Consider the following 115343-nt stretch of genomic DNA (forward strand, 5'->3'; position numbering starts at 1 on the left):
CGGTACAAATAATCGTAACGCATCTGATCCACCACAATACCTACGACAAGTTTTGGCCGGGCAAGTGTTGTAGATTTAGAAATGTTTTTAGGAGGGATTTGTGCATAAACCAAAGAACTTAGCATGCAACCCATGACCAAAACATGCAGAAATAAGTTGGGTATACGTTTCATAGGGAATCAGTTAAATAAATTTGCTCTTTATAAAGCCCGAAAATGTATTTCTAAAATCTGTTGAAACAGGAATATCTAATCCGGCTTCAAATATATACTACTTAATTATTTGTTCAGACCAATTTTAGTTTAACAAATAATTACCTCCTTGACAAAAGCCTGAATGTTTATTCTTTACCTTTATTAAGAAGACAAAAATAGCATTATTAACCCTATTTGGCTTTAAATTCTGACATGAACGCAACAATCACTGGGGTAACTGGTGTATATCTTAAAAGAAAGCACGACGCCGTTCCATATTTTTATTAAATCTGTGGGAATTCAGCAATAAGATTCTCAGTTTTGTTACCATAATCCTAAATAATCGAATGTCCAGTAAAATTAGAATCAGCCACATCGTTTCAGCTTTTACCATAATCATTTTGGCAGGTTGCGCCTCCGGAATGCCTATTTCAACCAGTAAAAAATATCCGATTGAAGTTCTGTACGAAAATCAGTCACTTGACCGTCCGTATTCAGAAATTGGCTGGGTGGAAATCAGCAGTGAAGATTCCCTGACTGCAAGACAAACGAGCAACCGGAAAATGATGTACCGTGGAAATGATGCTGAAACAAAGGAACTTCTGGCTGCAAGGCTTGTTATGAAAGCACAAAAAATCGGAGCGAGCGCCCTTATCAATGTACAGTACAAATATTACACTTCGGTAAAAAAGGAAGGTTATATCATGAAAGGTTTGGCCGTAAGATTTAGAGGGGAATAACTAAAAAGCTTAATCAAAAAAAATGCTTTTCACAGGAGATTTATCAAAAATGCCCGTTGAGGCAGAATCACGGGTTATCGTTCGTTTTCAGGACTGTGATCCGCTCATGCACCTGAACAATTCGAAATACTTTGAATATTTTTTCAATGCCAGAGAAGACCAGGTTTCCAAACTTTACGGATTCAGCTTTGAGGCGATGTTCCGGGAGCTGAAAACCAGCTGGGTCGTTTATCAGCATCAGATTGCATACGTTCGTCCGGCACTTATCAGCGAATGGACGCGCATTACTTCACGGGTTATTCATTATAATGAGGACACGATGGTCACTGAGTATTTCATGACCAACGATCAGCGTACGGAATTGAAAACTATGCTCTGGACAACCTCAAAACATATCAGTATTTTAACGGGAAAAAGAGTGCCGCACAATCAGGAAGTGATGGATTATCTGGCAGCTACCTGCGTACCCAATATTGATTTCCCGAATCTGCAATTCAACGACCGGATTCATGAAATAAAATATGCGCTTTCACAGAGAACTAACGCATAAGTTCTTTTCTGGAAATCAACTTGTTCGTACTCGTATCCTTATCAGCCGAGTCTGCAGGAATTGGAATTGGCAGTACATATGGAACTTGCAACGTAGGTTTGGGCATTGGTTTGAAACGGTTGAAACTATGTGTAAACTGCATACTTACACCGCCGGTTGTGAGTGTATTGTTAAGGTATAATGGATTTTGAATGTTCCTGTTATACGCTTTTGCACGAATTGAACCATTTGGAGTTAACCAATATTCCAGCGTCCATTCTCCCAGAATACTCGTCGCATCGTATTGACCGGTTCCTGTTACACCGGAACTGATCCGCCCGTCGCGTGTGATACGGAAACGGTCATTTAAGAAACGATAGGAAAAACGAAGCTGAAGATTATTCAAGGCATTCTGATCAAGGGAAAGTCCGCTTACACCTACTTCCAGTTTTTCATTCAGTGTTGAGGCCCAGCGACTGATTTGATTTGAAACCAGCTCGCTGATGCTGTTTCCTACGAAATTCTGGCTGTTCGCCGCATTTACTTCCGGCAGCAGCTGATTTACAACCAGCAAACTACTTACCTGCCTGCTAAGCTCCTGCTCATCCGATTTCAATTTTGTCTGAAAAGCTTCAAGCTGTCCACGCAACACACTTAAAGATGGATTGTCAAGTATTTGCAGATCATATTTTATCAGCGGCGACATAAGCCTGTCTGATAAAGAAATCGATACTTCAACCGGATAGCGGCGTGATAATGCTGATGCAATCGCTTCGTTTCCTGACACATTGCTTGATGAAGTATTGGGAAGCACACCGGCCAAAGAAACCAACTGTGTATAACCTGCCTTAACATCGAGCTGCGCGCCGTATGGATCTCCCGACCAAACAATCCGGCTTCCTTTTTTTATGGTAAATTTCTTATTTATAACATTTTGTAAAGTGAAATTATAATCTCCCCTATCGATTTCATAAGTTCCGACCATCGTAAAATCACCTTTTGTATCAATATTTAAATTAAGACGTCCGTTTCCGTTCGCCCGGATAATATCGCCGGTTTGTCTGTCAAATATAATTTCGCAGGTCGCATCCGGTGTCAGGTTGAAATTGAAATTCATCTTGATTCCTCCCACAACCCGGCTTTGCTGATTATCTTTTTCCAGAATAGTACTATCAATTTTCGGAATCTGGCTCACAAACTGAATATAATCCTGCGTCGCAACTTCCGTTGCTCCATCCAGAGGAATATGAATCCTGGTTCCTTTATTACTGGTTACGTTGGCTTCAATATTCATATTATCAATCGGACCAAAAATGTTTACAGGTCCTGTAACATAGGCCGTTCCGTAAAACATTTCATTGTCCTTGACACCTGTGTTGAGGATTTTAAAATTGTGCAAATCCGCATTAAAACCTAAACTGAAATATTTAAATCCATCATGAAAAACTCCGCCGCGCAAAGAAGCTGTATTTCCATCAGGATCTGTTAAGGTGATGTTATTAACGGTAATTTCACTTTCAGTAAAATTGATTTTATCACTAAAAGTAAATATCGATTGCAGATAATCGAACTTCATTCTGCCCTTTTCAACCATAATCGATCCGTCCAGAACCGGCGCATTTAAAGTCCCCTTAATTAATACAGTTCCATGCGCCTTTCCGCTTACATCAGAAACCAGTTCCTCTGCAAATGGCTCCAAAGCTTTGAAGTCCATATCATTAAAAATGGCTTTCAGATTTAAGGTATTCGCAGTTAATTTCGGGCGATAAGAACCAACAACGCTGAATATTCTTTGTGCTCCTTTGGTGAGCTCAGCATCAATTTGTAATTGGTTGTCAAATTGGTCCCATTCCCCGGTTCCTGCAAAATTGCCAAATTCATAATTTGCATAACCAAGACTTTCAACATTAAAATTGGCATCAAGGACAACGCTGTTATACACATCACGCATCTTCGCCGAGCCGTCCATAATTCCTGCAAGCTGTGTATTCAAAACTGGATTCAGCGTCCCCAATTTGAAGTTTTTTATATCAAAAAGCAGCGTGCGGTCGGGATCGGCAGACACAGTTCCGTTCACTGCCAGCCTTTGTTTGCCATTGATCAATCCGAGATTACTAAAAGTTATATCCCGGCCAACGATTGAGATAAGGCTGTTTGCAGGCATATTCCATTCCTCATCGAGTAAATTAAGTCTGGAATTTTTAAAACTAATATCAAGACCAGCTGGCAAAAATCTAATTTCTCCGGCCAGATTTGCCAGATTAGTACTTTTAACTTGCCTGATACCGCCATCAAAATCAATGTGATCAACATCCCAGGTTCCTTCCAGTTCCAGTTTTTCGGTTGGTACCAAAACACTGATCTGCTGTTTGGTTGAAGTGACAAGCACAGAGGCAAGAACTTCCGCGCTGTTTACAAATTTGGACGTGGTAACGTCAACTTCCGACTTTATAAATTCATTTTTTCCGTAACGCGCTGTGTCCGCCGTTGCATTGAAAGATAAAAAGGCAGTGTTATCCATCTTGAATTTACCTTCCGCTTTTGAACCGTGAGAAACGTAAACGTCCGGACTGATAAAGGCCAGAAACTGTCCTATATTTTTTGTTTCAACTTCGTAATCAATCTCATAACGCTGCTGGATAATTTTCTTTTCCTTTTTAGCGTAGTACGCGTTTCGGTCAGATTCGTTATCTAAAAAATATAATTGATATTCTTCCAAAACCTGGCTTACATCTTTCCAGGCACGGGTTGGTACAAAATCACCTTCTACCTTCGCAGTTAAAAATTCACTTTCAAGATTGAGAATTCGTTTGTCAAGCCTTTGTCTGGAAGAAAATAACAAAGTATCAATAACAAGATTTCTTTCTTTTTTCGGCGTAATTAAAAACGTATTCAGCAGCTTCGCATCGCCTACGAGTTCATCCACTGTGTTTCCGGCAACTTTCACATCCAGCTGAGTCCGAAGCGTAATGGCGTCTTTGGTAAAACCCAATTGCTTAAGATTCGCTTTTTCGATAATACCTTGCAGATCAAAAGAGTTTTTTGGTTTAGAAAGGTCAAATTCTCCTTCCAGGTTTACGACAAGATTCGAATCCTTCGTACTTACTAACCCATTGAAATACTGATTTTGAAGATTTCCTTTTAAGCCAATATTCCGGTAGTCATAATTTTTGAAACCTACCCTGCTCACAACCGCGTCCATGTTCGTAGACGCATTGGCCAGATCAAGTCCTTTACCGTGAATCGTTCCGGAAAAATCGAGGCGCTGCCAGGTTTCCGGCTCGTCAATAAGTTTTCCAATTTCAAAATCAGATGTCGCCACTTCTCCTGAATAGGTGGTTGTTTTTTCATCCGTGATATGAAAAACAAGATCGCCCGACGCTTTTCCAAGTTCCGAGGAAACAGAAGCGTTCACATCAAAATCCTGGATTGTTCCTTTGAATTTTCCTTCCAAAAGTGTCACACCAAATTTTTGCAGCGTTGGATGTTCATCCCATTCCGGATAATACTGCACGAGATCCACGGGCAAAATTTTGGAAAGGGAAAGTTGAAGATTCATATCCGGGCCATTATCCGGCAAACCTTTAAAGCCAAGATCTCCCAATAAACGGCTTCCCTGGCCAAAATGAATATCGGCATGAGATAATTCAAAATCATCAACTCTACCATCAAAATCTCCTGAAACGCGCCAGGTTTCCCTTAACCCATCAACATAAGTTGAGAATAAACCCAGATCAGCAGAACTGATTTTGCTATCAACAAAATGCGCCTTTAAAAAAACTTTATGATTGAAATCACCCAGATCACCGGAGCGGTTATAATGAAAACTGATGTCATTCCCGATAAAAGAATTTCCAATATGAGCGCTCAATTCCTTTAACTCCATCTTTTTCTGACAAAACAAAAAACGGGTATCCAGATCATGCATGGTCATTCCTGTCTGCTTGTCAACCGTTTTCATATTTTTTGTCAAAAACGAAATAGTATCGCCCTGAGCAAGGAAATCTTTCAGATCGGCATTAAGCTTATTCAGCTCAAAATGTGAATAATCAAAAGTCCGGGAGCCCTTATCTCGTGGTTTTCTCGGATCATCATAACGAAAAGTGCCATCGACAATCCTTGATTTCCCAATTGTAAAAGGTGTATTGTTTTCCGGAGCATTTGCCGGTCTGGGTATATTGGAAGATGTTAATTCAACGATGCGGTTAATAAACCCGTCAATATTCAAATCACCCGACTTTGGGACGACAATTAAATGTACGTTCGGTTGATATAAAGTCACTTCATCCAAGTGTACTTCATTAGCAGAATTCTGGATGATGTTTTGCATATTCAGGTTAACATCAATCCGCCCGACATCAATCATCTGTTTCTGGCTGGTATCTTTAACCGAAACACCTTCCAGGGAAACTACATCAAACCATTTGATATTAACACGTGTTATCTCAATAGGATAACCCATTTTTTCTGAAATCCTGGCGGTTGCAGTTTGAACCAGAAACGTTTGAACCGAAGGAAACTGTACGGCAATTGTAACGATCCCCAACGCTAAAAGCGCAAAGATCATGAGCACAACCAGTACATTGGTGATCGCCTTCAAGGATTTTAACATATATAGCTTCGCAGCATATTCCTGCGTATCTTATCGTTAATTGCTTATTTTTGCGAATATTATTCAAATTTCATGAACATCCTCGCGATAGAATCGTCTTGTGACGAAACCTCGGCCTCTGTTTTATCTAACGGCAAAATTTGCTCCAATGTTGTTGCTACGCAACTCATTCATACACAATATGGCGGCGTAGTTCCGGAATTGGCGTCACGCGCGCATCAGCAACATATTCTGCCCGTGGTAGATAAAGCTTTGACTGATGCAAAAGTAACAAAAAAAGACCTCGATGCCATCGCTTTTACGAAAGGACCCGGTTTATTAGGCGCTTTACTGGTCGGAACTTCCTTTGCCAAATCCATGGCGCTTGGCCTCGGCCTGCCGCTTATTGAAGTAAATCATATGCAGGCGCACGTTTTGGCACACTTTATTCAGGACCCAAAACCGGAATTTCCTTTTTTATGCCTGACTGTAAGCGGCGGTCACACCCAGATTGTAAAAGTGACCAGTCCTTTGAAAATGGAAGTTATCGGACAAACGAGGGACGATGCTGTTGGGGAAGCTTTTGATAAAACAGCAAAATTGCTGGATCTGCCTTACCCTGGCGGCCCTTTGATAGATAAATATGCCAAAACCGGAAATCCGCTGGCTTATGCTTTTCCATTACCCGAAATGCCGGAGCTCGATTTTTCTTTCAGTGGTATTAAAACTTCTTTTATGTATTTTCTACAAAAAAAAGTTCGTGAAAATCCGAATTTTATTCAGGAAAATATTGAAGATATTTGCGCCAGCGTTCAGCATACACTGGTTAATATTCTTTTGAAAAAATTAAAAAAAGCTGCCAAAGAAACCGGAATTAAGGAAATCGCCATTGCCGGTGGTGTATCCGCCAATTCAGGATTAAGGACATCACTTCTTGAACTTGGGCAACAATTAAACTGGAAAGTATACATTCCCGATTTTGAATATTGCACGGATAATGCCGCAATGATTGCTATGGCGGCTCATTATAAATATTTAAATGCTGATTTTTGTAACCAGACGGTAAGTCCGATGGCCAGAATGGAATTTTAAATACGACAAAACCTTAGATCATGATCCTCTCAGAAATCTGGATTTATCCAGTAAAATCATTAGCCGGAATACGCTTAACAGAAGCTCAGGTTGAAGGAAAAGGACTTCGATATGATCGCAGATGGATGATCGTTGATGAAAATGGGCGTTTTCTTACGCAGCGGGAATTCTCAAAAATGGCTATGCTGGAAGTTGCTGTACTGGAAAATGGTTTATCCATTTCAAGCCGACTGGAGCCGGGGAATTATATTACCGTTCCGTTTCAACCTGTTTCTTCCAATCCGGTTTCGGTAACTGTCTGGGATGATGAAGTGGAAGCACTTACAGTGAGTGATGAAGTGGATAAATGGCTTTCCGAACAACTGGAACTTGATGTTAAACTGGTGATCATGCCGGAATCAACACAACGAAAAGCAGATCCGCGTTATGCCAAAAACAATGAAAATGTAAGTTTCGCCGATGGTTTTCCATTCTTACTGATTTCCCAGGCTTCGCTGGACAATTTGAATGGCCTCCTGGAACAGCCGATCGTTATGCAGCGTTTCCGCCCGAATTTCGTAGTGACAGGAACAAATCCGCACGCAGAAGATGACTGGAAATCCATTCAGATCGGTGAATTATTTTTTGATATTGTAAAGCCTTGTGCAAGATGTATACTAACCACAATTGATCCTGAAACAGCTGAAAAAGGAAAAGAGCCGCTTAAAACACTGGCGACTTACAGAAGAGTTGGCAATAAAATACTCTTTGGCCAGAATGTTGTAACAAAACAAAACGGCCTGATCAAACAGGGCGACCAGATTTCATTATTAGAATAAAAAGTTTTTTGTGAAAATAGATTTACTCGGCCCCATCTTCGTTTTTATCCGCAAATTCCGTCCTCTTCATTTACATTGGGCAAACCTCGATATGGCTGCCGCAGCTATGATTTGTCAGGTAGCTTTTAATCGTTTGCCATTAGGAAAAACTTTCATCAGCATACCTGCAAACATTGTTCTGGGACTGGCTGTTTTTGTAATTTCTTCCATGAACCGTCTTCTGGATAACAGAAAACCGGCAAAAACGGAAATGAAGCGTTTTTTACCAAATCAGAAAAACCGGATTACTTTTTTGGAAATTGTAGCAGGTGGATTGGTAGCAGGTATTTTTATTGCTTTTTACATGCCTTCAAATGTTTGGAAAATTGCTGCCGGAATGGTTGTTCTTTCAGGAATCAGCGTATGGCTTATTTCCATATTACCGGAAAGGAGCCCGTTACATTCATTAAGAACACCACTTTCGTCACTGATTTTCACAACTGGAATTTTAGCTTTTACTTTATTTTCAAATCAGGAAATCAGTAAAGAAATTAAATATTCCGCGGTTCTATTTTTTCTGATCGTGTTACAAAACTTTCTGCTTGCCTCTTATTATCAATCGATTGAATATCCCAATGTTTCAAATTTTGCAGGTGTATTGAAAGCTCCATTATCAAGGCAAATCATTCATATTATTACACTACTGATCATTGCCGGTGGCGTTGGCGTTTGTCTGCATACAGAATTTCGCTATACGCAGCGCTTGTCGGTTATCCTGATGATGATGGCTGTTTTACAATCCTTTATGTTACAGAATACCGGTTTCATGCAAAAGAATAAATATAAGGGAATGCTTGTGACGATGGTTTTGCTGATACCGTTTTTGATTTTGTAATGAGAGAATGAGAGAATGAGAGAATGAGAGAATGAGAGAATGAGAGAATGAGAGAATGAGAGAATGAGAGAATGAGAGAATGAGAGAATGAGAGAATGAGAGAATTTTTTATAAACAGAAAGCCCGATTTTCTAACGAAAATCGGGCTTTCTGTTTATAAAAAATTCAACTTTTAGGATTGGGATTCTGATTCTCCGGCTCCGTACGTCTGGAATGGGCTTTTCATGATTCCTCTTTCTGAGTTACGAACAAAGTTTACCACTTCGTCGCGTTCGTTGGATGGAGGTAATTCCAGTTCTATTTTCTGTAAAGCCTCAGCATTGTTAAGGCCTCTCATATAAATGTATCGGTAAATATTCTGGATCTCGATGATTTTCTCATTGCTATAACCTCTGCGGCGTAAACCCACCGAGTTGATACCAGCATAGGAAATTGGCTCACGGGCTGCTTTTGTAAAAGGCGGAACATCCTTGCGTACAAGCGAAGCGCCTGAAACAAACGAATGTGCACCGATTTTGACAAATTGATGTACCGCGCTCATTGCACTTACAATCGCCCAGTCGTCCACATGTACGTGGCCCGCCATTTGCACATTGTTTCCAATGATACAATTGTTTCCAACACGGCAATCGTGCGCTACGTGCGCATAAGCCATGATCAGACAGCCAGATCCAACCACTGTCTTCCAGTGCTCTTCGGTTCCGCGGCTTATGGTTGCATACTCACGTACAATCGTATTGTCACCAATAATTGTCAGCGTGTATTCATTGTTATATTTTAAATCCTGAGGTGTTGAAGAAATCACAGCTCCGGAAAATATACGGCAATTTTTCCCGATACGTGCACCTGCATTAATTACTGCATGTGAGCCTATCCAGGTACCTTCTCCTATTTCTACATCTGCATGTATCATAGCGAAAGGTTCGATTTCTACATTCGCAGCGATCTTCGCATCCGAATGGATATATGCTAACTGTTGTGTCATTTTTTCTTTACTAGACTTGCGATCATATCTGCTTCACACACCAGCTGTCCGGACACATATCCCCGGCCGCTCATTTTTACGATACCGCGTTTCATCGGTGAAGTAAAAACACATTTGAATATCACAGTATCACCAGGAAAAACATTTTTACGGAAACGGCATGCGTCTATTCCGATTAAATAGGGCCAGTAATTGTCAGGATCCGGTACGCTGCTCAGTACCAGAATACCTCCGGTCTGAGCCATAGCTTCAAGCTGCAACACCCCTGGCATTACAGGGTTTCCTGGAAAATGTCCAAGAAAATATTCCTCGTTAATCGTTACATTTTTGACACCTACCACGCTGTTTTCGTCCAGTGCAATGATCTTATCGATCATTTGGAAAGGATAACGATGTGCGAGTAATTCACCGATCTGCTTGATATCGAGAACAGGTGCTTTATTTGGGTCGTAGGAAGGAATATCTCCTTTTCCGGACTTGATGAGTTTTTTTATCTTTTTTGCCAACGCTACGTTCGCAGCATGTCCCGGACGTGCTGCCAGGATTTGGGCTTTTATGGGCCTTCCAATCAGAGCAAGATCACCGATAAGATCCAGCAGCTTATGGCGGGCCATTTCATTCGGATAATGCAATTCAACATTATTCAGAATTCCCTTCGACTTGTCAACACTCACTTTCGGCTTGTTGAGCAACTGTGACAAGTGATCCAGCTCGCCTTCTTTAACGTCCCGGTCTACAATGACTATCGCATTGGTAAGGTCTCCTCCTTTGATCAAATTTTGTTTGTACAGTGCTTCCAGTTCGTGCAAAAACACAAACGTCCGGCATCTTGCGATATCTTCTTTAAACAAAGTAATATCGTTCAAAGAAGCATGCTGGCTGCTGATTACTTTTGAATTGTAATCAACCATTACCGTCAATCTATAATCGGAGAGTGGCAAAGCAGCCATCTCGATGTCATTTTCCTTGTTTTTATAATGAACGTATTCAGGGACTTCAAAATAGTTACGATAAGCATTTTGTTCCTCGATACCTGCATCAAGTAAAGCATCAATAAATTTGATAGAACTTCCATCCATAATCGGAGGCTCAGGACCATCCAGCTGTATCAGGACATTGTCAATTTGCAAACCTACCAAAGCGGCAAGCGTATGCTCAACGGTATTGATCCGGGCACCGTTTTGTTCAATGGTTGTCCCGCGGGACAAATCCACTACGTTATCCACATCGGCGTCAACAATTGGCTGATTTGGTAAATCAACACGTTGAAACTTATAACCGTGATTAGCTGCGGCAGGAACAAATGTCATTGTTGCCACGACACCGGTGTGTAAACCCACTCCCGTAACTGATACGGATTTCTTAATGGTTTGTTGTTTTTCGTTCATTATATTCTCCTAATCTACTAAAAGGCTGCGGGGCTTGCGGTTGCCAAAATTTGAGCATTCTTGGCCCAAACTTAATTATTTAATTCCTTTCTATATTTTTAATGTTCAGAAACTTCTCGTTTACGTTCAAGTTCTTTCAATCTTTCTTCCAATTGAGGTAATCTTCTTGTCAAAGCCATTGATCTTAAATGCTCTGTCAAATCTCTTGCTGGCGAGCCGGAAAGTGACAATCCTTCCTTTTTTATCGACTTACCGAGCCCGGACTGTGCACCGATTTTTGTATTGTTAGCTAAGGTAATATGCCCAGTTATACCAACCTGGCCGGCAATAATGCATTGTTCTCCTATCCGGGATGATCCTGAAACGCCAGCCTGGGCTGCAATAACAGTATTTTTCCCTATCTCCACATTATGTGCAATCTGCACAAGGTTATCTATTTTAACACCTTTACGAATGATAGTGGAACCCATGGTAGCACAATCAATGGTAGTATTGGATCCAATGCTTACTTCGTCCTCAATGATCACATTACCCAGCTGTGGTATTGTTTTATAAGTACCATCAGCCTGGGGGGCAAATCCGAAACCATCACTTCCTATGACGGTATTAGCGAAGATGCAGCAGTTTTTCCCGATGATGGTATGATCATAAATCCGTACACCGGGATGTATAACCGTATTATCTCCAATTTCTACAAAATCTCCCAGGTAGGCATTTGGATAAATTTTCACTCCACTTCCGATCGTACAGTTACGGCCTATGTAAGAGAAAGCACCACGGTATCCATTACCACCCATCTGGCTGTTTTCACCAATAAAACTTGGCTGTTCAATCCCATTTTTTCCGGTTGCAATACGCTTTTGATATTCTTCAAGAAGTATCGTAAATGCAGTATAAGCATTCTCCACGTAAATAAGCGTAGCGCCTATACTTTGTTTAGGAACAAAATCCTTATTAACAATTATGGCCGAAGATTGTGTGGTATAAATATAGGGTTCATATTTACTATTGGCAAGAAAAGAGATACAACCTGGCTGGCCCTCCTCAATTTTTGCAGCCGAATCAATTGTAACTGTGTCATCACCAACGGTAGTTCCATCAAGCATCTTTGCAATCTCGCTGACAGTAAATTTCATATTTTCGGCTAATTTCTGGTAACGTCTTTGTAAGTAATAAAGCTATTTATAAAAAAGGCTCTTTTTTATTGTGTAAGAATTGACATCCTCACTAACCACGCAAAGATACATTTTTACCCCAACATACATAATACTTGCGGACAATCTTAGTGAGTGCTTCGATCGTTGGAATGTCAGAAGCAGCAGCAATATCCAGCAAAGTGCCATTTTTCATTTTGACCTTTATGGGATCCTGTTCCTTCTCATAGGCTGAATTCGTGGTTTCTCCTGTGATCAGAAAGTATGACAACTCACTTTCCTTTAACCCCTGCGATAAAAGTTTTTCACGTAAAGGTTTCAAAATTTCTTCCTCTGGCATTTCTTTAAAAAAACTGATCTTAAATAAATGCCTATCCAGTAAGCTTTTACAAAGTGTGGACAATACTTCGTCGTGATGTTTCGCCCATCCCTTAACAGAAGCCCATACGTCATTATCATCCAGATTGTTGAAAGATTCTAACAAATCAACGTTCTCTTCAAAATCAGCAAGCGTAAAATTATTATGGAGGAAACGGGAAAAATCCGGGGTAGCAAATAAATTTTCGCCTTGGGCAGATAATTCACGGGCACGTCTTAAAATTTCGGTAAGCATGGCCTGTGCGCTGAGTAAAGTTTTGTGCAGATAAACCTGCCAGTACATAAGCCGGCGCGCATGGAGAAAATTTTCTATACTTAATATTCCTTTTTCTTCAACCACAAGCTGGTCCTGACTGATATCCAGCATTTTTATAAGTCGATCAGCACCAATGGATCCTTCAATAACACCCGTGTAAAAACTGTCGCGATTGAGATAATCCATCCGGTCCATATCCAGCTGGCTGGAAATCATCTGGTGGAAAAATTTCCGTGGATAAACTCCCTCAAACATTTGAATGGCAATATCCAATCGTCCGTCCATCTGTCTGTTAAGCTCCTTCATCATAACCAGCGTGATGGATTCATGCTCCACCCCAGGCAAAAGAACACTTTCCAATACATGTGAAAAAGGCCCGTGACCAAGGTCATGCAAAAGGATAGCCGCCTGAGCCGCTTCGAGCTCCGGCTCCCAAATTAAATGATCTCTTTCCTGCAAGGCACGCAACGCCTGGCTCATCAAATGCATGGCCCCCAACGCGTGGTGAAAACGCGTATGAAGCGCACCCGGATAAACGAGATCAGCCAAACCAAGCTGCTTAATCCGTCTTAAACGCTGAAAATAAGGATGTTCAACCAGATCAAAGAGCAAATCTGAGGAAATGGTGATAAAGCCGTAAACAGGGTCGTTGATTATTTTTCTTTTGTTCAAAACTTCTTTTTTTTGCAAAAATAGTAAACTACGAACGCAGAAAAGAATGAAATCTTATGATAATCATTTGGAGAATTAATCTCTTTGACTAATTTTGCACTCCGAAGTCTTTCCAAGATCAGGAAAAGCTGAAATAGTTAAGAAAGTTTATTTAATTATAAAGCAAGGGCCTATAGCTCATTCGGTTAGAGCAACTGACCGCGCGGCGGACGCTCATAATCAGTAGGTGCCTGGTTCGATTTCAGGTAATAAATAGAATTAATAAGGGCCTATAGCTCATTCGGTTAGAGCAACTGACTCATAATCAGTAGGTGCCTGGTTCGATTCCAGGTGGGCCCACATTGAAACAAAAAAGATCTCATACAGTGTGTATGAGATCTTTTTTGTTTCAAAATAGCCTCTCAACACTTATCATCTCTCAATTAAATCTAAACAATTACCAGAAATTTAAATTTCGGGAATAAATTTTTAATACCCTTCCAATTTCTCCAAAACACTCCCCAAAGGATTCAGCCAGATCGTTTCAATTCCTACTGTTTTGGCGGATTCAATATTATCGAAATTATCATCGATGAATAAAGTTTCTTCTGCTTTCAGATCCGCTTTTTTCAAAACTGCTGAATAAAATTCAGGATCAGGTTTCATAAAACCCATTTCATAGGAGAAAAAAGGTTGTTCAAAAAGGCTTAAAAAGTCATGACCGGAAACAGTGGCCCTGCTTGTCACTTCTTTTATATGTATCGAATTGGTATTGCTCAGCAAGAAAACCCGGTACGATTTTCCTAATTCCTGAATACGGTCGAGACGCTCTTTGGGCATTTCCTTTAACAATCCGCACCAGGCTCGATCGATTTCTCCATCGGTCAGTTTTTCTCCAAAAGCTTCCCTGAGTGAATTCCTAAAACCAGCGTTGTCTGTCTCTCCTATTTCCAGTTTGAAATAAAATTGTTTTTCGTCAAAAATCCCGGTAGCCTCCTCTTCCGTGATTTCGGCCAGATCGGCGAAAGCGCGATACGTTGCAGGAACGTCGATATCAATAATGACATTTCCCATGTCAAAAAGTAAATTCTTAATCATTATATTTTATTCCAATATTTTAAATCAAACGACAACAATACCGTAACTGTCAGCCCCATCCGAACTTCCTTCAAATAAATAAGGTTCTCCGAGTTTTGCTTCTGAATAAGTCTTAAAAATCCTATTAATAGTCGGACCGGCATTTTTATTACCCAAAATCGCCACTGTTCCACCTGCTCCGCCGCCGGTTATTTTTGCTCCGTAAATCCCGTTTCCTATCCCTTCGTTCCGACAAAGATCAACCAAAAAATCTGTGGCTTTTGCACCCAGTCCGCATTCGGTGTAGGCGTAATGTGACTGATACATTAAATCTCCCATCAAACCAAAAGCCCGTTCAGACGGACTCACGGATGCCCCGCGCGATAATTCTGAAAACAACTGAACCCGCTGGTTTTCTTCTACCGCATACCGCGTATTTGCCTTTACGTTGTACTGCACTTCATCTTTCAACGGCGTAAAAGGATCAACATGAATCTTGCATTTCTCCAGATATTCTTTCTGATTTACGGTTTCCGGTAAAAGTTTTTCGTATTTCTGATAAAAAACAGATCGTGAAATATTAGCCAGATAGCCATTCCAGAACCTATCCGTATAACATGGAATATCACTGCTCGTATCAAGCGTTACGTCCAGACCTTCAAAATCACAGATCATTTTATAACCCATAAAAGCCGCTGCTCGCGCCGCTTCATACTCAATCCCGGAAACCTGATGGCTCACACCGGAATCAATCCCCCAAACCTGCAATTCGTCCGGTAAAGTGATAAGCAGCTCTGGAATACAAGGCTGACAAATCAACGGCATCACATGCCCTTTTTTGCCGGTTACAACAGCGATCTGATCCATAATTCCGCAAGCAGAATCCGCAATCACATTTTCAACCCATTGACAGGCCAGAGCAAGTTGGACGCCAGACAAATCAATACCATAAGCAGCTGCTGAGGACTTCATAACCGCAACTTCGATCGCGGCCGACGAACTTACGCCACGATTGAGCGGAACCGTGGATTCCATGTAAAGTTGAATGCCTTTTGTAATGCCGTATTTCTTTTTTAAATAATGCAGATTTCCCAGCACATAAGCCGTCCACCGGACAGACGGCGAGCGGTTGACCATTTCTTTGACATAATGCTCATCCGAAAGATCTTCCAGATTAATAATAATTTCCCCCTGCCAGCCAGCATCGGTCACCGTTTTATTTCTCAAAACCACAAGTCCGTCTTCCCGAAGCTGAGCTGCCGCATAAGTCGCTTCTTTTATGGTTGATTCGAAAACGAGTCCGCCGGTATAATCATCATTTCCACCCATTAAATCCAACCGGCCGGGAGCTCTTGAAATATGTACAGGAAACTCCGGAGAAAAGAATTCCCCGGCATATTTTATGCGTTTTACCGTTGTTTCAAAATCTATATTTTCCATCTACGAACGAATACTCCTGATACTTTTCACAAGATATTCCAGCGCTTCTTCGGTCTGGCGTGGATTGATCGGAAGCGTAACCAATTCCTCAGCCAGTTTTTCAGCATGAGGAAATTGCCCTTTTTTCATTCCGCGGTTTTTAAATGCGGTAGAATAATGAAGCGGTATGTAATGAAACCCAACTTTGATCCCGAATTTGTGAAGCATATCATAAATGAAATCCTCTTTATTCATTCCAAATTCTTTTGGATCGATCCTTACCGGATATAAATGAAAAACGTGTTTGTTATACGGCCTCACGGTTGGCAAAGTTAGTCCGGGTACGTCCTGCAATGCTTCTGTCAGATAAGCGGCATTATCAATCCGGTGCTGATTCAGCATATCCACTTTTTTAATTTGCTCACAGCCTACGGCAGCCTGAATGTCCGTCATCCGGAAATTATACCCGCAATCGTCAAAATCCTGCCACCAGAATTTTTTCCCGATCGGAAATTTCTCTTCATCCAGTTTGCAATATTTGGTACTGTTTCCATGCACACGTGTACAATGAGAACGATACAATGATATTTTTTCAAAAATTTCAGGATCATTGGTCGTTACAATTCCACCTTCACCCAAGGTTGAAATGTTTTTTTGTTCGTGAAAACTGAAACAACCTGTCGCGCCGATCGTCCCTACTTTTTTACCTTTATACTCAGCACCGATCGCGTGGGCGGCATCTTCGACGACGGAAAAATTATGTTTTTGAGATAATCCCATAATTTCGTCCATATCGCAAGGCTGACCATAAAGATGCACCGGAATTACGGCTTTGGTATTCGGCGTCAGTTTATCTTCAAGCTGATTCGGATCGAGATTGTAAGTAACGGGATCAATATCGACAAAATCAACCTCAGCACCCAACGTAACCGGCGCAGCGGCTGTTGCGATCCAGGTAATAGGCGATGTCAGAACGCGATCCCCCGGCTTAATCCCGATCCCGATCATGGAAAGAAACAAAGCCGTTGAACCGTTGCTTACCACTCTGGCATATTTTGCTCCGGTATATTCTGCAAACATTTTTTCAAACCGGATACATTCGTCGCCGCTCGTTGGCGCATTATTTCTGAGCACCCGCAATACGGCTTCCTCTTCTTCCTTGCCGTATTGTGTGCCAAATTTTATTTCAAGATCAAACTTAATACCACTCATAATTATATTTCAGTTTTAAAATTCAGGGTTAAAGCCAATCCTTCCGACAGAGATTTCATGGGTGTTTTTAGTATTTTTTTCGCCAGCGTGTTATCCATCGTAGCATTATCCGGACGCGGTGCCCGTCCGGGCATCGCATTGGAATTGACCGGTATTATGACAGCTTCCGAAAAATTCAGTTCTCTGGCAATTTCCTGCGCCATTTTATACCGGTTGATTCCGGTATTCCCGGCCAGATGAATAATTCCGGCGAAATCATTTCCGGCCAGTTCTATCAAAGCACTTCCCAGCGAAATCACATCCACGGGGGTACGTATTTCGTTTTCAGGAAATTTCATTTCTTCACCTTTTTGCAATTTTTCAAGCATATCTGCCAGAAATGAATTCCCTTTTCCCTTAACTGATAGACCCATCACAAGAGACAGTCGGGCAACTACATTTTTGTTTGAGGCCAACAGCACAATTTGCTCCGCTTTTATTTTGGTTTCTGCGTAAAAATTGACCGCTCCTGGATAATCGTTTTCTGAATAATTTCCCTTTTTTCCGTCAAAAACTGTATCCGTAGAACAAAAAACCAGTTTGGCTCCAATTTTAGCACATAATCGGGCTAAGGTATCGGTGACACCAGCATTTGTTTTTTCAGCCGCTTCCTTATTTGCTTCACAAAAATCGATGTTGGCCATTGCCGCTGTATGAATAACGGCGTCTGGTTTTATTTCTTCCAGAATCGCTTCGAGCTTTTCGAAATCAAGCAAATCAAGCTGGTGATAGGTAACATTATTCTCATTACCGATTTGCTCCGTTCGTGCTATTCCGTGTATTTCCCAATCATCCGGAGCCTGTGCAATAATACTTCCTGCCACAAAACCATTGGAACCTGTAACGATTACTTTCATCAAACTAAAAATTAAATTGAACTGGTTATTTGCTGATCCGATACCATATTGATTTCACTTTTCACTTCGTTTTTAAAAGATTCTTTCGTTAAGAAAAAGGCATAAATCGCGATCATAATCAGACAAAAGAAGGGGACTACATAAGATATTTGCACGCCGTGTTTGTCGGCGATCATACCCTGAATGGGCGGAAAAACAGAACCGCCGATGATAGCAAAATTTAATAAAGCGGATCCCTTTCCGGTAAACGCGCCGATATCCTCAATAGCCAGACTGAATAATGTCGGAAACATGATCGAAAGAAAAAGTCCCGATCCTGCCAGTACCAATTCGTTAAATCCGGTATTGAAAAATATACAGACAAAGAAAAAAATCGCCATACCAACCGCATAAATCCCGACCAGTTTATGCGCTTTGATGTATTTCAAAATAAAAACTGCCGCGATACCCATCACTGCCGTAAAAAAATAATAAAGTGTGAGGTAACTCGCCGACTGCGCATCGTTAAAATGCAAAACCGTTTTGAGATAAGGAATAAAAAAGCCAGCCGTACAAGCCTCAGCGCCCATATAGAAAAACATGGCAAAAACGCCGTAGAAAAGATGTTTATAGGACATGCCCTCTTTCAAAATTCCTTTTAGCGTAAATGGCTCGTCATCCTCCGGTTTCATGGAAGGCAAATGAGAAAAATACATTAAAATGGCCGTTGCCAGTAACGTGATCGCCAATAGTAAATAAGGAAAATGATAGCGAATCTGGCCCACTTTATCGTAGATCAGCGCAGTTGCCAAAAGTGGTGTAATGGCATAACCGATGCGGGAAAATACCTGGACAAAATTAATCCGCTGGTGCGCTCCCTCCGGGTCGCCAAGCAGGGAAGCGAACGGATTAGCGGCGACATTTATGATAGTAATTCCGGTTGAAATAATAAAAATTGCAACCAGTACCAGCGGATAAGAATCGAATATTTTTGCCGGGACAAAAAAGACACAGCCCAGCGAACAGGTTACGACGGCCACAAGCAGGCTGATTTTATAACCATAATGATGGATCATCCAGGCAATCGGGATTGGGAAAATAATGTAGGTCAGGTAAAACGTAAACTGGATCATACTGGCTTCGATGTAACTAAGCTTGAAATGTGTTACGAGCGAAGGCAGCAGAATATCGTTCATACAAAACAATGAACCGACCATCAAAAACATCAACGAAAGTAAAAGCAGCGGTTTGACCTGGTGTTTCATTTTATTGTTATGAAAATTTAATTGAGCTGCCGGACAATTTAACGATACGGTAATCTGACTGAATCCAAAACTGTTAATTATTATACTTTAAAATCATCCATGTTGACCATCGTTTTAAATTAAAAACAATTTAATGTGCTATTCATTTTGAGAATATTCTCCGTATCCGTTTATATTTATTCAGAATTTTTGTCCGCGTATAATCGTAGTTATTTGCCGTTATCTCCTTTTACCATCAAGGCGACTTTTGGAAAACCTGATAAGCAGATATTAATAAATTTATAAAATGGAATTTCAAGAGATAAAAAGCAATCTGGCCATAAGCAATCTGGCCATAAAAGGAATTTCCGGCAGAAGTGTCCCAAATCCGGGAGGTTCTTATATTGCCGTGAATGTGAGAGGAAATATCGCCTATGTGGCGATCCAGTTTCCGATTGATCAGGGCGTTTTACATTACGCCGGAAAACTGGGAAAAGAAGTTACTACAATAGAAGGTTACCAGGCAGCAAGAATCGCAGCAATGAACATTCTGGGACAAATCGAAAAACATCTGGGTTTTGAAAAAATTGAAGGATTAAACCATCTGGATATTTATTACGCCGCCGACGGCGAATGGAATGAATCTCCTACCATAGCAGATGGCGCTTCGGATTTATTTCTGGAAGTTTTGGGTGATCAGGGGAAGCATACGAGAGCGCTGTTTGGGGTTGAGAGGCTGCCGGGATTTGCTTGTGTTGGGGTGACTGGGGGCGTTTACGCTTTTGGAATTGTATAATTTTGCTCCGTAATAACACATAGTTGTAATCTTTTTCGTATTATGAATACAGGAATATTTTCATGACTAAAAACAATAAATCTTAAATAAATTATTTGAAAGGCAAATGCGATATTACTATTTGAGGATGTAAATTTTGCTTATCCAACTTGTAATAAAATGCAGATGCCCATTCTTCCGCCCTTAAAACCTTCGGCCCTAATGTGATTTTCTCTATTAAAGAATTTATTTTCATTCCTTCTATATAAACTCTAAATGGCCTAACCATTTCGTCTATTTTCTTCTCAAATTTTTCACCAATTACAACTAGTCGTATTTCCTGCTCGTGCTGATAATCAGAAGATTTAAATAAATATTTTATGGAGTTTAGTTGTTTGACCAAGCTATTAATTCTTTCCAAATCAGCTTTGTTATTTTGTATATAGACGTTGACCCTAAGTTTCAGCTCAGTCATAACCTCATTAAATTTTTTAAGGTCGTCATTAGAAATGCTTTGAACAAAAAATGCGTCACTCGCTCTATCCTTATAAGCAACTCTATAAAAGGCAACATCGGTATCAATATCAGCATTATTAGCCATACTCTGATTTACAGTATTATTTGCATCAGCAGTAATTATTTCTGAAAAAAACTTTAAAATTTCATCTGTTTTTAATGTTAATGCACATCCTTGCCCTTCTTCTCGATTTTCCTTCCCATACATTCTCCAAAGTGTTAAGTCATTGTGGCTTTTATCAGCTACAAAACTTCCTACAAAACGCTTGGCAACAAAACTTTTAAGCATAAGCTCATTACGAATGTTATCTGAAACTTCTTTTTGAAAATTTAAGAAATTATCTAAATTATATCCTTCCGAAGTATCGTTCAAAAAGGAACCTTCAGATATTCTTAATGGACTTTCATTGATAACCAGTTTTTCAGCAACAGATAGACTAGTAAAGTGCGTTAGGTAATTGTCTTCGAATTTTAAAAGGTATTGAATCTTTTTGATCAATCTGGCCAAATCATACAATTCTAAGTCTTGCAAGTACGAATAAATTTCCTCATTTCTTAGCTTTGATACATAAGAATAATAATGAATCTCCTCATTCCAAATATTTGAACATTTAATTGAACTTTCATAGATTTCGTTTAAAAGATCCACTCTCCTTTCTTCCGATTCAATTGCAATATTGTATAACGTATTACTAAGATTGTAGTATCCACCAGCGTATTCCGGATCAGCTATTATTGACTTATTAAGTTCAATGATTGCGTTCTTACTATCCTTTAACCCCAAATATGCACAACCTAACGCATTATAAGAATAAGCCAAAGACTTATTATAGTCGTTACTCAAAGTTTTTAGGATATCAAAGCCTTTTATTGCTTCTAAATAAGGAGTTATTGAATCATTATATTTTCTAAGTTTTTGATAACATTGACCTTTTAAATAATAGGCATGAGCTGGTCTGTTTTTAATAGTAATAGCCTCATCTAAAATTTTAAAAGCCGGATCAAAATTATTTTGACTTATGTACAAATCAGCAAGATAAAATGTCGCATCACTCTTATTTCGAAGTTGAATTGCTTTCATTAATGACTTTTCTGCCTTATCATTTTCTTTTAGAAGTAGATAAACTCTTCCTAATGCTAAATGAGATTCGCTATCGTCGGCCAAATTAACCACCCTCTTAAATAGTTTCTTTGCTTTTTTTATCTTTCCTATTTTAATAAAGATGTCGCCTAGTCTTCGATATGGTGGAATGTAGCTTGGAACTAAATTAATAATTTCCATATAAGCATCAATTGCTAAGGTATGCTTATTTTCCTTTTCGTACTTACGACCCAGTTCATAATAAGAATTAATATATCTTGGATTCTTTCCCTGATTAATAGATCGATCATAACTGACTTCATCTGACGAAAATCTATTGTTAATTTTAACTGCCCTATGCTGATCTGGCTCTATCTTAAAAATAATCTTGAGAATTTCGTCACATTTAGAGAACTCTCCTAACTCTTTAAGAGCGAAAGCCAGTTCCCCATACAAATCAGCACTATTAAGTGTACTTAACAATTTCTCTGGCAAAAGTTCCTTTACATCATAAAACCCTCCTTGTTCGTTAAGTTCACGAGCGTCTTTAAGTAAATTCTCAGCAGTATCCATTGACCAGTAAAAAAGTAGATAATTGTAAATTAATTCCTCAAACCGCCCCTTTCAGAAAAATGTCTGAAATTCTTATAAAAACGACTGGAAACATAACAAGAAATTCGGACTTTGCAATATCTATATACCTTTTTCAAAATTCAACATTCCAAAACTACCCGCCAAAATCCAACCCCAAAACCAAAAAAAGAAGCCCGCTTCTCAGCGGGCTTCTCAAATAACTTAACTCGTTTGTATTGTGATTGAAAACTATTACTCTCACACGGTTTGTGACCCATAGGGGAATCGAACCCCTGTTTCAACCGTGAAAGGGTCGTGTCCTAACCGCTAGACGAATGGGCCGACTGGTCTCCTACTTCGTATGCGAATCGCACTTTTCTTTCGTTTTACAACTCCGTTTCCGTTATCGTGGTGCAAATATGCACGGTTGATTTTTAATATCCAAACCGTTTAGAAAAATAAATGAAAGATAATTTTTACCGGTCTGATTTACAGACACTTTAATTGAAAACTTTTTTTTAATTATTTCAACGTAGCAGTAAATTCGCATTACTTATTAAATTTGGGAAGGCTTACTTTTAAAAATCTTCACTCCATCATGATAAGATACATTTACGGTCTTATATTATCTTTTGTATTACTTAATGCAAGTGCTCAAAACAAAACGCCGGAACAATTTCTGGGCCATCCGCTGGGCAGCAAATTCTCTTTCCATTATCAGGTTGTCGATTATTTCAAGACCATTGCCGCCCAAAATCCTAATCAGGTTAAGGTTGTACAATATGGAAGTACTAATGAAGGAAGGCCGCTGATGGTTTTCATCGTTGCCTCGCCTGAAAACTTTGCGCGCCTCGAAGAAATTCGTCTTGATCATCTTAAAAGCACAAAAAATCAATCTGTAAAAACAGATGCTAAAACGCCGGCGATTGCCTGGCTTAGTTATAATGTTCACGGGAACGAAGCGGTATCTTCCGAAACTTCCATGAAAGTGATTTACGAATTGCTGAACAAGAATAACCGTTCGATGCAGGACGTTTTGAAAAATACAATAGTCATTCTGGATCCCTGCATTAACCCCGACGGTCGTGATCGTTATGTACAATGGTATAATCGCGTTCAAAACGAGGTTTCTGATGTCACTCCTTTTGCATTGGAACACAATGAACCATGGCCGGGCGGAAGATTTAACCATTATCTATTTGACCTGAACCGCGACTGGGCCTGGCAAACGCAAAAAGAAACGCAGGAACGTATCGTTTTCTATAGCCAGTGGATGCCGCATTTGCACGCCGATTTCCATGAAATGAGTCCAAACCGTAGCTATTACTTCCCTCCTGCTGCAAAACCTTTCCACCAGGATATTACCAAATGGCAGCGCGAATTCAACGAGATTCTGGGAGCAAACTGCCGGAAATATTTCGATCAGAATAACTGGACTTATTTTTCTAAAAAGGAATACGATTTGTTCTATCCAAGTTACGGCGATACCTGGCCAACATATAACGGAGCAATCGGGATGACGTATGAACAAGGCGGTGGCGGTCGTGCCGGATTGGCTATTGAACGCCCGGATGAAAACGATACGCTGACTTTGAAAAACAGGATTGAACATCATTACGTAACGAGTGTCGCTACGCTTGAAACCGTTTCTGCCAATAAGGACAAAATGGTTTCCGAGTTTAATAACTTTTATGAAAATGCCGTTCAAAAGCCGATTGGTACTTTCAAGACTTATCTCATCAAATCACAAGGAAACGAGGAACGTGTCAGATCTTTTACAGAATGGCTTTCCAGACAAGGTTTTGAATATGGTATTGCTGGTAAAAATCTTGCGGTTAAAGGAACAGAATTGACCACGCTTTCAGATCAGAATATTAAAATGGAAAGCAACGATCTTTTGATCAGTGCTTATCAACCAAAATCCAACCTGCTTAAAATTCTTTTTGAAACAAAACCAGTTCTTGAAGATTCTATTACTTACGACATTACCAGCTGGGGAATTTCTTATTTGTATGGAATAAAAACTTTTGGCTTGAAGGAAAAATATGTTCCGGCAGCGTATCAACCTGAAAAAACTGAAAATAAAATTCCTGCCACTACACCTTATGCTTATATCGCAAAATGGAACAGTGTAAATGACGCCGTTTTTCTTTCTGAATTATTGAAAAGAAAAATCCTGGTGCGCACTTCCAATATTCCTTTTGAAACGAATAAAATGTCATTCGAGGCCGGGACTTTGATCATTACGAAAAAGGGAAATTATGTAAATAATTTCGATAGTCTGGTAACGGCGCTTGCTACAAAACATTTTGTAAAACTTGTTCCCGTAACCACTGGCGGCGTAACGGCCGGAGCCAGTTTTGGTTCCGATGAAGTGGTAACCATTCGCCCGCCAAAAATTGTAACACTGGTTGGAGACGGCATTTCACCTACGGCTGTCGGTGCTGTCTGGCATTATTTTGAGCAACAAATAAAATATCCGCTGACATTGATTTCTCAGGATAAACTTTCACAACTTCCATTTGATCAGGTCGATGTTTTGATTTTACCAAGCGGAAATTATTCCAATATCCTGAATGAAAAACTGTTGGCCACTTTGCAGGATTGGGTCAAAAAAGGCGGAAGACTTATTGCTTTGGAAAATGCAAATGATGCATTTTTGAACAAACCCGGATTTGATCTTACCAAAAAAGTAACGACGCACAAAAAAGACCAGGATACGTTCAAAAAGTTTGGTGAACAGGAAAGAGAAGAAGCCAGCACGACATCGCCGGGAAGTATGTTTCAGGTAACGCTTGACGCTACACATCCGCTTTCGTTTGGATGCAGCAAGGATTATTTCACAATTGTCCGCAATGCCTACAATATGGATTACCTGACGGATGGCTGGAATGTGGGTTACCTGACGGATACGGCATACAAAGCAGGTTTCGTAGGAAACAAGGCAACTGAAAAGCTAAAAAATACTTTGATCATGGGCGTTCAGCAAATGGGACAGGGAAAAATCACGTATTTGATGGACGATCCTCTGTTTCGCGGAATGCTTTACAATGGCAAAATACTTTTTAGCAATGCAGTTTTCAGATAATAAGATTTTATAAAAAATATCTTAGCGCAAGCTCATAACCTTTTAAGCCTAATCCGCTTATCATTCCCTTGCAGCGATCGGTCAGATAACTGTGATGACGATAAGGTTCGCGGGTATAAATATTCGAAATATGAACTTCAACGGCCGGCGTGGTAACTGCCGAAAGTGCGTCGGCCAACGCTATCGAAGTATGGGAATAACCGCCTGCGTTTACAATAATGCCGTCAAATGTAAACCCAACTTCGTGGATTTTATCAATTAAATCGCCTTCATGATTGGATTGATAATAGTGAAGCTGGATTTTGGGAAACTCGTTTTTTAAACCTTTAAAATAATCTTCGAACGACTGGTTTCCATATACCGTAGGCTCACGGGTTCCTAAAAGATTGAGATTCGGACCGTTGAGAATTAAGATTTTTTTCATAAAAAAGATTCGGGCATTACATTTATAAGATTAAACAACCAGTGAAACTATGTGGCAAAGCTACATCAAACATTTTAAAAATTACCTCCGCCTGGAAAGGTCATTTTCCGACAATTCGGTTCAGGCCTATGTTCGTGATGTTGAAAAACTTGCTGAATATATCGAACTCGCCGCAATAAACGTCTCTCCGGCGGAGACAAAAGAAGAACATCTTTTAGCTTTTTTAAAATATTTGTCAGAATTAGGGTTAACCGCGCATTCCCAGGCAAGAATGCTTTCCGGAATTAAGGCATTTTACAAATATCTGTTACTCGAAAACGAAATCACAGAAGACCCAACAGAATTAATTGAAGCGCCACGTTTACCAAGAAAACTTCCTGATGTTTTGTCTTATGATGAAATTGAACAAATGCTCAACGCCATTGATCATTCCACACCGGAAGGAACCAGAAACCGGGCGATTATTGAAGTTTTGTACAGCTCAGGATTACGGGTTTCCGAGCTGATCGGATTGCAGTTAACGTTCTGTTATTTTGATATCGGCTTTATCCGGATTTTGGGAAAAGGCGATAAAGTGAGATTGGTACCGATTGGGAAAGAAGCGATAAAGTATGTTGAGCTTTATCTTGAACATGTCAGAAAAGAAATTGAAGTCAAAAAAGACAGTGAGGATATCGTTTTCCTGAACAGGCGCGGCGGACAACTTTCACGCGTGATGGTTTTTCTGATCATAAAAGATGTGGCAGAAAAAGCCGGGATCGCAAAAAATGTAAGCCCCCATACCTTCCGTCATTCCTTTGCTACACACTTAATCGAAGGCGGCGCCAGTTTAAGGGCCGTCCAGGAAATGCTGGGACACGAATCCATCACCACCACAGAAATCTACACCCACCTCGACCGCGATTACCTAAGACAAATCATCACCGAATTCCACCCGCGTTCCTAAAAACAAAAAATTGAAAATTCCCTGAGAACAAATGACAACCCCTGACCAAACTTAACAACTTCCTGACAATTTCTTGACAACAAATGACAATTCCTGACACTTACTTAACTTCCTTCAGCAAAGAGTCAATCCCCAGCGTATCCTTTTCCGGAAGTTCCCCCGGCAATGCACGCTGCAATTGCTTCGGTTTATTCCACGGAGCCGTAGTCCGGCTGGACATGTCGTAAGAAATGTAGATAAACAGTGCTACGAAGAGTATAAATACGGTGATAAATATCCGTCTGTTACGATTTGGAGTTTCCATTACTAATTTGAGTCCCGCAGTTGTTTGGGAGATTGGTATAAAATAAAAGTCCCGGTTTTGGCCGAAACTTCCGCCCATTCCAGATTATCAAATTCAATGATCACGATACTGCATTTAGACATAGAATCCAGATCCGCACCTGACAAATACTCAGCGAAATATGTTATATCCGGGTTATGTCCAAACAACGCAACCACTTCACTTTCAGCAGGTATTGCATTCACCACTGCCAGATAACCACGAGGGCCACCATCATACAAAATATCTTCCAGAATAATATCAGAAGCCTGAAAATGGAGCTGATCACCCATGATCACCGCTGTTTGTGAGGCACGCGCAGCCCGGCTTGAAATGAAACGATCAGGATAAATATTTTTCGAGGCCAGCCATCTGCCCATGGCAGAAGAATCTGTTTTGCCTTTTCCAACCAATTCGCGTTCAAAATCCCGAACCATCAGTTTCTGGTCTTCGGCAGCGGCGTGGCGCACAAGTATGAGTGTTCTTTTCATTGATATAATTTGTACAAAAATAATGAATCTGACCGAGCCAATCCGAGAATTTGCAAGGAAATAAAAAAGAAAGAATTATCGAAATGAAAATATAACCATTCATTTCACTAAAATTGCCTTCGGACATTATTTGTTAACCTACCTGGCACAATAAATAGTTAATTTTGTTAAATCAATAACTGAGAAACTCAAAATCATTGCTATATATTCATTATGTTACAATTCTTTAAATACGTTTTCGCAACCCTGGTCGGTATTCTGGTTTTCTTTATACTGTCGTTTTTTATTCTTATTGGTATCGGTTCTGCGCTTTCGTCGGATGAGAAAGTTGTGGTTGAAGATAAATCGGTTTTAAAACTCGACCTCAATAAGCCTATCGCAGAAGTTGGTGTCGAAAATCCGTTGTCAGAACTTGGCGGGCCTTTTTCCGGAAACGAAAATGTTACCGGTTTGAAAGACATCAAGGATGCCTTGAAAAGCGCTCAGAAAGATGACAAAATCAAAGGAATTTATCTGAAAGCAGAAAATCCACAGGCAGGTTGGGCAACGTTGGAAGAGATCAGGAACCAGCTTCTGGAGTTCAAAAAATCTAAAAAGTTTATCGTTGCTTACGGCGAATCGTTCTCTGAAAAAGGCTATTATCTGGCTTCCTTGTCAGACAAAATATATTTGAATCCGGCCGGTGGAATGGAATGGAACGGGATGTCAGCGGAATATAGCTTCTATAAAGGAACATTTGATAAACTGAATATCAAGCCGGAAATTTTCCGTGTTGGTTCATTTAAAAGCGCGATCGAGCCTTTTATTCGTGAAAATATGAGTGATTCAAGCAAGAAACAATCGGCGGAATTGATCGGCGCGATTTATGGTAATTTCTTAACCAATATTTCAAAATCTCGTGGTATTGAAGTTCCGGTATTAAAAGGCTTTGCAGATTCCCTTACGATTGATAATCCAAAAGCGGCTTTGGCAAACAAACTGGTAACACATTTGGGATATTGGGATGAGTTTGAAAACAGCATCAAAAAGGAATTGAGCATCGAAGACAAGAAAAATATTTCTTACGTAGGTGTTGACAAATACATTAAATCGGACGTGACGCCGGAAGACGGAGATTATAACAACCGCGTTGCCGTTCTGATTGCCGAAGGTGAAATTAATTCCGGTGAAGGAAGTGATGAGTCAATCGGGTCAGATGACTTTATCAAGGAATTGAAAAAAGCACGTGACAATGACAAAATCAAAGCGATTGTGCTTCGTATCAATTCTCCGGGCGGAAGTGCACTTGCTTCGGATGTCATGTGGAGAGAGATTCAAATCACATCAAAAAAGAAACCAATCATTGCTTCCATGTCTGATGTTGCTGCTTCTGGTGGTTATTATATGGCCATGGGTTGTGATAAAATTGTTGCGCAGCCAAACACGATTACCGGTTCCATCGGGATCTTTGGATTGATTTTCAACGTAAAAGATTTCATGAACAACAAGCTGGGTGTTACTTTTGACGCTGTCAAAACAAGTGAACACGCCGACTGGCCGACTGCAACCCGCGACATGACGGAATTTGAAAAGTCAATGATCCAGAAAAGTGTCAACGAAGGTTATGCCAATTTCACTTCAAAAGCAGCAGCCGGCAGAAAAATGCCAGTTGAAAAATTGAGAAGCCTGGCACAAGGACGTGTTTGGTCCGGAACTGAAGCAAAAGCAAATGGTCTTGTTGATGTTTTGGGTGGAATTGATGACGCAATAGTAATTGCAGCAAAAGCAGCAAAATTGAAAGAAGGTGACTACCGCGTTCGTTATTTCCCTGAAAAGAAAAAACCAATTGAAGAACTGCTTGGAAAAATGATGGGCAACTCTGAAGATAAAGTACTGGACAGAAATCTGGGTGAATTGTCAACTTATGTGAAGATGTACAAAAAACTGATGAACATGGGCGGAATGCAAACCAGACTTCCTTATGAATTGATAATCAGATAAGTTGATAATTATTAAAACGACTTAAAAAAAATCCCTGATCGTAACTTCGGTCAGGGATTTTTCTATTAATAATATCTAAAATGTATTCGTAAAAATTCGTGTATTTGTGGCAAAAAAGTTCAAACCACCTTCCCCGTTTCTTCATCAATTTCCTTCCTCACAATTAATACCGCCTGCTGATTAGGCGCAATTCCAACGCCATCCAGTTTGGCATAAACCTTGGTAAATTCTGCACCAAAATAAAGAATGATTGAAGAATAATAAACCCAGGTGAGCAGGATTACTATGGAAGCGGAAGTACCATAAGTGGCTCCCAAATCCGCTTTCCCGATATAAAAAGTTATCACAAATTTACCTGCCAGAAAAAGTACCGCTGTAAAACCGGCACCTACCAGACACTCTCGCCAGCGTAAAAACCCATCCGGAAGTACTTTAAAAATAACGGCAAAAAGTGATGTGATAATAGCAAGCACAACAGCCAGATTGACAATATAAAAAAGGACAACGGATGCTTCTGAAAAGTACTGCTGCAATCTTGAACTTAGTAGATCAACTATCGCATTAACGCCAAGAGAAACCAGCAATAAAAATCCAAGCGTAAGAATAATAGAAAATGAAAGCAACCGGTTTTTCAAATATTGCAGCCAGCCCTTTTTAGGTTTTGATTTAATAGACCATATATAATTGATAGAATCCTGGATTTCTGCAAAAACCCCGGTAGCACCAATCAGCAAAGTGCCAATTCCAATTGCGGCGGCTACGCCTGATTTATTTGAAACCTGTGCATTTTTTAAAATTTCCTGTAACTGGGCCGCGGCATTGTCTCCAACCAACCCGCGAATCTGATCGAATAATTCACCCTGAATAGCGTCTCTGCCAAAAAATATACTGAGCACCGAAATGATCACCAGGAGCATGGGTGCTAATGAAAAAATGGTGTAATAAGATAACGCAGCACTCAGTTTGAGCCCGTTGTCATTCATAAATTCATCGAAACTTTCAGATAATAGTGTGAAGGCGAACTTGATCTGTTTCATAGGAGGTTTCTGGTTTGATTATATTTCGCGTGTGATTTGAGTGCGAATATAATCATGCCAGACGGAAGAGATAAGAATTAATAGTGAACTTAAAAGTAAATACTTCCTTATCTCCTTAATAGTATTTACTTTTAAGAAATACCTCAACGTTTTCAGACGCCATTATTTCCCAGGCATTGGTATTCCCTATCACCTGATTCAGGGCAGCACGTTTGAAAGTGGCATAATCATCCTTTTCCGGAAGAACCCGTTCTGTCAGGAAAAAATCAGTACCAAACATTATATTCTGCTGTAATTCAATATCCTGAACATCTTTCAGGAATGCCTTATGCGTCTGAGAATTACCAACAGCATACGCAATGTCCGTATAAACATTTGGATACTTTTTTATAAGATCCTTAATCTGCGAACACCAATTTTGCTGAACCATTCCAAAAAGTGTTTCACCTGATTTTCCATTATACTCGTCTAAAACGTGATCCTCCCCTCCGAAATGAGCAAGACAAATTTTTAAAGGCTTCTTTCCCTCCTTTGAAAAATATGCAATAAGTGTTTTAAAACTTGCAGGTTCCAGGAAATAAGAACAGGTATTTAAATTGCGCAAATTATCTCTTTGTCCCAAAATCCATTTGAAAAAATTTTTGGATTTATCGGGTACGGGCGGCGGAACACCCGGTCCAAAATTCTGAGAATACGATTTCCCGCTGTAAACATCAAATGGATCCAGGCTATTGTTAATGTAATCCGTATCATTCGAATAAATCCCTCCCAGGTAACTACAATGACTTAAAACCGGCACACCTCTCTCTGCTGCCCATTCAAATGTTTCTTTGAGCTTTTCATCAAATGCGTAAAAACCCAGACTTGGATAAATTTTCAACCCAACAAACGGATAAACCGAGCGTTCAGCATTAATTTGGATTTTGGTTTCGAAGTATTTTTCTACTGTATCTCTCAATTCTTTACCCGTACTTTTCCAACGAGGATCAATCCCCAAAAACACGAGCAAGTTATCAGGATTCTCCTTTTTAACTTCAAGAACACCTTCCAATTGGCCTTCGTATCCAGTTTCCGAAGGCCCTGCCCCGCATTTTTCCATGTACATAGTCAAGGCGATTATTTTTAAATGCGGATCATCGTACTGCTTTTGTAAATTTTCAAATATTTCCCGCTGATTTCTGCTTTTTCCAACCTGCAGAAAACTTGCATATCTTTTACCCAGGTTACCGCCTAATTTGGATAAAAGGAATTGAAACATACCAGATCCGGCATCTGTGTTAGTTAATTTATCTACAAGATTGGCAGCAACATCCGGAAGAAATAAATTAAGAAATCGCTTGGGTGCATTCTTAATATTGAAAATGTGACTATGAGCGTTATAAAATTGCATAATGTAGATTTTAAATTTTGGATGATGTAGCTTTCTTCAAAAGATCAAACCAGAATGGTGCGCCAAAACTGGCAGCCAATCCCGATATCAAAACCCCTAAAATCTTTAATAAGTAATCCTCCCAATCCATCCCGGCTCTTTTTGAAAACAAATTATATTTCCACCCAACTGGTATTTTTGATGCCACAATGAGGCTATCCATAGACTTTACGAACTGGCTATTTGAAGCATTAAGGCTATCATTTTTCGCAAATAATTTTGACTGCACCACGGCATTTTCGGCAAACCTGGCTTTTAAAAGACTATCCTGGTTTATGTTATCGGCGTTTCCTCCTATTGTACCGTCAGTGGCTTCAGGAACCATTTTCGACACATCTTTTCCGGTTGTATTGTCTTGGACAGCTGGACGTATTTCCGGATGGTCTTGATAGTACTGGATTATTGCGGCCTTCGCAACCGGGTTTTCTTCGTAGAAGGAAAATAGCTGCAGGCTATCTACATTTATAATGATCCCGATCAACGCTCCGATATAAAACAACCTTTCTCTTGTTTTCTTTTTATACCATAACGAGAGGCGCTCGGTGAGTTCTCCAAACCAGTTTTCCAGATATTCAGTTAAATGCCCATATAATTCCGCCTCATTCGGTTCATCGCTATCTTTACCGCCCGAACTTTTCAATTCAGCACTCAGCATGGCCTGGTTAAAAAGAGCGACAAGGTCACTGGGATTCAAAATCTGTGTACCAAATTTAAAATTTTTAAGAACCTGGGATTTGTAATTGACAACCCAGCTCTCATTTTTTAATTCATCAACCCGGTTCTGCACCAGGCGGGAACTGCCCACAACCTCAATAAGTGTTTCAGCGAATAACTTCGGTGATATATCATTTGTAGGCTTCTTTGGATCACGGCTCAACAGATCAATTGTTCCATGAGAATAAATTTTCTCCGCCCAGTTAACACCATTCGAATTATCCATCAATTGTAGATAAAGATAATTCTTCATAAACCTCCCTCGTTCAGCCATTATCTGAACCCAGGTTTCAAGAAAATAACTACAAAACAGGGCATACAAAGCCCAGCTAATGACTATGGCGATTGCGGTGGATACGATGGGGATGTCGAGGAGGTTCATGATGCGGATTGTTTTTTAGTATAAAGTCAAAATATCAGTTGAGCTAAAATAAGAACTTGCTACGGAGCCCATCCCGCTAGTCAATTATGTAGTATTACCTGAACATGAGTGAATTAGGGACAGACTTACCCCGGTAAATATTTAGTCTGACCATTCCCTAGTTTTATTGCTCTGAGCGGCTGCCTCCTGTTTCTTGGCCCGAATGAAACATGTACCCATGAATCGAATTCCTGAATAAGCTGATCGTATGGAAAATTGCCACTCTTTATAAATTGAAATAATTCCTCTACCGTTATGCTAAGTACTTGAATATCGGCAGCTTCTCCATCCATATGCTGGCTCGTTTTGGATCCGCCGATTTTAGAGTTTACCCGTAGACATCGATAACCGCTTGACACCCGAATAGGTTTAGCAACAGCAATACGAATCGGTTCCAACACATTCTGACAAAGCGCTGTTAAGCTTTGTTTCACGTTATTGGGAGGAATAAATTGTTCGTTATACCTAAACCTTATCGCGGTTTGGCTTGTAAGCATCTCTTCCAATGTGAAATGCGGGCTGATTTGTGTGGCCATGGTTGGTTATTTTATAACTGTTTTTGATCTGGTAGAAAAAAAAATGAAATGCACGGGTACGAAAATGTGTATACGTAAATACCCAACGCAGCCTTGATGCAGGCTGGCTTATTCTATTCAAAAAATCAAGTGGGTTCTGCTACTGAAAGGATAATATAACGCTGAGTTTCGATTTTGAAGTTATATTTTTTATTTGAATAACGTATGGTGTACCGGGCTTTGTTATTAAGCGGTAATTTGTTGGTTTTTAGATTGTTGCGAATCTTGCTTATTGTTACTTTATTCTCTTCTAAGTATGATCAGTTGGTTTCTTAATGTTGGTTTTTCCAGCAGACCCGTTTTTCGGATCTTCTTATCATTATAATAAGTTTCACCATAACCATCATCCGCAATAATATACAGCGTTTTCTTATCATCATCTCCCCATGCCATACCTTCTACATTGCACAAACCGGGAACGGTGTTGAGATTAAAAGCGTCTTTTGAGTCAATGATCAATTCCCGACTTTCTTCGTCCACAGTAACATTTCTGAGCAGTGCTATTTCAATATCTTTCGCGATTGAAATATAACACCTTTCCAGAACCAGCAAATGTGTTTCGTCTATTGCCAGTATTTCAGATATTCCACCCGATTTATCCTCAGCAAAATAAGCTTCTGGAAATCGCGTGATTGGATATTTGAACTCTTGTCTTTCTGTACTTGAAGAAGGATCTTTATATCTATAAAAACTTATATATTTCTGCCCCACATCTGTTTCACCTTTCCATCCTGCCTCAGGAGCTACCCACAGCGCACCTGATGGTGTTATTGCAATGGCCTCAATTCCTTTGTTTGAACTTGGCAGCCTATCAAGGTGTATTATAGATTTTTCTCTTATATCTACAAGAGTATCGATTAATCCTGTTGATTCATATACGCCGGTGTGCTCAATGCTCTTTCCCAAATTGTCCTTCCTCTCATATTCAGTGGCGTAGTAATACGTTTTTGTATTCCTGTTGAACCGGATACTTTCGAACCAATGACCTGTTTTCGTACCTTCTTTTTGATTGATCCTTAACTGAAAATCGGATATGGTTGAGCAATTATCACAATTAAAATAATAGCCCCGGTCACTCACTAAAATCCAATTGTTGGCTCCCAGATTTTCGATTCCTGATATACCTCCGAAAGGTTGTTTATCATTACTGTCGTTAGCGTTTATAACACCTGTTTCAAACCGGGTAAACGTTACCTGCCCGCTTACATTCATTGTCAAGAAAAGGAGTGTGAAAAATATTGGTAAAGTTTTCATAGAGAGTTTCATAAGTAGTAAATGTCTTTGGAGAATTTCGGTTATCGTGCTGTTGTTACACCTCTGTATATCGCTTATGCCCGTTTCCAAGTTTGGTATTCACGCGCAGGCATCGATATCCGCTGGACACTTTGATAGGTATTCCAATGGAGATTCAAATTAGTTCCAAACTAGTTTCGCAAAGCTGCTTCCGGTTAGCTACGATTTCGGCAGAAGGCTCGAATACCTCTGTATAACGAAATCGGACTGTGGTTTGACTGCTAAGCAGTTCAACCAGGGTGAAATGGGGGTAAGTTGGGTTGACATGGGTTTGGGAGTTTTTATAATTACCTAATAGGCGTATAACTGCTTCGGAGCCTGTTTCTGAGGGTAAAAAGAGGCAAATCAACGGCCAGAAAAATTTTGAATCTCCATTTCGGTTCATTTAGGATTATTGTAGATCCCGAAACATCAATTTTCGAAAGTCCCGGCCCGAATTGCGCACCTATCCCAAGCGATAATGGTAAATTTTTTCCAAAGCCGTATACCAAGAATCCACCAGGAGAAAATATTTGCCCTAATTCTATTGAATAATTTTTTGTGACAGCTGCTGCTTTCGCTGCGGTGCTAGTGACAGTTGAATCTATCTTTAACTTGTAGTCTACTATTGCTCCAAGATCCAATAAGGAAATGAATAAACTTACAGATCCACTTTTACCAAGGCTTGCAAATCCGGGAGTATATGAAACACCGATTGGGGCAATAACTCCGAATCGGTCACTCATCGTTCCTTTTGAATTTTCTGGATTTCCAAAGGGGCGCCAGGATGCTCCTACATATGATTGAATGGATACATTGCCATCAAGATGGATTTTCTGCTCCTGATTTTTCTTGATAGAAGAGCTACCCACTGGCAATATAACATTCTCCAATGCTGCTTTTATTGCATCCTCGTCTTTTGCTTCGACCATATTGGCCATAAATAAGGCATAAGGCTTTACCTTTTCCGCAAAAGTAATAAGATTGTTTAAGTTGGTATTTGCATCGGCCTCTCTTTTTTTTAGGCTAGCGATTTTAATATCTATATCTATTTTCAAAGAGTCGCCAATATTTTTAGTTCGCTCTTCTTGCTTGGCTTTTACTAAGTCAGGATATACCGTGTTATTTTTGGTTATATTATATACTTCCTTTAATAAATCTACTGCATCATTCACCGCCTGAGTATATTGCTCTGAATAAATATCCTTATACAAGCTATTGGCTTTTCTGGGAATGGTAATGAATTGATCAGTAAGTAACTCCTTGTCGAATATTTTGACGACACTAAATCCATAATCAATTACATCCAATGAAACATTAATATAATTATAAATATTTTCGTTTGTTGGCTTTTCCTTGTTTTTAATCTTTCTGCTTACTTCTCGATAGCTATACGAGAATTTATCTGCGAGATTTATGAACTCGGATATTTTGCTTTGAAAAAGAAATATACTTTCTTTCTGTTCCTCTAAAATTTTTGTCAGCGTTTTATCATGACCATTTATTATAAATGTAACTTCCTTATTCTTAATTTGCTGATAAAGAAGTCCCATGAAAATTTGTACGTTAACTGGGTCATTTACGAAGTTTTGGGCTTGTTTCGGTGTTATCCAAATAGTGCTGTCCTTGGAGGCTGAATCACTTCTCAGTGCTTCGGAAAAAATAGCGGTAAATGTCACTGTTGCTTTCATATTTTTAAATTCCGGACTAGCTGACGGATTGGTATCCCATTCTGGAAATTCAGAGAATTCACGAATAACTTCCGCTAAATTTGAAGTTCCGTTTTCCAAAGCATGAATCAGCCTCAAAGATTTTATTGCTACTCTGATTTCAGGGAAATTTATCAGTAGCTCACGGTATCTAGGTAGTTCAAGCACGTCGTCCAAATGATAGGTAATCAGCCTGAGATCATCAAGAAATCCGGTGCGCAAGGCAGGTAGCATTTGCGGGTATTGATAGGTCAGAAGCTTACTAAGGTTATCGGTAGATTTAGGGAAAAGAATTTGAAATTCAGGGTTTTTCTCTGAAAATTTCTTAAACCTATCAAAGAAAGCTACGGTAAGTTCCTGTTTAGCACGGTCAATAAGAAGATCAGAGATTGCATTGGCAAATTTGGTGACGTCGAGGCCTCCTATAGAACCAATATTAGTTTTCGTACCTTTAATAAATCCGGCAGTGCTTGACGCTACCGCAGTTTTTTCAAGCTTTTTATTGATAAGATCGATAAATTTCTTATCATTTAAAAATAGATTGGTTGAGTCTTTTTTAAGAAATGCTATAAGCATTTCTTTGGAATTGACGTTTTGGGGTATACTGTCGAAGTAAGTCGAAAGAATAGAGATAATATCATCGATTGAGTCGCTTTTTATAATTGCCATTGCATCTAAATATGCATGACCAGTCGGCTTGTCAGTGGTTTGGGGTTTTATTATGGGAATGCCAGAGGGATCTTTTTTATTAATCTCAGCTATGATGACTCCATTCCTATTAGAAATTTTAATTGCCTTAGGATTGTGTTGGCTGTCCTTTTTCAGAAACACCTTATTTTCTTCAACCGTGAATGTCACGTACAATTGGTTATTCGAGAAAACTGAGAAATCTACTTGCTTAGCATCAATGAGATCAGCTTCACCGTCGTCAAACTCTATCTTAATCTTTGCAGCATTGTCAAAATTAGAAACCTGTAATTTGAAGGAAGTGTCGAAATCAATGTTAAATATTTCGGCTGTTGTACTTTTGTAATTAATAGATATGGTATCTTTTTTTTCAGATAGTGCTTCAAAACTGACTAATGAAGCAAGCATACTAAACAGGAGCATTGAAATATTTCTCATATCAAGAATAGTTTAATTTGCGGATTTTGATATTATTTTATTTGTAATTTTTTAAGTATTTTGTTAAATGAGATCGCATAAGTAAATTTTGAATTTTGGGCTATGACTATTCCAAGCATTTCTTTGGTAATAGAATCAATTATGAGAGAACCCGAGTCACCACCTTGTGAAATGGATTCGAAAGGTGCCTTGTTTGACTTAGAAATTGTTATGAGGTTAATCATTGGGCAGTCTTCGCCTTCATAGGAAATCGTCACTGGATTTACACAGCGATTGTTAATGATGTATCCTTCTATGGCACTGCCATTCCCATTGGGAGGAGCATAGAAATCCAAACGGCCAAACATAGTTACCTTAGTCGTTTTGATATCGTCTATTGTTAAATCTCTTGCGTCTGTAACAGTCAAATTGCTCGGAAAATTAACCTGTTTAGGGTCGAAGTCTTTTATTAATGCAATGTCCAATTCACTATCCCGTACTCCATAAAACCAAATTCCCGATATGATAGAATTAAGTAGGCTTGATACGGGCCTATTGTCAAAACAAGTGCTCCGTCCGCCTGTCATAACATGGCAACAGGTAAGAATGCATTCCGTTTTGTCTGGCAATTGGAGTTTACAAGCAATACTTCCTTTGGCTATTGGCTGTATTTCAGTGTTTGCAATACTATCTCCAGCCATGTAACTGACCCGAGGTTTATCAACTGACTCTATGATTTCGGTTTCAACTTCTTGTGTTACACCTTCGGATGTCTTTAAGAATAATTTAGAGGGTATTTGTTCAACTTCATCATCTGTTAGATGTATTGTAACACAATCTACGAGTTGACCGGTTTGCTCATTTATCTTTTTCCCATGAGTTATTAATCTAATATTCTTAAATTTATTATATAAAAAATTTTGATTTTGATCAATAGCTATATTAGCATAGTCGTTTTTTGTATATTTCGATTCGTCAACACCGGAGTTAAAAATGGATGCTTTTTTGGAAGCCAATTTATGCATTTCAGTTTCAAAATTTGATTTAGAATCCTCCATATTTGTTTGAAGCTCCTTCATCAACTCCTTGCCGCTCTGCTGAAATTCTTTCGCCCATTCTTCTGTTTCTTTTTTGACATTCTTGTTAAATAAATCTTTATAATCTATAATGTATTTTGCTAGTGTGTTGAAGTTGGTGGGAGTTAATGGTAAATTATTAATATAAAGGATCTCCCAATTCTCAATGAATGAATCTTGCATGTTTTTTAGATCTGAACCAGTTAATACAAATCTTACCCAACTATTAGAAAGGCCATAGTATTTATCTGCCAACAGTAATGCTCCACCAAGGCCAGCCATAAAATATCCAATATAAAGTATTGATGCCACTTCATCCTTGAAGCAAGGTAATGCAGCTATTAACGGTATTAAAGTACTTATACAAAGTAAAACAATTGTGGCGACTCGGATAAACCTAGCCCAACAACCCATGCTAGATCTTTTGGTAGTATACCAGTTAATAGTATCCGTGGTTTCCTGTAGGGCATGTGTTTTAATTTCTAAAAGGGTTTCTTCTGCGATCTTCGAATTCCAATGACTCATTTTCATGAAATTTAACTAATTGTAAATATTGCTAAGAGAATTGATATCGTTTTAACAAGGACATGGTATTACCTCTAATTCTTTGATTAAGTATTGCATATATCTGCTATTACAGCTATTTGATTTTATACTTTGACCCAAAACTACTGATTGAATCCCCCACCCACAATACCGAAAATTCAGTATTTCTCTCACTAAATCAACCCATTACAAACCACAAACTGCACCAGACCACCCGTATTCTTTGTCCCCGTCTTCTCAATCATATTCTGCCGGTGCGTGTTCACTGTATGAAAGCTGATAAAAAGTTTATCTGCAATGAACTTACTGCTGCGGCCTTCGGACAGGAGTTTTACGATTTCCAGTTCACGTTTGCTGAGGATCGTTGGGGGCTTAACGGCTGTGGTCATATCTGAGTTGAAAAAGAAATATTTTTTGTCAATCACTGAAGTGAGGGAAGCAAGCTGGGTCCCGTTTCTTTTCCATTGCGTAATATCGTTGCAGACTCCCAGTAAATGCGTGATATTTCCATTACTATCCTGCTTTAAAACAGAGTTTTGTTCCAAAATCCTTGCAACTTTGCCATCCGGTTTTAAAATCCGGTAATCATAGCTGAATTTGTAATTGGATCTGCTGGATGATGGAATTGCCACAAGAACTTTCCAGATGTTACACACCAACTTCCAGGTATTCAGGGTATCGTCAGGATGTTTTATTCCTTCATGGAAGTCTTGTCCGTCCACCAGATAGTGTGCTGAATCATAACCAAAAAAGTCAAATGTGTTTGTACTGATAAAATTGAATTTCCTGCTCCGGACATCCAGTATCCAGGTTACGCAGGGCGATTGATTTAATAGGTTTAGAAGCACAGGACTGCTAAATCCCGGATTTTCAAAACTGTCTGTTTCCGGTTCATTTGCATGGTTTTGCCACATATGCATGACTTCCCGGTATTCTTTATTTACATGAAGCTTTCCGATTGGGGTATCCATACAATAAGCTGTGTTTGCGATGGAGTAGAGTTTGTTTGCAAAAAACAGGAAGGTAAAATATGGGCAAACGAAGATTGGTATACGTCGATCGATGTAAGCACATATAATAACAAATTAAGGCTTCTATTATCCGGGAAGACGTTTATAACTTCCAGGAAAATAGCTTTGTGACGTAAATGCGGGAAAAGTCTTTATGGGAACCCAAAAGAAATCCTAAAATCAGGAAGATTTGACACAATAATTTCCGAAACACAAGGCCCGGTACTCAGGCCGATTTCCTGGATTAAGCTGAACATTTTTCATAGGTTTGAGTACTTTAAGTTTTAAGAAGGGTTATAATCCGTTAAACATTACAAATGGTACTACGCAGGGCATTTTGAGATCAAGGATAAAAAAGCCCTTTCTCTGACAGTAGTTTTCATACAATAGACAAAAATTGGTGATAAATAGAGGAAATTTTTCATAACGAATTAGAACTTTGAGTTAGCATATAGTAAGATCAACAGATTATAAATTTGATTCGAAGGTACTTGAATACGTATATTGTTTTGTACGGGAAATTTATCGTATTTGACACCGTATTTTTACGGCACCAAATGAGTACTTCTCTCATGTGTAAATTTGTAGCTCTCACCTACCTTCGTAACATCTTTTTACAATTAAAACCCTCAATCGATTATGGATCTGGAATTATTTTTCGCTAACAAATGTGGTACAAGCGAGCAGTTCGCTCACCGGATTATTGATTTTAAAGCTGAAATGCCTGTCAAAGGCGAGCCCGGTAAAACCAAAACAGTAGAACATAACCAGGAGCAAGGGCTTATCAATTTTGATTTTGCCAAAGAGGGAATTTTAAAATTACTGGGAGACGAATCTGCCGGGTTGAGAATTTTTCCGGCATTGGATAATAACGGCGAATTGACTGTAATCATTACGGCTTATACCAAAAATGCTGATGAATTATACTCGTCTGATGGCAAACTTTTGGCCGATTGCTGTCCTCAACCTCCGCCACCTTTCAATAAAACATCTACACTTTATCATAAACTGTTCGATAAGTAAGGTTTCCAACAATGGTTACCAAGCTTACTTGTAGGAAAGAAGCCGTTACTTTACTATTTTAACAGCAAAGTAACGGCATTTTCTTTGCCTTTCAGCGGTATTTTAAGGTATACATGATCTATTTAATTTTTGATATTTTTCTTTATCTCTATTTCGCAACCGTAGTAGTCGCTGCCGTTACGGCTACAATGTACAGACGGTCCTTACAATATCCTTTAAACTGGCTATGGATTTACTTGTGGCTAAATGTTTTGGTTGAATTATTAGTATACGCCCTTAGGTATTTTAAAATTTCATTCTTTTGGTCATATAACGCCTTTGGTCCCATTGAGTATTTCTTTATCTCCTGGTTGTATCTGCATTATTATAAATCATCATTAGAAAAAAATATCATTAAAATTCTTTTCATATTATACACACTCTTTGTCATTTATTACATGATTTACCTTAACGGTTTCAACGAATTTCATGTCGTTTTTGTAGTCAGATCCATGTTAATGGCCACATTAAGCCTTTATTTTTTTCTAAAAATATATCGCAGTGATGAAATACTGGAAATCAACAGAAGTCCTTTATTTTGGCTGAGTATCGGTTTATTTTTATTTTGTACGGGTTCCATTTTCACGATGGGCCTTGGGACATCGATCATGCGGTTCAATTCGCAATTGGGATATCTGGTCAATATGCTCAATCCTATCCTTAATATTTATTTATACATCATGTTTATTGTCAGTTTCTCATGCAGCCGACAGAATCCCGGATTTTATTGATCATTACGCTTGGCACCTTATTATTGATCACGTCAAGCATATTTATCGTTGTTTTTCTCTTCTATTTCAGGAGGAAACAACTTATTAATAAGCAAGAAAAAGCTTCACTTCAGACACAATTTAATCAGGAGATCCTTAAATCCCAGATCGAGGTACAAAATACTACATTACAGCAAATAGGGCAGGAATTGCATGATAATATCGGGCAGCTGCTATCGGTTGCTAAAATTAACCTCAATATCCTCGAAGGGACAAAACAAGAGGAAGAAAACCATGAATACATAAAACAAACAAATGAAATCATTGGCCAGTCGATTCAGGATCTGCGGTCGCTGACTAAAAGTCTGGATGGTGATTTTGTACAGCAATTTGGCTTGCAGGAAAGCATGACGCATGAATTACAGCGCATCCGTAAAACTAAAAAATTTGAAACTGAAATCACTTTAACCGGAGAGCCTTATACTTTGGGCTATGAGCGCGAAATAATTTTGTTCCGTATTTTTCAGGAATTTTTAAACAATTCGCTCAAACATTCGGAGGCAAAGAATATAATTGTAAAATTGAATTATGGCCTGACACATTTCAATCTGGCTTTGTCGGACGATGGAAAAGGATTTGATTATGAAAAAGTGACAACACATAACCTGCTTAGTTCAGGTGCCGGCCTTCGTAATATGGCACGGCGTTGTGAGCTGATTGGTGCTAAATGCAGCCTGGAATCTTTGGTTGGAAAAGGAACATTCCTTGGTATTGAAGTACCTACTCGTAAAAGTCTTAATACTTGATTTAATAATAAAAACATATTGAGTACTACTCCAAATTTGAAGATGACAACAAAAACCATTGCTATTGTTGACGATCATGAATTGATGGCAAAAGCACTTTCGGGATTAGTGCAGAAATATGAGGAGTATGAGGTACTATATGAGGTATCCAATGGTAAAGAATTGATTCAAAGGATCAAATTGAAAATGATTCCGGATATCGTAATGCTGGACATCAATATGCCCGAAATGGACGGCTACGAAACGGCTTTATGGCTTAAAAATAACTACCCCGAAATCAAGATTCTTGCTCTTTCGATGAACGATAAGGAAGAGTCCATTGTAAAAATGCTTCGGAATGGCGCAAGCGGGTATCTTTTGAAAGGTTGTAAACCACATGAATTGAAACAAGCGCTGGATTCGATTGTCCAAAAAGGATTTTATTATACGGAATATATAACAAGCCAACTTATTAAAAGCCTGAACCCTGATTCTTTACAAAATCCATTGGATCAGATGGGTTTAAATGAGCGCGAAACTAATTTTATAAAACTTTCGTGCAGTGATCTGACTTATGTTGAAATAGCCGATAAAATGTGCGTAAGCCCAAGAACAGTGGACGGTTATCGCGAATCTGTTTTTCAAAAAATGAATGTCAAAAGCAGGGTTGGGATGGTTTTGGAAGCAATTCGCCTGAAGTTGGTGGAATTGTAACAGAGCTTTAACAGTAACTCTCAAAATTCTAAAATAAAGGAGTCAACTTTTGAAAAACTGACTCCTTTATAAATTCCAAAAAGTTTAATAACGATTACAAAAGCAATCCTGCCAAAGTTGCTGACATATAAGAGGCAAGTGTTCCACAGATCAGTGCTTTGAAACCAAGACGCGCCAAATCCGCCCGGCGTGATGGAGCCAATTCTCCGATTCCACCTACCTGAATCGCAATCGAGCTAAAATTAGCAAATCCACACAATGCAAAACTTGTGATCACAATCGTTTTATGATCCAGCGTATCTTTCATTTTTACCATATCCAGATAAGCAACAAATTCATTGATCACCATTTTGGTCCCCATCAAAGAACCAGCCGCTTCTATATCTTTCGAAGGAACGCCCATTGCCCAGGCAAAAACTGAAAACAGCTTTCCTAAAACGAAATTGAAACTTAATTGGGGGAAAGAAAAAACACCTCCGATCAATCCCAGCAAATAATCGAGCAGCGCAACGAGCGCAATAAAACCGATTAACATCGCAATGACATTAAACCCCACCTTCAAACCTTCACCCGCTCCTGCTGCGATGGCATCCAGTAAATTAGCGTGTGATTTCTTAATTTCCAATTTTACAGCACCTTTGGTTGTTGATTGTTCCGTTTCAGGAAATACTATTTTTGATATTACTAATGCACCAGGCGCAGCCATCAGACTGGCAGCAATCAGATAAGGTGCCGGTACACCAAGCGAAATATAAACGGCCATTACACCTCCGGCAATACATGCAAAGCTACCTGTCATAGAAGACAATAACTCTGAATTAGTCATATTTTTCAGATAAGGCTTAATCATAATCTGCGCCTCAACCTGGCCAACAAAAGTACTCGCCACATTTGAAACGGCTTCCGCTCCACTAACACCCATTAACCAATATACGCCACGTGCCATGACAGAAACGATACGCTGCATAATGCCTAAATGATATAGCATATTGACCAAAACAGCGACGAAAATAATGGTTGGAATTACTTTAAAGAAAAACACAAAGTCATTTCCGGGACCAAATGCCTTCTGCATTAAATCCGGACGAACAAGCGTACCAAAAACGAAATCAGCGCCTTTATCTGAAAAAGAAAGTAATTTTTGAACTTTTGCTCCAAGCCATTGAAAAATAGCCTGCCCTGTATCCGTGCGGAGAATAAATACTGCGAGCCCAAACTGAATGGCCAGACCAACGCCAACAGTACGATAATTAATTGCTTTACGATTGTTTGACATTGCAAAAGCAATACCCAAAATCAATGCTATACCAAACAGACCAGTAAATCTTTCCATGAAAATTATTTGTTACCCTCAAAACCAAGATACAAAATAACAAACAATTCTTATGTAAGTTACAGGTTATGCGAAATAAGGTACTGATGTTTTCCTGATCCCGGATAAACAATAAATTTTTCACTAAATATCTTATAGTTAACACAAGACATTTAGTCAACGAAAAATCCAGCATTAAGATAGTTTTATTATTTCTCAGAAATATTAGTTGCCTGGCGTGCAGCAAGTTTCCAGTCACTTCCATTTTTCATCCAGATGTTAGTAAATCTTCTGGTAACGCCTTTCTCCTGATAATCTGAATCTAATGAAACAGTTGTAGTTTCATGGCCCATCACGACGGCTACATTGTCATTGATTGTGATTTTTTCAATAATACGATCAAAGGAAACCATTGGTTTTCTGTTTTTTGAAAAATCAATTTTGATATCTGAAAGTGTTTCAACGCTGTTATCAGGATTTGTTACAACAAGAGCAGCTGACCATAAACTGGAAAGTTTAGCTGTATCTTTTTTAATAAATGCTTCCCTCTCCTGATTTTCCAGACTCCTTATTTCATCTTTTTCTGTTTTGATCCCAAGATCGGGGTCATGTGAAGAATCTGCGATTTGCTCAATAAGTACCCGCGAATCCGGGTTCAAAATACCTGCTTGTGTTTTAGATCTGTACTTGAATGAAGTGGCGGCTAAAATCAGAAAAATAAAAATAAGTATATTCCTTTTCATGACGAATGTGTATGTTGTTGTTGCTTAATTTTTCATGGCTATAAATACAAACGTTTGATACATCCTAAACAGTATCAGCACGTTACAAAGGTTTTAAATTTTTTCAATAAAAAATAGCGTATTACTACCCCATTTCTGTACGTATATCTACGTGAAAAGTAACATTATGGATTAAAACAAAAAAAGAGAGCCGGTTTCCCGACTCTCTTTTGCAAATTGAACCTTACTACTATTAATATCCTAAAACCGGAGCAAGCCATTTTTCAATTTCTTCCAACGGCATATTTTTTCTTCTCGCATAATCTTCAACCTGGTCCTTAAATATTTTCCCAACCGGGAAATAACGACTTTCAGGATGCGAAAAATACCATCCGCTAACGCTGCTTGCCGGATACATGGCGTAACTTTCCGTCAACGTGATACCCAGTTTTTCAGCTTCAAGTAAATCAAACAGCATACGTTTTTCGGTATGATCAGGACTTGCAGGATATCCCGGCGCCGGACGAATACCGGTATATGCTTCCTTGATCAGCTCTTCATTTGTAAAATCTTCTTCCGGAGAATGTCCCCAGATTTCCTTCCGCACGCGTTCATGCATTAGCTCAGTAAGGGCTTCTACTAACCGGTCGGCCAAAGCCTTTACCATGATGCTGTTATAATCATCATGATCAGCTTCGAATTTCTCAATTAAAGCTTCAATCCCGATACCGGCCGTAACAGTAAAACCTCCCATGTAATCCAGATGACCACTTTCAAGCGGTGCTACAAAATCAGACAAACAATAATTTGCCAGACCTTTTGCTTTTTCAGTTTGCTGACGCAAATGATGTAACACTTTCATGGTATCATTTACCAATTCGCCACCATTCACCTGCTCAACAGTATGCTGACTTATTTTGTACTCAATATGCTCATGAGAACCGTGACGTTCACAGGATGTTTGTTTTACCTCTTCCTCATAATGATGCAAAACAATATCATCCCCAATAGAATTCGCCGGCCAGAAACCAATGACCGCGCGTGCTTTCAGACTTTTATCACGAATAATTTGTCCCAGAAGTACCGCTGCATCTTCAAATAAACGTGTTGCTTCTTCGCCAACTACCTTATCTTCAAATATTTTCGGATATTTCCCATGCAGCTGCCAGGTCTGAAAGAATGGCGTCCAGTCGATATACTTAGCTATTTCAGCAAGGTCATAATCGTCATAAACCCGGGTTCCTAAAAACTGAGGTTTTATCGCTTTGAAATCCGTCCAGTCAATTTTCGCCTTATTTTCACGTGATTTTTCAATGGAATGATGCGCCTTCTCTCCGCTTCTTTTGGCATGATCATCACGAAGTTTGGCATATTCGACTTTGATATCGGTCAAAACCTGCGCTTGGCTCAAATCACTTTGAATCAATTTCCCGGCAACCGGAACAGATCTTGAAGCATCAAGAACGTGAATGACAGCTCCGGAATAATTAGGGTCAATTTTTACAGCCGTATGAATACGTGAAGTTGTAGCCCCACCGATCAAAAGCGGCATCGTAAAATGACGACGTTCCATTTCCTTGGCAACGCCCACCATTTCATCAAGCGAAGGCGTGATCAATCCGGAAAGACCGATGATATCTACATTATGCTCAATAGCAGCAGCCAGGATTTTATCCGTCGGCACCATTACGCCAAGATCGATGATTTCATAATTATTACAGCCAAGCACAACGCCCACGATATTTTTACCAATATCATGCACATCACCTTTTACCGTAGCCAGCAAGATCTTCCCTGCAAAGGACGATCCTTCCTGCTTTTCCGCTTCAATGTAAGGTTGTAAAAATGCCACCGCTTTTTTCATCACACGTGCCGATTTCACAACCTGGGGAAGAAACATTTTTCCTTCACCAAACAAATCACCGACAATACTCATCCCGTCCATCAACGGACCTTCGATAATTTCCAAAGGACGTGTAAACATCGGCAGGCATTCTTCAACATCCAGCTCAATGTAATCCGCATTACCTTTTACCAACGCATGGCTAATCCGCTCTCTCACCGGCAATTCTCTCCAGCTAAGATCCGGGCCCGTCGCTACTTTCCCTTTGTCTTTTACCGTTTCAGCGAATGTCACAAGCTTTTCAGTTGCTTCGTCGTTGCGGTTTAAAAGTACATCTTCAACCAGTTCCAGAATGTCTTTTGGAATTTCGTCATAAATACCAAGCTGTCCGGCATTTACAATGCCCATATCCATACCCGCTCTGATCGCATGGTACAAAAACGCAGTATGAATCGCTTCACGGACCAGTTCGTTTCCGCGGAAACTGAATGATACGTTTGACACACCGCCGGACACTTTTGCAAAAGGAAGATTCGCTTTAATCCATTTTACGGATTCAATAAAATCTACTGCATAGTTATTATGCTCTTCCATCCCGGTTGCAACGGTCAGGATGTTGGGATCGAAAATGATGTCCTGAGGCGGAAAACCTACTTCATCTACCAGAATACGGTAAGCTCTTGAACAAATTTCTTTTCTTCTTTCCAGATTATCCGCTTGCCCGGTTTCGTCAAAAGCCATCACGACAGCCGCAGCTCCGTAACGCAAAACAGCCCGTGCCGATTCTTTAAATTTCTCTTCGCCTTCTTTTAATGATATGGAATTAACAATTGCTTTCCCCTGCGTACATTTCAAACCAGCCTCAATCACTTCCCATTTAGAGGAATCGATCATCAGCGGTACGCGTGAAATATCCGGTTCAGCAGCGATCAGGTTCACGAAAGTTTTCATTGCTTCCGCGCCATCGATCATCCCCTCATCCATGTTGATATCAATAACCTGCGCACCGTTTTCAACCTGGTCACGGGCGATGGCCAAAGCTTCGTCAAATTTCCCGGTACGGATAAGTCTTGCAAACATTTTTGAACCTGACACATTGCAGCGTTCCCCAATATTGACAAAATTGGTAAGTTTGGTAATATCCATCGGTTCCAGACCTGAAAGTTTTAAAATCTTTTCAGACTGTGGGATTTCCCTTGGTTTATATTTTCCTGCCAGATCCGCAATCACACGAATATGTCCCGGCGTAGTTCCGCAGCATCCTCCGATAATATTGATCAGGCTGTCCCTCAAAAACCCGTCAATAACCTCACCCATTTGTTCGGGCGATTCATCGTATTCACCCATTTCATTAGGCAAACCGGCATTTGGGTGAGCGGAAGTATAAAACGGTGAATTTTTTGCAAGAATCTGTACGTAAGGGCGCATTAAATCCGCACCTAATGCACAGTTTAAACCAACTGATAAAAGTGGTAAATGCGAAATTGAAGTCAAAAACGCTTCCGTAGTTTGTCCCGAAAGTGTACGGCCAGAGGCATCCGTAATCGTTCCGGAAACCATGATCGGTAAAAATCCGTCAGCACCGGTTTTCCAGCTTGGCAATACTTCTACCAATCCGTTTTTGGCATCCGTGAAAAATTTATCAATCGCAAAAAGTGCAGCTTTTGCATTCAGTGTATCAAAAACGGTTTCAACCAGAAGAAGGTCACAACCTCCATCTGTTAAACCTTTAATTTGTTCGTAATAAGCCGTTACCAGCTGATCAAAAGTGATTGCACGATAACCCGGATTATTTACATCAGGAGATAAGGAAGCAGTCCTGTTAGTCGGGCCCATAGAACCTGCAACGAAACGTGGTTTATCCGGTTCGCGTTCTGTGAAATCATCCGCAACTTCACGTGCAATTCTGGCTGATTCAAAATTTAATTCGTAAACCAGTTCCTCCATACCATAATCTGCCATGGCAATGGTAGTTCCTGAAAATGTATTTGTTTCAGCGATGTCTGCTCCGGCTTCAAAATAAGCCGCATGAATTTCCTTGATCACATCAGGGCGCGTCAATGAAAGCAAATCATTATTACCTTTCACATCATGTGCCCAATCCTTGAATCTTTCTCCGCTGTAATCGTAATCTTCTAATTTATAGCGCTGAATCATCGTACCCATAGCACCATCAAGCACAAGAATACGTTCTTTCAATATTTCACGAATGTCAAACTTCTGAGTTGTTATCATTATATCTTTATCGTAGTCCGAAAAAATAATCCCGCCATTTTTTTAATCTGTAAACTTCATAGGATGCTGGTCGCAGGAAATCCAGAATACAAATTTACGCCGATAGATGTTTTATTCAAAAAATTGAAAAAAAATAGACGGTTAGTCTGCTTTTTGAGCATGAGGTAAATTATTTATCTACATTTGAAGTAAAAAAAGGAATTGTAAAGATAATCTATCTATGTATAATCTGGACGATACGGATTGCAAAATACTCCACTATCTGCAACAGGATGCTACGTTGAAAACGCGTGAATTGTCAGAAAAATTAAATCTTTCGTATACACCTGTATATGAGCGGATACGGCGATTGGAAAAAGAAGGCATCATTAAAAAATATGTTGCGCTGGTTGACCGCGAAAAAGTGGGCAAAAAGCTAATGGTATTTTGTAATATCGCTTTAAAAGAACATTCGCTGACAATGGGCGAAAAATTTGTTAAAGCAGTTTTGGCGATGCCGGAAGTAATGGAATGTTTTAATATTTCAGGGGATTATGATTTTTTGCTGAAAATCGTGGTGAATGATATGTCTCAGTACCAGCATTTTTTAATGCAAAAACTGGGATCCCTGGAAAATATCGGAAGTTCGCACAGTTTATTTGTGATGGGAGAAATAAAAAATACTTCTGAAATTGAAATGCTTGACTCCAAAACGAAATAACCAAAAGCTCCTGCATTAATATGGTCATCAGAAAAAGACTGCACTGGTTCCGGATGCTTTTTATATGGGAAGGCTCCATATTACCTCAAATTCTTCCCCGTTTAATTGCACTTTTTCTCCTTTCTACGGCAGTAGTCATTTTTCACGGAGAGCTCTTTCGTTTCAAAATCCCTTTAACTCCTGCTCCATTTACGTTAATAGGACTTGCGCTTGCTATCTTTTTAGGATTTTGCAATACGGCCAGTTATGACCGTTACTGGGAAGCACGCAAATTATGGGGCGGATTATTGATCGATGCGCGATCATTGGTAAGACAAGTCCAGACATTAGGTGACGCAGAAAAAGATCATAAAGACATTCGCGAATTTGCAAATCTGATCGTCGCTTTCTCTTATGCTCTAAAACATCAGCTACGGCAAACGGATCCGACTGCTGATCTTGCACGTTTGCTAAAACCGGAATTTGCCAAATCACTTGAAAATATAAAATTCAAGCCCAATATTATTCTTCAGGAACTTGGCCAGTGGATTTATCGAAACAAAAAAGAAAATAAAATGGATAGCATCGTTCAGGTAGCCATTGATAGCAACCTGAACCGCTTATCGGATATTCTGGGAGGTTGCGAACGGATTTCGAATACGCCAATTCCCTACGCTTACAGCGTCGTTTTGCATCGCACCATTTATACTTATTGCTTTCTTTTGCCTTTCGGACTTGTTGATAGTATTGGCTGGATGACGCCATGCATCGTATCCTTTATTGGCTACACATTTATTGCTTTGGATGCGATTGTAACAGAAATCGAAGAGCCTTTTGGTGTTGAGAAAAACGACCTTGCGCTGAATGCCATATGCCGGACGATTGAAGATTCTCTCACAGAAATGATGGGTGATAAAATAGATTTAAAACCTGCCAGTAATCCTTTTATAATTGATTAGAAAAAATAAATACGGAACCAGAAGATCCGGTCCCGTATTCCAACTCACCCCTAACAAAATTCTTTAATGCTTTTTCGGACCTCCCTTTGTTGGCTTGTCCAACTCTTTATTGAAAGTTCCGTCTGCGTTGAATAGTAATACTTTAACTTTGCTGTCAAGTACTATCCCCACAAAATATTCTCCTGCTGCATTGGTACCTGCTTTTTTGATTACAGCACCTGCATATGTTGTCGTAATATAAGATGTAATCGTTGCGGGAAGATTTGCAACCGCTACTTCTGTCAGTTTTGCTTTATGTTCAAAATGTTGTAACTCTTCTTTGAAAGTACCATCTGCATTGAAAATTAATCCTTTTGGTGTAGTTCCGTCCGCTAAAAGTATGGTTACAACAATCTTGCCACTCTGATCGGTCGCCGCAAATTTGATTGTCGATGACGGATACGTCGTTGAAATATAAGTTGTAATTGCAGAGGCAAGATCAGCTACTGCGACCTCGGTCAACTTGCCTTTACATACATGCGTCGTTACAGAATCAGACTCAATTGAAAAACGTGCAGCCGTTGTGGCAACCGTTTCCAGACTAACATCAGTGCTGGCATCAGTCGTTGGACTCATACCCGAATTATCCTTGCTACAGGAAGCGATAAATATACCTAATGACGCGACAAGCATTACAACTACCCTTCTCATAAATCAATTTGTTTAATCGTGCGACAAATAAAACACATGCTGGTTTAAGGGTCATTACGCCTTGTTAAAGCGGGTTGTTGCAAAGTGCCGGGTTTTATTTTAATTTTTTTCATGTTTACATCATCGGTACAGACTTTATTTTATAGTCAGGTAATTTTAAAAAATAGTGAGTGTTTAAAAAGGCAGGTTTGTAAAAATCATTTTCATTTGACTATCAATATCGTAACCCGTATAAAATGCGTTTATCAAAGATTAGCTTTTATCGTAAAAAGATTAACTTAGCTGTAGATATTTCTTAAAAGGAAAAACTTTTGCAACAGACTGGCTGTCTTAGGCGTATCTGCTAATACAAATTCATATCCTGACAAATTTGACACCCTAACTTTGCTATTTGGTAAAAAATCTTCCTTCGATGAAAACGACTTCGGAACGGTCGTTTCAGCATGTGTAGCTGGTAACAATCAGGCTCAGAGGTATTTGTATAAGCATTTTTTCAGCTATTCAAAAAGTATCTGTTTGCGCTATACATCGACGCCTGAAGAGGCGGAGGAGGTGCTAAACGAAGGTTTCCTTAAAGTTTTCAACAATATGGAAAAGTATGATTCCGCGCATCCCTTCAAGGCGTGGCTTCGTACCATCATGGTGAACACCGCAATCAGTTATTACCGAAAGCATAAAAAACATCATGAAGATATGGTGTCTCTTGAAGATGCGCCATATCCCCGGTTTGATGATGACATCGTGGGCCAGATAACGGCAAATGAAATTTTAGAACTTATACAGGAAATAAAACCAATTTATAAAAACGTCTTTCTTCTATATGTCGTGGAAGGATATAACCATCGCGAAATAGCTGATTTACTGCAAATTAATGAAGCTACGGTACGCTCGCATTACGTAAGGGCAAGAGCACGGTTACAACACTTGATCAAACAATATTATCCTCATCTCTTTCCCAGTGATTGGGGCATAAAGTCGTTCAAAAGCAATGAAAACTGATAAATTTGAAAAAACTATACGCCGGAAACTAGAGAGCATTACGCCCGAATTTCATGAAAATGACTGGACGAAAATGCAGAACTTTATGCAAGCCAACACACCTCCAACGTTTTGGCAGCAATACAGTTCTTGGTTTGGCTATGCGGCGGCAGCGGCAGTGACTTCTGTCATGGTCTTTTTGTATGTGAACCAACTTTCGCAAAATAATACTTTGCTGAGTGACGTAAAAACTTTGCAAAATCAGATTGAAACGATAAAAAACACACCAACTGTTATTCAAAAAACAGATACGGTTTATGTTGTTCAACAACAGGAAGTTGAAAAACCTTCTTATGATCATCAAGCACCAAATCCGGACGAACAACGGCTAATTCCCCAACAATACAGCAATCAGAAGTCTCTGGCCAATATTGAGGAAAATCGAATAAACAAAGAGGAAAACAACACAAATCCTGATGCAAGAAGGCCTGATGCGAAACTTGTGGAAGAAGAAAATGCAAAGCCTTCTGTTAATAATAAAAACGAGGTTTTGGCGGGTAACAATCAACCTGACAATTATAAGAGTTCAGGCAAGGCTGATGTTAAATCTCCTTCATCTGAAAAATATTCAGATCCTATAACCGGGAAAAACTTCGATACTGATAAATCAAATTCCTCTATTGCTTTGAATAGTAAAACAGGAAATGTAAGCGGCGATAATTATTCAGTTTCCAAAGGAATAAGCAATACCGGTTCTGGCAATACCGGCAGGAATTCAGGTTCAAATGGCAGTGGAAATTCCGGAAACGGAAATTCTATGGCAAATAATCAGCCAGGAAACCAGGAATATAGTACCGTAGCTTCGGGAAAAACGCTTGATGAAAAATTTGATCAGCTGGAAATTCAAACTCCTGCTGGTCAGCCTAATTATTCAGCTATTTCCCGTAAAATGAATTATGGCCTTGTACATCGTATTTCGCCAAAACAAGTAAAAAATGTATTATTGGCGACTAATCAGCCTAAAAGTCAGGAAGAATCCAAAAGTGTTGAATCAACTAAAAAAGCTGAAACCACTATCCCGCAATTTAATTTGAAAGTACCTTACCGCTTCGGTATCGCACAACAATGGGAAGGGAAAAATCAAGTAAGAACAGTGCTGGGAGAAGTGCTCATTTCCAAGAATTTCTCTATTTCAACAGGATTCAGCTGGGTTAAAATAAAACCTGAGGATTTTTATTCTGAAAAGAATTATAATGATAAAAACCGTACTGATTTCAGAAAGGATCACTTCCTGCCTATGGCTTTGAAAATTATGAATTTGAATATTAAGTCATCACTCACACAAATTCCGCTTAATGTCGCATTCAGACAAAATCTGCCTCATAACTTTGCATATTTTGTAGGAGCAGGAACAAATTTCACAATCAGTTCAAAAAGAGACATTACATACGAATGCTTTTATAATTTCGGTCCTCGGCCTGGTCCTGACCAGCCTCAGATCGTACTGCAGGCCTCTGAAAAAATCGACCTCAAACTTATAAATTCTGTAAACTTTTCGGCAGGAATAGAAAAAAGTTTCCATCCGATTGTGGTACAGGCTGAAGGCTACCTTTACAGTTACTTCAATCCGATTTCATACCAAGGTTCTAAAACCGGTCCGGGTTTCAAAATTAAGCTGTTATATCAGATAGGGAAAAAAATGTAAAAGATGTTCGTGAAAAGCCCTATTTTTGGTTTTTATTATACCTTTATTACAGTTCGCTTTTGAAATTCGCTGCAATAGATATTGGATCCAATGGTGCCCGTATGCAAATATCGTCGGTTTTGCATGACGAAGGAATCACTCGTTTGAAAAAAGTTGAGTACGTTCGTTTTCCGCTTCGCCTTGGACATGATGTGTTTACAGAAGGAAGAATATCGCCTTTAAGTGAGGATCGTATGATTAAACTGATGCTTTCGTATCAGCTTTTGATGGAACTTCATGAAGTAGAAGATTATATGGCCTGCGCAACTTCTGCGATGCGGGAAGCTGAAAATGGTTACGAAGTACGTGCCCATATCGAGCAAAGAACCGGAATTCACATACAAATTATCGACGGACAGCGTGAAGCAGAACTCGTTAATAACGTTGTTGTAAAATCGCTTGACAACGGACAATATCTACACATTGACGTAGGCGGCGGCAGTACTGAACTTAACCTTTATCAGGACCGTCAGAAAATAATTGCCAAGTCATTCAAATTAGGATCTGTGCGTTTGCTTGAAGGGAAAGAATCCAAAACCGCTTTCCAGAAAATGCAGGAATGGATTCTGAAAAATGTGGATCATACACGGCCAATTGAAGCGGTGGGCACGGGTGGAAACATTAATAAATTATTCGACTTATCATCCAAATTAAGCGAAAGTTCGACAAGTCTGGATGAAATTTTGCGTATGCGTGATTACATCGCGCAGTTTACACTTGCCGAACGTATCAATAAACTTCAGTTAAATCCTGACCGGGCAGATGTGATTGTTCCGGCCGGAGATATCTATACTTCTGCTATGAAGTGGGCTGGCGCCACGGTAATTCACGTACCGGATGTGGGCCTGAAAGATGGTATGTTACAGTTACTTTACGACAGAGCCTGCAGAAAAAAAAGGGTCTGAACAGACCCTTTTCTAATCGCTTAATCTGATATATTTTTTATGTCTGTCAACTTATGCTATTCATCAAAATTCGTAGGTTCACGGAGTAAACTAACTGATAGAATTTATATACTTAGTTTAATTTCTATCAATTAGTTTACTTTAAATACCTGCGGATACTTACAACGAAATAAAAGCAGTTTTTGCCAAACAACATCTTATTATACTGGTTAGTTACTCCATTACCTGATGGCCAATGGATCCATTAGACTTGCTTTCGGCCAGAACTGATCATAAAGATTTTGGCCCTATGTTACAGGACGGCATTTTTTAAGCTCTTTTTACTATATTTGATATTTTTCAAATTCATTTGAAGCAATTCATCTTCAAAACAGCCAGCTCTTCAGGAGCTTATCATCGTTTTGTGAAACAAATGTCATGAAAGTATCTCCTTCTGAACCCTTTAAGATTATATATTCCATTCTGGATCATGAATATCTTGGCTACATATTTGAGTCTTTTGTAGTCCAACTAAATAGCCAGGGCGATTTTTCCTTCCAGATACAAAACATTTCCTCCAAGAACATAGAGGAATTTGGCGCAGGGCTTGATATGACAGATTTTGAGCTGGTAAGTCTGGTTGACGATATTCAACAGGACACTATTTTAAAGAAATTCAATACCAAAAAACTTTCTCCGGTTGATTTCTTTTTGAAAATATATGATCCGCAAAAAGGTGATAAAGTAATTCAGGAAGCGATAACAGCCTATCTTGAAAATAGCAAAGCACGAATTCTTGAAAAGCTATCGGGTAAAGAAATTTTCATCATGGGCAGCGATGGAAATCCACTCTGGAAACCTGTGGAGTGGGAGAAAGAAAAAGCTACCATTCGTTTTTATTTTATGCGAAATGAAGACAATACACACTATTTCCCAACCATTCGGCATAAGCAACAAAAACTAGACTTTCAATATAAAAATGCCATTATCCTTTGTGAAGAACCCGCCTGGTTGGTCGTTGATGGGCGTTTATATCATTTTGAAGGAAATGTAGACGGCAAAAAAATTAAACCATTTCTGGCAAAGAAATTTATTGCCATTCCACGAAAAATGGAAGAGCAGTATTACGAGCGTTTTGTAACTCCATTAATCGCCTCTTACGATGTAGTCTCCAAAGGTTTTGATATTCGCAATATATCTTCGGCGCCCAAGCCGATTCTTACCATTGCCGATGTCAGTCTAAAGAGTAAAGCTTCTCTTACTCTTCTGCTCACAGGATCCGGTGTTGAAGATTCGGTAACAGGTGATACAGATGATGGCGAAGTTTCATTTGTAGTAGCTTTTCAATATGGCCATTACACTTTTCCCTTTGATAGTTTTGCCAGTCCATCCGGCGTATTTCTTGATAAAAAAGGGGAAGATTATATTTTCTATAAAGTAAAACGTGACATTGCCGTAGAGCGCCATAATCTTAATCAGCTTAAAGAATGGGGTCTGACATTTGAAGACGGACATATTGTATTACCCAAATCAGAGGCATTTGGATGGCTCCAAAGTAAAGCCAGGACATTAACGGAACATGGTTTCATTCTTCGCCAGAATAATGCAGATGCCAAAAGATATTTCCTGGGATACTCATCTTTAGATGTTTCTATCGAGGAAGGCCGGGATTGGTTTGATATTAATGCAAAAGTCCAGTTCGGTGAATTTGAAATACCTTTTATTCAGTTAAGAAATTATATCCTGCATCAAAAAAAGGAGTTTACGCTTCCCAATGGGGAAATTGCGGTGATTCCTGAATGGTGGTTTACTAAATATTCTGAACTTTTTGCTTTTTCGGAACATGACCAGGATACAGACGGAATCAGGTTACGCATGCATCATTTAGCGCTTGTACAGGAATTAAAAGAAGAAAGTCTGGCTACTGCCATTATCAGTCATAAACTTGAAAGACTTCGGGATTTTAATCAGATTGACGCTAGTGAGGCACCGAAACATTTCAAAGGAACCCTTCGTCCATATCAGAAAGCGGGTTACGATTGGCTGCAATTTTTAAATCAGTATCGTTTTGGCGGATGCCTGGCGGATGACATGGGTTTAGGAAAAACCGTGCAAACGCTGGCTTTTTTACAATCACAAAAAGAAGCCGGAATTAAAGAGCCTTCTCTTTTAATCATGCCAACTTCTCTTTTGTATAACTGGGCGCTGGAAGCGAAAAGATTTACACCCAAATTAAAAGTAATGCTCTATACGGGTACTTACCGTGAAAAAGACACCAAACAATTTGAAGGTTTTGATCTGATCCTGACTTCTTATGGAATTGTCCGCCTCGATATTGCACTTATACAGTCATTCCGGTTTAACTATGTGATCCTGGATGAATCGCAAGCTATTAAAAATCCAACCTCGATCATTACAAAAGCCGTCAGAAAACTTAATTCTGCCAATCGGCTGATATTGACCGGTACGCCGATTGAAAATAGTACCATGGATTTGTGGTCTCAAATGTCTTTTGTAAATCCGGGACTTTTGGGAAGTCAGACTTTTTTCCGGGATGAATTTCAGATTCCGATTGAAAAGAAAAACGATGAAGAAAAATCCAGAAGGCTTTACAATCTGATAAAACCATTTATCCTTCGCCGGCATAAGTCGCAGGTAGCAACGGATCTTCCTGCAAAAGTTGAAAGTATTCAGTACTGTGAAATGTCTCAGGAGCAGGAAAAAGCTTATGAAGAAGCCAAAGCTTATTATAGAAACCTCATTTTACAAAGTATAGATTCTGATGGGATAAATAAATCTCAGCTTGTCGTTCTTCAAGGTCTTACAAAACTGAGACAATTAGCCAATCATCCAAAAATGGTTGATCCGGAATATACGGACGGCTCAGGTAAATTTGAAGATGTACTCCATAAAATGGAAACTGCCATAAGTGAAAATCATAAAATACTGATATTCAGCCAGTATATCAAACATCTTGATTTATTCCGTGCTTATCTGGATAAGGGCAATATTACGTACGCATATTTGGATGGCTCAACCAAAGATCGCCAGGCTGAAGTTGAAAACTTTCAAAATAATGAAAGCGTTAAAATATTCCTTATTTCCTTGAAAGCCGGAGGATTGGGCCTTAATCTTACGGCTGCGGATTATGTATTCATTTTAGATCCGTGGTGGAATCCGGCTATTGAAGCACAAGCCGTCGACAGAGCCCATAGAATTGGCCAGGACAGAACCGTTTTCACGTACAAGTTCATTACGAAAAATTCGGTTGAAGAAAAGATCCTTGCTTTGCAGAGGACTAAAAAGAAATTGGCTGACGATCTAATTTCAAATGAAGATGGTTTTATCAAGTCACTTTCAAGAGAGGATGTCTTATCTCTCCTGGATTAATTCGATCAAAATATTAACATACCTATAAAATTGAAAAACTGCTTGAAACATGATGTTTCAAGCAATTTTTCAATTTTAAACTTATATCTTCTTAGTTCAAAAGAGCCGAAGTTTCACGAGTTATTAAAGCCTCGCGATCAGGACCCGTTGAAATAAATGTGATTGGCAATCCAAGTTCAGCTTCAAGGAATTTCACGTAAGCCAGTAATTGCTCAGGAATCGCATCGAAATCACGAATTCCGTCAAGCGACTGCTGCCATCCTGCAAAATCTTTATAAACTGGCTCTACGGTATCATCACACAAATCGTATGGAAGTTTATCTGTCAAAGTTCCGTCTGGCAAACGATACTGCGTACAAATACGAATTGTATCAAAAATAGTTAAAACGTCAACTTTCATCATGATCAGCTGCGTAACACCGTTGATCATAATTGCGTATTTCAAAGCTGGCAAATCTAACCATCCGCAACGACGCGGGCGACCAGTAGTAGCTCCAAATTCACGACCTTCCTGTCTCATTTTCTCACCCGTTTCTTCGAGTAATTCTGTTGGGAAAGGACCACTTCCTACACGTGTGCAATAAGCTTTGAAAATACCAAATACTTCACCAACAGCACTTGGAGCAATACCAAGACCAGTACAAGCACCGGCAGCCATGGTTGTAGAGCTGGTAACAAAAGGGTATGAACCGAAATCAATATCAAGCAAAGAACCTTGCGCTCCTTCTGCCAAAACTGTTTTTCCTTCGGCAATCGCTTCGTTGATAACATATTCGCTGTCAACCATCGTGAATTGCTTCATAAATTCAACCGCGCCGAAGAAATTTTCTTCTGCCTGAGGAAGTACCGAAGCGTAGTCGAAAGAATAAAAGTCAAGGATAACTTTATGTGCATCAACAAGTTTCTTGTACTTATCAGCAAAATTTGGAGACAAAACATCGCCAACACGTAAACCCAGACGAGCTACTTTATCCTGATAAGCCGGCCCGATTCCACGAAGCGTAGAACCGATTTTCGAATCACCTTTAGAACGCTCGTAAGCTGCATCAAGTAAAGCATGTGTTGGTAAAATCAACGATGCCTTTTTAGAGATAAACAAGTTTCCAACCAGATCAAGATTATACTTGGCAAGATTTTCAATCTCTCTTTTAAAAACGATGGCGTCTAAAACAACCCCGTTTCCGATAATGTTCTGGATTTCGCTGCGGAAAATACCGGATGGGATCTGATGCAAAACATGCTTAATACCATCAAATTCCAAGGTGTGTCCTGCATTAGGACCGCCCTGGAATCTTGCTACTACCTGATAACGTGGTGCAAGTACATCCACGATTTTACCCTTACCTTCATCTCCCCACTGGAGACCAAGCAATACGTCAACTTTCATCCAATAAATGGTTATTAAAAACTATTATTTGCTAAAATGACAAGGCGTAACAAACCATAAAATGTCTGTTACGCCTCATCGATACTATTCTCTTATTTCGTGTCCGACAGCGACTTCTTCATGCTCTTTTCTATTCTGGCAATTTTCTTTCGTACAGTTGCCGTAAAAGATTAGGGAATGATGCAGTACACTGAAATTAAGCATTTCACCCACCATATTCTGGATTGACTGAATTCTCGGGTCACAAAACTCCATTACCTTGTGACAGTCCGTACAAATCAAATGATCATGCTGCTTGTTTCCGTACGATTTTTCGAATTGTGCCAGGTTTTTTCCGAACTGATGTTTGGTTACCAGATCACAATCCACAAGTACGTCTAAGGTATTATACACCGTTGCCCTACTCACACGATAACGTTTGTTTTTCATGCTGATGTAAAGCTCATCCACATCAAAGTGATCTTCACGGGTATAGATTTCTTCCAATATCGCAAACCTTTCAGGGGTCTTGCGAAGTCCTTTATTTTCTAGGTAAGCCGTCAGAATTTTCTTGGCGGCTTCAAAATTTGGTTTGCTGGCTTGTGGCATATCTTTTGAAAATCTTGCGCAAATTACGTGCTTTTTTTCTTAAATCACAGTAGTAATTATGTTGCGGTTGTCATTTGAAGCTTTCACGTATTGTCCGTTACCCGGGCAATCATACTATATAAACCAATTGATTAACAAGTCGTACGAATAATGGTTCAAAATTTAGACGCTTCCTGTCAGGTTGGTATCAAATCTTTGTACATTATAAACTCCTTCCACTTGTTCAAGTTTGCTGATCAGAATATCCAAATGGCGCGTATCCTGAACATAAAGCCTGATATCCCCATTAAAAACGCCATCCTTGGTATCAATCGTAAGTCCGCGCATGTTAATATGCAACTCATTGGAAATAATCCTGGTCACATCATTGATTAGCCCAACCCTATCTGTTCCGGAAATATAAAGACCTGCCAGGAACGCTTCGTCTTTATTTGATTCCCACTTTGCTTTAATGATCCTGTTTCCGTGTTTGGACATCAGCTCAGCAGCGTTCGGGCAGGTTGTTCTATGGATTTTTATGCCTTCATTAATTGTCACAAAACCAAAAACGTCATCTCCGGCGATCGGATTGCAACAGGGAGCAAGTTTATAATCAATTTTATCCATGTCGTCCCCAATCAGCAATGTATCGCTGTCTGCACGATCACCATGAAGGTTTTTCAGCAGTTTGGTATAACTTTTACCGTCAGCCCCTTCAACAGGCGGAACAATAACTGCCGTTACCGCTTTTCTTTCCTTCGCCTCTTTATCCCGCTTAAATCTTTTTAATTCATCAAGCTGAACATATCCTTTACCAATTTTATAAAAGAAATCGGCAGCTGTTTTACATTCAAAAAATGCACGTAACTGATTGACAACTTCGGCTGTTAATTCGATACCAAGCACTTTAAGCTTTCTTTCAACCATCTGACGACCGTCCGTTTCGTAGTGACGGTTATCCTCCTTCAAGAAATCCTTAATCCTGGCGCGGGCTTTTGAGGTACGTACCACACGCAACCAGTCTTCGGTAGGTTTCTGTTTATTGGATGTTATAATTTCAATCTGATCGCCGTTGCTTAAGACGTAACTGATCGGAACTAAAACCCCTCCTACTTTGGCTGCCATACAATGCACACCCACTTCGGAGTGTATATCAAAAGCAAAATCAAGCGCAGTAGCACCGCTTTGCAATACTTTCAGTTCGCCTTTTGGGGTAAAAACAAAAACTTCTTCGTTGAAAAGATTCGTACGAAATTCATCCAAAAACTCAATCGCAGCCGTTTTATCGCCCGAGCCCGTTTCCAGCGTTTCCCTTACCTGACTGATCCATTGCTCAATATTTCCACGGACCTTGGTATCATTCCCTTTGTATTTCCAATGCGCTGCATATCCTTTTTCCGCAATTTCATCCATGCGTGAAGTACGGATCTGCACTTCCACCCACTGACCGCTTTTACTCATTACCGTCGAGTGAAGCGATTGATAGCCATTTGCACGAGGCGTGCTAAGGAAATCTTTCAGCCTGTCCGGGTTGGGTTTGTAATGATCGGTAACGATAGAATATGCCTGCCAGCAAAGTGCTTTTTCACGGTCTCCTTCCTGCGGAGATTCCAAGACGATCCTGATAGCGAATAAATCATAAATTTCTTCGAAAGGTTTATTCTGCTTGCGCATCTTATTCCAGATCGAATAAATCGATTTTGGCCTTCCCTTGATGATATAATTTAAACCTGCTTTTTCAAGATCTTCCGCAATCGGCTCGGTAAATTTGGAGATAAATCGATCACGAGAACTTTTGGTTTCTCTGAGTTTTCTGGAAATCGCACGGTATTCCTGTGGCTCGGTATATTTCAGATATAATTCTTCAAGCTCGGACTTGATACTGTAAAGCCCAAGTCTGTGCGCCAGCGGAGCATAAATGAAAATAGTTTCCGAAGCGATTTTAAGCTGTTTATCTCGCGGCATACTATCCAGCGTCCGCATGTTATGCAAACGGTCTGCCAGTTTCACCAGAATTACCCGAACATCATCCGATAGTGTAAGCAGCATTTTCCGGAAATTCTCCGCCTGCTGTGAAGTTCCGTATTCAAACCTTCCGGAAATTTTGGTAAGTCCGTCAATAATTTTAGCGACTTTCTTTCCAAACAACCGGTCAATATCTTCAATACGCATATCCGTATCCTCAACCACATCATGTAATAATGCGGAAACGATGCCGGTCGTACCCAATCCAATCTCCTCTACAACAATTTGTGCTACTGCAAGCGGATGATAAATGTACGGTTCACCTGATCTGCGGCGCATGTCCTTATGCGCCTCAACAGATGTATAAAAGGCCTTCTTGATTAATTTTGCATCATTGTCCTTCAAAAACGGCTTGGCTGTTCGTAACAACCTGCGATATTTTTTAAGGATATCCTTACGCTCCTGCTCCAGATCTATGCTCAGGGTTTCAACGAGTTGCTCCAATGCTTAATAGTAATTAGTACGCTTCACCAAAATAACAAATTTTAGCGAGATTATTCAACAAAATTTTTTTTGGAAAAATATTTTTCCAAAAGTTTGCATATCTAAAACAAACTTTGCTACCTTTGCACTCCCAACCAACGACAAGGGTTGAAGATTGGGACTAAAAAATAAGAGCGGGCGTGGCGGAACTGGTAGACGTGCTAGACTTAGGATCTAGTGCCGCAAGGCGTGGGGGTTCGATTCCCTCCGCCCGTACAACTAACAAGGGATTGACGGGGCGTCATATTTCCTATCTGAAATAAGAAGATGAACTGCTCCGAATTAACCCGTCAAATGCCCTCAGGACACTGTTTTGAGGGCATTTTTGTTTTGCGTTTTACCTAAAAAAGCACATTTACTAATAGCAATAAGCATGGAAGTTTTATTAGAGAAGAATTCGCCAACATTGGCCTCTCTTAAAGTTACGCTAACCAAAGATGATTATCAGCCTAAGGTTGATAAATCTATCAAGGATTATTCGAAACGTGTGAATTTAAAAGGCTTTCGTCCTGGCAAAGTACCATCCCATGTAATCCAGCGCATGTATGGAAAAAGCATTTTAGTGGATGAAGTGAACAGTCTTTTGAGCAATGCAGTAAGCACTTATATCCGCGAAAATAAATTACAGGTGGTTGGGGATCCAATTCCTAACCGTGAAAAAGCAGAAGAGGCAAACTGGGACAAACCAGGTGATTTCGAATTTAGCTACGACCTTGGTGTTGCAACTGATTTCGAAGTAAATCTTTCTGAAATTCCTGCTGTAAAACGTTATTCTATCGAAACTGACGAAAAAGAGTTATCAAAAACAGTTGATAGCCTTCGTGAAAGATTCTCTGACAGCACGCACCCGGAAGTAAGTGAATTGGGTGATATGATTTTTGGTGAATTGAAACAGGAATCAACTGAATTTACAACACGTACTGCTATCCCGACAAAACAGGTGGCAGAAGAAAATCAGGCTAAATTCTTAGGCTTGAAAAAAGATGACGTGGTAACTTTTGATATTCAGAACACTTTTGCTGACCAGGCTGCAATTGCGCATGTTACTGGTAAGAAAAAAGAAGATATTGGCGAGCTTTCAGGTGATTTCACTTTGATCGTTGAAGATATCACGCGTTCTGCACCGGCAGAGGTTAACCAGGAATTTTTTGATAAAGTACTTGGACCAGGTATTGCCGACAGCGAAGAAATTTTCAATGAAAAAGTTACTGAAGTAATTAATGGAAATTACGAGCGCGAAACAGAAGCATTGCTTCGTCGCGATCTTGAAACTGCTTTAATTGATTCAATCCAGATTGATCTTCCTGGAGATTTCCTTAAAGACTGGCTGGAACGTACCAACGAAGGCAAATTTACGCGTGAGCAAATCGAAGAACAGTTCGAAGATTTCCAGAAATCATTGAAATTGAGTTTGATCAAAAATAAAATTGCTGATTCTCAAGGTGTGAAGGTTGAATATCCTGAAATTCTTGAATTCACAAAACAAATGGTTCGCGGACAGTTTGGAATGTACGGTGACGATGACAGCATGGGCGATACAATCGACCGCGTTGCACAAGGTTACCTTGCAGACAAAGAACGTGACAACTATTCTCAGATTTTCAATCAGGTTTTTGACAACAAAATCATCGATATCGTTCGCAGCCAGGTTGCTACGGATGAGCAGACGATCGATGTTGCTGAATTCGAAAAACTTGCAAAAGGTGAAGTTGCTTAATTTTTAGGTATTTCATTTTGATATAAGTAAAGGAGGTCAACTTTTTAGGAAGTTGACCTCCTTTATTTTATGACTATAATTCGCGTTGGTAAACCTGCCGTGGAAAGTTAGAGCTTAAAAGGAAAAGAACAATCGCTGCACCCGGCGCCCAGAAGATCCGGAACAAATGTGAAAGGTAATTTAGTCTCACTAACTTAGGGCAATTATTAAAACGATATTTTGATTTGTGAAATGACAAAATGATACACTTTTTGAGACTTTCCAGGGGCGCGGAACGTGGCCGGTGTCGGTCTCAGAAAATAGAGGTTTCATGAGATAGATTATGCCCACATTAAATCAACTTATTTTCTTTGAGTCATGTTCCCAAAATTTCCACCATTTAAATTCTTCAAGTCTAACTTCTGATTCTTTTTCTGTTGTGTTAATTGATACTTCAGGATTTGGTGGAAAGTACTCCCCCTGCGCACTCATCAGCAAAACCTTAATGTTAGGGTTATGCTTCAATTCAATGAATCCACCATATATATCATCAAATCGTGTGACAGCAACTCCTTCAGTTATATGGCTTTCAGAACTGCTTATTGTATTAGTTTCTCGATCTTCATATCGTTTATATTTGATGGACTGGACGTCTTCTATCTTAATTAACGAAAACGGCCAATCCTGAATACTTTCATCATAGTGCGAATATTCTTTATTCCAAAAACCATCCAAACGGATTATCAAAACGTGCTCTAAGGATTTATTAGTAATCGAAGCAACCCAATGTGAGTCGTGGTAAGTAACGGCCTCAAATAACTCGCCAAAGGTAGTTTGGTGCGCATTATTCCATTGGAACATGTCGGCAAGGACCAGACTTTGTAACCATTGTGGATTATCGTCTAAAATATCATCCATTTGATTCTGTTAATATATGAAACCGTATAATGTACGACACATATGTAAGTTGTTTCTCAAATCCCTTATTTGCGCAGTTGTGGATCCGGCATATCCAGACCTCAAAACCCAATCGGTTCCCGATGCTGCTGCACCTGTCTGCCAATTTCCAAAGTCACCAAAGACCCAAATCTTTTCTTCCACAGATCCAGCTCGTTTTGAAGTTTCGCATTAGCCGATAATAACCTTTCATTTTCCTGACGGAGCCATTCTGTTTCTGAAAGTGTTTTTGATTCAAAACCCAGCAGCTCAGGCAGAGAAACATCTAACAACTTGGCAATATTTTCAAGGCGTGAAAAGGAAAGTTCCGTCCTTCCTCTTTCCATATCACCATAAGCCGTTGTGGAAAGTCCGAGCATATCGGCCATATTTTCCTGGGACAAATCTTTTTGCAGACGCAGCTGCCGTATTTTTTCTGATGGGTTGTTCGTATTGTTCATAGTCTGATCGACAGAATAAATTTTAATACTGATTTTCTGAAAGACTAAATTTTACTCGTATTATTGGCTTTTGTCAGATAACAATTGCAAGTTAAAAAGCATTCAATGAATCGCTTCTCGCAATTTTCGATAAATTATAACCGAAACAGACAAGGATTATTCATGGAAATAATCAATTTTGTGAAGGACAAAGAAAGAAATCAGCTTTTTTATATTCGAAACTAAGCGATGCAGCTTTTTGTTCTTTAAAACATGTACTCTATCCATTACATATTATTTTTAAATTAAAGTTTATTCATGAATCACGGAAATGAATTTAGAAAATATGCCGTTCACCATCTTGGAATGAGTGGCCTTACAGTTGACGGTTATATGAACCACACTGTTGAAAACATGACCCGTTCGGTAATTGAAGAGCGTCCGATGAACTTTCGTGAAGTGGATGTATTTTCAAGATTAATGGCCGACCGTATTATCTTTATGGGAACAGGTGTTGATGATAATATTGCCAATATAGTTGTTGCTCAATTGTTGTTTTTGGAGTCAGCTGATCCTAAAAAAGATATCCTTATGTACATAAACAGTCCGGGCGGATCTGTTTATGCAGGTTTGGGTATTTATGATACAATGCAATATGTTCGTCCGGACGTTGCTACGGTTTGTACAAGTCTTGCAGCTTCAATGGGTGCAGTATTACTTGCAGGCGGAGCAGCAGGAAAACGTTCTGCACTTCCTCATGCACGTGTGATGATTCACCAGCCATCAGGCGGAGCTCAGGGAACTTCGGTTGATATTGAAATTACAACCCGTGAAATCGTAAAACTTCGTCATGAATTATATGATATTCTGGCACAGCATACTGGTCAAACTGTTGAACAAATCGGCATTGACTCTGACCGTGACAAATGGTTACGTGCTTACGAAGCAAAAGAATATGGACTTATCGACGAAGTTTTGACGCGCGATAAATAAGTTTTTAAAATATCTTTCTAAAAAAAACCACCCGTTAAGTAATTTTCGGGTGGTTTTTCTTTTATGGTGCCGACTGAATTTTGTAACAAGTTTAAAAAGCCCGAACTTTACGGAATCATTATATTTCAATGTATTAAAGTAAAGTTATTCACCGCGAATTTTTTCTGCTTTGTAATTTTGACATGATTTGTTTTAGGTATTATCAAACCGGTATTGTTGAAAGCATTAAACAGTATTTGAGTCTTTTGAAACAATGCGCCTGATCCTTTTGTTATAAACCCATATTCTATCATAGTGATTCTCACATTACCGAAATGCTGGTATGTGCTTAAAATAGTAATTCAATAACTGTATACATTCTCCGATGGCACAAGTAAGTTGTTCGTTTTGCGGACGCAAAAAAAATGAAGTAGAACTTTTACTCTCAGGTATTGATGCCCACATTTGCAATCACTGTATTGCTCAGGGATATCAGGTTATCACCGAAGAGCTAAATTCCAAAGACGATAAAAAGGATAAGAAAACGAAATTACCAAAGCTTAAATCGATTCCACCAACGGAAATCAAACGTTTTCTTGAACAATATGTGATAGGTCAGGATGAAGCCAAGCGTTCATTAGCTGTGGCGGTTTACAACCATTACAAACGCCTGAACCAGCCAGTTACAGATGATGATGTGGTGATTGAAAAATCAAACATTATCATGGTAGGCGAAACCGGAACCGGTAAAACTTATCTTGCAAAATCAATCGCACGGATTCTTCAGGTACCTTTTTGCATTGCAGATGCAACCGTTGTAACAGAAGCGGGTTACGTGGGAGAAGATGTTGAAACCATTTTGACACGTTTGTTGCAGGCAGCAGATTACAATGTTGAAGCAGCAGAAAGAGGAATTGTTTACATTGATGAAATGGATAAAATTGCCCGCAAGTCGGACAATCCATCCATAACCCGTGATGTAAGTGGTGAAGGTGTTCAACAGGCACTTCTGAAATTATTGGAAGGTTCTTCGGTAAATGTCCCGCCGCAAGGAGGCCGTAAACACCCGGACCAGAAAATGATTACCATCAATACTGAAAATATTCTTTTCATTTGCGGCGGAGCATTTGATGGTATAGAGCGTCATATCGCAAAACGTATCAATACGCGTCCGATCGGATTTTCGGGGGATAACCGTATCATCGAAATTTTTGACAAAGGAAATTTAATGCGTTACGTAACAGCTCAGGATTTGAAATCTTTTGGTTTAATTCCTGAATTGATCGGTCGTCTTCCTGTACTTACACATTTGGATCCGCTTGATCGTGAAACTTTGCGCCGTATTTTGACTGAACCAAAAAATGCTTTGGTTAAACAATACAGCAAACTTTTCGCTATGGAAGGCATTACACTTCACTTTACAGAAGATGTACTTGATTTCATCGTAGATCAGGCGATGCTTTGTAAACTGGGTGCACGTGGACTTCGGGCTATTTGTGAATCGATTATGACGGACGCGATGTTTGATTTACCATCTCAAAAAGATGTGAAGGAATTTACTATGACACTGGATTACGCTCAGGAAAAATTCAGCAAATCATCTATGTCTTTGCTTCGTTCGGTAGCGTAGGCTTACAATTTATTGTTAAAATAAAGCACCTTGTTGTTTCTGTTTTCAGAGCGACAAGGTGCTTTTATTTTAAATTCTATGGTAATAGTTCTATTTTGCATAAAAATTAGAATGTATGGAAAATTGGCTGACAAATAAATCAATCGTAATTATCGGAGGTACAACGGGTTTGGGATTTTCTGCGGCCAAGGCTTTTGTTAAGCATGGCGCAAATGTGGTGGTTGTGGGGAGAAATCCGGAAAATTGCCTGGTAGCAGAATTACAATTGGGAAGCCAGGCCCGCGCCAAACAAGGTGACGCAACACAACCCAATACTTCTTTGGAAGCAATACAATTGTGCATTCGGGAATTTGGAAGTTTTGACGGACTTTATCACGTTGCTGGAGGCAGCGGAAAAAAATATGGCGACGGTCCTTTGCATCAAATGACGTTAAGCGGCTGGAATAGTACGCTTGATTTGAATCTGACATCACTGATGCTTTCCAATCAAGCCGCCGTTCAGGCGTTTCTTGGAATGGGAAAAGGCGGCGCTATTTTAAATATGAGTTCTGCACTTGACTTTTCTCCCTTTCCAGGACATTTTTCGGCACATGCTTATGCTACTGCAAAATCTGCGGTTATTGGTTTTTCCAGATCGATTGCAGCCACTTATGCACCAAACAATATCCGGATTAATGTAATCGCCCCCTCCATTATTGAAAATCCAAAGAATAAAGATGAACAAATTGAAGAATTCATCAGCGCGAAACAAACACTGAACGGAGGGCGCTTTGGATTGCCGGCAGATCTGGACGGATCCGCTGTTTATTTCATGTCCGACTATTCCAAATTCACGACGGGTCAAACACTAACCGTAGATGGCGGCTGGAATCTGACAGAAGGATGATAGTGCTCAAAAATTATCTTTACGGCCAATCCTAAAAAAGAAAATGGGGGAACTGACGGTTACTATTCTGTTTATATTATCGTAATTTGGTTCATATAAATGCATTAACAACAACTGGTTTCTATTTATTATAAAATTACTACAAAAATATGGCTACCGGACCGATTGTAACACTAACCATTAACCCGGCTCTGGATAAAAGTGCGAACGTAGATCGCATAGTCCCGGAAAATAAGCTGCGTTGCGACACGCCTAATTTTGAAGCCGGCGGAGGTGGAATTAATGTAGCAAAAGCCATTCATCGGCTGGGTGGAAATCCTATCGCCATTTTTACGATTGGCGGTCCAACAGGACAGCGCCTGCACAAACTGGTAAAAAGTGAAGGCGTAGAAACACTCGTCATCGAAACAAAACAATGGACACGTGAAAATTTCCATGTTTTAGAAACCAGTACAGGTTTTCAGTATCGCTTTGGCGTTCCGGGTTCGGAATTGATGCCAACCGAAGTCCGGTCCATTTTGGAAACTATTGAAGAATTCGATCCGAAACCTTCCTATATCATAGCCAGCGGGAGTTTGCCGCCAGGTGCTCCTGACGATTTTTACGGACAAATTGCAAAAATTGCACACAAGCAAGGTGCCAGATTTATTGCTGATGCCTCGGGTGATGCACTCAAATCAGCTACGGAAGCTGGTGTTTATCTGCTGAAACCTAATATTACCGAACTTAGTCAACTCGTTGGTGTCGATAAACTGGAAATGGATGATGTGGATGATGCTGCTCGCGCACTGATTATCCGTAACCAATGTGAAGTCGTAGTGGTTTCCATGGGCGCCATGGGTGCTATGCTCGTTACAGAAGATCAGGTTGAGCACATTCCTGCACCACCGGTGAAGAAAAAGAGTGCAGTTGGTGCCGGTGACAGTATGGTAGCCGGAATTGTATGGACACTGTCCCAAGGCAAATCTTTGCGTGAAGCCGTAAGAATGGGCGTTGCGTGCGGATCGGCAGCTACGATGAATTCGGGTAGTGAATTATTTAAAATGCAGGATGTTAATAAATTGATGGATTGGTTGAATCGTTACGGAAAACGGTATTCGGGAAATTCCTGAGTAATTTTCTCCCAGGGTTTGACCTGAGTAAAATCCCGAAGGGATGACATTATTATAGTAGCGGCATACTCACCGTAAAACCAAAACCCTGAAAGGGTGACATAGGAGTTTCTACTAACTCGTAATATTTACAAATAAAAAAATTATTTCAAAAAAAGACCTTGCTAGCCACAAACTTGCAAGGTCTTTTTGTAGAAAAATAGATAGAAAATTAACTTCTCCGTCTTTTCTTGAAAAACCTCTTTTCATGAACGATAAACATTCCCGCCGTCAATTCGCCAAAGTTGCAGCCGTTACCGCAGCAGCACTTACTTTTAAACCTTTTTACATTCTTCATGCCAAACCAAAAGCGGATGGGGAAATAATCGGTCATGGAACACATCGCTACCGTGTGCATCAGGGTTGGGGAAATCTGGATGCATCCAAATTTCCTATCAACAACTGCCACGAAATGGTTGAAGACAGCAAAGGGCGTTTGATCATGGTGGGTGATGAGGTTAAAAATAATATATTGATTTACGACCGTTCCGGTAAATTATTAGATAGCTGGGGCCACGATTTTCCTGGCGGACACGGACTTACCCTTTGGAATGCAAACGGAGAAGAATTTCTTTTTGTGTGCGATCCTAACATTGGAAAAGTTTTTAAAACAGATCTGAAAGGAAAAATCCTGTTAACCATTGAGCATCCTTCGAAAGTCGGAGCTTATAAAGAAACCGATGCTTTTAAACCAACTGAAACTGCGATTGGTCCTGACGGCACGATCTACATTGCTGATGGATATGGTTCACAATGGATTTTAAGATATACTCCAAAGGGTGAATTCATTGATAAATTCGGCGGACCGGGTGATGGAGACAGTCAATTTTCAACCGCGCATGGAATTGCTATTGATAGTCGTGATAAGGCAAATCCTACACTGTTGATTACCTCACGTGCCCATAACGCTTTCAAACGCTTTACTTTAGACGGAAAATATCTGTCAACCATTTTCTTGCCGGGCGCTTTTGTTTGTCGTCCCGTTTTTGATGGCGACACCTTATATTCCGGTGTTTGCTGGTCGCGGCTGCGTTATTTAAATCAAACACCTGATTCAGGATTCGTAACGATTCTGGATAAAAACAATAAAGTAATTTCCAATCCGGGCGGTACTAAACCAGAATATACCAATGGAAAATTACAACTTATGGTGCAGGACAAACCGATTTTCATGCACTGTCATGATGTTTGTATTGATCAGGATAAAAACATTTACGTTTGTCAGTGGAATGCCAAGAAAACATATCCGGTAAAGCTGGAACGGGTTTAACAATTCCCTAACGTTGTTTACGTATTAATCTTATTGCAAGTCCATTAACCGACATGGTTACAATGGCTAAAATTCCGTACGCCAATCCGATTGGCATAATGGGGACAAGCCACCAAACGCCCAGAAGAAAAATAACAAACCCATAACTTGCAGAAAGAAGTCCATAAAGTATCCTGGCCGTAGCCTGCGGTCCTTGCTGTATGTGTGTAAAAACGGCCAGGGTAGAAGTCATGATAGGGAATGGCGTCAAAATTCCGCTCCACGTAGGACCCAGCTTATCTGCAAGCTGGGTTAGTAAAACTACAAATATGGTAGCGACAAACATTCTCAGTGGAATGTCATAAAAGGGATGCTTTTTATACTCCTGTTTATCTTTTGGTTTTGGAAAAATATACAAGACACCGGTCAAAACAATCACATTTAGAGCAACTGCAAAAGGAAGTGACGGTGTCCGGCCAAGTGATGCCAATGCAACAATAAAAAACGCCAGATAACTAAGTAACAAAGCAGGAAGCCAATGCATCCTCGGCGCAGCAATCGAATAAATCAACGCAAAAAAAGTTGTCCCAATTGATCCCATCAAAGCGGATGGTACCGTGGAAGCCGCAAAATCAGCTCCATTTTCAATGGCAATGAAAAACGAGATCGGGCCTGCAATCCAGGGAAATCCTCCTATCCAACCACCAAATCCTTCTCCCCATTTTCGAACAGAAAGTGTTACACCTGCTATTAGCGGTGGCATTAACAATATTTTAATCAATAAAAGATTCGGCACTTCATCAGAATTTACGGTAGACCGAGCGGCTTTTCAACAAACAATCAGTCTTCAAATTTACAAGCTTAAAGCCAAAGCCAAGAAGAAAATACAAATTTATATTGCAACATAGTTGCATAAATTATACTTTTGCAACATTGTAGCAAAAACTACACATTACTTTTTATCCGACTCACTTCTATTCTTGAACATAATCCAGAGCATTTAGGATTTAGCTGATGTAATGCAGACAATCAGCTACTTATCCGACAATTCTTTTAATAATCCGATGAAAAAATATTTTTCACTATTTCTATTCATTTTCGTTTCAGCTCTGGCTTATGGCCAAAAATCTTCGTGTGCATGTTTTATAAAGGGAATTGTACGCGATCAGCATAGCAGCCAGCCCATAACAGGAGCAACGATTTTGCTAACCGGGACTACGACTGGCGTTTTTACGGATGAAAAAGGGAAATATGAAATCAGAAATTTATGTCCTGGTTCCTATCAGCTTGAAGCCAGAATTGTTGGGTACAGCACTTACAAACAAACCATTGACCTCATTATTAGCCATGAAGAAAATTTCACACTTCTTGAACAGGAAGTTCATTTAAAGGATGTAGAAATCACAGCCCAACGCACAGATGCTCCATCATCCCAGCCTCTGACTATGATTTCGGGAAATGATCTTGAACAAACAAGGGGACAAACCCTGGGTGAAAGTTTAAAAGGTATTTCCGGGGTTACTTCCATGCAAACGGGATCGTCGATTTCCAAACCGGTAATTCACGGTTTACATAGCAACCGGGTACTAATTTTGAACAACGGCGTCCGGCAGGAAGGCCAGCAATGGGGTTCTGAGCATGCACCGGAAATTGACCCATTTGTTGCAAAACGTCTTTCTGTGATTAAAGGATCAGCCGGAGTGCGCTATGGCTCCGATGCTATTGGCGGTGTGATTCTGGTTGAGCCGGAGGAATTGCCATTTAACAAACCGCTAAGTGGTGAAGTAAATTTAGTTGGTTTCTCCAATGGCCGTCAGGGTGTTGCGTCTTCTACTTTGCAAGGTGGTATAAAAGGACTATCCGGTTTTGCCTGGCGTGCACAAGGCACTATCAAACGCGGGGGAAATATTCGTACGCCAAATTATTTTCTTGACAACACCGGAATCAGTGAACAAAACTTTTCGCTGGGCGCTGGTTTTCGCCGTAAAGGTTTTGGTATTGATCTTTTTTATAGCCGATTTGATACAAAAATAGGAATTTTTTCAGGCTCACATATTGGCAGTATTACCGATTTACTCAACGTTATTAATAATGGCGAGCCCTTCGTCAAATCAGGTTTCAGTTATAAAATCGGGAGACCAAATCAGAATGTAACGCATGATCTGCTAAAAGCAGAAGCGCATTACAATTTTCAAGATGGGAACCGGTTGCAATGGACTATTGCGCAGCAGGTTAACAACCGGAATGAATACGATTTACACGTTCCAAGAAATGATTCGATAGCAGCTCTGAATCATCCTGAACTAACTTTTAAGCTTAATACGCTTACAAATGATGTGATCTGGGATCACAAACCGATCGCCGGAAAAATCTCGGGGCAAATTGGTATAAGCACATTGTACCAATACAATTTAATGACTGGCAGACCGCTGATTCCAAATTTCAACCAATTTAATATCGGGATTTTCTGGATTGAAAGGTATGTAAAAAACGACTGGGAATTTGAAGCTGGCCTCCGTTATGATTACCGAACGCTGAGCACACACCGGATTCTAAGCCGCCAGAAAATTTCCAACCATTTCGATTTCCATAATGGATCCGGAACAGTTGGAGCTACCCGGAATTTTACTGAACATTTATCTGCCCGGCTAAATGCCGGGACTGCCTGGCGCACGCCAAATGTAAGCGAATTATTTAGCGACGGTGTGCATCACGGAGCCGCTGCTTTCGAAAAAGGTGATTCCACTTTGTATCCTGAAAAAGCTTTTAATTCTATTGCAAGTGTAAAATATGCAAGCGAAAAACTGACCATCGAAATCGGCGGGTATTTTAATTATATAAAAGATTTTATTTACCTGAAACCTCAGCCCGAACCTATTTTAACGGTCAGAGGTGCTTTTCCCTATTTTAAATACACACAAACGGACGCTTCTTTTAAGGGAATTGATGTTTCCGCTGCGTGGCAGTTTGTCAAAAACATTACGGTTACCAGCAAGCTAAGTTATCTGAAAGCCTACGATATCCGGAATGACAATTATCTGGTGATGATTCCTGCAAACCGATGGGACAACCAGTTGAAATATGAAATTCCTTCGTTGTCAAACCTTCATAATGTCTTTTTTTCTGTGGAAAATCTTTGGGTGACCCGCCAGAAACGTGTGCCGCCAAACAGTGATTTTATTCCTCCGCCCGCTGCGTATTCGCTTTGGAATATTCAGGCTGGAGGAACAATCCATTTATCAAATAAACAGAAGCTCGAAATTGGGCTTTCCGTTCAAAACTTATTCAATACCGTTTACCGGGACTATATGAACCGCTTCCGGTATTATTCAGACGACATTGGCCGGAATGCTTCGCTTCGTCTGAAATGGAAATTCGGAGCCTGAAAGATCTTATCCTTTTTTTATTTAACAAAACAACAAATAACATGAATCGTAAATTAACCTGGATGTTACTTTTTGGAATAACTACATTATTCACCCAATGCAAAGACTCGGGCGATGAGGTAGAAGCCGATGACGAAAATGAACTGATCACGTCTGTCACGCTGACATTTACGGAAGTGGGTACCGGAACTGTAACCACTTTTGCTTACAAAGATCCGGATGGAGATGGTGGAAATGCACCGACAAAATTTGATACCATTTCTTTGAAAGCGAACGTAAGTTATACGCTGACACCCGCATTTTTGGACGAAAGCAAAACGCCGATTGACGATATCACAGCAGAAATTAAGGAAAAAGCATATGAACATTTATTGGTTTATACCCCTAATCCGACAACCTTGCTTACTTATACTTATGGTGATAAGGATACAAATGGCTACCCGATCGGTTTAACCGGAACTGCAAAAGCAGGAGCGGCAGGTACCGGTATATTAAAAGTACAGCTTCGTCATCAGCCAAATGCTAAAAACGGTACCATCACGCCAGGCAGCGATGATGTAAACCTTGATTTTAATCTGAAAGTTAAATAGGTGGAAGTAATGAGAAAGGGAGACTGGTTTGTTACCTGGCTCCCTTTTTATATTTATTCAGCCACACATTCAGGACAAGTTCCCTGAATCAGCAAGTTGAAACTCGCAGGCTGATATCCCTGTGGCAAGGCAACATTCGGGATATGTAAATTTTCAAGACAATTTGTTTTACCACATATACTGCATTTAAAATGTATATGGTCATGCTGGTGTTTTTCTTCTGAACATTGATGTGAACAAAGTGCATAACGTAATCCTTCGTCATCCAAAACTTTATGGATAATACCTTTTTCCAAAAAAGTTTTTAACGTACGATAAATCGTTACCCGGTCGTAGCTCTCTCCTAACGCCCCTTCCAGATCACCGTGTGAAAGCGCATTTTTCTTATTTATAAAAGCTGAAAGAACATCCTCACGGCACGTTGTCGTACGCAAATGATGCCCTTTTAGTGTTTCTCTTAACTGCTCCATTTTCTACCAATTTAATTTCTTTGCTGGTATTGGCTACCTTAAAAACCTTTCCTGCCAAAGTTAAGTTCGAAGTTCACGAAAATCATCATAATGACAAATTCTTTTCATTTTGTTCTAGAAATAATTAACAAAATATTATGCAACAACGTTGCATTTAATGTTATGAAGTTTTACTTTTGTACCCTTATCGTTCAAAATCAGTAATGACGCATTCACACAACAAGGCAGATTATATTGGAATAGTAGGCTCCGTTTTATGTATTATACATTGCATAGCCATGCCAGCTCTTGCGATGGGAACTGCATTTACGCATAAAAATCACACGCATATCGGGTATATTTCGCTTGATTATTTTTTTATTCTGGTCAACGGAATAGCCGTTTATTTCGCAACGAAAGATCATAAATCTATTTCGTTGAAAATTCTGCTTTGGGGAGCATTATTGATTTTTGCTATTTCGCTTATTTTTGAAGGAAAGCATTATATATTCCATTGGCTGGGATATATCGGATCGATATTATTGATCACGGGTCATTTTATCAATCTTTATATTTGTCAGATTGCACCAAGAATTAAACTAAAAATGTCCTGATCTATTTGTCGTACCGAACTTCAAAACGGCCAAGATCCGGACGGTTCGCACGATGTCTTTCCAGCTCATAATCAAAAACGGCTTTTCCTAAGTCGCGCATAAAAGGCAGGCCGATTTCATCATAATCGTATTTATTGTCGTTGAAAATCTGATCTTCGTTACAATAAATTACGGCCGTAAGCATAAATTCAATTCCTTTTTCAAAATCTGCGATGTAGGCGTTATCAAGCAAATATCCGTAAGCATCACCGCATTTATTGAACAAACGAATATGCCTCGGCAAACGGGTTTTTGTTCCTCCAAATAATAAGAACTTGACGTAACCGTCGTAATAGTCATCGGTATAATTTGCCGGAAATTCCGTTTCAACCGGGAATTGTGACATATATTGATAAACAAAACGATAATCCTCTTTTGTCAAATTAAAGCGCTCTTTTACCGGCACACTTTCAGGAAAAAAAAGTGCTTTTAAAAGTTTGTGCTGATCTCCGAGTGCAAAATAGTTCTTCTCCGTAAAGTCAAACGGTTCGTTAACCAGCGTTCCATTTTTCATATACCCCTTCCCTCTTTTGATCGGTTCAGGAGAAATAAATTTTTGATCAGAATATTTCCCCGGCTGTTCATAAACCAGTTTTCCGTCTTTTTCAAAACGGATTGGATTGGTATAACGATTATTTTCAGTGCCAATCGGAGATTCCAGTCGGTGGGATATTCTTACGTCCTTATACCCCTTGGCACGCATTGAATCGTTAAAATCTTTTTGCCCGATAAATTCATATAGCCTGTTAAAAGCATCATTGTCACTGGCCAGAAGTATTTTTTTTGCGTAATGCGCCACTGAAGGTAATTTATCCTCAGCGGTTGTATCCGATTTCACAGCAGTTTCTTCCGGACGATCTGTCCCGGTAAACATTGGAGTGTATTTATCTATTCCAAGCTTATTTACTTTTTCCAAAGCCAGCAATACCGCTGGAAGTTTCACGGTACTTGCCGGATAGAAATATTGCGAATTATTAACATGATAGCCATACGTTGTAAAATGTGGCTCGTTTCTATTATTCCGGTCAATTTTTGTGTACAAAATCTGAACCTCATATTTATCGGGATGATCCAAAACATTGGCCAGATGCGCTGAATGTTTTTTGAGCAGCTTTTCAAGAAATTGTCCATTATGAATCTGCGCCATAGATGGCAGGGCTGTCATGCTAATTAAAAAGCAGCTTAGTATTTTGGAAAAAGATAACCGGATAATATCGTAACAAATCATAGTGTAATAGCAGGCACGTGGTCAACGAAGATACTATATTTTACTTTTTAAAGGACTAACGGAATTATATTTAACTACTTCCCGCCTTTACTAATCGAATATAAACAATGGCGACTAATGGGAGAAAATAAATTACGCAGCCGCGGCTGGTTTGGAAAAGAAGGAAAAGACGGATTTATATACAGAGCATGGATGAAAAACCAGGGTTATCCGGCTGACGAATTTGAAGGACGCCCGGTAATTGGTATCTGTAATACATTTTCTGAATTGACACCCTGCAACGGCCATTTCCGTGAACTTGCCGAATCGGTGAAAAGAGGTGTCTGGGAAGCAGGTGGATTTCCGCTCGAATTTCCGGTGATGTCGCTTGGGGAAACTTTGATAAAACCTACGGCCATGTTATACAGAAATCTGGCTAGTATGGATGTTGAAGAATCGATTCGTGCTAATCCAATTGATGGTGTGGTCTTGCTTTGTGGTTGCGATAAAACCACTCCTTCCCTGGTTATGGGTGCCGCAAGCGTGGACATTCCAACGATCGTTGTTTCCGGCGGACCGATGTTGACAGGTCGTTACCGTGGAAAAACCATTGGCACCAGCGATGTATGGCGTTTCAGCGAAATGTACCGGAAAGGAGAAATTTCTCAGGAAGAACTGACAACAGCGGAAGCTTGTATGTGCCGCAGTCAGGGACACTGTGCGGTGATGGGAACAGCTTCAACCATGGCTTGTATGGTTGAATCCCTGGGTTTGACTTTACCAGAAAATGCTGCAATTCCAGCAGCTGATTCAAGAAGAAAAGTAATCGCGCATCTATCCGGTCGCCGTATTGTGCAAATGGTGAAAGACGATTTGCGCCTTTCTCAAATATTGACTAAAGACGCTTTTGAAAACGCAATTATGCTGAATGCTGCGATTGGCGGTTCAACTAATTTTGTAATCCACTTATTAGCAATTGCAGGACGTATTGGCGTTGATCTTGCTTTGGATGATTTCAATGCGCTTTGTGAAAAAATTCCACTTTTGTTAAATCTTCAACCTTCCGGCGGATATTTTATGGAAGATTTCTATTACGCTGGTGGATTGCCGGTTGTAATAAAAGAAATGCTTTCTCTTTTGCACCAAGATACCATTACTGCAAACGGAAAAACGATTGCAGAAAACTGCGCTTCGGCAGAATGTTTTGATAATGAAGTGATCGGAACTTTGGATGAGCCGGTGAAGGATCTTACAGGATTGGCCGTAGTTCGTGGAAATCTGAGTATAAATGGAGCGGTTATAAAACCATCCGCCTCATTGAAACCGGAGCTTATGCAGCACCGTGGAAAAGCAATCGTCTTCGAAGATATTGATGATTACAAAGCGAGGTTGGATGATCCAAATCTTGATGTGGATGAAAACAGCATTCTCGTGCTTAAAAATGTTGGCCCAAAAGGTTATCCTGGAATGCCGGAAGTTGGGAATATGTCTTTGCCAAAAAAACTTCTCGAAAAAGGTGTTATCGATATGGTACGTATCTCTGACGGAAGAATGAGCGGTACCGGTTTTGGAACTGTTGTTTTGCATATTTCTCCGGAAGCAGCCGTGGGTGGCGTATTGGCTTTGGTGCAGGATGGTGATTATATTGAACTGGATGTGGAAAACAGAAAGTTAAATCTGGAGGTATCTGATGAAGAACTGGAAAGACGCCGTGCTTTATGGAAACCATTAGATATGGGTTATAACCGCGGATACGTTAATCTTCATATCAATCATGTAATGCAGGCACATGTTGGAGCTGATCTGGACTTTTTGAGAGGTGGATCCGGGGATAAAGTAACGAGGGATTCGCATTGATTCTTTGTTAATAGTGCGACGGTCAAATAATAATATTTTCCGAATCTGAAATAGTTTTAATTACCCGTCGGACGGCGGAAAAAGCCGTCCGACGGGTAATTAAAGTCTGAATGATTAACCAATTAAAAAAACTACATAACAAACTAAATCTGAGAGATTCACCCAATAATTAAAGCATTTCACAATTTGCCACACACTAACACTTCATGGAATTCAAACCAAACACACTTTACCATGTGTACAACCGGGGCAACAACAAGCAAAAAATATTTTTCAACTATGGCAACTATCTGTTTTTCATTAAGAAAATAGAAAAGCATCTTTTGCCTCATTGCGACTTGTTAGCCTATTGTCTCATGCCCAATCACTTTCATTTTTTAAATGAGCCAAAAGAAAAAACAGAAGAAAAGGAGATTAACAAAGCATTTCAAATCATGCTAAGCTCATATTCCCAAGCCATCAATAAACAACAAAACAGAACCGGTTCGTTATTTCAACAGCATACAAAAGCTAAGATGCTCGAAACAGAAAATCCTTTGTATGCTGAAATTTGTTTTCATTACATTCATCAAAATCCGTCAAAAGCAGGTTTAGTGAAAGAAATTGAAAGGTGGGAATTTAGTTCGGTGAGGGAATATGCTTTGCTTGGAAATGAAAAGTTGTGTAATCAGGAGAAGGCTCATTTGTTACTTAATATTCCAAAGGATGGGAATGAGTTTTTGGAACTTTCCAGACAGGTGCTTTCTGAGGAAATGATTGAAAGGATATTTTGATGATATTGGAATGTGAATTTTTTCGTGCTGTGAAATAGTTTTCATTACCGGTCGGACGGTAAAAAAAACCGTCCGACCGATGGCACATAGCACGATTTTGGAACGAGCGACCCGTCGGACGGCTTTTTTCGGCCGTCCGACGGGTAATGAAAAGTCTGAGTGATTAACCAAACCAATCCCCAGACAGAAAATAAACCAAACCTACTTAAAATTATGAGTACCCAGATATTTAATAACCAGGTCGCCATTGTAACTGGCGCGGGACAAGGAATCGGATTTGAGATTGCAAAACAATTATCATTAAAAGGAGCCGGCGTAATTTTAAACGACTTTGATGCAGATCTGGCTAAACAAGCCGCCAACATAATCCGGGGACTTGGCGGAGAGTGTATCGCTTTTGCAGGCGACGCTTCGCAATCTGATATCATTGACGGTATGGTTGCCGAAGCTGTCAGCTGTTTCGGACAATTAACCATTGCCGTAGCGAATGCCGGTATTACCCTTTTTGGTGACTTTTTTGATTATCCAAAAGAAAATCTTCAAAAGGTTTTGGAAGTCAATTTGATGGGATCTTTTTTATTGACTCAGGCTGCGGCCAGACAAATGAGATTACAAAAATCCGGCGGACGGGTTTTACTAATGTCATCTGTTGTCGGTCATCAATCGCACAAATTTCTGGGTGCCTATGCCATGACAAAAGCAGGGCTGGAAATGCTGGCAAAAAATCTGGTGCTGGAATTATCACCTTACGGAATCACGATCAACGCAGTGGCTCCCGGCGCAACTTTGACGGAAAGAACTTTGACAACTGATCCTACTTACCCGAAAATGTGGTCTGGAATTACACCTATGGGACGGCCTGCCATCTGCGAAGATATTGCCAATGCAGCATTATTCCTGCTTTCTCCCTTTTCAGGACATATCACAGGGCAAAGTCTGATTGTGGATGGCGGCTGGACTTCAGTCAGTCCATTACCGGATTTAAGTAATATGGATGCGTAAACTCAGAGACAGTTATTCGCCTAACCCTTCTGCAAACAATTGAGCTTCCAGATCATCAATATTTCCCTCTTTGGAAATAAAAAGCTCTCTTGGTTTTGTAGAAGCGGCTGGCTTCACAGTCATAAACGTACGGTATTGTTCGTCGGTGATAATTCTCAACTGCATTGCTCTTTTCAAAACCATTGGAAATGGTACTTTGAAAAAATTGGCAATATCGGAAGCAAGGAAACCCGGAATTTTCGAAATATCGTCCCGGAAAAAACTTTCCACATCCTTATAAGGCAATAAAGCATCAAAGATCAGTTGTTCTGAACGATTTGCCAAAGAAGCAGGACTTGCATACATACTATGAAGACCAAGCGATACCGTTAATAAATGGATATGATAATTTCGCTCGTTTATTTCCGAAGCAGCATTTACAAATACCCAGCCTTTTTGATGATACATACAGGCAAAACCTTTGAAAGTTGTATCAATATTATGCAGCTGAGCAATTTTAATTCCTTCGGGATAAGGTAATTTATGGCCGATCTGATGTACGATATCCTGTGCGTAAGATACATCCGCAACTTCACCGGCAGGTTCAATAACCCAGTCGCCGTTAACCAGTCCGTCAAAAAGATTATCAGTAAATTTCTGGCTTTCCACCTGTCCTAAATGCAAAATAATTCTATTTCCACGAACAGAGAAATCGAGTGGGAGCTGATTTTTTACTTGCTTTCTGGCCATTTTTATGAAGAAGTGTTAATATTTATTTCAAAGATACATTCTTCCTGTATTCGCTACAAGATTAAAGATCACTTTATCTCCACTGCAATGTATTCAGCAGATGAACCATATCTTTCTGAATAAAATTAACAACCGGAGCCAGTGAATCGTTTTTTGTAGCAGTTGAAAAATAAATTGCACCACGTAAAAAGTGCTTTGTACTATCGGTAGTGTAGAACTGATAAGGGCTTGGAACATCACCTTCAATCTTAAAAATCATCGCAGTAAGGGCGTTTGTTGTGACCAGTTTTTGCGCCTGAATAGACGATGCCCGAACCTGATGTTTCCCTGTTAATTTGAAAGAATCATTAATATAATCCTGCAAACGTTTCGGATCATTGTTAATATCTTTATAAGTAAGCTGAATATTTGCTTTAAAACGAGGATAGTAAATATAGATCCAGTCCTTTTGTGCCAAAGCAAAAGTGTCGGGCATAATCCTGGCCGCCTTTGAATATTCAAAAGTATAAGGATGCTTTTCTGTCAGCTTCTGATAAGTCTGGGCCGGCAAGTCAATACGGTTAAAACCCTTAGGTCTTGGAACATAAGCCTGCTGATCATTTCCACACGAAAAAAGAAATGATGAAAATAAAACAAGAAGTGTTATAAGAGGAAAACGGTTTTGCATTGATTTTTTTGATTTCTTTCAGCAGAAATTTAGCACGAAAAGCTAACGAAAAGAGGTAAACAATATTTTGGATAACTGATTTAACGTGTTATTCAAAAACAAAAATAAGAAACCGTCAAAATTGAACAGTTTCTTATTTTATATGAATATAAAATTCATATGATAGTAATATATTTTTACCAGACCTGTTCAAGATCTTTTGAAGTGTATTTATGATTTCGATCAATAAATACACTTTTTTTACTTTCACGTTTCAGGGATAATGGATTTTTCTTGCCAAGTTTTGCCAAAATAGCTACCGGTACAAGAACAATAAAAAACACGATTGAAAGTAAAATTTTGCCGTTGATTGCTCCAAGTACTTCTGCAAATTTGTACCAGCCTTTTACGATCAGATCTCCTGCCACTGGAATTGCAATGCTGATTACGCCAACTGCTGCTGCTGCAATCAGTAAATAAGGATAGCGGGATTTAAAGATAAAATATAGAACTACCAGTCCGGTTACAATCACCAGCTGTGCTTTGGCTTTTTCTGACTCACTCATTTGTTTTATGTAAGGGATATAAAGAACCTTGCTTCTTACCGAAATAAGAAGCCTTTTAGCAATTATAAAAGCCATCAACATAAAATGCCGATGACTTTTATTTAAACTAGAATAATGTATAAATGAACGGTGCAACTGCTGAACCACCACCAATCACAATTAACACGCCAATTAATAACAACACGATGATTACAGGAGCAAGCCACCATTTCTTGCGCTCCTTCATAAATGAGAATAAGTCAGTTAAAAAATCCATTTCCTATTTAATTAAAGTTATAATTTTCCAAGATTTGATTACCCTATTACAAATTTCGATAAAATTTATCTTATTTAGTATTAAGGTTTTTTCATAACATCAAAAAGCCGGTCAGCAATTAATGTATTTAGGGTTTTACTACCGTGCCCATCATTTTTCCCAACAACACGTTCTTTTTCAGGGATTTTAGCAATTCCGTCATTTATAGGAACGATCGTAACACCTTTTGAACGCAAATAATCCTCAACAGGCTTTGTATAAGAAGCACTTTTGTCCAATTGGAATAAAAAGGGAATAAAAACGGCATACATTTTTGCACCTGTACTATCCCTGTATGCAATCATATTCGATAAATCGCGTAAATGAGAATTCAGGATTGTTGTATCCGAATAAGCCGTCTGAACAAATTTCTCGAATGTACTGAACGAGGCATGAGGCAATTGCCAGTAAATAAAATTAGGCAGATAAAACCGTTTTACCAGACTTGACAATGGCCCTTTCAAATCAGCATAAGGAGCCGTTCCTGAAAGAGACAATCCTTTTTCTCTTCCCACTTTTTCAATATCATTTGGGAAATACTGAAGTATAATTACATCCGGTTTTACAGGAAATTCTTTCAGCCGTTTGTATTCATCCCTTGTATCCGCTCCTGACACGCCGAGATTATAAATGGTATATTGAGACTTTCCAAGTTTCTCTTCCAATTGATCAGAAAACCGTTCCGAAACATTTTCCAGACCATGTCCGGCTGCAAAGGAATCTCCAATAACAAGGACTTCTTTCTTTCCAGAAGATTTTGTTACTTCTTTATCATGATATCCAAGCGCGTTTACAGGATTCCAGTATTTTTCCCACCAAATCTGGGATGCTTTGGAAAGTACGCCCTCGTGACTTTGAGGAACAAACATGAAAATGATTTCCAGAAACAAAAGTGTAACCAATAATGGTACAACCAGCGTAACCACATTGGCCAGGATACTTTTCGATTTGCTTTTTACTACTCCGTAATAAAATATACGCAGAATCTCAATGATCAGTAAAAGCCAGAAAAACGTTTTAGTTAAACGGATATACCAGTTATCACTTTGCGGTGCACCCGGATAATCAAATTTGACATGAAAATGCTCTGGGTAAAATAAAAAAACGAATAACACACCCAAAAGACCTATCCTGATCAGGCTGGTAACAAGTTTTGACATCATATATTTTGCAGATAGTGGAGTGAATAAATCGCTGTTTTCATTTTAATCGAGAACAAATTCCTCTTGCCAGTTATCCTTTTCCATCCACTCGGGCTGCAATTTCTTATCAAAAATAAAGTTACCGACAACTAAATAATCCATTTCTGTTCTCATAAAACAGCGATAGGCATCATTTGGAGTACAAACGATCGGTTCGCCTCGAACATTAAAACTGGTATTTACTACTACCGCATAACCCGTCAGCGCTTTGAAAGAATTGATTAATTCATAGTAACGCGGATTAGTTTCTTTGTGTACTGTCTGTATCCTTGCAGAATAATCAATATGTGTGATTGAAGGAAGATCTGAACGTTCAAAGTATAGTTTTTCCCGCAAATCCATAGAATCGTAATTCGCAGGAACAGGTTTCCGGCGACCTTCTGCTACCGGGTGTACCAACAGCATGTAAGGCGATGTGCCATCATAATCGAAATAGTCCGCACAATCTTCGGCAAGCACAGACGGCGCAAATGGCCGGAAAGACTCACGGTATTTAATTTTCAAATTGAGTTTTTTCTGCATTTCAGCATTTCGGGGATCACCCAGGATACTTCTGCCACCAAGTGCACGCGGTCCAAATTCCATACGTCCCTGTACCCATCCCACTACATTTCCCTCCGACAATAACTTAGCAGAAACGTCAGCCAGATCCTTGAAATTTTCGTAATAAGCAGAAACGGCTTTATATTTTTTTCCTGTTAATTCAACTTCCAGATCTGAGAAAGTTGGGCCCAGATAAGACCCTCTCATGGCATCTGCTTTCCAGGTAACTTTACGTTCCTGTCCAAAGTAAATATGATAAGCAGCCTGAGCTGCGCCAAGAGCCCCACCTGCATCACCTGCCGCAGGCTGAATAAATATATCCTTAAAAATATTAGCCTTTTGTAATTTCCCGTTTGATACACAGTTCAAAGCAACTCCTCCTGCCATACAAAGATAATCTGCACCGGTAAGACGTTTCGCTTCTTTTGCCATCCGGATAACAGCTTCTTCTGTAACATTCTGGATAGCAAGTCCTAAATTACAATGTACTGCTTCGAGAGCATCTTCAGGTTTTCTTGTTTTGAAACCAAAAAGCGCTTCCCATTTATCCTCATTCACCATTTTAAGTCCGGTGGCATAATCAAAATATTCCTGATTTAACCAAACCGATCCGTCTTCCTTTAATTCAATTAAATCTTTAAGGATAATTTCCTCATATCGGGCAATATCCGGAGATGATGGATTTCCATAAGGCGCAAGTCCCATTAACTTGTACTCGCCAGAATTGACACGAAAACCAAGGAAATACGTAAATGCTGAATATAGTAAACCTAATGAATGCGGGAATCTGAGTTCTTTTAAATTGGTAATATCTTTTCCTTCTCCCAGACAAATAGAAGCAGTGGCCCATTCCCCCACTCCGTCAATAGTCAGGATCGCTGATTTTTCGAACGGTGACGGATAAAATGCACTTGCTGCATGAGAAAGATGGTGTTCGGGAAAAAGAATTTTTACCGGTTTTTTCTTATCGTAGCCAAGTTTTACAAGCTCTTCGTTAATAAGGCGCTTCAAAAACATTTTTTCCTTGATCCACACCGGCATCGCAGTCAGGAAAGATCTAATCCCCTTTGGAGCAAACGCGTAATAGGTTTCAAGTAATCTTTCGAACTTCAAAAGGGGTTTGTCATAAAAAACAATTGCATCCAGTTCATTCAAAGTAATACCTCCATATTCCAGACAAAAACTTACTGCATTAGAAGGGAAACCCGCGTCATGTTTTTTACGTGTAAATCTTTCTTCCTGTGCCGCTGAGATTATTTCTCCGTTTTCAATAAGTGCTGCGGCTGAGTCATGATAAAACGCCGAAATTCCTAAAATTTTCATTTAAACTCAATTAGTTAACTAATTCTGTGTGATCGTAGTAGCAGCCAAAATAGCAAAAAATCGAGCAATAAATAATTACGTGCCCAATATAAAACCTTCGTACTGACGTTTATTTCTATTAAACGGTCACTTTAATGCCGCATTATAATTCAATAATTAATTTCCTGTTAAAACGCATGATAGCAAAATCTGTTTTTTAGTACAAATTCTATGCCAATGTCATATATACGTTGAATTTCTACTTTCAGATTAAGATTTAATTCACTTTTTTAGAATTTATTCCACTTCTTTGCTCAACACTTTTACCGGCTTGTTGCGCTCATCTAAAGCAACAAACGTAAACATTCCCGAAACTGCCTTTTCCCTTTTTTGTTCATACATTTGTTCAACAAAAATATCAACACGTACTTTCATACTGGTGTTGCCAATTTCAACAACGGTTCCAACCAATTCAATGATCGTTCCTGCCGGAATCGGATGCGTAAAATCGATCCTGTCCGACGATACAGTTACACAGCGTAAACGTGTAAAACGAGTAGCGGCAATAAACGCAACTTCATCCATCATAGACAAAGCTGTACCACCAAACAAAGTATCATAATGATTCGTATTATTTGGAAAAACAGTTTTAAAAACACGAGTTTCCGATAGTCTGATTCTTTCTTGTAAATCCATAATTTGCTGAAAAAAGAAATCTCCCGGCATCAAAGATAACCGGGAGATTCTATATAATATTAATATAGTTTTATTACTTAGTAATTGTTACCGATTCGCGCAGCAAGTTAGCCGCAGTAATCATATTTCGCAAGGCAGCTTCTGTTTCAGGCCACTTTCTTGTCTTCAAACCGCAGTCTGGATTTACCCAAAGATTACGTGCCGGAATTACATTTAGTGCCTTTTCAAGCAAGCTTGTAATTTCCTCAACTGTTGGTACGCGTGGAGAATGAATATCATAAACTCCGGGTCCTATTTCGTTTGGATAATTAAAATCGGCAAAAGCATCCAGCAATTCCATTTGTGAACGTGATGTTTCGATTGTGATCACATCCGCATCCATTGCAGCAATCGAATCGATGATATCATTAAATTCCGAATAACACATGTGCGTATGGATCTGCGTTTGATCGGCAACACCGGCAGCACTCAAACGGAACGCATCCACAGCCCATTTCAGATAGCTTTTCCAATCTGATTTCCGCAATGGCAAACCTTCCCGGATCGCCGGTTCGTCAATCTGAATAACTTTTATTCCTGCTTTTTCCAGATCAATTACTTCATCACGAATGGCAAGACCGATCTGGAAAGTGGTATCTTTTCTTGGCTGATCGTCGCGAACAAATGACCATTGTAAAATAGTAACCGGACCAGTCAACATTCCTTTTACCAGTTTTTCCGAGTTTGCCTGAGCAAAAGCAGACCAACGGATCGTCATCGGTGCAGGGCGTTCTACATCTCCGAAAATGATCGGCGGCTTCACACAGCGGCTTCCGTAACTTTGCACCCAGCCGTTTTCTGTGAATACAAACCCGGAAAGTCTTTCTCCGAAATATTCCACCATGTCATTCCGCTCAAATTCACCATGCACAAGTACATCAATACCCAATTCTTCCTGCCAGCGGATCGAGCTGATTACTTCCTCTTCGATTCTGCTTTCATACTCTTTCAAAGACAAAGTACCTTTTTTCAACCGGGCTCGCAATTGTCGTACGTCGTCTGTCTGCGGGAAAGAGCCGATTGTTGTGGATGGAAAAAGTGGAAGTTTCAGTTTTTCCAATTGGATTGTTTGACGTGATGCAAACGGGCTGACACGTTCAAAATCAATTTCCTTAATTGCGGCCACACGTTCTTTCACCTCTTGTTTATGGATCAAAGTGGAAGTACGGCGACTTTCGATCGCTTTTTGATTTATGACAAAATCTTCCTCTGATTTATAATCAGTACGGGCCAGTTTTGCCAATGCAGAAACTTCATACAATTTCTGTTTCGCAAAAGCCATCCAGTTTTTAATTTCCGGAGTCAAAACTGCTTCATTATGTTCCAGGTCAAGATCGTGCGGACTATGCAATAAAGAAGATGACGGTGCTACTAAAATGCGATCTGCTCCAAGAACATTAATAGCTTGCTGAATAAAATCAAGTGATTTCTGGTAATCATTTTTCCAGATATTCCTTCCGTCAACAACACCTATCGAAAGTAGTTTTGAGGCGTTAACAAATTCCTGATTTCCCAGAATTTCAGGCAAACTCGCTGCACCGCGGGTTACATCAATATGCAAAGCAGCCACTGGCAAATTTATAGCCAACGAAAGGTTTGCATCAAGTGCGCCGAAATAGGTAGCCAGAAAAATTTTCAGATTCGGAACGGCTTGTTGAATTTTCTGATAAGCAAATTTAAGTGCTTCCTGTTCTTCTTTTCCAAGATCCAAAACCAGACAAGGCTCATCCAGTTGAACCCATTCCGCACCACGAGATGCAAGTTCCTGCAAGATCTCTATGTAAACCGGAAGCAGTTTACCCAACAGAGAAATTCTGTTGAACCCTTCCTCCTTTTCTTTTCCTAATACTAAAAAAGTAACCGGACCAACCAATACCGGTTTGGTGAAAATTCCTTTTTGTTTCGCATCTTCAAATTCAAGAATTACTTTATCTGAGTAGCGGTTAAATTCCTGATTTTTAACAAATTCCGGTACGATGTAGTGATAGTTGGTATCGAACCACTTGGTCATTTCCATCGCTTTTATATCCAGTCCGTCGCGCTGAACGCCACGTGCCATAGCAAAATAAAGATCCAGTTCTCGGTTTGATTTTCCGTCGATCAATTGCTGATAACGCTCCGGAATTGCACCAACCATCAGGGCAGTATCCAAAACCTGATCATACAATGAAAAATCATTTGACGGAATTAAATCAATACCCGCGTCTTTTTGAAGCTGCCAGTTACGATGACGAATTTCACGTCCGACTTTCTGCAATTCATCTTTAGTGATTTTTCCAGCCCAGAATTGTTCGCTGGCTTTTTTGAGTTCTCTTTGGCTTCCTACACGAGGATAACCCAAATTGTGTGACAACATAATAAATGTGTTAAAGAGTTAATAAAACCCTTTGGAATGCCCTACCCGTCCTTATTTAGTGGAAAGTTGAGAGTTAAAAGTTGAAAGTTAGGACTTTGGTTTATTCCTAAAATTCTTGATTTTTGATCATTTACCTCGCTGATCGAAATCATTAACTGTTCACTTACCGCTGCGGCGGCCGCTAAATCAGTACGTTTTGATGTCGGATTTTAGTCAAATTGTTGTGTACAATATTGATTAAACATATCTCCGAAAAATGAATTTTGGAGATAATAATCTGACAGCAATACATTTGTAAAATCAATGCGTGACAAAACCCCAAACGTGAGGGAGTGGCCATTGAGGGTAAAGGCAAGTCTCCTGGCTTGTACCATTTTTACCGCCCTTCTCATCATAAATTATGACAATGGGTCGCAAGGGTAAAACTTTCCTGATTTGCTCAGGACGGCACTTACAGTAGCACGACTGCCCGTGAATTTCACACGGTTCCTTTTTTAATTTCTGCTTGTCTGGCTGAGGGCACCAAAAACGAAAACCATTACCCCGATTGACGGGCGTTCACAAAGAACAGAAGCAAAGTTATAGAAAAAAGAAATCGGAGAAATTTAGGTTTCTGATTTAAGTGAAGAGGTTACTTATTGAAAATAAGTTGTAGATAAATTATCTTTTTGGTGGGTTGAAATACGATCTGAGAAGTGATTTTTTTATCACAATTCGTGCGCATTGATAAAAGACAAGCCTGGAATGTTCTTAAAATCCTGAGTGTTCCGGGTAATTAAAACAAGCTGATGAACTAGCGCTGTCGCGGCAATTATAGCGTCTCCTAGTTTGATCCTTTTGCTATTTCGGCGGAGGTTAATTGTCTCATCAACTACAAGATCCTCCAAAGGCAAGAGAGTAGCCAAACTAACAAATTCCCGCATCTTCGACATTAATTCAGGAAAATTTCCATTGAATCCTAATACTTCAATTTTCACAACTGTGGGGATGAGAAACTCATTGTCAATTATATTCTGCACATACAAAAAGCCTTTTTCAGGAATTGTTTGCGCTACAAAATCTATCAACACATTACTATCCATCAAAAATCTCTGTCCCATTCTCCTCTGGCTTTTTTCAGATAGTTATTCATTTCCTCTGCTTCTTCTTTTGACATTATCCCTATAAAATCGGATGGTTTCTTTTTTTGAGAAATTCCCTCTGTAGGTTTAACTTCTTCTGCTAGCTCTTTCAAGTCTTCATGTTTGGCCGTTAGATTATTCCACTCCTGAATTGGAATGATAACGGCTGTTTTTTCGCCATGCTCATTTGAGATATATTGTAAATCCATTTTTTTAATCGTTGATGGAAAATTGACCTTTAAGAAAGTGAATACAAATATTTGTATCGAGTAAATAAAGATTCATAACTGAATATCCCGGGGACTGTCATTTCGGGCAGAATGGATTCATGCAGCCAACGCATCACTTTCCCAACTTCCAAAAAGCTTCATGAAAGAATCTTCTTGCATCTTCGAAAGCTCCTCTGTATGTCGCTCAGCAACTGGTAAACCAAGGCGATTTGCTAATCCTTTGATTAGCTCAAAATCCTTATCATCTTTTGTTTCTATAATGATTGTATGTGTCATGGCTGCATAATTATACTTATTGAAACAAATAATACAATATAATGTACCAATTTAAAATGTTTTTACCTGGTAAACAACTTTATCAATTCTACATTATCAGGTCTGTGTTATTTTATTATCAAAACATTTATCCACCAAAAAATACTAAAAACTCCGCGTCCAGCCCTAACTTTACCATTCAAATCTGATTCATTCATTTTACATTATTATTACCGTCATAAAATGGAATACCGCATAGAAAAAGACACCATGGGCGAAGTGCAGGTACCTGCTCATGTATATTGGGGCGCTCAAACGCAACGCTCTATCCAGAATTTCCCGATTGCGCAGGATATTAACAAAATGCCAAAGGAGATCATCAGAGCGTTTGCATATTTGAAAAAAGCAGCAGCCATTACAAATTCGGAAGCGGGCGTTCTTCCAAAAGAAAAAAGTGACCTGATCGGACAGGTTTGTGATGAAATACTGACTGGCGGTCTGGAAGATCAATTCCCGTTGGTAGTTTGGCAAACTGGTTCAGGAACACAGTCGAACATGAATTGCAATGAAGTTATCGCTTACCGCGGTCACGTTTTGCAAGGTGGTGATTTGTCTGACAAAACTAAATTTTTGCATCCAAATGATGATGTGAACAAGTCACAATCATCCAATGATACTTTCCCGACTGCAATGCATATTGCAGCGTATAAAATTCTGGTAGACGTTACGATTCCGGGTATTACCAAATTGCGTGATACTTTGAAAGCAAAATCAGAAGCTTTCAAACATGTGGTCAAAATCGGCCGTACTCACTTTATGGATGCAACGCCGTTAACGCTTGGACAGGAATTTTCAGGTTATGCATCTCAGCTTGATCACGGTTTGCGCGCCATTTACCATACACTTTCTCATCTTTCTGAACTTGCTTTAGGTGGAACTGCGGTAGGAACTGGTATCAATACACCAGAAGGTTACTCAGAAAATGTTGCAAAACATATTGCACTTTTAACAGGATTACCGTTTGTTACGGCTGAAAATAAATTTGAAGCTTTGGCTGCTCACGATGCGATTGTGGAAGTCCACGGCGCTCTGAAAACAGTGGCGGTTAGTCTGATGAAAATCGGAAATGATATCCGTATGTTGTCTTCGGGGCCACGTTCAGGAATTGGTGAAATCCATATTCCGGATAACGAACCGGGAAGTTCGATCATGCCTGGAAAAGTAAATCCAACGCAATGTGAAGCGATGACAATGGTGGCAGCACAGGTAATGGGAAATGATGTAGCGATCAGCATTGGAGGTTCGAACGGGCATTTTGAGTTGAACGTTTTCAAACCTTTGATGGCGTATAATTTCCTTCATTCGGCCCGTTTGATTGGTGATGTTTGCGTTTCTTTTAATGATAACTGTGCAATTGGGATCGAACCATTGCATGAAAATATCAAAAAACACGTAAACAATTCGTTGATGCTTGTAACCTCTCTAAACACGAAAATCGGTTATTACAAAGCAGCCGAAATCGCTCAGACTGCTCATAAAAACGGTACAACGTTGAAAGAAACGGCTGTTGCTTTGGGTTACGTTACGCCTGAGGAATTTGATGCCTGGGTTAAACCTGAAGAAATGGTTGGCGAGATCAGGTAATTTCGATTTATATCAGGAATATTATTCTGGCCCTGCGCATTTGCGTGGGGCTTTTTATTTACTTTGTGCTACAAATTCCTAAAATTATTACTTATGTTGTTTCGCCATTCAAGAGCTTTTTTCCTCTGCATTTTATTTTTCAAAATTTCGCTGATCGCTTATTCTCAAAAAGCTGATAATAAAAAGGCTTTAAAACTTTGGTATGATACACCCGCAACCGACTGGATGACCCAGGCTCTGCCTATTGGAAACGGATATCTGGGCGTGATGTTTTTTGGTGATCCGGCAGAAGAAAGACTGCAATTTTCAGAAGGAAGCTTGTGGGCAGGCGGAAAAGGCGCGAATGAGGAATATAATTTTGGGTTAAGAAAGGATGCGTACAAAACACTTCCAAAAGTAAGAGAGCTGCTTGCCCAAGGAAAACTGGCAGAAGCCGATAAACTGGCCAGTGCAGAAATGACCGGCATTATTCACGAGAAAAAAGAAAACACACCTTCAAGTGATTTCGGGGCGCAGCAAACCATGGGCGATTTGTATGTAAGCGTTTCACATACCGGACAGGTAAAAAATTACCGCCGGGAACTGGATATTTCGACCGCGACTGGAAAGGTTACTTACGAAGTTGGAAAAGAAAAATTCGAAAGAACTTATTTCGGTAATTATCCTTCAAGGGTAATGGTGTACAATTTCAAATCGACGTCGGCGGAAACTTATTCAATTCGTTTTTCTGCGCCACATAAAAAGGAATACGAGAAATTTGAAAAGAACCGGTATGTTTTTGGAGGAAGTCTGAAGGATAACAAACAGGAATTTGAAACAACGTACCGGATTGATACGGATGGAAAAGTAAGTTACGAAGCTGGTGTGGTAACTGTAAAAAATGCCAGAAAAGTTACACTGATTCACACGGCATCGACAGAATATACATATCAATTCCCCAATTATAAGGGCAACGATTACAAGAAAATAAATCAGCAGATAATGGCTTCGGTTGCTGGTAAAAATGAAATTATACTTCAAGCCGAGCAGCAAAGAGATTACAAAAATCTGTTCGACCGCGTTTCCTTAAATCTTGGTAATGAACTAAATAATTCTGTTCCGACCGACAAAAGACAAATCGCTTATTTTCAAGGCACACCTGATCCGGGTTTTGAGGTTTTATATTTTCAATATGGGCGTTATCTTATGATTTCTTCAACGCGCCCGGGAACCATGCCCATGAGCTTGCAGGGAAAATGGAACGACAGTACAAATCCGCCATGGGCAAATGATTATCATACCAATATCAACATGCAAATGTTGTACTGGCCGGCGGAAGTTACCAACCTTTCGGAATGTTATCTTCCGTTATCTGATTTTACCAAATCAATTGTTGAGCCAGGAAAACTGGCCGCCAAAGAATTTTTTAATACCCGTGGCTGGACGGTTAATACGATGCTGAATGCCTATGGTTATACTTCTCCGGGATGGAGTTTTCCGTGGGGATTTTATCCTGGTGGGGCAGGTTGGCTAAGTCAACATCTTTGGGAACATTATGCGTTTACAAACGATGTTAATTATTTGAAAAACACTGCGTATCCTATCATGAAGGAAGCTTCATTATTTTGGATTGATTATCTGACCAAAGGAAAAAGTGGATTTCTGGTTTCTTCGCCATCTTATTCTCCGGAACATGGCGGAATTTCTACTGGTGCATCGATGGATCACCAGATTGCCTGGGATGTACTTTCCAATACGATTCTTGCCAGTAAGATTCTAAAAACTGATACTGATTTTGCGAGCGAAGCACAAAAAGTAAGAGATCACATCCAGCCACCACAAATTGGTAGATGGGGACAATTGCAGGAATGGAACGAAGATGTCGATGATTCAACCGATAAACACCGTCACGTTTCACACCTTTTCGCCCTGCATCCGGGTCGGCAGATTTCCCCAACTTCAACACCAGAATTCGCAAAAGCCGCAAGGGTAACTTTGAATGCGCGGGGTGACGAAGGAACAGGTTGGTCCCTGGCTTGGAAAGTTAATTTCTGGGCCAGATTGCAGGATGGAAACCGCGCTTATTCCTTGTTTAAAAGAATCCTGCGTCCGGTGGGTGATAAAACAGAAAACATGATGAATGGCGGCGGATCGTATTCCAATTTACTTTGTGCACATCCGCCTTTTCAATTGGATGGAAACATGGGATCAACAGCCGGAATTGCTGAAATGCTTTTGCAATCGCAGGCCGGTGTTATTGAATTGTTACCTGCGTTACCGGATTCATGGCCGACAGGTGAAATAAAAGGTTTAAAAGCCCGTGGAAATGTTACGGTTGACGAGCAGTGGAAAGATGGAAAATTGGTTTCAGTAACATTGGTTTCCGGAAATTCGGAAAAACAGAAGTTGAAGTTAGGTACAAAAACGTTGGAGGTTGATTTGATTAAGGATCAGAAGAAAGTTGTTTCGGCGGGATTGTTTCAATAGAGATTTGTAGCGTTGGTTATGTCACCCTTTCAGGGTTGAACCATAGTTGTTAAGCGATTTTTCTATAATAATGTCATCCCTTCGGGATTATGCGTATTCGAAATCCCGAAGGGATGATATTATTATAGAGTGAGAAAGGACATATCCATTTTCTTACCCCGACGTCCTGACATACAATGTGCAAAAATTTGTATTATAAATATCTAAAATCAAATAGTTTACCAATTTCTAATGAGCACAATCCCGAAGGGATGATATTATTATAGAAAATTGCCGAGATATACCAACCCTAACCCCCAGGGGGTGACATAACCTAATTCACAAATTGATTTTAAACCAATAATTCCAATTTCATAATCAAACCTTGGATAACAAAAACCAAACCCCATGAACATCCGGAAAGAACTTTCTAAACAACAAATTAATTTCAAAAAACACGCACTTGCGATCCTTCGGGATTATGCATATTTGAAATCCCGATAAAGATAATATTATTACAGCATGAAAGACTACATATCTGTCTCACAGCCCCAACAGGGTGACATATAGCAAGCAAAAGTTAGTATTACAAAAAAAAAAAATCAAATAATTTACCTGAATTTCTAATGAGCACAATCCCGAAGGGATGACATTATTATAGAAAATTGCCAAGACATACCAATCCTAACCCCAACAGGGTGACATATAGCAAGCAAAAGTTAGTATTACAAAAAAATTTAAAATCAAATAATTTACCTGAATTTCTAATGAGCACAATCCCGAAGGGATGACATTATTATAGAAAATTGCCAAGACATACCAATCCTAACCCCAACGGGGTGACATAACCTAATTCATAAATTGATTTTAAACCAACATTTCAACCTATTAATAAAACCTTGGATAACAAAAATTAAATTCCATGAACATCCGGGAAGAACTTTCTAAACAACAAATCCACTTCAAAAAACACGCACTTGCGATCACCGAATTTGCTGTTTCTTCTGACGAAAACTTCAAAGAACTCATTGATTGCTTTCTTTCAAATGATATACGTGTAGCGCAACGGGCGGCTTGGAGCGTAAGTTGGGCGGCTCAAAAAAAGCCTGAAATCGTTCAACCCTACATTGGTGTTTTAGTGGATCAGTTGAAAAGAAAAGATGTTCACAATGCCGTAATCCGAAACAGTTTACGGATTTTGGAAGATTTAATTATTCCGGAAAAATTTCATGGAGAAGTAATGGACGCTTGTTTTCAGTTTCTTGAAAAACGTGAAACAGCCATTGCGATTAAGGCTTTTGCATTAACGGTGCTTTTCAATTTGTCCAAAATTTATCCTGATATTAAAAATGAGCTCCGATTTATTATTGAAGAAAACATGGATTACGAAACGGCAGCATACCGATCAAGAGGAAAGAAAATTCTCGCCGGATTATAACATTTCCAGTTAATGAAGCCGGATGCAGTTTGAGGGTTACCTTTCTTAATGTAGCTTTAACGAATAATTTACAAATCATTCCAGGCGCGTTATAAATTATTTGAAAAGATAATTTTGAAATTTGCAGGTAAAAACGGAGATTTTTCTCTCTTTAAAATAAAAAACAATGGTCATATACTGTCATGCAAATTTTGACGACGTACTTCGAAATCGATTAACCGAAGTTCTTTCACCAAAATATACGATTCATTTTCAATCTGATACGCAGTCAAAAACAGAGGCGCAAAATTTGTTTTTTGAAGCCGATTATATATTAGGAAATCCGCCTTTGGACTGGTTTTCAGAGCCTTTAAATAATTTGAAATTCTGGCAGCTGGATTCTGCCGGTTTTGATCAATACGCATCGGTAAGATTAAACGGGCAAACAAAAGTAGCCAATATGGGCGACTGGTTTGCACGTCCTTGTGCCGAATCGATTGTTGGCGGTATATTGGCGCTTTACCGCGGTATTGATAAACTTACGTTACTGAAAGAAAAAACAGAATGGGTTGGAGCGCCATTAAGGGCTGAGTTACGTTTGCTTTCAGGTCAGGAAGTTGTTATTCTTGGCGCAGGAACAATCGGCAGCACAGTCAAACTACTTTTGCAGGGTTTTGGATGTACGCTTCATTTAATGGCCAGAACTTCTCCTGATGCGGATATTCATTCAAAGGAAGATTTGCTAAATGTTTTACCAAATACTGACTTGGTGATTAATACACTGCCCGGATCTGCTGCTAATTTTGCTGATCAGGCAATGTTTCAGGCTATGAAAAAAGGCAGTGTATATGCCAGTGTTGGCCGTGGAAGTACAACTGACGAGCAGGCACTTATTGAAGTGCTCAATTCAAAACATCTTGACGGAGCCGTTCTGGATGTTACCGAAATTGAGCCAATTCCGAATGACAATCCGTTGTGGAAAATGGATAACGTTATTCTAAGTCAGCATACCGGTGGTGGACATGCCGATGAACATGTTGGCAAAGTGGATTTATTCCTAAACAATATCATGACGATTGAAAACGGCGGCACTCCGATTAATGAAATAAACCTTGCAAAAGGATATTAAGAAAGCATTGAAAACGATTATCAGTCAATTCCTGAATGATAATCTACAAACAAAAAATAAATGACAAGTACAGAATTGAGCACGGCAGAACGGATTCGTGAAAATTATATTGCCCATTTTGGTAATAATACCGGTACAGAGAATTTCAGACTTTTCCGCTCTCCGGGAAGAATTAACCTGATCGGAGAACATACCGATTATAACAATGGATTCGTACTACCAGCCAGCGTAGACAAGGCTGTCTATTTCGCAATTTCTCCTCGTATTGATAACCAGGTCGTTTTGTATGCGGTTGATTTAAATGAAACCTACACTTTTCAGGTTGAAGATATTTCCAAACCAGATCAAAAATGGGCATATTTTCAATTAGGTATCATTGAGCAGATTTATAAAAACGGCTTGAATATTGGCGGATTCCAGGCTGCGTTTGGCGGAGATGTACCCCAGGGCGCCGGAATGTCTTCTTCTGCTGCTTTGGAATGTTGTCTATTATTTGCTTTGAATGAAGTTTTCAATTTGGAGCTGGACCGGTTTTCTATCGTAAAAATGTCTCAGAAAGCAGAGAATGAATATGTTGGCGTACAATGCGGCATTATGGATCAGTTTGCTTCCGGTTTTGGAAAAAAGGAAGCTGTAATTCGCCTGGATTGCCGCTCATTGGAATACGAATATTTTCCTTTTCCAATGGACGAATACATTCTTGTTCTTTGTAATACGCTTGTGGAACATTCACTAGCAAGTTCAGAATACAATACACGTCGGCTGGAATGTGAGAAAGGCGTATTTATACTACAAAAGTATAATCCAGAGATTAAAAGTCTTCGTGACGCTAATCCTGAAATTGTCGAAGAACATAAAGATGAACTCGGGGATGTTGTTTATCGCCGTTGTAAATATATGACGGAGGAAATTGAGCGTGTACAGGTTGCCTGCGATTTCCTGACGGCTGGCGATCTTATCAGTTTTGGTAAAAAAATGTATGAAACACACCAGGGACTTCAGCATGAATATGAAGTAAGCTGCGAAGAACTCGACTTTTTGGTAGATCAGACATTTGACGATCCGTCTGTAATTGGCGCTAGAATGATGGGTGGCGGTTTTGGCGGCTGTACGATCAATCTGGTAAAAAAAGATGGTGTTGAAGATTTTGAAGCAAAAATGAAGAAAGCTTATTATGATAAATTTCAAATAAAATTGCCCTGCTATCGCGTGCAGATAACGGATGGGACCGAGGAAATTGTATTAAATGCTTAACCTTAATAATTCCTAAAAATACCCCATGAAAAAACGATCATTTTTATTCGCCGCGCTGATTGGCATTGGTCTGATGAGCTGCTCAAAAACCAAAAACGAAAACGAAAGTAAAACAATGACCAGTACGATTTCGAAAGAAGTATTCGGAGACCTTCCGGATGGTAAAAAAGCGGATCTCTATACGCTGACCAACGCCAATGGAATGACCGTAAAAATCAGTAATTATGGCGGTATTATCACAGAATTAACAGCAAAAGACAAAAGTGGAAGATGGGAAGATGTCGTACTTGGGTTTGATTCTCTGGCTCCTTACATCGCAGAAAATCCATTTTTTGGTGCACTGGTTGGCCGTTTTGGAAACCGTATTGCCAACGGAAAATTTACGCTGGATGGTAAAACTTATAATCTGCCAATTAACAACGGACCGAACTCTCTGCACGGTGGTATTAATGGCTTTAATAAGAAACTTTGGAACGCTACCGAAATTAAAAAAGATTCGATCGTAGGCCTTGAATTAACCTACGTGAGCAAAGACGGAGAAGAAGGATATCCCGGAACGCTGAATGTGAAAGTGACTTACACGCTTTCAAACGAAAACGGACTGCGTATTGATTATGAAGCAACTACGGACAAAAATACGGTTCTCAATTTGACGAACCATTCGTACTTTAACCTTAGCGGTTTGAAACGTGATATTTTGAACCATGAGGTTTATATCAAATCAGATAGCATGGTTCCGGTGAATGCGACGCTGATTCCAACCGGAAAATTAAGAGCTGTAAAAGGAACACCGTTTGATTTTAACGAGCCTACACTTGTTGGCAAAAGAATTAATGATGTAGCAGACGAGCAAATTAAAAACGGCGGTGGTTATGATCATTGCTGGGTCATAAGTGGTGCCGACAAAAGCCTGGCACTTTTTGCAACGGTTAAGGATACTGAAAGCGGTCGTTTTATGGAAGTTTATACCACGGAACCTGCTGTTCAGTTTTACACAGGAAATTTCCTTGACGGAAAACTGACAGGAAAAGGTGCAACGTATGCAAAACGTTATGGCCTATGTCTTGAAACAGAACATTATCCGGATTCACCAAATCAACCTCAGTTCCCAACAACGGAATTGAAACCGGGAGAAACTTACAAAACTTCAACGGAGTATAAGTTTTCGGTTAAGTAATAATTCAAAATATTTCAGGAGCTGTCCGAGATGAAAATCTCTGACAGCTTTTTTGTTTTTACGTATTTGAGAATTGAGGCCATGGCTAAAGCCGAAAAATTTGTGCCCCTTGCTCACCCAAGGTTAAAACCTTGGGTTAATTTACTTCTTGCACAAACCTACATCACTAACCCAGGGCTTCAGCCTTGGGCCGCCGGGACCAGGAACAAGCCAGGCTTTAGCCATCAATTTCATCCCGACGTAAAAACGAAAAACAAAATAGGTTCCCACCCAATTCACTAACCCAGGGCTTCAGCCTTGGGCCGCCGGGACCAGGAACAAGCCAGGCTTTAGCCATCAATTTCATCCCGACGTAAAAACGAAAAACAAAATAGGTTCCCACCCAATTCACTAACCCAGGGCTTCAGCCTTGGGCCGCCGGGACCAGGAACAAGCCAGGCTTTAGCCATCAATTCATCCCGACATAAAAACGAAAAACAAAATAGGTCCCCACCCAATTCACTAACCCAGGGCTTCAGCCTTGGGCTGCCGGGACCAGGAACAAGCCAGGCTTTAGCCATCAATTTCATCCCGACGTAAAAACGAAAAAGAAAATAGGTTCCCACCCAATTCACTAACCCAAGGCTTCAGCCTTGGGCCGCCGTGACCAGAAGCAAGCCAGGCTTTAGCCATCAATTTCCTAACCAGCCAGGCAAAAAGTAATTTGTTAACAAGATAATCCTCGCGATGAATTATCTTTGCATTAGAAATAGTTCCGAACAAATACCATCAACATGCTTAGTAGAACCGTAAAAATCAGCAACGTCACCAATTTGTCCGACGCCCGTTATTGTGCCGGTATGGGCGTGGAAATGCTTGGTTTTTCTATCGATGAAGATTCTCCCAATTATATATCTCCAAAAAAATTCGAAGAAATATGTTCCTGGCTGGCTGGTGTACAGCTGGTTGCCGAAACAAGTCAAACTAATCCCGAATTACTGTTAAAAGCATTGGCAGATTATCCGGTACACTACGTGCAGGTGGAATCTCCTGGTTTGCTAACTTATTTACAAAGTGAATTGAGTTTGCCGCTTATCCTGCGGGTGAGTGTGGATACCTACGACACCAGCGATATTTATTCCATTTTTAGTCGTTATGGAGATTCAGTAAATTATTTTCTTTTGGAAAGTGATGCGAATGGCCCGCTTACCGAAGAATGGACTCAGGTTTTGACAGAACTTGCCAAAGAATATCCGATTTTAATCGGTTTCGGTCTGGATGATGAAATTACTGTTAATAAATTAACCGAAACTTTTCCTCAAATTGGTATTGCCTTGCGTGGAAGCGAAGAACTCAGACCAGGTTATAAAGATTTTGGCAGCATGATGGATATTCTTGAAGCTTTGGAAGAAGAATAATCGGAATGTAAAATACTTTATATGCCTGAACCTCATTGGTAAACATGTAATTTTGGTTAAAATTGAAACCGGATTATCGAAAATCACCTTAAATTACCATTTAACACGATTACTAACCGATAATAAACTTCCCGCTTGCAGTATCTTGTATAACCCACTACCTTTGATTACAACATAAACGTAAACAACGAAATGGAAAAGAAATTGCACCGCATACCCGATCAGGCTGTATTTGGAGGAGTTGCTTCCGGTATTGCCCAATATTTACAAATAGATGTAGTAATCGTTCGTGTTTTATTCGTAGTGATGTTATTTCTGCCGATACCTGCAAGTTTCGGATGGACAGGGATTTTGTATATAATTTTGTGGGCGGTTCTTCCTACAGGAACAGCAGATGTGCATAATTTTGATACAGTAGCCAGCAAACCACACGATCCCGAAGCCGACAAAAAACGCTCCGACCAGACTGTCAAAATCCTAGGAGGTGCCTTAGTACTTTTTGGTATTTTTATGCTGGTTGATGATTTCCCGATCTGGTACGAAATCAAACCGTATTTCTGGCCGGTAGCCTTGATCATCGTTGGCGCATTTCTTATCCTTCGCCAGAGAGATAAGGAACACGAAGCAAACACGACCGTTTATCCGACAACGCCTCCGCCAACAGAGCCGATCGAACCGGAACCATATGCACCAACTCCTGATCCTCAGCCCTACACGCCATTTGGCACAACCGAATCAACACCACCGGATACTTTCCCGCAAGATCCAAACAATCCCAAAGGAAATGGAGACGACGATATCATAAAAGTGAATTAAAAAACTGAATGAAGAGACTTCCGGTTTAAGCCATAGCAACACTACGGCACAACTTTCAACCGCGCGGCGGTAGCTTTCCACTCTCAACTATTTCAGCCATGAACTTTAAAAACATTTTCTGGGGAGTCATTCTCATCATCATGGGATCCCTTTTTCTGGTCGAAGAATTAACCGGTTTTGATTTCAAAGGTTTTTTCTGGCCTATTATCCTGATCATTTCCGGAGCATTATTGCTGTTACGGAATTACATAAACTCCGACACTAACCACTCAAATATTTAATTGTCATGAAAAATTCAAAAAGTATTTTCTGGGGTGGGATGCTCATCATCATTGGTATTTTCTGGTTGCTACGAAAGCTTGATATCTTTTTCTTTCACTGGGACGTTATTTTACCTTACTGGCCTGTGTTGCTTATTTTAGCAGGTATTTTGCTGATCCTGACTAATAAATATACTGCTGCCAGAGGGCTGGTCGGGTTATTAATTGTGCTAGCAGTTTTCGGTGGTTTGACCAGTCGCACCGGCCGTGTTTTTGACCGCCACAATGATAACTGGAATTTCAACTGGAATGATCATGATGACGACGATGATGATAACGACCACGATGAAGACGACGGGGATAATGACGATGACAAAGATGATGATTATGAACAGGATAAAGAGCAAGGCTATAAAAAGCCGGTAAATAATTCCTACCAATATGAAATGGAGGATTTTATTCAGAAAGCAAATTTCAATCTGGAAGGGGGCGCTGGTTCTTTTACACTAAAAGGAAATACGGATAAGCTTTTCGAAGCCGATACACGCTCTTCTGTTTTAGGATTTTTGTCAAATACTTCCATTAACAAACTGGCAAATTCTGCTACTGTTAACCTGAAAATGGAAGATGGAAATGTTAAACTTCATAAAGGCGAATTGAGTAATAAAGCCGATATTGAACTTAACACCAAACCAATCTGGACAATAGATTTGGGTCTGGGCGCCGGAAGCGGAGATTTTGATCTAAGTAATTACAAAGTTGAAAATCTGAAAGTCAGTACCGGAGTAGCTGATCTGGATATTCGTTTGGGGGACAAACTCGATAATTCAAATGTTAAAATTGATGCTGGTGTTGCTTCACTTGGACTGGAAATTCCAAGAACCGTAGGCTGTGAAATCAAACTGGACGGTGCTCTGAATATTACTTCTTTTGATGACCTTGAAAAAATAAATGATAAACTTTACCGCTCTCCGGGCTTCGATAAAGCGACAAAGAAAATCATGATTAACTTTGATGGAGGTTTGTCAAAAGTTAAAATAAGACGATACTAATAAATCAAAAATCCTCCCAAATTGGGAGGATTTTTGATTCAACATTACACTGTTCAGAGGTTTATGCAGGTTTACAAAGTTCTTTTGTGTGTTATATTTTTTTTAATTCCTTTTTCAGTATCAGCTCAAAAAAAACAGCAGGATAAGATCTCGCCAATTGAACAGAAAATGCTTGATCAGGGACTAGTTAACATTAAAACTCTAAATCCTGAAATCCTGGTTGAACTCAAATACGCAACTCCCGACAACTTCATGAAAAAGAATGTTTACGGAGAACTAACTCATGCATACCTTCAGCCTGAAATGGCAAAAAAACTTTCCCGGGCAAGTTCATTTCTTCAACAGGAAAAACCTGATTTTAAATTACTGGTTTATGATGCTGCCCGTCCAAATTCTGCACAATACAAACTTTGGGACGCATTGGATGATTTAAAAATCCCTCCGCGTTCGAAAACCCAATATGTGGCCGATCCTAAAATCGGTTCAAATCATAATTTCGGTTGCGCCATTGATCTCACGGTTGTTGATGAAAATCAAAAACCGCTTGACATGGGAACTTCCTATGACTTTTTTGGCCCACTCGCCTATCCTCGCTCCGAACAGGAAATGTTAAGACAAGGAAAACTTACATCGAAACAAATCGCTAACCGGAATATTCTCCGGAAAGCGATGATAAAGGCCGGATTTACTGTTAACACCACAGAATGGTGGCATTTTGACGGCATGTCTAAAAAGCAGGCGCGCGCAAAATACGGGATGATAAAATAATTATTTCATGGCTAACAAATTTGGAAAACCATTGGTCTCCCACCTTTTGGATTAAGACAACCCACCTCAGCTTTCCCCTTATTCAATAAAAATATTTATTTTTCATAGGGGTAAAATCCGTTCCGCTTGTCATGGTTAAAAGAAACTTAAACTGTGGCAGCAACCGCTCTTCTCAATCCGGATTTTATAATCGAAAGAGATTATCTACTTTTGGCCGAAAAACAAAAGAAGAAAACTGTGCAAACTTCTGATCCGGAAATTGTTCAAGCTATAAGACGAGGAGATGAGGCTGCTTTCGAGCGGACTTTCCGTTTCTACTACCAGCGTTTATGCAATTATGCGAGTTCTTTGCTAAAAGATGCAGAGGATGCGGAAGAAATTGTGCAAACTGTTTTCATTACAATTTGGGAAAAAAGAGAAGATCTTGAAATTACACTTTCACTAAAATCATATTTATACCGCGCCGTTCATAATCATTGTCTGAACCGCTTCAAGCATGCTGCCGTAAAAGATGCTTACCGTGAATATTCAGTAAATTATTTACCTCAATCATACGAATCAGTTACAGAAGTTATTCATGCCGATGAGCTTTCTGAACGGATTGAAAAAGCGATACGAAAATTGCCTGAACAATGCCAGAAAGCATTTCGAATGAGCCGGTTTGAAGAACTGAAATACCAGGAAATCGCTGATCAGCTCAATATTTCAATCAAAACAGTTGAAAACCAGATCGGGAAAGCGCTCAAAATATTACGTACAGAACTGGCCGATTATCTGCCCTCTTTACTTTTGCTTGTTTATTTTTTATATCAACAGTTAATCCAGCCGTAACCATGAACAATTCTCATGACAACATTTCGGATGAGCTGTTAGCACGCTTCCTGGCCGAAACTGCTACTCCGGCGGAAATTGTCGAAGTAAAAAACTGGCTGAAAAGCGCTCCCGAAAATCAAAAAGAACTCGCCGCTTTTGAAATACTTTGGGAGAAAACCGCAGAGTTAAAAATTAATCATATCAAGGTTGATACCGATGCAGCCTGGAATAAGGTTCGTTTGCAAATGAAAACGAACAATACCGAATCAGAACATTTAACTGAAAAATATACAGGTTCTAATCAGGAAACGATTACCAGAGAATTGCCAGTAAAAAAACAATTCTTATTTCCGGTGTGGATCGCAGCGGCTGTTTCGGTTACTATCCTGGCTTTTGGCTGGTTTATATTTAAGACTGAATGGAATAATAATTCTGAACAAATTAAGGTCGCGACGACAAACAATACCGGCGAAACAACTTTGCCGGATGGAACCAAAATATTTTTAAATTACAATTCATCAATAAGCTATCCTGAAAATTTTTCGGGTGATATACGTTCAGTTGCTTTAAAAGGCGAGGCATTTTTCGATGTAAAACCAGACGCCTCTCATCCTTTTGTAATCGACGCCAATGGAACTCAGGTTCGGGTTTTGGGAACATCTTTTAACGTTAAGGCTTACAAAAAAGAACTTGTTCGGGTAGATGTAAAAACCGGAAAGGTACGGGTTTCCAAAAACGATAAAAAGATTGAACTCGTGAAGGGACAAAGTGCGGAAGTGTTGAACGACACGCTCAAAAGTATGCGCGCCGATGTAAATATTATGGGCTACAAAACGCAGGTTTTCGATTTTAACGCTACAAATCTGGGTGATGTTGTGAATACGTTGCGGGAAGGTTATCACTCCGATATTCGTTTATCTAATTTAAAACTTGCGCGGTGCAGGTTAACCATCAGTTTCCGGAAAGAACCGCTTGACGCGACTTTGTCAGTCATTGCGGAAACACTGGAATTACATTTACGAAAAGATGGGAAAATATATTGGCTGGAAGGGAAAGGGTGCCAGTAACTGCTACCCATTACACTAACCCGGCAATAAATTCCTAATGCGTTGAAAACATTTTACTATATATTTTCTTTAATTCTTATTGGTTTCTTAACCTCGGTTTCTTCGAAAGTCCAGGCTCAGGAATTGTTGGAAAAACGCATTTCTATTCGTGTAACGAATCAGTCTCTTGATAATGTTTTACGACAAATAGAAAATCTTGGCGGATTCAGCTTTTCCTATAATCCGGATATTGTTGAAATCAAAAGCCGGGTTTCTATTAATGCAGTAAACCAAAGTGTGAGGGAAATTCTCAATGAATTATTTAAGGGAAAAGTGATTTTCCGGGAGCGGCACAAGTATATTATTTTACTTCGAAATACAAAAAAGGAAGAAGAAACACCTCTCAATTTTAATTTAAACGGATATATCATCAACAAAAAAACAGGTGAAAAACTTGCTAACGCCAGTATTTATGAACCTGTTACGCTGGCTTCAACAATAAGTAATCAATACGGATACTACCGGATCCGCTTGCCAACCACACCGTCTTCCGTACGTCTGGAAATTCGCAAAGATCAATTCATTGGCCAATCAGTGATTATTTCAAACCGAAAAAATACCTATTTGCCGATACAATTAAACCCGGATACGATTAAAGCACTGACCTTTAGGCAATTAAATATCGTTACCAAATCGGACACACTCAACAGTCCCAGGATAAAAATTCCTCAATTTGAATATACTACAACGATTTATGTATCATCCGATACCATTATAGAAACAGATTCTCTTCCTTTACAAAACAAATTACGGGTTACCTATCAACGTGTTCGCAAGGATTTTAGCAGCGCCTTTGCCTCTGCGAAACAAGCCATCAATACAAAAAATATTACGGATACTTTATACCGGCCGGTTCAATCATCCATTCTACCTTTTATCAGTACCAACCGGGAGCTTAGCGGAAACGTTGTAAATGATTTTTCATTCAACGTTTTTGCCGGTTATTCACTGGGCACTAATAAATTGGAAATCGGAGGATTGTTTAATGCGGATCGGGGACATGTTAAGGGAGTCCAGCTTGCAGGAATCGGCAATTTTGTTGGCAATAATGTCACGGGCTTTCAATATGCGTCGGCACTTAACGTTGTAATGGGAAATGTTAAAGGGCTGCAATATTCTACTTTATTAAATTTTACAGGAGGTAACTTTAAAGGCGTACAATGGGCTGGTATAGGCAATGTAATGCTTGGAGAGTTACATGGCTGGCAAATTTCTGGCGGATATAATTATGCCAAAAAAGTAAAAAGCGGCCACCAGCTTAGTGCCGTCAACTATGCCGATTCATCAGCAACCACCTCAATTGGCCTTTTTAGCTATATCCGAAAAAACGGTTATCGCAGGTATGAAGTTTCCTCGGACGAATTCAACTACTTCAATACCACATTTAAAACAGGCATGAATGCGTTTTACAATATTTTCACCATAGGTTTTAACTGGAAAATTGCCAACAAACCCTTCGGAAGTATAGGTTACGGATTTGGAACGGCTGCCAATTTGGGCCGTGGCTGGATGTTCAATGCCGATATTACAGCCAACGCCGTTGCCATTGATAAGGTAAATCTAAAAAGTCACAATGCCGCAGGTTTGTTTCGTCTGACCACAGGCATTGAAAGAACAACGGGTAAACGCTTTTCCATTGCCTTTGGTCCTTCTTTAAACTTACTGACCGGAAATGAATTAGGAACTTCTTATGATACCCGGAAACTTTTGTCTACGTTTTGGCTTGGAGGAAAACCGGGACATACCAGAAAAAATTATGGTTGGATAGGTTTTCAAGTGGCCGTAAGATTTCGGGATAAATTGTAAGGTTTTAAGATTTCACGCAAAGCAGAAAAGTTAAAACGCAAGAGCGCAAAGTTTTAAATCTCTGCGCCCTTTGCGTTTTTTTACCTTTGCGGACTTTGCGTGAAATCTTTATCTTAAAATCCAATTCGACCTCTCCCATATCTCCCTCTATTCCCATCCGCATAGTGCCGAAGCTCTTCAAGTTCTTTTTCAAATCCACCCGACAGAATAGGGAAACGGCACCAGGAACGCGGATCAAGATTTAAATCATCCAAGTGAAAAGATGGCGCATAACGCTCACGTTTCCACTGATTCCGGCTCCATAATTTGAAAAAGCGTTCCGTCCAGCCTAGGATCTGAGATTCGGAATAAACATCTTTGTAACGAACTACGACGTTTTTGTAACAATCAACCGGCGATTTTTTATCACGTATTGCTACTTTTTCCAACGCATCCAGAAAATCGTAAGGCATCAGATCGGCTTCATCCGTTTGGTTTAATTCCAATGGACGAAGTTCCGCTGTCGGCTGTAAGGAATTCACTTTTTTCAATCCCTCAATCCGGATGTGCTTTCCTTTTACTTCACAACCCACCGTTTCCAGCCAGCGCAGCCATTGGCGCAGATAATGTTTATCAATTCCGGCAAGCGGACTGATACTTCCGGCCGTGTCGCCATCCATCGTCGCATAACCGACTGCGACTTCGGAACGGTTTGAAGTGGCCAAAAGTAAATGATTTGACAAATTGGTAAGCAACCAGACACCCGGAGCACGAACTCTCGCCTGAATGTTCTGCAAAGCTATATCATCGGTTCGCCAGGACAATTGTCTGCCAATCTGTTCTTCGATCAAACTTTTATAGGTTTCAACCAGGCCGTTTATATTGATATTATAAAAAGTAGAACCAATAGATTCGGCAAGAGACTGTGCCGATTCCAGCGTATCATTCGAGCTATTTTCTGTTCTCTGATAAATGTTATGTACCAAAGCAAGTGCCAAATCCTCCTCCGTTTTTGCCGAATGGATTTCCTTTATGTAAGAAAGTTTTTCCTTGAAACGCTGCAAACCAATACTCTCATCAGCCAAACGAATCATCAAACCGCATAAGGCCGTACAAGCACAGGAATCTGCACCCCCGGAAAGAGAAATTGTAAATCCGTTTGACCTACTTTTTCTCAGATAATCAAAAAGCCCGAGCGACACAGCACGTGCAAATTCTTCTTCTTTCAACGCACCTCCTTTCTCAAAAGCTTCCAATTCCGCTATTTGCTGCGGCACAGGATCGATTTCCGGAAAATCAAAACGAGCTGACACGCGCCAGGTTTTATCTTTTATTGACGAAGAGATTTTATTTTGAAGCTGATTTAAACGGGTATTGTCAGTATCAACAACAGCTGTAATGATCAAATGATCTTCATAACTGAAACGATCACTGGTAACCAGCATTTCACCATTGGAAGCAATCATCGCATCGCCATCATAAATAGCTCTTCCGGCTTCATTTCCTAATAAATTGGTATAAATATAACTGCAACCAAAAGATCTGGAACCGTCCAGAACAAGTCTTTCACGAGTCATAAATTTATGGAAAGCAAAGTGACTTGCACTTGGATTCAGAATAATATCAACACCTCTTTCGTAATGACGACGGCCCGGACGGTTGGAAACCCAGGCATCTTCACAAATTTCAAACCCGATCCTTACGCCTGAAAGATCAAAAATAATATCGCCAATTGGATATAACATTTGGTCGATTTCGATACTTTCTACCAAACCGGCCGGCCAGGGACGAAACCAGCGGGCTTCGTAATGAATTCCGTTATTAGCCAGATTTTGCTTGCAATAAAAACCAATAATCTGTTTGTTCGCAATCAGACAAGCCGTGTTATACAAACTGTTGTTATGACGGACCGGCAAACCTACCGCAACAATAATTCCAGCTGTTTCACTTACAATCTCATGCAGACATTTCAGTGCTTGTTCCGCCAGATCTGCTGCGAAAAAATAGTCTTCACAACCATAACCGGATATGCATAATTCAGGCAAACAAATCAGGCTTACATCCTGCTTTTTGGCCTCTCCAATCGCCTGAATAATATGTTTCGTATTGGATTCCCACGCCATCGGTGTCTGATTTACTACACCTGAAGCTACTTTTATAAATGACATAATTATTAATCCGGTTTGTGGTCTGCAATTTGGGCTTTACAATTCTAATTGTCTGCCAACATAACAAAAAAAAGATAAGAAGAATTAAATCAACCGTAATGAATAAAAAAAATGGAAAATAGGGCCAGCCATTTGATATAAATAATTATAACAAATAGAATAATAATTACAAAATGTTTATTTTTATAACCGTTAATTTCACTAACCTTTAACACTTATGAAACAGTCACTATGTTTACTTTACATTTTGTTTTTTTTGAGTGTAACGCTTTCGTGCACTAACGAAAAACCAGAACTAAAAAAAACAGCATTAACAAAGGAGGAAGTCCTTAATTTAATTCAGTCGCAAATCCTTTACGTTACCAAAATTGAAAGAAAAGCCGGCAATGAAACCGTTGATTTAACAAATTTGCCCGAATTTGACCTCTACCGGAAAAGTGTGTTTTTTACTTTTCGACAAGGATATATTCTTATTTTATCGGGGAGTGAAATACCAAATACTAAATATCCTGCGTCAGCAAAAACGTTTTCTTTCTCAATTAAAATTCCACTGCCTTTAAACCTCGAATATTATTGGGACGACGCAGCCGGAACTGTTGTTACAAAGAGCAATGTAGGATCAAGTACCATTCCTATCCCGTTTGAGAACCCTGCAAAACTTGATCTGGCAAGTATTATTAGCTATACCACACTCGAAGCAGCCCAGGTCGCTTCCACACCACCCAGTCTAAAATTTACGGTGGATCTCACAGATCCAAAACTTGGCCCGGTAACTTACTCATATACTTTGAAACCGGTTTGGTCATATGAAAAAGCTGGTGACGTGCCAAACTATTATAACTTCGTGGTGTTTTAGATAAAAATTGCTTTTTTGATAATCTTGAAATAAAATACTGTATTGAAGAAAAATGAGATCAGCCAACAACGGCTGATCTTTTTTGTTAAAAACCTGTAAAATCAATTTTATTTTCAATACAAAAAGTTACCGATCATCGATGCCGTTTTCATCACGCTATATTTTTTTACCTACTTTTGCAGATACATACATTTTAACCAGTCCGATTTCTTTGCAATTTCCTTCTTTTATCGCCAAACGCATCCGGAATAATGAAGCCGGTTCATTTTCAGCAACGGTTTCACGTATTGGCGTGGCCAGTATTGCTATTGGCGTTGCAGTCGGCATTATATCTTTCGCAGTTTTAATCGGTTTTAAGAAAACCATTCAGGAAAAAGTTTTCCTTTTTGGAGCCCATATTAACATCACCGCTTTCGCGCAGGGAAATACCTACGAAGAAGGTGCAATGAATATAAAAAATCCCGTTTCTGACGCCTTGAAAACAATGCCGGAAATAAGTCACTGGCAGGCAGTGGCTCATAAATCCGGAATTTTAAAAACCCCCGACGAAATAAAAGGAGTGGTTTTAAAAGGTGTGGGAAAAGATTATGACTGGAGTCTTTTCAAAACTTCATTAATCGAAGGAAGATTAATTGGCTCAAAAGATTCATCTTCCATCAAATATGGTTATTCTTCCGAAATACTGATCAGCCGGAAAATTGCCTCGCAGCTTAGATTAAAACCAGGCGATGAAGTAATTATGTATTCTTTACAGGATCCGCCAAGACCCAGAAAACTCACGGTTACAGGAATTTACGATACGCAAATGGAAGAATTTGATGATCGGCTGGTCATTGGTGATCTTAGACTGGTTCAGCGGCTAAATGGCTGGGGTGCAGATTCTATTGGTACTTATGAGATTTATTTAAAGGATTTTAAACAGCTTGATCAGGTTGCTCTTGAACTAAAAAAAATACTCCCTCCTGCCGTATATCTTCAAAAGGTTACAGATACATTCCGTCAATTATTTGACTGGTTATATTTGCTGGACAAGAACACGGCTGTTTTTCTGACACTGATTTTATTCGTGGCCTGCTTTAATATGATCTCTATTTTATTGGTCATGATCATGGAAAGAACGCCTTTAATCGGACTTTTGAAAACACTGGGAAGTCCTAATAAACAAATCAGATTGGTATTTCTACGCGTTGGATTGTATATGGTTCGACAGGGATTACTGATCGGAAACATTGCCGGGCTGGCTTTTTGCTGGTTGCAACATCAGTTTAAAATCATTCCGCTAGATCCGGTCAACTACAATATGGATACCGTCCCGATTGTTTTCGACTGGCCCACTTTTCTTTTGATCAATGTAACAACAATCATCGTTTCTGCATTAATCCTGATGATTCCAACGCTGATAATCACAAGAATCCAGCCCATAAAAGCGCTTCTCTTCAAGAAATAAAGGTAGGTTACACAGAGAACCACGGAGGTAAAAAGAGGGACACAGAGTTATTTTTGACTAAAATAAAAACTCTGTGTCCCTCTCATTTTCTCCGTGGTTCTCTGTGTAACCTAAAAAATCACCAGACAACCTTATTCAATAACTCAGCCGCCCTCAAAAGTGTGTCATCGTTTTTGGCGAAGCAGAATCTTAGTACCCGAAAATTAGTTTCTTCACCATAAAATGCAGAAAGCGGGATCGAGGCAACGCCTCCTTCTTTTGTCAATCTTTCAGCCAAAACCAGATCATGTTCTTCCGACAGATTTTTGTACGATACATTTTGGAAAAAGCTGCCTTCTGATGGTTTCAGAACAAATCCTATGTCTTTTATCGCTTCATTGAAAATATTTCTTTTACTCTCATAAAAAGCGGAAAGGCTTAGATAATGATCCGGTTCTTTTAGAAATTCCGCAATGGCAAACTGAAATGGCGTGATCACACTGAACACCATAAACTGGTGTATTTTCCGAAATTCGGTAGTAAATTCCTTAGGCGCCAGGCAATAGCCAACTTTCCAGCCCGTAACATGAAATGTTTTTCCAAAGGAGCCGCATAAAAACGTTCTGGACGCCAATGAAGGAATTGATGCAGCGGAAACGTGTCTTAAATCATCAAAAATAATATATTCATAAACCTCATCGCTGATCACAAAAAGGCTGTTTTTCTCGGCTAAGAAATCCAGTTGTTTTAAATCTGATTCAGTCCAGACTTTTCCCGTCGGATTGTGTGGTGTGTTGATAATAATCGCTTTGGTCTTTTCTGTCACTTTTGAATTAACAATTTCCCAGTCGATATATTCATATTGCGGATCCAGCGTTACAAAAACAGGTATTCCACCATTCATTTCAATGGCCGGAACGTAACTGTCATAAGCCGGTTCAAAAACAATAACTTCGTCTCCCGGATTTACAACCGTAGAAATTGCCACATAAAGTGCTTCCGTTGCACCGCTTGTAATTGTAATTTCAGTTTCAGGATGATACTCTGTTTTCGTAGCAGCAAAAACCTTTTGTGAAATCCCCTCCCTTAGCGCCATCACACCTGCCATCGGTGCATATTGATTTTTTCCCCGACGGATATATTTGTCAACCAGCTTTTGCAAATCCGGTGAACAATCAAATTCAGGAAAACCCTGCGCCAAATTTATTGCCTTATAGTCCTCGGCAAGTTTGGACATG

95 protein-coding genes, 3 tRNA genes and 1 riboswitch (2 of these 99 only partly in view) are annotated in these 115343 nt (G+C 39.7%); of the genes, 49 read left to right on the plus strand and 49 right to left on the minus strand.

Annotation, left to right across the window (positions count from 1 at the left end; all coding sequences use genetic code 11):
* Positions 1 to 173, minus strand: partial view of an alkaline phosphatase PafA gene (gene pafA, locus FDK13_RS12100; RefSeq protein WP_137340255.1) — the beginning only. The gene continues 1501 nt to the left of window position 1, outside the view; only the first 173 of its 1674 coding nucleotides appear in the window; its start codon is at positions 171 to 173; its stop codon lies off the left edge, out of view.
* A 368-nt stretch (positions 174 to 541) separates the two neighbouring features.
* Between pafA and FDK13_RS12105 the strand changes: the two genes are divergently transcribed.
* Together FDK13_RS12105 and FDK13_RS12110 are read left to right on the plus strand one after the other, a co-directional pair.
* Positions 542 to 934 (plus strand): hypothetical protein, encoded by a 393-nt coding sequence (locus FDK13_RS12105; protein WP_137340256.1) that lies wholly within the window; start codon positions 542 to 544, stop codon positions 932 to 934.
* Positions 935 to 956: 22 nt separating this feature from the next.
* Positions 957 to 1484 carry an acyl-CoA thioesterase gene (locus FDK13_RS12110; RefSeq protein WP_137340257.1) on the plus strand — a complete coding sequence of 176 codons (528 nt, stop codon included), beginning with the start codon at positions 957 to 959 and terminating at the stop codon, positions 1482 to 1484.
* Here the strand turns inward: FDK13_RS12110 and FDK13_RS12115 are convergent.
* Entirely contained in the window at positions 1474 to 6075 is a 4602-nt protein-coding gene (locus FDK13_RS12115; protein ID WP_137340258.1) for a translocation/assembly module TamB domain-containing protein, read from the minus strand. The two genes, FDK13_RS12110 and FDK13_RS12115, sit on opposite strands and share 11 nt — an antisense overlap.
* 72 nt (positions 6076 to 6147) lie before the next feature.
* Between FDK13_RS12115 and tsaD the strand changes: the two genes are divergently transcribed.
* The 3 genes from tsaD to FDK13_RS12130 are packed head-to-tail and all read left to right on the plus strand — an operon-like array spanning position 6148 to position 8838.
* On the plus strand, positions 6148 to 7146 hold the full coding sequence (gene tsaD / locus FDK13_RS12120) for a tRNA (adenosine(37)-N6)-threonylcarbamoyltransferase complex transferase subunit TsaD (RefSeq protein ID WP_137340259.1): 999 nt from the start codon (positions 6148 to 6150) through the stop codon (positions 7144 to 7146).
* Between the two features lie 20 nt (positions 7147 to 7166).
* On the plus strand, positions 7167 to 7964 hold the full coding sequence (locus tag FDK13_RS12125; protein ID WP_137340260.1) for an MOSC domain-containing protein: 798 nt from the start codon (positions 7167 to 7169) through the stop codon (positions 7962 to 7964).
* A gap of 10 nt (positions 7965 to 7974) precedes the next feature.
* Complete coding sequence (locus tag FDK13_RS12130) at positions 7975 to 8838, plus strand: hypothetical protein (RefSeq protein WP_137340261.1); 864 nt, start codon at positions 7975 to 7977, stop codon at positions 8836 to 8838.
* A gap of 172 nt (positions 8839 to 9010) precedes the next feature.
* Here the strand turns inward: FDK13_RS12130 and lpxA are convergent, their stop codons facing one another.
* From lpxA to FDK13_RS12150, 4 genes are all read right to left on the minus strand, one after another.
* The gene (gene lpxA, locus FDK13_RS12135) at positions 9011 to 9823 is read right to left on the minus strand and encodes an acyl-ACP--UDP-N-acetylglucosamine O-acyltransferase (RefSeq protein ID WP_137340262.1); all 813 of its coding nucleotides are present in this window, start codon (positions 9821 to 9823) and stop codon (positions 9011 to 9013) included.
* Positions 9820 to 11211, minus strand: a complete 1392-nt coding sequence (locus FDK13_RS12140; protein WP_137340263.1) for a bifunctional UDP-3-O-[3-hydroxymyristoyl] N-acetylglucosamine deacetylase/3-hydroxyacyl-ACP dehydratase — start codon at positions 11209 to 11211, stop codon at positions 9820 to 9822. Before FDK13_RS12140 ends, lpxA begins: the two co-directional genes overlap by 4 nt.
* Before the next feature lie 98 nt (positions 11212 to 11309).
* Positions 11310 to 12347: a UDP-3-O-(3-hydroxymyristoyl)glucosamine N-acyltransferase gene (gene lpxD / locus FDK13_RS12145; protein ID WP_137340264.1), complete on the minus strand. Its 1038-nt coding sequence runs from the start codon at positions 12345 to 12347 to the stop codon at positions 11310 to 11312.
* A gap of 91 nt (positions 12348 to 12438) precedes the next feature.
* Positions 12439 to 13671 carry an HD domain-containing protein gene (locus tag FDK13_RS12150; RefSeq protein ID WP_137340265.1) on the minus strand — a complete coding sequence of 411 codons (1233 nt, stop codon included), beginning with the start codon at positions 13669 to 13671 and terminating at the stop codon, positions 12439 to 12441.
* Between the two features lie 265 nt (positions 13672 to 13936).
* Here FDK13_RS12150 and FDK13_RS12155 point away from each other — a divergent pair.
* Positions 13937 to 14010, plus strand: a tRNA-Ile gene (locus FDK13_RS12155).
* Positions 14011 to 14139: 129 nt separating this feature from the next.
* On the opposite strand, the gene FDK13_RS12160 is transcribed toward FDK13_RS12155, so the two are convergent.
* From FDK13_RS12160 to FDK13_RS12180, 5 genes are read right to left on the minus strand one after another with little or no spacing between them, the layout of a single operon-like run.
* Complete coding sequence (locus FDK13_RS12160) at positions 14140 to 14748, minus strand: HAD family hydrolase (protein WP_137340266.1); 609 nt, start codon at positions 14746 to 14748, stop codon at positions 14140 to 14142.
* Between the two features lie 24 nt (positions 14749 to 14772).
* Positions 14773 to 16167, minus strand: a complete 1395-nt coding sequence (locus FDK13_RS12165) for a galactokinase (protein WP_137340267.1) — start codon at positions 16165 to 16167, stop codon at positions 14773 to 14775.
* On the minus strand, positions 16168 to 17358 hold the full coding sequence (locus FDK13_RS12170; RefSeq protein ID WP_137340268.1) for a DegT/DnrJ/EryC1/StrS family aminotransferase: 1191 nt from the start codon (positions 17356 to 17358) through the stop codon (positions 16168 to 16170). It lies immediately after the preceding gene.
* 2 nt (positions 17359 to 17360) lie between these two features.
* Positions 17361 to 18254 carry an SDR family oxidoreductase gene (locus FDK13_RS12175; protein ID WP_137340269.1) on the minus strand — a complete coding sequence of 298 codons (894 nt, stop codon included), beginning with the start codon at positions 18252 to 18254 and terminating at the stop codon, positions 17361 to 17363.
* Between the two features lie 11 nt (positions 18255 to 18265).
* Complete coding sequence (locus FDK13_RS12180) at positions 18266 to 19498, minus strand: MFS transporter (protein ID WP_137340270.1); 1233 nt, start codon at positions 19496 to 19498, stop codon at positions 18266 to 18268.
* A 286-nt stretch (positions 19499 to 19784) separates the two neighbouring features.
* Between FDK13_RS12180 and FDK13_RS12185 the strand changes: the two genes are divergently transcribed.
* Positions 19785 to 20273, plus strand: coding sequence for a RidA family protein (locus FDK13_RS12185; protein ID WP_137340271.1), 489 nt, complete (start codon positions 19785 to 19787; stop codon positions 20271 to 20273).
* Positions 20274 to 20364: 91 nt separating this feature from the next.
* Here FDK13_RS12185 and FDK13_RS12190 read toward each other — a convergent pair whose 3' ends face one another.
* The gene (locus tag FDK13_RS12190) at positions 20365 to 22422 is read right to left on the minus strand and encodes a tetratricopeptide repeat protein (RefSeq protein WP_137340272.1); all 2058 of its coding nucleotides are present in this window, start codon (positions 22420 to 22422) and stop codon (positions 20365 to 20367) included.
* A 270-nt stretch (positions 22423 to 22692) separates the two neighbouring features.
* Positions 22693 to 22764 (minus strand) — tRNA-Glu (locus tag FDK13_RS12195).
* Positions 22765 to 23020: 256 nt separating this feature from the next.
* Here FDK13_RS12195 and FDK13_RS12200 point away from each other — a divergent pair.
* Positions 23021 to 25510, plus strand: coding sequence for a M14 metallopeptidase family protein (locus FDK13_RS12200; RefSeq protein ID WP_137340273.1), 2490 nt, complete (start codon positions 23021 to 23023; stop codon positions 25508 to 25510).
* A gap of 7 nt (positions 25511 to 25517) precedes the next feature.
* Here FDK13_RS12200 and aroQ read toward each other — a convergent pair whose 3' ends face one another.
* Complete coding sequence (aroQ, locus tag FDK13_RS12205) at positions 25518 to 25934, minus strand: type II 3-dehydroquinate dehydratase (RefSeq protein ID WP_137340274.1); 417 nt, start codon at positions 25932 to 25934, stop codon at positions 25518 to 25520.
* Positions 25935 to 25983: 49 nt separating this feature from the next.
* Between aroQ and xerD the strand changes: the two genes are divergently transcribed.
* Entirely contained in the window at positions 25984 to 26880 is an 897-nt protein-coding gene (gene xerD, locus FDK13_RS12210) for a site-specific tyrosine recombinase XerD (RefSeq protein WP_137340275.1), read from the plus strand.
* 100 nt (positions 26881 to 26980) lie between these two features.
* On the opposite strand, the gene FDK13_RS12215 is transcribed toward xerD, so the two are convergent.
* The gene (locus FDK13_RS12215; RefSeq protein WP_137340276.1) at positions 26981 to 27184 is read right to left on the minus strand and encodes a hypothetical protein; all 204 of its coding nucleotides are present in this window, start codon (positions 27182 to 27184) and stop codon (positions 26981 to 26983) included.
* A 2-nt stretch (positions 27185 to 27186) separates the two neighbouring features.
* Positions 27187 to 27693, minus strand: coding sequence for a SixA phosphatase family protein (locus FDK13_RS12220; protein WP_137340277.1), 507 nt, complete (start codon positions 27691 to 27693; stop codon positions 27187 to 27189).
* A gap of 213 nt (positions 27694 to 27906) precedes the next feature.
* On the opposite strand from FDK13_RS12220, the gene sppA reads away from it, so the two are divergent.
* A complete protein-coding gene (gene sppA, locus FDK13_RS12225) occupies positions 27907 to 29673 on the plus strand; it encodes a signal peptide peptidase SppA (RefSeq protein WP_137340278.1) in 1767 nt (588 codons plus the stop codon).
* Between the two features lie 119 nt (positions 29674 to 29792).
* Here sppA and FDK13_RS12230 read toward each other — a convergent pair whose 3' ends face one another.
* The 8 genes from FDK13_RS12230 to FDK13_RS12265 form a co-directional block, all read right to left on the minus strand.
* Complete coding sequence (locus FDK13_RS12230; RefSeq protein ID WP_137340279.1) at positions 29793 to 30710, minus strand: YihY/virulence factor BrkB family protein; 918 nt, start codon at positions 30708 to 30710, stop codon at positions 29793 to 29795.
* Between the two features lie 115 nt (positions 30711 to 30825).
* Positions 30826 to 32100, minus strand: coding sequence for an amidohydrolase family protein (locus tag FDK13_RS12235; protein ID WP_137340280.1), 1275 nt, complete (start codon positions 32098 to 32100; stop codon positions 30826 to 30828).
* A 10-nt stretch (positions 32101 to 32110) separates the two neighbouring features.
* The gene (locus tag FDK13_RS12240; protein WP_137340281.1) at positions 32111 to 33235 is read right to left on the minus strand and encodes a hypothetical protein; all 1125 of its coding nucleotides are present in this window, start codon (positions 33233 to 33235) and stop codon (positions 32111 to 32113) included.
* A gap of 125 nt (positions 33236 to 33360) precedes the next feature.
* Positions 33361 to 33810 carry a D-Ala-D-Ala carboxypeptidase family metallohydrolase gene (locus FDK13_RS12245; RefSeq protein WP_137340282.1) on the minus strand — a complete coding sequence of 150 codons (450 nt, stop codon included), beginning with the start codon at positions 33808 to 33810 and terminating at the stop codon, positions 33361 to 33363.
* Positions 33811 to 34089: 279 nt separating this feature from the next.
* Positions 34090 to 35103 carry an esterase-like activity of phytase family protein gene (locus FDK13_RS12250; RefSeq protein WP_170982785.1) on the minus strand — a complete coding sequence of 338 codons (1014 nt, stop codon included), beginning with the start codon at positions 35101 to 35103 and terminating at the stop codon, positions 34090 to 34092.
* A 326-nt stretch (positions 35104 to 35429) separates the two neighbouring features.
* Complete coding sequence (locus FDK13_RS12255; RefSeq protein ID WP_137340284.1) at positions 35430 to 37955, minus strand: hypothetical protein; 2526 nt, start codon at positions 37953 to 37955, stop codon at positions 35430 to 35432.
* 32 nt (positions 37956 to 37987) lie between these two features.
* Positions 37988 to 39535 (minus strand): SLATT domain-containing protein, encoded by a 1548-nt coding sequence (locus tag FDK13_RS12260; protein ID WP_170982786.1) that lies wholly within the window; start codon positions 39533 to 39535, stop codon positions 37988 to 37990.
* 194 nt (positions 39536 to 39729) lie between these two features.
* Positions 39730 to 40527 (minus strand): LuxR C-terminal-related transcriptional regulator, encoded by a 798-nt coding sequence (locus FDK13_RS12265; RefSeq protein WP_137340286.1) that lies wholly within the window; start codon positions 40525 to 40527, stop codon positions 39730 to 39732.
* Positions 40528 to 41205: 678 nt separating this feature from the next.
* On the opposite strand from FDK13_RS12265, the gene FDK13_RS12270 reads away from it, so the two are divergent.
* From FDK13_RS12270 to FDK13_RS12285, 4 genes are all read left to right on the plus strand, one after another.
* Positions 41206 to 41589, plus strand: a complete 384-nt coding sequence (locus tag FDK13_RS12270) for a hypothetical protein (protein WP_137340287.1) — start codon at positions 41206 to 41208, stop codon at positions 41587 to 41589.
* A gap of 437 nt (positions 41590 to 42026) precedes the next feature.
* Entirely contained in the window at positions 42027 to 42359 is a 333-nt protein-coding gene (locus FDK13_RS12275; protein ID WP_137340288.1) for a hypothetical protein, read from the plus strand.
* Positions 42329 to 43144, plus strand: a complete 816-nt coding sequence (locus tag FDK13_RS12280) for a sensor histidine kinase (RefSeq protein WP_137340289.1) — start codon at positions 42329 to 42331, stop codon at positions 43142 to 43144. Before FDK13_RS12275 ends, FDK13_RS12280 begins: the two co-directional genes overlap by 31 nt.
* Before the next feature lie 42 nt (positions 43145 to 43186).
* Positions 43187 to 43837 (plus strand): response regulator transcription factor, encoded by a 651-nt coding sequence (locus FDK13_RS12285; RefSeq protein WP_137340290.1) that lies wholly within the window; start codon positions 43187 to 43189, stop codon positions 43835 to 43837.
* A gap of 94 nt (positions 43838 to 43931) precedes the next feature.
* Here the strand turns inward: FDK13_RS12285 and FDK13_RS12290 are convergent, their stop codons facing one another.
* The 3 genes from FDK13_RS12290 to metH form a co-directional block, all read right to left on the minus strand.
* Entirely contained in the window at positions 43932 to 45170 is a 1239-nt protein-coding gene (locus FDK13_RS12290) for a NupC/NupG family nucleoside CNT transporter (RefSeq protein WP_137340291.1), read from the minus strand.
* Positions 45171 to 45358: 188 nt separating this feature from the next.
* A complete protein-coding gene (locus tag FDK13_RS12295; RefSeq protein WP_137340292.1) occupies positions 45359 to 45892 on the minus strand; it encodes a nuclear transport factor 2 family protein in 534 nt (177 codons plus the stop codon).
* Between the two features lie 232 nt (positions 45893 to 46124).
* Positions 46125 to 49949, minus strand: coding sequence for a methionine synthase (gene metH / locus FDK13_RS12300; protein WP_137340293.1), 3825 nt, complete (start codon positions 49947 to 49949; stop codon positions 46125 to 46127).
* Between the two features lie 220 nt (positions 49950 to 50169).
* Here metH and FDK13_RS12305 point away from each other — a divergent pair, with 220 nt between their 5' ends.
* Both FDK13_RS12305 and FDK13_RS12310 read left to right on the plus strand, forming a co-directional pair.
* Complete coding sequence (locus FDK13_RS12305; RefSeq protein ID WP_137340294.1) at positions 50170 to 50649, plus strand: Lrp/AsnC family transcriptional regulator; 480 nt, start codon at positions 50170 to 50172, stop codon at positions 50647 to 50649.
* 20 nt (positions 50650 to 50669) lie between these two features.
* A complete protein-coding gene (locus tag FDK13_RS12310) occupies positions 50670 to 51587 on the plus strand; it encodes a bestrophin family protein (RefSeq protein WP_137340295.1) in 918 nt (305 codons plus the stop codon).
* A gap of 63 nt (positions 51588 to 51650) precedes the next feature.
* On the opposite strand, the gene FDK13_RS12315 is transcribed toward FDK13_RS12310, so the two are convergent.
* Positions 51651 to 52277, minus strand: coding sequence for a hypothetical protein (locus FDK13_RS12315; protein ID WP_137340296.1), 627 nt, complete (start codon positions 52275 to 52277; stop codon positions 51651 to 51653).
* A 384-nt stretch (positions 52278 to 52661) separates the two neighbouring features.
* Between FDK13_RS12315 and FDK13_RS12320 the strand changes: the two genes are divergently transcribed.
* The 4 genes from FDK13_RS12320 to FDK13_RS12335 all read left to right on the plus strand — a co-directional run bounded on the left by FDK13_RS12320 (position 52662) and on the right by FDK13_RS12335 (position 59273).
* Positions 52662 to 53276 carry an RNA polymerase sigma factor gene (locus tag FDK13_RS12320; protein ID WP_137340297.1) on the plus strand — a complete coding sequence of 205 codons (615 nt, stop codon included), beginning with the start codon at positions 52662 to 52664 and terminating at the stop codon, positions 53274 to 53276.
* On the plus strand, positions 53266 to 54960 hold the full coding sequence (locus tag FDK13_RS35730) for a hypothetical protein (RefSeq protein ID WP_181956147.1): 1695 nt from the start codon (positions 53266 to 53268) through the stop codon (positions 54958 to 54960). The genes FDK13_RS12320 and FDK13_RS35730 overlap by 11 nt, the downstream gene beginning before the upstream one ends.
* Before the next feature lie 59 nt (positions 54961 to 55019).
* On the plus strand, positions 55020 to 55904 hold the full coding sequence (locus FDK13_RS12330; RefSeq protein ID WP_137340298.1) for a Ppx/GppA phosphatase family protein: 885 nt from the start codon (positions 55020 to 55022) through the stop codon (positions 55902 to 55904).
* A gap of 417 nt (positions 55905 to 56321) precedes the next feature.
* Positions 56322 to 59273 (plus strand): DEAD/DEAH box helicase, encoded by a 2952-nt coding sequence (locus FDK13_RS12335; protein WP_137340299.1) that lies wholly within the window; start codon positions 56322 to 56324, stop codon positions 59271 to 59273.
* A gap of 91 nt (positions 59274 to 59364) precedes the next feature.
* On the opposite strand, the gene FDK13_RS12340 is transcribed toward FDK13_RS12335, so the two are convergent.
* From FDK13_RS12340 to FDK13_RS12350, 3 genes are all read right to left on the minus strand, one after another.
* Positions 59365 to 60660, minus strand: a complete 1296-nt coding sequence (locus FDK13_RS12340) for an adenylosuccinate synthase (protein ID WP_137340300.1) — start codon at positions 60658 to 60660, stop codon at positions 59365 to 59367.
* An 84-nt stretch (positions 60661 to 60744) separates the two neighbouring features.
* A complete protein-coding gene (locus FDK13_RS12345; protein WP_137340301.1) occupies positions 60745 to 61248 on the minus strand; it encodes a Fur family transcriptional regulator in 504 nt (167 codons plus the stop codon).
* Positions 61249 to 61410: 162 nt separating this feature from the next.
* Positions 61411 to 63696, minus strand: coding sequence for a RelA/SpoT family protein (locus FDK13_RS12350; protein WP_137340302.1), 2286 nt, complete (start codon positions 63694 to 63696; stop codon positions 61411 to 61413).
* A gap of 173 nt (positions 63697 to 63869) precedes the next feature.
* On the opposite strand from FDK13_RS12350, the gene FDK13_RS12355 reads away from it, so the two are divergent.
* Together FDK13_RS12355 and tig are read left to right on the plus strand one after the other, a co-directional pair.
* Positions 63870 to 63951 (plus strand) — tRNA-Leu (locus tag FDK13_RS12355).
* A 157-nt stretch (positions 63952 to 64108) separates the two neighbouring features.
* The gene (gene tig / locus FDK13_RS12360) at positions 64109 to 65452 is read left to right on the plus strand and encodes a trigger factor (protein WP_137340303.1); all 1344 of its coding nucleotides are present in this window, start codon (positions 64109 to 64111) and stop codon (positions 65450 to 65452) included.
* A 336-nt stretch (positions 65453 to 65788) separates the two neighbouring features.
* Here the strand turns inward: tig and FDK13_RS12365 are convergent, their stop codons facing one another.
* Both FDK13_RS12365 and FDK13_RS12370 read right to left on the minus strand, forming a co-directional pair.
* Positions 65789 to 66349, minus strand: coding sequence for a hypothetical protein (locus tag FDK13_RS12365; protein ID WP_137340304.1), 561 nt, complete (start codon positions 66347 to 66349; stop codon positions 65789 to 65791).
* A 101-nt stretch (positions 66350 to 66450) separates the two neighbouring features.
* Positions 66451 to 66828 (minus strand): helix-turn-helix domain-containing protein, encoded by a 378-nt coding sequence (locus tag FDK13_RS12370; protein ID WP_137340305.1) that lies wholly within the window; start codon positions 66826 to 66828, stop codon positions 66451 to 66453.
* 297 nt (positions 66829 to 67125) lie between these two features.
* On the opposite strand from FDK13_RS12370, the gene FDK13_RS12375 reads away from it, so the two are divergent.
* The 5 genes from FDK13_RS12375 (at position 67126) to FDK13_RS12395 (ending at position 72716) form a co-directional block, all read left to right on the plus strand.
* Positions 67126 to 67800, plus strand: a complete 675-nt coding sequence (locus FDK13_RS12375) for a ClpP family protease (protein WP_137340306.1) — start codon at positions 67126 to 67128, stop codon at positions 67798 to 67800.
* 364 nt (positions 67801 to 68164) lie between these two features.
* Positions 68165 to 69409 (plus strand): ATP-dependent Clp protease ATP-binding subunit ClpX, encoded by a 1245-nt coding sequence (gene clpX, locus FDK13_RS12380; protein ID WP_137340307.1) that lies wholly within the window; start codon positions 68165 to 68167, stop codon positions 69407 to 69409.
* 115 nt (positions 69410 to 69524) lie between these two features.
* Complete coding sequence (locus tag FDK13_RS12385; protein ID WP_137340308.1) at positions 69525 to 70295, plus strand: SDR family NAD(P)-dependent oxidoreductase; 771 nt, start codon at positions 69525 to 69527, stop codon at positions 70293 to 70295.
* Between the two features lie 149 nt (positions 70296 to 70444).
* The gene (locus tag FDK13_RS12390) at positions 70445 to 71407 is read left to right on the plus strand and encodes a 1-phosphofructokinase family hexose kinase (RefSeq protein WP_137340309.1); all 963 of its coding nucleotides are present in this window, start codon (positions 70445 to 70447) and stop codon (positions 71405 to 71407) included.
* 247 nt (positions 71408 to 71654) lie between these two features.
* The gene (locus FDK13_RS12395) at positions 71655 to 72716 is read left to right on the plus strand and encodes a 6-bladed beta-propeller (RefSeq protein ID WP_137340310.1); all 1062 of its coding nucleotides are present in this window, start codon (positions 71655 to 71657) and stop codon (positions 72714 to 72716) included.
* Positions 72717 to 72723: 7 nt separating this feature from the next.
* Here FDK13_RS12395 and FDK13_RS12400 read toward each other — a convergent pair whose 3' ends face one another.
* Positions 72724 to 73458: a hypothetical protein gene (locus FDK13_RS12400; RefSeq protein WP_137340311.1), complete on the minus strand. Its 735-nt coding sequence runs from the start codon at positions 73456 to 73458 to the stop codon at positions 72724 to 72726.
* Positions 73459 to 73759: 301 nt separating this feature from the next.
* On the opposite strand from FDK13_RS12400, the gene FDK13_RS12405 reads away from it, so the two are divergent.
* Both FDK13_RS12405 and FDK13_RS12410 read left to right on the plus strand, forming a co-directional pair.
* Complete coding sequence (locus FDK13_RS12405) at positions 73760 to 76081, plus strand: TonB-dependent receptor (RefSeq protein ID WP_137340312.1); 2322 nt, start codon at positions 73760 to 73762, stop codon at positions 76079 to 76081.
* Between the two features lie 41 nt (positions 76082 to 76122).
* Positions 76123 to 76671 (plus strand): hypothetical protein, encoded by a 549-nt coding sequence (locus FDK13_RS12410; protein WP_137340313.1) that lies wholly within the window; start codon positions 76123 to 76125, stop codon positions 76669 to 76671.
* A gap of 53 nt (positions 76672 to 76724) precedes the next feature.
* Here FDK13_RS12410 and FDK13_RS12415 read toward each other — a convergent pair whose 3' ends face one another.
* Entirely contained in the window at positions 76725 to 77141 is a 417-nt protein-coding gene (locus FDK13_RS12415; RefSeq protein WP_137340314.1) for a Fur family transcriptional regulator, read from the minus strand.
* Between the two features lie 203 nt (positions 77142 to 77344).
* Here FDK13_RS12415 and FDK13_RS12420 point away from each other — a divergent pair, with 203 nt between their 5' ends.
* Positions 77345 to 77734: a MerC domain-containing protein gene (locus FDK13_RS12420; RefSeq protein ID WP_137340315.1), complete on the plus strand. Its 390-nt coding sequence runs from the start codon at positions 77345 to 77347 to the stop codon at positions 77732 to 77734.
* Position 77735: 1 nt separating this feature from the next.
* Here FDK13_RS12420 and FDK13_RS12425 read toward each other — a convergent pair whose 3' ends face one another.
* Positions 77736 to 78938 (minus strand): serine hydrolase, encoded by a 1203-nt coding sequence (locus FDK13_RS12425; protein WP_137340316.1) that lies wholly within the window; start codon positions 78936 to 78938, stop codon positions 77736 to 77738.
* Positions 78939 to 79118: 180 nt separating this feature from the next.
* On the opposite strand from FDK13_RS12425, the gene FDK13_RS12430 reads away from it, so the two are divergent.
* The 3 genes from FDK13_RS12430 to FDK13_RS12440 all read left to right on the plus strand — a co-directional run bounded on the left by FDK13_RS12430 (position 79119) and on the right by FDK13_RS12440 (position 82612).
* Positions 79119 to 80837, plus strand: coding sequence for an IlvD/Edd family dehydratase (locus tag FDK13_RS12430; RefSeq protein ID WP_137340317.1), 1719 nt, complete (start codon positions 79119 to 79121; stop codon positions 80835 to 80837).
* Between the two features lie 206 nt (positions 80838 to 81043).
* On the plus strand, positions 81044 to 81610 hold the full coding sequence (locus tag FDK13_RS12435) for a transposase (RefSeq protein WP_137340318.1): 567 nt from the start codon (positions 81044 to 81046) through the stop codon (positions 81608 to 81610).
* A gap of 213 nt (positions 81611 to 81823) precedes the next feature.
* The gene (locus tag FDK13_RS12440; protein ID WP_137340319.1) at positions 81824 to 82612 is read left to right on the plus strand and encodes an SDR family NAD(P)-dependent oxidoreductase; all 789 of its coding nucleotides are present in this window, start codon (positions 81824 to 81826) and stop codon (positions 82610 to 82612) included.
* 12 nt (positions 82613 to 82624) lie between these two features.
* Here the strand turns inward: FDK13_RS12440 and FDK13_RS12445 are convergent, their stop codons facing one another.
* The 11 genes from FDK13_RS12445 to FDK13_RS12490 all read right to left on the minus strand — a co-directional run bounded on the left by FDK13_RS12445 (position 82625) and on the right by FDK13_RS12490 (position 92613).
* Entirely contained in the window at positions 82625 to 83341 is a 717-nt protein-coding gene (locus tag FDK13_RS12445) for a hypothetical protein (RefSeq protein ID WP_137340320.1), read from the minus strand.
* 73 nt (positions 83342 to 83414) lie between these two features.
* Positions 83415 to 84008 carry a gliding motility lipoprotein GldD gene (gene gldD, locus FDK13_RS12450; RefSeq protein WP_137340321.1) on the minus strand — a complete coding sequence of 198 codons (594 nt, stop codon included), beginning with the start codon at positions 84006 to 84008 and terminating at the stop codon, positions 83415 to 83417.
* A gap of 176 nt (positions 84009 to 84184) precedes the next feature.
* Positions 84185 to 84553 (minus strand): SxtJ family membrane protein, encoded by a 369-nt coding sequence (locus FDK13_RS12455; protein WP_137340322.1) that lies wholly within the window; start codon positions 84551 to 84553, stop codon positions 84185 to 84187.
* A 106-nt stretch (positions 84554 to 84659) separates the two neighbouring features.
* Positions 84660 to 84809, minus strand: coding sequence for a DUF5989 family protein (locus FDK13_RS35385; protein WP_170982787.1), 150 nt, complete (start codon positions 84807 to 84809; stop codon positions 84660 to 84662).
* 80 nt (positions 84810 to 84889) lie between these two features.
* The gene (locus tag FDK13_RS12460; RefSeq protein ID WP_137340323.1) at positions 84890 to 86011 is read right to left on the minus strand and encodes an SGNH/GDSL hydrolase family protein; all 1122 of its coding nucleotides are present in this window, start codon (positions 86009 to 86011) and stop codon (positions 84890 to 84892) included.
* Positions 86012 to 86053: 42 nt separating this feature from the next.
* A complete protein-coding gene (locus FDK13_RS12465; protein ID WP_137340324.1) occupies positions 86054 to 87916 on the minus strand; it encodes a carbamoyltransferase family protein in 1863 nt (620 codons plus the stop codon).
* Positions 87917 to 88192: 276 nt separating this feature from the next.
* The gene (locus FDK13_RS12470) at positions 88193 to 88591 is read right to left on the minus strand and encodes an acyl-CoA thioesterase (RefSeq protein ID WP_137340325.1); all 399 of its coding nucleotides are present in this window, start codon (positions 88589 to 88591) and stop codon (positions 88193 to 88195) included.
* A 73-nt stretch (positions 88592 to 88664) separates the two neighbouring features.
* Positions 88665 to 90986 (minus strand): 5-methyltetrahydropteroyltriglutamate--homocysteine S-methyltransferase, encoded by a 2322-nt coding sequence (gene metE, locus FDK13_RS12475; protein WP_137340326.1) that lies wholly within the window; start codon positions 90984 to 90986, stop codon positions 88665 to 88667.
* A gap of 343 nt (positions 90987 to 91329) precedes the next feature.
* Positions 91330 to 91530: riboswitch (cobalamin riboswitch) on the minus strand.
* A gap of 163 nt (positions 91531 to 91693) precedes the next feature.
* Positions 91694 to 92086, minus strand: a complete 393-nt coding sequence (locus tag FDK13_RS12480) for a type II toxin-antitoxin system VapC family toxin (protein WP_137340327.1) — start codon at positions 92084 to 92086, stop codon at positions 91694 to 91696.
* Positions 92068 to 92316 carry a hypothetical protein gene (locus FDK13_RS12485; protein ID WP_137340328.1) on the minus strand — a complete coding sequence of 83 codons (249 nt, stop codon included), beginning with the start codon at positions 92314 to 92316 and terminating at the stop codon, positions 92068 to 92070. The genes FDK13_RS12480 and FDK13_RS12485 overlap by 19 nt, the downstream gene beginning before the upstream one ends.
* Before the next feature lie 117 nt (positions 92317 to 92433).
* The gene (locus FDK13_RS12490) at positions 92434 to 92613 is read right to left on the minus strand and encodes a hypothetical protein (RefSeq protein ID WP_137340329.1); all 180 of its coding nucleotides are present in this window, start codon (positions 92611 to 92613) and stop codon (positions 92434 to 92436) included.
* Positions 92614 to 92835: 222 nt separating this feature from the next.
* Between FDK13_RS12490 and fumC the strand changes: the two genes are divergently transcribed.
* From fumC to FDK13_RS12560, 14 genes are all read left to right on the plus strand, one after another.
* Positions 92836 to 94236: a class II fumarate hydratase gene (gene fumC / locus FDK13_RS12495; RefSeq protein ID WP_137340330.1), complete on the plus strand. Its 1401-nt coding sequence runs from the start codon at positions 92836 to 92838 to the stop codon at positions 94234 to 94236.
* 93 nt (positions 94237 to 94329) lie between these two features.
* Complete coding sequence (locus FDK13_RS12500; RefSeq protein ID WP_137340331.1) at positions 94330 to 96702, plus strand: glycoside hydrolase family 95 protein; 2373 nt, start codon at positions 94330 to 94332, stop codon at positions 96700 to 96702.
* 901 nt (positions 96703 to 97603) lie between these two features.
* Positions 97604 to 98119, plus strand: a complete 516-nt coding sequence (locus FDK13_RS12505; protein WP_137340332.1) for a HEAT-like fold family protein — start codon at positions 97604 to 97606, stop codon at positions 98117 to 98119.
* Positions 98120 to 98285: 166 nt separating this feature from the next.
* Positions 98286 to 99227, plus strand: a complete 942-nt coding sequence (locus tag FDK13_RS12510) for a D-2-hydroxyacid dehydrogenase (protein WP_137340333.1) — start codon at positions 98286 to 98288, stop codon at positions 99225 to 99227.
* 60 nt (positions 99228 to 99287) lie between these two features.
* On the plus strand, positions 99288 to 100481 hold the full coding sequence (locus FDK13_RS12515; RefSeq protein WP_137340334.1) for a galactokinase: 1194 nt from the start codon (positions 99288 to 99290) through the stop codon (positions 100479 to 100481).
* Positions 100482 to 100506: 25 nt separating this feature from the next.
* The gene (locus FDK13_RS12520; protein WP_137340335.1) at positions 100507 to 101658 is read left to right on the plus strand and encodes an aldose epimerase family protein; all 1152 of its coding nucleotides are present in this window, start codon (positions 100507 to 100509) and stop codon (positions 101656 to 101658) included.
* Positions 101659 to 102431: 773 nt separating this feature from the next.
* Positions 102432 to 103055 carry a hypothetical protein gene (locus FDK13_RS12525; RefSeq protein WP_137340336.1) on the plus strand — a complete coding sequence of 208 codons (624 nt, stop codon included), beginning with the start codon at positions 102432 to 102434 and terminating at the stop codon, positions 103053 to 103055.
* Positions 103056 to 103247: 192 nt separating this feature from the next.
* Positions 103248 to 103871, plus strand: coding sequence for a PspC domain-containing protein (locus FDK13_RS12530; RefSeq protein ID WP_137340337.1), 624 nt, complete (start codon positions 103248 to 103250; stop codon positions 103869 to 103871).
* A 98-nt stretch (positions 103872 to 103969) separates the two neighbouring features.
* A complete protein-coding gene (locus FDK13_RS12535; protein ID WP_137340338.1) occupies positions 103970 to 104152 on the plus strand; it encodes a LiaI-LiaF-like domain-containing protein in 183 nt (60 codons plus the stop codon).
* A gap of 5 nt (positions 104153 to 104157) precedes the next feature.
* A complete protein-coding gene (locus FDK13_RS12540; RefSeq protein ID WP_137340339.1) occupies positions 104158 to 105183 on the plus strand; it encodes a toast rack family protein in 1026 nt (341 codons plus the stop codon).
* Positions 105184 to 105216: 33 nt separating this feature from the next.
* On the plus strand, positions 105217 to 105951 hold the full coding sequence (locus FDK13_RS12545) for a M15 family metallopeptidase (protein ID WP_229216025.1): 735 nt from the start codon (positions 105217 to 105219) through the stop codon (positions 105949 to 105951).
* Positions 105952 to 106161: 210 nt separating this feature from the next.
* Positions 106162 to 106782 (plus strand): RNA polymerase sigma-70 factor, encoded by a 621-nt coding sequence (locus FDK13_RS12550; protein WP_137340531.1) that lies wholly within the window; start codon positions 106162 to 106164, stop codon positions 106780 to 106782.
* A gap of 2 nt (positions 106783 to 106784) precedes the next feature.
* Complete coding sequence (locus FDK13_RS12555) at positions 106785 to 107831, plus strand: FecR family protein (RefSeq protein WP_137340340.1); 1047 nt, start codon at positions 106785 to 106787, stop codon at positions 107829 to 107831.
* Between the two features lie 42 nt (positions 107832 to 107873).
* Positions 107874 to 109676: an STN and carboxypeptidase regulatory-like domain-containing protein gene (locus tag FDK13_RS12560; RefSeq protein WP_229216026.1), complete on the plus strand. Its 1803-nt coding sequence runs from the start codon at positions 107874 to 107876 to the stop codon at positions 109674 to 109676.
* A gap of 113 nt (positions 109677 to 109789) precedes the next feature.
* Here FDK13_RS12560 and nadE read toward each other — a convergent pair whose 3' ends face one another.
* Entirely contained in the window at positions 109790 to 111823 is a 2034-nt protein-coding gene (nadE, locus tag FDK13_RS12565; protein WP_137340341.1) for an NAD(+) synthase, read from the minus strand.
* 217 nt (positions 111824 to 112040) lie between these two features.
* On the opposite strand from nadE, the gene FDK13_RS12570 reads away from it, so the two are divergent.
* Together FDK13_RS12570 and FDK13_RS12575 are read left to right on the plus strand one after the other, a co-directional pair.
* Entirely contained in the window at positions 112041 to 112679 is a 639-nt protein-coding gene (locus FDK13_RS12570) for a hypothetical protein (RefSeq protein ID WP_137340342.1), read from the plus strand.
* Positions 112680 to 112890: 211 nt separating this feature from the next.
* Positions 112891 to 114126: an ABC transporter permease gene (locus tag FDK13_RS12575; RefSeq protein WP_137340533.1), complete on the plus strand. Its 1236-nt coding sequence runs from the start codon at positions 112891 to 112893 to the stop codon at positions 114124 to 114126.
* Positions 114127 to 114244: 118 nt separating this feature from the next.
* Here FDK13_RS12575 and FDK13_RS12580 read toward each other — a convergent pair whose 3' ends face one another.
* Positions 114245 to 115343, minus strand: partial view of a methionine aminotransferase gene (locus tag FDK13_RS12580; RefSeq protein WP_137340343.1) — the 3' portion only. 65 nt of this gene lie beyond the right edge of the window; the window shows 1099 of its 1164 coding nt (coding positions 66-1164); the start codon falls outside the window, past its right edge; its stop codon occupies positions 114245 to 114247.

Origin of the sequence: Dyadobacter frigoris (assembly GCF_005280585.1) — a bacterium.
Taxonomy (GTDB): Bacteria; Bacteroidota; Bacteroidia; order Cytophagales; family Spirosomataceae; genus Dyadobacter; species Dyadobacter frigoris.

Coding starts and splice junctions, on each gene's coding strand:
- FDK13_RS12285 (WP_137340290.1), top strand. CDS start 43,187: ATGACAACAAAAACCATTGCTATTGTTGACGATCATGAATTGATGGCA.
- FDK13_RS12425 (WP_137340316.1), bottom strand. CDS start 78,938: ATGACAGCCCTGCCATCTATGGCGCAGATTCATAATGGACAATTTCTT.
- FDK13_RS12335 (WP_137340299.1), top strand. CDS start 56,322: ATGAAAGTATCTCCTTCTGAACCCTTTAAGATTATATATTCCATTCTG.
- FDK13_RS12215 (WP_137340276.1), bottom strand. CDS start 27,184: ATGGAAACTCCAAATCGTAACAGACGGATATTTATCACCGTATTTATA.
- FDK13_RS12265 (WP_137340286.1), bottom strand. CDS start 40,527: ATGGATACCCCAATCGGAAAGCTTCATGTAAATAAAGAATACCGGGAA.
- FDK13_RS12220 (WP_137340277.1), bottom strand. CDS start 27,693: ATGAAAAGAACACTCATACTTGTGCGCCACGCCGCTGCCGAAGACCAG.
- lpxD (WP_137340264.1), bottom strand. CDS start 12,347: ATGAAATTTACTGTCAGCGAGATTGCAAAGATGCTTGATGGAACTACC.
- tsaD (WP_137340259.1), top strand. CDS start 6,148: ATGAACATCCTCGCGATAGAATCGTCTTGTGACGAAACCTCGGCCTCT.
- FDK13_RS12365 (WP_137340304.1), bottom strand. CDS start 66,349: ATGGATGATATTTTAGACGATAATCCACAATGGTTACAAAGTCTGGTC.
- FDK13_RS12245 (WP_137340282.1), bottom strand. CDS start 33,810: ATGGCCACACAAATCAGCCCGCATTTCACATTGGAAGAGATGCTTACA.
- FDK13_RS12290 (WP_137340291.1), bottom strand. CDS start 45,170: ATGGAAAGATTTACTGGTCTGTTTGGTATAGCATTGATTTTGGGTATT.
- FDK13_RS12390 (WP_137340309.1), top strand. CDS start 70,445: ATGGCTACCGGACCGATTGTAACACTAACCATTAACCCGGCTCTGGAT.
- FDK13_RS12280 (WP_137340289.1), top strand. CDS start 42,329: ATGCAGCCGACAGAATCCCGGATTTTATTGATCATTACGCTTGGCACC.
- FDK13_RS12460 (WP_137340323.1), bottom strand. CDS start 86,011: ATGATGTCAAAACTTGTTACCAGCCTGATCAGGATAGGTCTTTTGGGT.
- FDK13_RS12505 (WP_137340332.1), top strand. CDS start 97,604: ATGAACATCCGGGAAGAACTTTCTAAACAACAAATCCACTTCAAAAAA.
- FDK13_RS12385 (WP_137340308.1), top strand. CDS start 69,525: ATGGAAAATTGGCTGACAAATAAATCAATCGTAATTATCGGAGGTACA.
- FDK13_RS12260 (WP_170982786.1), bottom strand. CDS start 39,535: ATGAGTCATTGGAATTCGAAGATCGCAGAAGAAACCCTTTTAGAAATT.
- FDK13_RS12395 (WP_137340310.1), top strand. CDS start 71,655: ATGAACGATAAACATTCCCGCCGTCAATTCGCCAAAGTTGCAGCCGTT.
- FDK13_RS35730 (WP_181956147.1), top strand. CDS start 53,266: ATGAAAACTGATAAATTTGAAAAAACTATACGCCGGAAACTAGAGAGC.
- FDK13_RS12490 (WP_137340329.1), bottom strand. CDS start 92,613: ATGACACATACAATCATTATAGAAACAAAAGATGATAAGGATTTTGAG.
- FDK13_RS12500 (WP_137340331.1), top strand. CDS start 94,330: ATGTTGTTTCGCCATTCAAGAGCTTTTTTCCTCTGCATTTTATTTTTC.
- FDK13_RS12315 (WP_137340296.1), bottom strand. CDS start 52,277: ATGAGAAGGGTAGTTGTAATGCTTGTCGCGTCATTAGGTATATTTATC.
- FDK13_RS12510 (WP_137340333.1), top strand. CDS start 98,286: ATGGTCATATACTGTCATGCAAATTTTGACGACGTACTTCGAAATCGA.
- metH (WP_137340293.1), bottom strand. CDS start 49,949: ATGATAACAACTCAGAAGTTTGACATTCGTGAAATATTGAAAGAACGT.
- FDK13_RS12235 (WP_137340280.1), bottom strand. CDS start 32,100: ATGCAATTTTATAACGCTCATAGTCACATTTTCAATATTAAGAATGCA.
- FDK13_RS12310 (WP_137340295.1), top strand. CDS start 50,670: ATGGTCATCAGAAAAAGACTGCACTGGTTCCGGATGCTTTTTATATGG.
- gldD (WP_137340321.1), bottom strand. CDS start 84,008: ATGCAAAACCGTTTTCCTCTTATAACACTTCTTGTTTTATTTTCATCA.
- FDK13_RS12345 (WP_137340301.1), bottom strand. CDS start 61,248: ATGCCACAAGCCAGCAAACCAAATTTTGAAGCCGCCAAGAAAATTCTG.
- FDK13_RS12190 (WP_137340272.1), bottom strand. CDS start 22,422: ATGGATACTGCTGAGAATTTACTTAAAGACGCTCGTGAACTTAACGAA.
- FDK13_RS12570 (WP_137340342.1), top strand. CDS start 112,041: ATGAAACAGTCACTATGTTTACTTTACATTTTGTTTTTTTTGAGTGTA.
- nadE (WP_137340341.1), bottom strand. CDS start 111,823: ATGTCATTTATAAAAGTAGCTTCAGGTGTAGTAAATCAGACACCGATG.
- FDK13_RS12105 (WP_137340256.1), top strand. CDS start 542: ATGTCCAGTAAAATTAGAATCAGCCACATCGTTTCAGCTTTTACCATA.
- FDK13_RS12540 (WP_137340339.1), top strand. CDS start 104,158: ATGAAAAATTCAAAAAGTATTTTCTGGGGTGGGATGCTCATCATCATT.
- FDK13_RS35385 (WP_170982787.1), bottom strand. CDS start 84,809: ATGGATTTTTTAACTGACTTATTCTCATTTATGAAGGAGCGCAAGAAA.
- FDK13_RS12530 (WP_137340337.1), top strand. CDS start 103,248: ATGGAAAAGAAATTGCACCGCATACCCGATCAGGCTGTATTTGGAGGA.
- FDK13_RS12230 (WP_137340279.1), bottom strand. CDS start 30,710: ATGAAACAGATCAAGTTCGCCTTCACACTATTATCTGAAAGTTTCGAT.
- FDK13_RS12480 (WP_137340327.1), bottom strand. CDS start 92,086: ATGGGACAGAGATTTTTGATGGATAGTAATGTGTTGATAGATTTTGTA.
- FDK13_RS12250 (WP_170982785.1), bottom strand. CDS start 35,103: ATGAAAACTTTACCAATATTTTTCACACTCCTTTTCTTGACAATGAAT.
- FDK13_RS12555 (WP_137340340.1), top strand. CDS start 106,785: ATGAACAATTCTCATGACAACATTTCGGATGAGCTGTTAGCACGCTTC.
- FDK13_RS12255 (WP_137340284.1), bottom strand. CDS start 37,955: ATGAGAAATATTTCAATGCTCCTGTTTAGTATGCTTGCTTCATTAGTC.
- FDK13_RS12435 (WP_137340318.1), top strand. CDS start 81,044: ATGGAATTCAAACCAAACACACTTTACCATGTGTACAACCGGGGCAAC.
- clpX (WP_137340307.1), top strand. CDS start 68,165: ATGGCACAAGTAAGTTGTTCGTTTTGCGGACGCAAAAAAAATGAAGTA.
- FDK13_RS12170 (WP_137340268.1), bottom strand. CDS start 17,358: ATGAGTGGTATTAAGTTTGATCTTGAAATAAAATTTGGCACACAATAC.
- FDK13_RS12455 (WP_137340322.1), bottom strand. CDS start 84,553: ATGAGTGAGTCAGAAAAAGCCAAAGCACAGCTGGTGATTGTAACCGGA.
- FDK13_RS12160 (WP_137340266.1), bottom strand. CDS start 14,748: ATGATTAAGAATTTACTTTTTGACATGGGAAATGTCATTATTGATATC.
- FDK13_RS12125 (WP_137340260.1), top strand. CDS start 7,167: ATGATCCTCTCAGAAATCTGGATTTATCCAGTAAAATCATTAGCCGGA.
- xerD (WP_137340275.1), top strand. CDS start 25,984: ATGTGGCAAAGCTACATCAAACATTTTAAAAATTACCTCCGCCTGGAA.
- FDK13_RS12165 (WP_137340267.1), bottom strand. CDS start 16,167: ATGGAAAATATAGATTTTGAAACAACGGTAAAACGCATAAAATATGCC.
- FDK13_RS12400 (WP_137340311.1), bottom strand. CDS start 73,458: ATGCCACCGCTAATAGCAGGTGTAACACTTTCTGTTCGAAAATGGGGA.
- FDK13_RS12410 (WP_137340313.1), top strand. CDS start 76,123: ATGAATCGTAAATTAACCTGGATGTTACTTTTTGGAATAACTACATTA.
- FDK13_RS12465 (WP_137340324.1), bottom strand. CDS start 87,916: ATGAAAATTTTAGGAATTTCGGCGTTTTATCATGACTCAGCCGCAGCA.
- FDK13_RS12140 (WP_137340263.1), bottom strand. CDS start 11,211: ATGAACGAAAAACAACAAACCATTAAGAAATCCGTATCAGTTACGGGA.
- fumC (WP_137340330.1), top strand. CDS start 92,836: ATGGAATACCGCATAGAAAAAGACACCATGGGCGAAGTGCAGGTACCT.
- FDK13_RS12470 (WP_137340325.1), bottom strand. CDS start 88,591: ATGGATTTACAAGAAAGAATCAGACTATCGGAAACTCGTGTTTTTAAA.
- FDK13_RS12525 (WP_137340336.1), top strand. CDS start 102,432: ATGCTTAGTAGAACCGTAAAAATCAGCAACGTCACCAATTTGTCCGAC.
- FDK13_RS12515 (WP_137340334.1), top strand. CDS start 99,288: ATGACAAGTACAGAATTGAGCACGGCAGAACGGATTCGTGAAAATTAT.
- tig (WP_137340303.1), top strand. CDS start 64,109: ATGGAAGTTTTATTAGAGAAGAATTCGCCAACATTGGCCTCTCTTAAA.
- FDK13_RS12295 (WP_137340292.1), bottom strand. CDS start 45,892: ATGAAAAGGAATATACTTATTTTTATTTTTCTGATTTTAGCCGCCACT.
- FDK13_RS12115 (WP_137340258.1), bottom strand. CDS start 6,075: ATGTTAAAATCCTTGAAGGCGATCACCAATGTACTGGTTGTGCTCATG.
- FDK13_RS12535 (WP_137340338.1), top strand. CDS start 103,970: ATGAACTTTAAAAACATTTTCTGGGGAGTCATTCTCATCATCATGGGA.
- FDK13_RS12240 (WP_137340281.1), bottom strand. CDS start 33,235: ATGAACCTCCTCGACATCCCCATCGTATCCACCGCAATCGCCATAGTC.
- FDK13_RS12405 (WP_137340312.1), top strand. CDS start 73,760: ATGAAAAAATATTTTTCACTATTTCTATTCATTTTCGTTTCAGCTCTG.
- metE (WP_137340326.1), bottom strand. CDS start 90,986: ATGTTGTCACACAATTTGGGTTATCCTCGTGTAGGAAGCCAAAGAGAA.
- FDK13_RS12110 (WP_137340257.1), top strand. CDS start 957: ATGCTTTTCACAGGAGATTTATCAAAAATGCCCGTTGAGGCAGAATCA.
- FDK13_RS12370 (WP_137340305.1), bottom strand. CDS start 66,828: ATGAACAATACGAACAACCCATCAGAAAAAATACGGCAGCTGCGTCTG.
- FDK13_RS12430 (WP_137340317.1), top strand. CDS start 79,119: ATGGGAGAAAATAAATTACGCAGCCGCGGCTGGTTTGGAAAAGAAGGA.
- FDK13_RS12440 (WP_137340319.1), top strand. CDS start 81,824: ATGAGTACCCAGATATTTAATAACCAGGTCGCCATTGTAACTGGCGCG.
- sppA (WP_137340278.1), top strand. CDS start 27,907: ATGTTACAATTCTTTAAATACGTTTTCGCAACCCTGGTCGGTATTCTG.
- FDK13_RS12275 (WP_137340288.1), top strand. CDS start 42,027: ATGATTTACCTTAACGGTTTCAACGAATTTCATGTCGTTTTTGTAGTC.
- FDK13_RS12180 (WP_137340270.1), bottom strand. CDS start 19,498: ATGAAACACCAGGTCAAACCGCTGCTTTTACTTTCGTTGATGTTTTTG.
- FDK13_RS12445 (WP_137340320.1), bottom strand. CDS start 83,341: ATGGCCAGAAAGCAAGTAAAAAATCAGCTCCCACTCGATTTCTCTGTT.
- FDK13_RS12520 (WP_137340335.1), top strand. CDS start 100,507: ATGAAAAAACGATCATTTTTATTCGCCGCGCTGATTGGCATTGGTCTG.
- FDK13_RS12185 (WP_137340271.1), top strand. CDS start 19,785: ATGGAATTTCAAGAGATAAAAAGCAATCTGGCCATAAGCAATCTGGCC.
- FDK13_RS12305 (WP_137340294.1), top strand. CDS start 50,170: ATGTATAATCTGGACGATACGGATTGCAAAATACTCCACTATCTGCAA.
- FDK13_RS12270 (WP_137340287.1), top strand. CDS start 41,206: ATGGATCTGGAATTATTTTTCGCTAACAAATGTGGTACAAGCGAGCAG.
- FDK13_RS12175 (WP_137340269.1), bottom strand. CDS start 18,254: ATGAAAGTAATCGTTACAGGTTCCAATGGTTTTGTGGCAGGAAGTATT.
- FDK13_RS12420 (WP_137340315.1), top strand. CDS start 77,345: ATGACGCATTCACACAACAAGGCAGATTATATTGGAATAGTAGGCTCC.
- FDK13_RS12200 (WP_137340273.1), top strand. CDS start 23,021: ATGATAAGATACATTTACGGTCTTATATTATCTTTTGTATTACTTAAT.
- aroQ (WP_137340274.1), bottom strand. CDS start 25,934: ATGAAAAAAATCTTAATTCTCAACGGTCCGAATCTCAATCTTTTAGGA.
- FDK13_RS12415 (WP_137340314.1), bottom strand. CDS start 77,141: ATGGAGCAGTTAAGAGAAACACTAAAAGGGCATCATTTGCGTACGACA.
- FDK13_RS12485 (WP_137340328.1), bottom strand. CDS start 92,316: ATGGATTTACAATATATCTCAAATGAGCATGGCGAAAAAACAGCCGTT.
- FDK13_RS12375 (WP_137340306.1), top strand. CDS start 67,126: ATGAATCACGGAAATGAATTTAGAAAATATGCCGTTCACCATCTTGGA.
- FDK13_RS12340 (WP_137340300.1), bottom strand. CDS start 60,660: ATGAAAGTTGACGTATTGCTTGGTCTCCAGTGGGGAGATGAAGGTAAG.
- lpxA (WP_137340262.1), bottom strand. CDS start 9,823: ATGACACAACAGTTAGCATATATCCATTCGGATGCGAAGATCGCTGCG.